Origin of the sequence: Actinoplanes sp. TFC3, assembly GCF_001553785.1 — a bacterium.
Classification (GTDB): Bacteria; Actinomycetota; Actinomycetes; order Mycobacteriales; family Micromonosporaceae; genus Actinoplanes.
The window spans coordinates 5,235,925-5,348,448 of sequence record NZ_LOJP01000001.1 but is presented as its reverse complement, the minus strand read 5'-3'; the positions used below and the strand labels follow the sequence as shown (position 1 = coordinate 5,348,448).

Annotated in this window: 107 protein-coding genes, 3 tRNA genes and 2 riboswitches (1 of these 112 only partly in view); of the genes, 56 read left to right on the top strand and 54 right to left on the bottom strand. The window is 69.0% G+C overall.

Annotated features, from left to right (window positions below; genetic code table 11):
• The 7 genes in view from TFC3_RS24040 to xerC are tightly spaced (at most 22 nt apart) and all read left to right on the top strand, a layout consistent with a single transcriptional unit that may run on beyond the window.
• A protein-coding gene (locus TFC3_RS24040) for a hypothetical protein (RefSeq protein WP_153040357.1) crosses the window boundary here: on the top strand, positions 1 to 124 show its 3' portion. The gene continues 59 nt to the left of window position 1, outside the view; the window shows 124 of its 183 coding nt (coding positions 60-183); its start codon lies beyond the left edge, outside the window; it ends in the stop codon at positions 122 to 124.
• Complete coding sequence (locus tag TFC3_RS24035; RefSeq protein ID WP_067504090.1) at positions 124 to 414, top strand: hypothetical protein; 291 nt, start codon at positions 124 to 126, stop codon at positions 412 to 414. The genes TFC3_RS24040 and TFC3_RS24035 overlap by 1 nt, the downstream gene beginning before the upstream one ends.
• Entirely contained in the window at positions 411 to 1,259 is an 849-nt protein-coding gene (locus tag TFC3_RS24030; RefSeq protein WP_067504088.1) for a DUF2637 domain-containing protein, read from the top strand. The genes TFC3_RS24035 and TFC3_RS24030 overlap by 4 nt, the downstream gene beginning before the upstream one ends.
• Positions 1,256 to 1,549, top strand: a complete 294-nt coding sequence (locus TFC3_RS24025) for a hypothetical protein (protein ID WP_067504085.1) — start codon at positions 1,256 to 1,258, stop codon at positions 1,547 to 1,549. Before TFC3_RS24030 ends, TFC3_RS24025 begins: the two co-directional genes overlap by 4 nt.
• A gap of 2 nt (positions 1,550 to 1,551) precedes the next feature.
• On the top strand, positions 1,552 to 3,384 hold the full coding sequence (locus tag TFC3_RS24020) for a replication initiator (protein WP_067504079.1): 1,833 nt from the start codon (positions 1,552 to 1,554) through the stop codon (positions 3,382 to 3,384).
• Positions 3,385 to 3,406: 22 nt separating this feature from the next.
• Entirely contained in the window at positions 3,407 to 3,613 is a 207-nt protein-coding gene (locus TFC3_RS24015; protein WP_067504077.1) for a helix-turn-helix domain-containing protein, read from the top strand.
• Positions 3,610 to 4,776, top strand: a complete 1,167-nt coding sequence (gene xerC / locus TFC3_RS24010; RefSeq protein WP_067504074.1) for a tyrosine recombinase XerC — start codon at positions 3,610 to 3,612, stop codon at positions 4,774 to 4,776. The genes TFC3_RS24015 and xerC overlap by 4 nt, the downstream gene beginning before the upstream one ends.
• Before the next feature lie 65 nt (positions 4,777 to 4,841).
• Here xerC and TFC3_RS24005 read toward each other — a convergent pair.
• From TFC3_RS24005 to TFC3_RS23995, 3 genes are all read right to left on the bottom strand, one after another.
• A tRNA-Val gene (locus TFC3_RS24005) sits at positions 4,842 to 4,916 on the bottom strand.
• Between the two features lie 14 nt (positions 4,917 to 4,930).
• Positions 4,931 to 5,001: transfer RNA gene (locus tag TFC3_RS24000), tRNA-Cys, on the bottom strand.
• Between the two features lie 39 nt (positions 5,002 to 5,040).
• Positions 5,041 to 5,113, bottom strand: a tRNA-Gly gene (locus tag TFC3_RS23995).
• Between the two features lie 159 nt (positions 5,114 to 5,272).
• Between TFC3_RS23995 and eis the strand changes: the two genes are divergently transcribed.
• The gene (eis, locus tag TFC3_RS23990; protein WP_067504072.1) at positions 5,273 to 6,460 is read left to right on the top strand and encodes an enhanced intracellular survival protein Eis; all 1,188 of its coding nucleotides are present in this window, start codon (positions 5,273 to 5,275) and stop codon (positions 6,458 to 6,460) included.
• Here eis and TFC3_RS23985 read toward each other — a convergent pair.
• Genes TFC3_RS23985 through TFC3_RS23975 form a run of 3 tightly spaced genes read right to left on the bottom strand, consistent with a single transcriptional unit; the run spans position 6,457 to position 9,301 of the window.
• Positions 6,457 to 7,206: an FAD:protein FMN transferase gene (locus tag TFC3_RS23985; protein ID WP_236718281.1), complete on the bottom strand. Its 750-nt coding sequence runs from the start codon at positions 7,204 to 7,206 to the stop codon at positions 6,457 to 6,459. The two genes, eis and TFC3_RS23985, sit on opposite strands and share 4 nt — an antisense overlap.
• A 10-nt stretch (positions 7,207 to 7,216) precedes the next feature.
• Positions 7,217 to 7,780 carry an FMN-binding protein gene (locus TFC3_RS23980; protein WP_067504069.1) on the bottom strand — a complete coding sequence of 188 codons (564 nt, stop codon included), beginning with the start codon at positions 7,778 to 7,780 and terminating at the stop codon, positions 7,217 to 7,219.
• 15 nt (positions 7,781 to 7,795) lie between these two features.
• Positions 7,796 to 9,301, bottom strand: a complete 1,506-nt coding sequence (locus TFC3_RS23975) for a ferric reductase-like transmembrane domain-containing protein (RefSeq protein WP_067504067.1) — start codon at positions 9,299 to 9,301, stop codon at positions 7,796 to 7,798.
• Between the two features lie 288 nt (positions 9,302 to 9,589).
• Between TFC3_RS23975 and TFC3_RS23970 the strand changes: the two genes are divergently transcribed.
• From TFC3_RS23970 to TFC3_RS23960, 3 genes are read left to right on the top strand one after another with little or no spacing between them, the layout of a single operon-like run.
• A complete protein-coding gene (locus TFC3_RS23970; protein ID WP_067507416.1) occupies positions 9,590 to 10,801 on the top strand; it encodes a bifunctional cobalt-precorrin-7 (C(5))-methyltransferase/cobalt-precorrin-6B (C(15))-methyltransferase in 1,212 nt (403 codons plus the stop codon).
• Positions 10,798 to 11,541 (top strand): precorrin-4 C(11)-methyltransferase, encoded by a 744-nt coding sequence (cobM, locus tag TFC3_RS23965; protein WP_067504065.1) that lies wholly within the window; start codon positions 10,798 to 10,800, stop codon positions 11,539 to 11,541. The genes TFC3_RS23970 and cobM overlap by 4 nt, the downstream gene beginning before the upstream one ends.
• A complete protein-coding gene (locus tag TFC3_RS23960; RefSeq protein ID WP_082772261.1) occupies positions 11,529 to 12,341 on the top strand; it encodes a cobalt-precorrin-6A reductase in 813 nt (270 codons plus the stop codon). Before cobM ends, TFC3_RS23960 begins: the two co-directional genes overlap by 13 nt.
• Here the strand turns inward: TFC3_RS23960 and TFC3_RS38820 are convergent.
• Entirely contained in the window at positions 12,273 to 12,974 is a 702-nt protein-coding gene (locus TFC3_RS38820; protein ID WP_067504055.1) for a DUF6114 domain-containing protein, read from the bottom strand. The genes TFC3_RS23960 and TFC3_RS38820 overlap by 69 nt on opposite strands.
• A 2-nt stretch (positions 12,975 to 12,976) precedes the next feature.
• Positions 12,977 to 13,627 carry a DUF6230 family protein gene (locus TFC3_RS23950; RefSeq protein WP_067504051.1) on the bottom strand — a complete coding sequence of 217 codons (651 nt, stop codon included), beginning with the start codon at positions 13,625 to 13,627 and terminating at the stop codon, positions 12,977 to 12,979.
• Between the two features lie 302 nt (positions 13,628 to 13,929).
• On the opposite strand from TFC3_RS23950, the gene TFC3_RS23945 reads away from it, so the two are divergent.
• Positions 13,930 to 14,616: a Tat pathway signal sequence domain protein gene (locus tag TFC3_RS23945; protein WP_067504048.1), complete on the top strand. Its 687-nt coding sequence runs from the start codon at positions 13,930 to 13,932 to the stop codon at positions 14,614 to 14,616.
• Positions 14,617 to 14,618: 2 nt separating this feature from the next.
• On the opposite strand, the gene TFC3_RS23940 is transcribed toward TFC3_RS23945, so the two are convergent.
• The 3 genes from TFC3_RS23940 to TFC3_RS23930 are packed head-to-tail and all read right to left on the bottom strand — an operon-like array spanning position 14,619 to position 18,023.
• Positions 14,619 to 16,130, bottom strand: a complete 1,512-nt coding sequence (locus TFC3_RS23940) for a precorrin-2 C(20)-methyltransferase (protein ID WP_067504045.1) — start codon at positions 16,128 to 16,130, stop codon at positions 14,619 to 14,621.
• 2 nt (positions 16,131 to 16,132) lie between these two features.
• A complete protein-coding gene (locus TFC3_RS23935; protein ID WP_067504042.1) occupies positions 16,133 to 16,750 on the bottom strand; it encodes a precorrin-8X methylmutase in 618 nt (205 codons plus the stop codon).
• Between the two features lies 1 nt (position 16,751).
• Complete coding sequence (locus TFC3_RS23930) at positions 16,752 to 18,023, bottom strand: nitrite/sulfite reductase (RefSeq protein ID WP_236718280.1); 1,272 nt, start codon at positions 18,021 to 18,023, stop codon at positions 16,752 to 16,754.
• Positions 18,024 to 18,151: 128 nt separating this feature from the next.
• Positions 18,152 to 18,234: riboswitch (cobalamin riboswitch) on the top strand.
• A gap of 51 nt (positions 18,235 to 18,285) precedes the next feature.
• Between TFC3_RS23930 and cobN the strand changes: the two genes are divergently transcribed.
• Positions 18,286 to 21,831, top strand: coding sequence for a cobaltochelatase subunit CobN (cobN, locus tag TFC3_RS23925; RefSeq protein WP_067504035.1), 3,546 nt, complete (start codon positions 18,286 to 18,288; stop codon positions 21,829 to 21,831).
• Here the strand turns inward: cobN and TFC3_RS23920 are convergent.
• Positions 21,792 to 22,763: an NAD(P)/FAD-dependent oxidoreductase gene (locus TFC3_RS23920; RefSeq protein WP_067504032.1), complete on the bottom strand. Its 972-nt coding sequence runs from the start codon at positions 22,761 to 22,763 to the stop codon at positions 21,792 to 21,794. The genes cobN and TFC3_RS23920 overlap by 40 nt on opposite strands.
• Positions 22,764 to 22,829: 66 nt before the next feature.
• Here TFC3_RS23920 and TFC3_RS23915 point away from each other — a divergent pair, with 66 nt between their 5' ends.
• Positions 22,830 to 23,417 (top strand): helix-turn-helix domain-containing protein, encoded by a 588-nt coding sequence (locus tag TFC3_RS23915; protein ID WP_067504029.1) that lies wholly within the window; start codon positions 22,830 to 22,832, stop codon positions 23,415 to 23,417.
• 345 nt (positions 23,418 to 23,762) lie between these two features.
• On the opposite strand, the gene TFC3_RS40530 is transcribed toward TFC3_RS23915, so the two are convergent.
• Genes TFC3_RS40530 through dinB form a run of 3 tightly spaced genes read right to left on the bottom strand, consistent with a single transcriptional unit; the run spans position 23,763 to position 25,992 of the window.
• On the bottom strand, positions 23,763 to 24,011 hold the full coding sequence (locus TFC3_RS40530; RefSeq protein ID WP_067504026.1) for a hypothetical protein: 249 nt from the start codon (positions 24,009 to 24,011) through the stop codon (positions 23,763 to 23,765).
• A gap of 9 nt (positions 24,012 to 24,020) precedes the next feature.
• The gene (cobF, locus tag TFC3_RS23905) at positions 24,021 to 24,773 is read right to left on the bottom strand and encodes a precorrin-6A synthase (deacetylating) (protein ID WP_067504022.1); all 753 of its coding nucleotides are present in this window, start codon (positions 24,771 to 24,773) and stop codon (positions 24,021 to 24,023) included.
• Positions 24,774 to 24,801: 28 nt separating this feature from the next.
• On the bottom strand, positions 24,802 to 25,992 hold the full coding sequence (gene dinB / locus TFC3_RS23900) for a DNA polymerase IV (RefSeq protein WP_067507410.1): 1,191 nt from the start codon (positions 25,990 to 25,992) through the stop codon (positions 24,802 to 24,804).
• A 159-nt stretch (positions 25,993 to 26,151) separates the two neighbouring features.
• On the opposite strand from dinB, the gene TFC3_RS23895 reads away from it, so the two are divergent.
• Positions 26,152 to 26,550 (top strand): Hsp20/alpha crystallin family protein, encoded by a 399-nt coding sequence (locus TFC3_RS23895; RefSeq protein WP_067504019.1) that lies wholly within the window; start codon positions 26,152 to 26,154, stop codon positions 26,548 to 26,550.
• 425 nt (positions 26,551 to 26,975) lie between these two features.
• Positions 26,976 to 28,166, top strand: a complete 1,191-nt coding sequence (locus TFC3_RS23890) for a beta-1,3-glucanase family protein (protein ID WP_067504016.1) — start codon at positions 26,976 to 26,978, stop codon at positions 28,164 to 28,166.
• A 53-nt stretch (positions 28,167 to 28,219) separates the two neighbouring features.
• Here TFC3_RS23890 and TFC3_RS23885 read toward each other — a convergent pair whose 3' ends face one another.
• Together TFC3_RS23885 and TFC3_RS23880 are read right to left on the bottom strand one after the other, a co-directional pair.
• Positions 28,220 to 29,122, bottom strand: a complete 903-nt coding sequence (locus TFC3_RS23885) for a TIGR03619 family F420-dependent LLM class oxidoreductase (protein WP_067504007.1) — start codon at positions 29,120 to 29,122, stop codon at positions 28,220 to 28,222.
• 10 nt (positions 29,123 to 29,132) lie between these two features.
• Positions 29,133 to 30,092: a GNAT family N-acetyltransferase gene (locus TFC3_RS23880; protein WP_067504004.1), complete on the bottom strand. Its 960-nt coding sequence runs from the start codon at positions 30,090 to 30,092 to the stop codon at positions 29,133 to 29,135.
• Positions 30,093 to 30,195: 103 nt separating this feature from the next.
• Between TFC3_RS23880 and TFC3_RS38205 the strand changes: the two genes are divergently transcribed.
• Positions 30,196 to 30,363 carry a hypothetical protein gene (locus TFC3_RS38205; protein ID WP_161952668.1) on the top strand — a complete coding sequence of 56 codons (168 nt, stop codon included), beginning with the start codon at positions 30,196 to 30,198 and terminating at the stop codon, positions 30,361 to 30,363.
• Here TFC3_RS38205 and TFC3_RS38585 read toward each other — a convergent pair.
• Positions 30,360 to 30,497, bottom strand: a complete 138-nt coding sequence (locus TFC3_RS38585; RefSeq protein WP_173745281.1) for a hypothetical protein — start codon at positions 30,495 to 30,497, stop codon at positions 30,360 to 30,362. The genes TFC3_RS38205 and TFC3_RS38585 overlap by 4 nt on opposite strands.
• Positions 30,498 to 30,537: 40 nt before the next feature.
• Here TFC3_RS38585 and TFC3_RS23875 point away from each other — a divergent pair, with 40 nt between their 5' ends.
• The 3 genes from TFC3_RS23875 (at position 30,538) to TFC3_RS23865 (ending at position 32,545) form a co-directional block, all read left to right on the top strand.
• Positions 30,538 to 31,263, top strand: coding sequence for a tetratricopeptide repeat protein (locus tag TFC3_RS23875; protein WP_067504002.1), 726 nt, complete (start codon positions 30,538 to 30,540; stop codon positions 31,261 to 31,263).
• Positions 31,260 to 31,697 (top strand): TIGR03618 family F420-dependent PPOX class oxidoreductase, encoded by a 438-nt coding sequence (locus TFC3_RS23870; RefSeq protein WP_067504000.1) that lies wholly within the window; start codon positions 31,260 to 31,262, stop codon positions 31,695 to 31,697. Before TFC3_RS23875 ends, TFC3_RS23870 begins: the two co-directional genes overlap by 4 nt.
• 104 nt (positions 31,698 to 31,801) lie before the next feature.
• Positions 31,802 to 32,545: an SDR family NAD(P)-dependent oxidoreductase gene (locus TFC3_RS23865; protein WP_067503998.1), complete on the top strand. Its 744-nt coding sequence runs from the start codon at positions 31,802 to 31,804 to the stop codon at positions 32,543 to 32,545.
• A gap of 10 nt (positions 32,546 to 32,555) precedes the next feature.
• Here the strand turns inward: TFC3_RS23865 and TFC3_RS23860 are convergent, their stop codons facing one another.
• The 8 genes from TFC3_RS23860 to TFC3_RS23825 all read right to left on the bottom strand — a co-directional run bounded on the left by TFC3_RS23860 (position 32,556) and on the right by TFC3_RS23825 (position 41,201).
• Entirely contained in the window at positions 32,556 to 33,833 is a 1,278-nt protein-coding gene (locus TFC3_RS23860) for an ABC transporter permease (RefSeq protein WP_067503996.1), read from the bottom strand.
• A complete protein-coding gene (locus TFC3_RS23855; RefSeq protein ID WP_082772260.1) occupies positions 33,830 to 34,519 on the bottom strand; it encodes an ABC transporter ATP-binding protein in 690 nt (229 codons plus the stop codon). The genes TFC3_RS23860 and TFC3_RS23855 overlap by 4 nt, the downstream gene beginning before the upstream one ends.
• Complete coding sequence (locus TFC3_RS23850) at positions 34,516 to 35,505, bottom strand: efflux RND transporter periplasmic adaptor subunit (RefSeq protein ID WP_236718279.1); 990 nt, start codon at positions 35,503 to 35,505, stop codon at positions 34,516 to 34,518. Before TFC3_RS23850 ends, TFC3_RS23855 begins: the two co-directional genes overlap by 4 nt.
• 115 nt (positions 35,506 to 35,620) lie before the next feature.
• Positions 35,621 to 36,265 (bottom strand): SDR family oxidoreductase, encoded by a 645-nt coding sequence (locus TFC3_RS23845; protein ID WP_067503993.1) that lies wholly within the window; start codon positions 36,263 to 36,265, stop codon positions 35,621 to 35,623.
• Between the two features lie 4 nt (positions 36,266 to 36,269).
• The gene (locus tag TFC3_RS23840; protein ID WP_067503990.1) at positions 36,270 to 36,965 is read right to left on the bottom strand and encodes a hypothetical protein; all 696 of its coding nucleotides are present in this window, start codon (positions 36,963 to 36,965) and stop codon (positions 36,270 to 36,272) included.
• Positions 36,962 to 38,008: a LacI family DNA-binding transcriptional regulator gene (locus TFC3_RS23835; protein WP_067503987.1), complete on the bottom strand. Its 1,047-nt coding sequence runs from the start codon at positions 38,006 to 38,008 to the stop codon at positions 36,962 to 36,964. The genes TFC3_RS23840 and TFC3_RS23835 overlap by 4 nt, the downstream gene beginning before the upstream one ends.
• Before the next feature lie 71 nt (positions 38,009 to 38,079).
• On the bottom strand, positions 38,080 to 39,339 hold the full coding sequence (locus tag TFC3_RS23830) for a DUF1996 domain-containing protein (RefSeq protein ID WP_082772259.1): 1,260 nt from the start codon (positions 39,337 to 39,339) through the stop codon (positions 38,080 to 38,082).
• A gap of 98 nt (positions 39,340 to 39,437) precedes the next feature.
• Entirely contained in the window at positions 39,438 to 41,201 is a 1,764-nt protein-coding gene (locus TFC3_RS23825) for a discoidin domain-containing protein (protein ID WP_236718278.1), read from the bottom strand.
• 400 nt (positions 41,202 to 41,601) lie between these two features.
• On the opposite strand from TFC3_RS23825, the gene TFC3_RS23820 reads away from it, so the two are divergent.
• The 4 genes from TFC3_RS23820 to TFC3_RS23805 are packed head-to-tail and all read left to right on the top strand — an operon-like array spanning position 41,602 to position 45,463.
• The gene (locus tag TFC3_RS23820) at positions 41,602 to 41,877 is read left to right on the top strand and encodes a SelT/SelW/SelH family protein (RefSeq protein ID WP_067503985.1); all 276 of its coding nucleotides are present in this window, start codon (positions 41,602 to 41,604) and stop codon (positions 41,875 to 41,877) included.
• 55 nt (positions 41,878 to 41,932) lie between these two features.
• Positions 41,933 to 44,074: an AAA family ATPase gene (locus tag TFC3_RS23815; RefSeq protein ID WP_067503982.1), complete on the top strand. Its 2,142-nt coding sequence runs from the start codon at positions 41,933 to 41,935 to the stop codon at positions 44,072 to 44,074.
• The gene (locus tag TFC3_RS23810) at positions 44,074 to 44,940 is read left to right on the top strand and encodes a hypothetical protein (RefSeq protein ID WP_067503979.1); all 867 of its coding nucleotides are present in this window, start codon (positions 44,074 to 44,076) and stop codon (positions 44,938 to 44,940) included. Before TFC3_RS23815 ends, TFC3_RS23810 begins: the two co-directional genes overlap by 1 nt.
• A 43-nt stretch (positions 44,941 to 44,983) precedes the next feature.
• Positions 44,984 to 45,463: a permease-like cell division protein FtsX gene (locus TFC3_RS23805; protein ID WP_067503976.1), complete on the top strand. Its 480-nt coding sequence runs from the start codon at positions 44,984 to 44,986 to the stop codon at positions 45,461 to 45,463.
• 13 nt (positions 45,464 to 45,476) lie between these two features.
• Here TFC3_RS23805 and TFC3_RS23800 read toward each other — a convergent pair whose 3' ends face one another.
• The 4 genes from TFC3_RS23800 to TFC3_RS23785 are packed head-to-tail and all read right to left on the bottom strand — an operon-like array spanning position 45,477 to position 50,944.
• Positions 45,477 to 45,677, bottom strand: coding sequence for a GtrA family protein (locus TFC3_RS23800; protein ID WP_067503974.1), 201 nt, complete (start codon positions 45,675 to 45,677; stop codon positions 45,477 to 45,479).
• Positions 45,658 to 46,917, bottom strand: coding sequence for a hypothetical protein (locus TFC3_RS23795; protein ID WP_067503969.1), 1,260 nt, complete (start codon positions 46,915 to 46,917; stop codon positions 45,658 to 45,660). The genes TFC3_RS23800 and TFC3_RS23795 overlap by 20 nt, the downstream gene beginning before the upstream one ends.
• Complete coding sequence (locus TFC3_RS23790) at positions 46,914 to 48,110, bottom strand: type III PLP-dependent enzyme (RefSeq protein ID WP_067503966.1); 1,197 nt, start codon at positions 48,108 to 48,110, stop codon at positions 46,914 to 46,916. The genes TFC3_RS23795 and TFC3_RS23790 overlap by 4 nt, the downstream gene beginning before the upstream one ends.
• On the bottom strand, positions 48,107 to 50,944 hold the full coding sequence (locus TFC3_RS23785) for a bifunctional diguanylate cyclase/phosphodiesterase (protein ID WP_082772257.1): 2,838 nt from the start codon (positions 50,942 to 50,944) through the stop codon (positions 48,107 to 48,109). Before TFC3_RS23785 ends, TFC3_RS23790 begins: the two co-directional genes overlap by 4 nt.
• A 131-nt stretch (positions 50,945 to 51,075) precedes the next feature.
• On the opposite strand from TFC3_RS23785, the gene TFC3_RS23780 reads away from it, so the two are divergent.
• Entirely contained in the window at positions 51,076 to 54,315 is a 3,240-nt protein-coding gene (locus TFC3_RS23780; RefSeq protein ID WP_067507388.1) for a GH92 family glycosyl hydrolase, read from the top strand.
• Positions 54,316 to 54,367: 52 nt separating this feature from the next.
• Here TFC3_RS23780 and TFC3_RS23775 read toward each other — a convergent pair whose 3' ends face one another.
• Positions 54,368 to 55,177 carry an isocitrate lyase/phosphoenolpyruvate mutase family protein gene (locus TFC3_RS23775; RefSeq protein WP_236718277.1) on the bottom strand — a complete coding sequence of 270 codons (810 nt, stop codon included), beginning with the start codon at positions 55,175 to 55,177 and terminating at the stop codon, positions 54,368 to 54,370.
• Positions 55,174 to 55,353 (bottom strand): hypothetical protein, encoded by a 180-nt coding sequence (locus tag TFC3_RS23770; RefSeq protein WP_067503963.1) that lies wholly within the window; start codon positions 55,351 to 55,353, stop codon positions 55,174 to 55,176. The genes TFC3_RS23775 and TFC3_RS23770 overlap by 4 nt, the downstream gene beginning before the upstream one ends.
• 212 nt (positions 55,354 to 55,565) lie before the next feature.
• Here TFC3_RS23770 and TFC3_RS23765 point away from each other — a divergent pair, with 212 nt between their 5' ends.
• The gene (locus tag TFC3_RS23765) at positions 55,566 to 55,940 is read left to right on the top strand and encodes a hypothetical protein (protein WP_067503961.1); all 375 of its coding nucleotides are present in this window, start codon (positions 55,566 to 55,568) and stop codon (positions 55,938 to 55,940) included.
• Between the two features lie 149 nt (positions 55,941 to 56,089).
• Here the strand turns inward: TFC3_RS23765 and TFC3_RS23760 are convergent, their stop codons facing one another.
• A complete protein-coding gene (locus tag TFC3_RS23760; RefSeq protein ID WP_067503958.1) occupies positions 56,090 to 56,671 on the bottom strand; it encodes a dihydrofolate reductase family protein in 582 nt (193 codons plus the stop codon).
• Positions 56,672 to 56,733: 62 nt separating this feature from the next.
• Positions 56,734 to 57,138, bottom strand: coding sequence for a helix-turn-helix domain-containing protein (locus TFC3_RS23755; RefSeq protein WP_067503955.1), 405 nt, complete (start codon positions 57,136 to 57,138; stop codon positions 56,734 to 56,736).
• 25 nt (positions 57,139 to 57,163) lie between these two features.
• Between TFC3_RS23755 and TFC3_RS23750 the strand changes: the two genes are divergently transcribed.
• A complete protein-coding gene (locus TFC3_RS23750) occupies positions 57,164 to 57,922 on the top strand; it encodes an alpha/beta fold hydrolase (protein WP_067503952.1) in 759 nt (252 codons plus the stop codon).
• Between the two features lie 21 nt (positions 57,923 to 57,943).
• Here the strand turns inward: TFC3_RS23750 and TFC3_RS23745 are convergent, their stop codons facing one another.
• The 4 genes from TFC3_RS23745 to TFC3_RS23730 all read right to left on the bottom strand — a co-directional run bounded on the left by TFC3_RS23745 (position 57,944) and on the right by TFC3_RS23730 (position 64,897).
• Positions 57,944 to 58,366, bottom strand: a complete 423-nt coding sequence (locus TFC3_RS23745; protein ID WP_067503949.1) for a PPOX class F420-dependent oxidoreductase — start codon at positions 58,364 to 58,366, stop codon at positions 57,944 to 57,946.
• Positions 58,367 to 58,429: 63 nt separating this feature from the next.
• The gene (locus TFC3_RS23740; protein ID WP_067503947.1) at positions 58,430 to 62,689 is read right to left on the bottom strand and encodes a GH92 family glycosyl hydrolase; all 4,260 of its coding nucleotides are present in this window, start codon (positions 62,687 to 62,689) and stop codon (positions 58,430 to 58,432) included.
• A gap of 139 nt (positions 62,690 to 62,828) precedes the next feature.
• On the bottom strand, positions 62,829 to 63,689 hold the full coding sequence (locus TFC3_RS23735) for an arginase family protein (RefSeq protein WP_067503944.1): 861 nt from the start codon (positions 63,687 to 63,689) through the stop codon (positions 62,829 to 62,831).
• Positions 63,690 to 63,706: 17 nt separating this feature from the next.
• Positions 63,707 to 64,897: a hypothetical protein gene (locus TFC3_RS23730; RefSeq protein WP_201787206.1), complete on the bottom strand. Its 1,191-nt coding sequence runs from the start codon at positions 64,895 to 64,897 to the stop codon at positions 63,707 to 63,709.
• A 324-nt stretch (positions 64,898 to 65,221) separates the two neighbouring features.
• On the opposite strand from TFC3_RS23730, the gene TFC3_RS23725 reads away from it, so the two are divergent.
• From TFC3_RS23725 to ligD, 3 genes are read left to right on the top strand one after another with little or no spacing between them, the layout of a single operon-like run.
• Complete coding sequence (locus TFC3_RS23725; protein ID WP_082772256.1) at positions 65,222 to 66,295, top strand: LacI family DNA-binding transcriptional regulator; 1,074 nt, start codon at positions 65,222 to 65,224, stop codon at positions 66,293 to 66,295.
• Between the two features lie 10 nt (positions 66,296 to 66,305).
• Entirely contained in the window at positions 66,306 to 66,647 is a 342-nt protein-coding gene (locus TFC3_RS23720) for a hypothetical protein (RefSeq protein WP_067503936.1), read from the top strand.
• Positions 66,644 to 67,594, top strand: a complete 951-nt coding sequence (gene ligD / locus TFC3_RS23715) for a non-homologous end-joining DNA ligase (RefSeq protein WP_173745344.1) — start codon at positions 66,644 to 66,646, stop codon at positions 67,592 to 67,594. Before TFC3_RS23720 ends, ligD begins: the two co-directional genes overlap by 4 nt.
• Here the strand turns inward: ligD and TFC3_RS23710 are convergent.
• The 3 genes from TFC3_RS23710 to TFC3_RS23700 are packed head-to-tail and all read right to left on the bottom strand — an operon-like array spanning position 67,545 to position 69,953.
• Positions 67,545 to 68,771 carry an MFS transporter gene (locus TFC3_RS23710; protein ID WP_082772255.1) on the bottom strand — a complete coding sequence of 409 codons (1,227 nt, stop codon included), beginning with the start codon at positions 68,769 to 68,771 and terminating at the stop codon, positions 67,545 to 67,547. The genes ligD and TFC3_RS23710 overlap by 50 nt on opposite strands.
• Before the next feature lie 32 nt (positions 68,772 to 68,803).
• Positions 68,804 to 69,340, bottom strand: a complete 537-nt coding sequence (locus TFC3_RS23705; RefSeq protein ID WP_067503929.1) for a helix-turn-helix domain-containing protein — start codon at positions 69,338 to 69,340, stop codon at positions 68,804 to 68,806.
• 43 nt (positions 69,341 to 69,383) lie between these two features.
• Complete coding sequence (locus tag TFC3_RS23700) at positions 69,384 to 69,953, bottom strand: exonuclease (protein WP_067503927.1); 570 nt, start codon at positions 69,951 to 69,953, stop codon at positions 69,384 to 69,386.
• 88 nt (positions 69,954 to 70,041) lie between these two features.
• Here TFC3_RS23700 and TFC3_RS23695 point away from each other — a divergent pair, with 88 nt between their 5' ends.
• Both TFC3_RS23695 and TFC3_RS23690 read left to right on the top strand, forming a co-directional pair.
• Positions 70,042 to 71,040, top strand: a complete 999-nt coding sequence (locus tag TFC3_RS23695) for an intradiol ring-cleavage dioxygenase (protein WP_067503923.1) — start codon at positions 70,042 to 70,044, stop codon at positions 71,038 to 71,040.
• A gap of 75 nt (positions 71,041 to 71,115) precedes the next feature.
• On the top strand, positions 71,116 to 71,760 hold the full coding sequence (locus tag TFC3_RS23690) for a hypothetical protein (RefSeq protein WP_067503921.1): 645 nt from the start codon (positions 71,116 to 71,118) through the stop codon (positions 71,758 to 71,760).
• Positions 71,761 to 71,833: 73 nt separating this feature from the next.
• On the opposite strand, the gene rnhA is transcribed toward TFC3_RS23690, so the two are convergent.
• Entirely contained in the window at positions 71,834 to 72,292 is a 459-nt protein-coding gene (gene rnhA, locus TFC3_RS23685; protein WP_067503918.1) for a ribonuclease HI, read from the bottom strand.
• A 290-nt stretch (positions 72,293 to 72,582) separates the two neighbouring features.
• Between rnhA and TFC3_RS23680 the strand changes: the two genes are divergently transcribed.
• The 18 genes from TFC3_RS23680 to TFC3_RS23600 all read left to right on the top strand — a co-directional run bounded on the left by TFC3_RS23680 (position 72,583) and on the right by TFC3_RS23600 (position 92,489).
• Positions 72,583 to 73,494 (top strand): ABC transporter ATP-binding protein, encoded by a 912-nt coding sequence (locus tag TFC3_RS23680; RefSeq protein ID WP_153040354.1) that lies wholly within the window; start codon positions 72,583 to 72,585, stop codon positions 73,492 to 73,494.
• Complete coding sequence (locus tag TFC3_RS23675) at positions 73,491 to 74,252, top strand: ABC transporter permease (RefSeq protein WP_067503911.1); 762 nt, start codon at positions 73,491 to 73,493, stop codon at positions 74,250 to 74,252. Before TFC3_RS23680 ends, TFC3_RS23675 begins: the two co-directional genes overlap by 4 nt.
• Before the next feature lie 84 nt (positions 74,253 to 74,336).
• Positions 74,337 to 75,164 (top strand): ABC transporter ATP-binding protein, encoded by an 828-nt coding sequence (locus tag TFC3_RS23670; protein ID WP_153040479.1) that lies wholly within the window; start codon positions 74,337 to 74,339, stop codon positions 75,162 to 75,164.
• Positions 75,161 to 75,958: an ABC transporter permease gene (locus TFC3_RS23665; protein WP_067503906.1), complete on the top strand. Its 798-nt coding sequence runs from the start codon at positions 75,161 to 75,163 to the stop codon at positions 75,956 to 75,958. Before TFC3_RS23670 ends, TFC3_RS23665 begins: the two co-directional genes overlap by 4 nt.
• Positions 75,958 to 77,061, top strand: coding sequence for a sensor histidine kinase (locus TFC3_RS23660; protein ID WP_067503904.1), 1,104 nt, complete (start codon positions 75,958 to 75,960; stop codon positions 77,059 to 77,061). The genes TFC3_RS23665 and TFC3_RS23660 overlap by 1 nt, the downstream gene beginning before the upstream one ends.
• A 393-nt stretch (positions 77,062 to 77,454) precedes the next feature.
• A complete protein-coding gene (locus TFC3_RS23655) occupies positions 77,455 to 78,072 on the top strand; it encodes a response regulator transcription factor (protein WP_067503901.1) in 618 nt (205 codons plus the stop codon).
• 132 nt (positions 78,073 to 78,204) lie between these two features.
• On the top strand, positions 78,205 to 78,525 hold the full coding sequence (locus TFC3_RS23650; protein ID WP_067503898.1) for a hypothetical protein: 321 nt from the start codon (positions 78,205 to 78,207) through the stop codon (positions 78,523 to 78,525).
• 1 nt (position 78,526) lies between these two features.
• Positions 78,527 to 79,435, top strand: a complete 909-nt coding sequence (locus tag TFC3_RS23645) for an FAD:protein FMN transferase (protein ID WP_067503896.1) — start codon at positions 78,527 to 78,529, stop codon at positions 79,433 to 79,435.
• A complete protein-coding gene (locus tag TFC3_RS23640) occupies positions 79,432 to 80,010 on the top strand; it encodes a ferric reductase-like transmembrane domain-containing protein (protein ID WP_067507374.1) in 579 nt (192 codons plus the stop codon). Before TFC3_RS23645 ends, TFC3_RS23640 begins: the two co-directional genes overlap by 4 nt.
• On the top strand, positions 80,007 to 81,299 hold the full coding sequence (locus tag TFC3_RS23635) for an NADH-ubiquinone oxidoreductase-F iron-sulfur binding region domain-containing protein (RefSeq protein WP_067503893.1): 1,293 nt from the start codon (positions 80,007 to 80,009) through the stop codon (positions 81,297 to 81,299). Before TFC3_RS23640 ends, TFC3_RS23635 begins: the two co-directional genes overlap by 4 nt.
• On the top strand, positions 81,296 to 81,523 hold the full coding sequence (locus TFC3_RS36170) for a ferredoxin (protein ID WP_082772253.1): 228 nt from the start codon (positions 81,296 to 81,298) through the stop codon (positions 81,521 to 81,523). The genes TFC3_RS23635 and TFC3_RS36170 overlap by 4 nt, the downstream gene beginning before the upstream one ends.
• A 790-nt stretch (positions 81,524 to 82,313) precedes the next feature.
• The gene (locus tag TFC3_RS23630; protein WP_236718276.1) at positions 82,314 to 84,596 is read left to right on the top strand and encodes a sugar transferase; all 2,283 of its coding nucleotides are present in this window, start codon (positions 82,314 to 82,316) and stop codon (positions 84,594 to 84,596) included.
• Between the two features lie 4 nt (positions 84,597 to 84,600).
• Positions 84,601 to 85,542 (top strand): glycosyltransferase, encoded by a 942-nt coding sequence (locus TFC3_RS23625; RefSeq protein WP_067503890.1) that lies wholly within the window; start codon positions 84,601 to 84,603, stop codon positions 85,540 to 85,542.
• A gap of 34 nt (positions 85,543 to 85,576) precedes the next feature.
• Positions 85,577 to 87,538 (top strand): delta-60 repeat domain-containing protein, encoded by a 1,962-nt coding sequence (locus TFC3_RS23620; protein WP_236718275.1) that lies wholly within the window; start codon positions 85,577 to 85,579, stop codon positions 87,536 to 87,538.
• Positions 87,539 to 87,603: 65 nt separating this feature from the next.
• The gene (locus TFC3_RS23615; RefSeq protein ID WP_067503888.1) at positions 87,604 to 89,271 is read left to right on the top strand and encodes a hypothetical protein; all 1,668 of its coding nucleotides are present in this window, start codon (positions 87,604 to 87,606) and stop codon (positions 89,269 to 89,271) included.
• Entirely contained in the window at positions 89,264 to 90,178 is a 915-nt protein-coding gene (locus TFC3_RS23610; RefSeq protein ID WP_067503885.1) for a glycosyltransferase family A protein, read from the top strand. Before TFC3_RS23615 ends, TFC3_RS23610 begins: the two co-directional genes overlap by 8 nt.
• Entirely contained in the window at positions 90,178 to 91,644 is a 1,467-nt protein-coding gene (locus TFC3_RS23605) for an MATE family efflux transporter (protein WP_067503882.1), read from the top strand. The genes TFC3_RS23610 and TFC3_RS23605 overlap by 1 nt, the downstream gene beginning before the upstream one ends.
• Positions 91,641 to 92,489 carry a sulfotransferase gene (locus tag TFC3_RS23600; RefSeq protein ID WP_067503881.1) on the top strand — a complete coding sequence of 283 codons (849 nt, stop codon included), beginning with the start codon at positions 91,641 to 91,643 and terminating at the stop codon, positions 92,487 to 92,489. The genes TFC3_RS23605 and TFC3_RS23600 overlap by 4 nt, the downstream gene beginning before the upstream one ends.
• Here the strand turns inward: TFC3_RS23600 and TFC3_RS23595 are convergent.
• The 4 genes from TFC3_RS23595 to TFC3_RS23580 form a co-directional block, all read right to left on the bottom strand.
• Positions 92,479 to 93,633, bottom strand: coding sequence for a hypothetical protein (locus TFC3_RS23595; RefSeq protein WP_067507365.1), 1,155 nt, complete (start codon positions 93,631 to 93,633; stop codon positions 92,479 to 92,481). The two genes, TFC3_RS23600 and TFC3_RS23595, sit on opposite strands and share 11 nt — an antisense overlap.
• Before the next feature lie 72 nt (positions 93,634 to 93,705).
• The gene (locus tag TFC3_RS23590; RefSeq protein WP_067503878.1) at positions 93,706 to 95,001 is read right to left on the bottom strand and encodes a family 16 glycosylhydrolase; all 1,296 of its coding nucleotides are present in this window, start codon (positions 94,999 to 95,001) and stop codon (positions 93,706 to 93,708) included.
• Positions 95,002 to 95,023: 22 nt separating this feature from the next.
• Complete coding sequence (gene phoA / locus TFC3_RS23585) at positions 95,024 to 96,385, bottom strand: alkaline phosphatase (RefSeq protein WP_067503875.1); 1,362 nt, start codon at positions 96,383 to 96,385, stop codon at positions 95,024 to 95,026.
• Positions 96,386 to 96,488: 103 nt separating this feature from the next.
• Positions 96,489 to 96,815, bottom strand: coding sequence for a TfoX/Sxy family protein (locus TFC3_RS23580; protein WP_067503871.1), 327 nt, complete (start codon positions 96,813 to 96,815; stop codon positions 96,489 to 96,491).
• Positions 96,816 to 96,858: 43 nt separating this feature from the next.
• Here TFC3_RS23580 and TFC3_RS23575 point away from each other — a divergent pair, with 43 nt between their 5' ends.
• Positions 96,859 to 98,031 (top strand): hypothetical protein, encoded by a 1,173-nt coding sequence (locus TFC3_RS23575; RefSeq protein ID WP_067503868.1) that lies wholly within the window; start codon positions 96,859 to 96,861, stop codon positions 98,029 to 98,031.
• 155 nt (positions 98,032 to 98,186) lie between these two features.
• Positions 98,187 to 98,266, top strand: a riboswitch (cyclic di-GMP riboswitch).
• A 14-nt stretch (positions 98,267 to 98,280) separates the two neighbouring features.
• Positions 98,281 to 101,193, top strand: coding sequence for a Calx-beta domain-containing protein (locus tag TFC3_RS23570; protein ID WP_067503865.1), 2,913 nt, complete (start codon positions 98,281 to 98,283; stop codon positions 101,191 to 101,193).
• A gap of 56 nt (positions 101,194 to 101,249) precedes the next feature.
• Here the strand turns inward: TFC3_RS23570 and TFC3_RS23565 are convergent, their stop codons facing one another.
• From TFC3_RS23565 to TFC3_RS23555, 3 genes are read right to left on the bottom strand one after another with little or no spacing between them, the layout of a single operon-like run.
• The gene (locus TFC3_RS23565) at positions 101,250 to 103,169 is read right to left on the bottom strand and encodes an ABC transporter ATP-binding protein (RefSeq protein ID WP_067503862.1); all 1,920 of its coding nucleotides are present in this window, start codon (positions 103,167 to 103,169) and stop codon (positions 101,250 to 101,252) included.
• 32 nt (positions 103,170 to 103,201) lie between these two features.
• Positions 103,202 to 104,938 carry an ABC transporter ATP-binding protein gene (locus TFC3_RS23560; protein ID WP_067503859.1) on the bottom strand — a complete coding sequence of 579 codons (1,737 nt, stop codon included), beginning with the start codon at positions 104,936 to 104,938 and terminating at the stop codon, positions 103,202 to 103,204.
• A 3-nt stretch (positions 104,939 to 104,941) separates the two neighbouring features.
• Positions 104,942 to 105,577, bottom strand: a complete 636-nt coding sequence (locus TFC3_RS23555) for a TetR/AcrR family transcriptional regulator (protein ID WP_236718274.1) — start codon at positions 105,575 to 105,577, stop codon at positions 104,942 to 104,944.
• A 278-nt stretch (positions 105,578 to 105,855) separates the two neighbouring features.
• On the opposite strand from TFC3_RS23555, the gene TFC3_RS23550 reads away from it, so the two are divergent.
• Positions 105,856 to 106,218 carry a hypothetical protein gene (locus TFC3_RS23550; protein WP_201787205.1) on the top strand — a complete coding sequence of 121 codons (363 nt, stop codon included), beginning with the start codon at positions 105,856 to 105,858 and terminating at the stop codon, positions 106,216 to 106,218.
• 23 nt (positions 106,219 to 106,241) lie between these two features.
• Here the strand turns inward: TFC3_RS23550 and TFC3_RS23545 are convergent, their stop codons facing one another.
• Complete coding sequence (locus tag TFC3_RS23545) at positions 106,242 to 106,730, bottom strand: hypothetical protein (protein ID WP_067503851.1); 489 nt, start codon at positions 106,728 to 106,730, stop codon at positions 106,242 to 106,244.
• Between the two features lie 144 nt (positions 106,731 to 106,874).
• Between TFC3_RS23545 and TFC3_RS23540 the strand changes: the two genes are divergently transcribed.
• Genes TFC3_RS23540 through TFC3_RS23530 form a run of 3 tightly spaced genes read left to right on the top strand, consistent with a single transcriptional unit; the run spans position 106,875 to position 110,298 of the window.
• Positions 106,875 to 107,399 (top strand): PadR family transcriptional regulator, encoded by a 525-nt coding sequence (locus TFC3_RS23540; protein ID WP_067507362.1) that lies wholly within the window; start codon positions 106,875 to 106,877, stop codon positions 107,397 to 107,399.
• Positions 107,396 to 108,082, top strand: a complete 687-nt coding sequence (locus TFC3_RS23535; protein ID WP_067503849.1) for an ABC transporter ATP-binding protein — start codon at positions 107,396 to 107,398, stop codon at positions 108,080 to 108,082. Before TFC3_RS23540 ends, TFC3_RS23535 begins: the two co-directional genes overlap by 4 nt.
• On the top strand, positions 108,079 to 110,298 hold the full coding sequence (locus tag TFC3_RS23530; RefSeq protein WP_067503846.1) for an FtsX-like permease family protein: 2,220 nt from the start codon (positions 108,079 to 108,081) through the stop codon (positions 110,296 to 110,298). Before TFC3_RS23535 ends, TFC3_RS23530 begins: the two co-directional genes overlap by 4 nt.
• On the opposite strand, the gene TFC3_RS23525 is transcribed toward TFC3_RS23530, so the two are convergent.
• From TFC3_RS23525 to TFC3_RS39575, 4 genes are all read right to left on the bottom strand, one after another.
• On the bottom strand, positions 110,295 to 111,119 hold the full coding sequence (locus TFC3_RS23525) for an SAM-dependent methyltransferase (RefSeq protein ID WP_067503843.1): 825 nt from the start codon (positions 111,117 to 111,119) through the stop codon (positions 110,295 to 110,297). The genes TFC3_RS23530 and TFC3_RS23525 overlap by 4 nt on opposite strands.
• A gap of 147 nt (positions 111,120 to 111,266) precedes the next feature.
• Entirely contained in the window at positions 111,267 to 111,542 is a 276-nt protein-coding gene (locus tag TFC3_RS23520) for a YggT family protein (RefSeq protein ID WP_067503840.1), read from the bottom strand.
• 32 nt (positions 111,543 to 111,574) lie between these two features.
• On the bottom strand, positions 111,575 to 112,180 hold the full coding sequence (locus TFC3_RS23515) for a DUF1684 domain-containing protein (protein WP_067503838.1): 606 nt from the start codon (positions 112,178 to 112,180) through the stop codon (positions 111,575 to 111,577).
• Between the two features lie 98 nt (positions 112,181 to 112,278).
• Positions 112,279 to 112,524, bottom strand: a 246-nt coding sequence (locus TFC3_RS39575) for a hypothetical protein (protein WP_236718273.1), incomplete at its 5' end; no start/stop codon positions are given.

The following is a 112,524-nucleotide window of genomic DNA, read 5'->3' as shown; positions in this document are numbered from 1 at the left end:
ACACAGCGCCGCTGACCTGGGCTACGGCTACACCCGCCCCGACGACGACACCCAGACCGTTCCGGTCCCCGACGGGGTCACCGTGCACCGCCTTACCGGCCGCACCCGTAAGGAGGCCATCTGATGAGTCTGCAAGACCTCGGCAACCATCTGAGCCAACACGACTGCCTCTACTGCATCAACGGCATGGCACCTGCCGGAATCCACCCCGACCTTGGCCCCGTCCTGCGGCTGTGCCCCACCCAGCACTGGTGCGACGACTGCGACGGCCTGTCGCTGTATCCCGCCGAATACGAAACCCTCGACGAACGCATCAACGACATGCTCGACGACGGCTACGTCGCCGTCTGGTGCGAACACTGCTGCGGCGTCACCGCCGTCATCCCCGTCACCAACGACGGAGGCATCCGATGAAACTCCGCCAACCACGTAGCGTCTCGGACCACACCGTTGCTGACGAGTCAGTCAAAACCTCAAACCTGACCGAGCAGTTCGCCACCGAATACGCCAAAAGCGCTGTGCCCAACATGCTCAAAGCCATTGAAGCGATCAAACGGTACAACCGTTTCGCCTTGCTCGGCGCACTGGCTACCAGCTACCTGCACCAAGCCCACTACCTGTGGCAGCAAGGCGCGGACTACTTCGCCTACATCGTCCCGCTCATCTTCGACGCCAACATGGTCTCGATGCTCATCGTCGTCCGCACAGCGGGCATCGCCAAGGACGCCAAACGCGGCGCCCTCATCGTCTTCGCCGGGACCGCGCTGCTGTCAGCCACCGTCAACTTCCTCGCCCCCGGCAGCCTCGGCCTGCGCGTCGTCTTCGCCCTGGTCGTGGTCCTGGTCATCGGCGTCGAACTCGTTGCCGGGCGCATCCGTCCGGACTTCGCCGCCATCGAGCAGCAAGCGGCCGAACTGCTCGCGGCTGCCAACACCATCACCAGCACCCCGGCGACCGGCATAGACCCGGTCACCACCACACCGACGGCACCCGTTGAACCCAACCCACCGGCAGCAGTCCTCAACCCGCCGGACACCGCGTCCGAGCCCCCGACGCCCGTGCCGGCGCACCTGCTGACCACCGCTCGGTTCTCTACCGTCCAGCACGAACAGACCACCGGACGACCCATCACCGTCGACGAACTGGCCACCCGCATGAGCGTGACCCCTGCCGTCGCCACCCAACTCCTCAACGCCATTCATCCGTCACCGGCCCGCATCAACGGGCACACCCCGGCCCTGACTGGAGGTGCCCGATGACCTTCATCCACGTCGACATCCACCAACACACCCACACCTGCCCGGCTGATCCGCAACCACACCCTTACGACACCCGCCAGACGATCATCACCGTCGTCCACGGCGGACCCTGCCGAGCACCCATCACCCTGCACTCCGGCGACACCAGCGTCACTGTTGACTGCCGTCGCCGCCTGCGTAACGAACTCCAGTGCCCGGCCTGCCGGACCACCGTCATCGAACACGCCATCACGCAGACCTACCACGGCCACATCGGCCCGCAGCTCCCCTGTACCTGGACAGCTGCCTAACCATGAGCGTTTCCACGCTGGACCTCGCATCCCGGGAGCACCCTGCCCGGGATGCGGGCTCGAACGCCGAAACGGCTCAGCTCCCTATCGCCCCCGGCCACCTCGTAGCCGGGCAAGCCCTCGCCCGCGCATCGCGTGGCAACTACTTCGACTGGCTGTCGCACGTACAGGCCGCCTCAGGCTGTACACGTCCGATCCGGCTTTCCGGAACCCTCGACAGCATCGAAGCGGCCACCGGGCGTCTGCTCGACTCCCGGCACACTGACCAGCTGCCTGACGCCGCCATCTACAAAGCTTGCGGCACCCGCCTCGCCTCGGTCTGCCCGTCCTGCGCTCGTACCTATCAACGCGACGCGTTCCAGATTCTGCGTAGCTTCCTCGTTGGTGGTAAAGGCATCCCGGCCACGGTCGCGAAACACCCGGCCGTGTTTCCCACTTTCACCGCTCCCAGCTTCGGTACCGTGCACACCCGCGTCGTTCGCAAACACACCTGCACGAACCGCAAACGTTGCACCTGCCAGGCCGAACCCTGCCACGCTCGCCGCGACACCCCTGCACCGTGCGAACACGGGCAACCGGTCGTCTGCTGGCGACGCCACACCGCCGACGACCCCACCCTCGGGCAACCGTTATGCCTCGACTGCTACGACTACGACCACCACGTCGTGTGGAACCTGTTCTCCACCGAACTGTGGCACCGCACCAAACAAGCCGCCGACCGCTACCTCGCCCACCTCTGCAAAGCCCGCGGCCTACCCCCGGTCGCCAAAACCACGCCGAGCGGCAAGGTGCGTATGGTGCCCCCGGCGCAGCTCACCCACGGCAAAGCCGCCGAGATGCAACGCCGCGCCGTCGTGCACTTCCATGCCCTGGTCCGCCTGGACGGCGTCCACCCCGACGACCCCGACGCCGTCCTCATCCCTCCGCCAGGCGTGGACGTCGACGACATCATTGCCGCCTTCCACAACGCGGTCGGGACCATCTCCTTCACCACCCCGGCACACCCGGACCGGTCGCAAGGCTGGGAAATCAGGTGGGGAGACCCAGATAAGGGCTTTGACATCCAAGCGCTGGCCCTTGCGGGGGACGGCTCCATCACCGACGACATGGTCAGTGAACAGGTCGCCTCGCAAAAAGCCGGCTACCTCGCCAAGTACACGACCAAGAGCACCGAAGCTACCGGGTTCTCCTCCACCCGCATCACCGACGACACCATCGGCCAATACGATCCCGACGGCGACCACATCGCCCGACTCGTCGCCGCCTGCTGGCGAATCGGACGTCCCATCTCTGATCTGTCTGCTCGTACCCGGCCTCCTGGCGGCCGGACCCGCCCTGCGACCGGCGGCCCGTTCGGCGAACCGTGGGACTGCCCGGACTGCGGCACCCACACCCGCTACCGGGCCTGCCCCGTCTGCGTCGCCGAACGTCAAGCCAACCTTGACACCAAACTCACCACCAGCGGCATGGCCACCAACCCGTATGCGCGGCTGCGTCGATGGGCACACCGGTTCGGCTTCGCCGGACACTTCCTCACTAAAACCCGCCGCCGCGTCGTGCGTTTCGCCACCCTCCGAGACACCCGCATCGTCTACCGACGCACCGAGGACCAGGCCGCCACTGACCCTGGCACCGTCCGCTCGGTCGACCACCTCGACGAGACGACGCTGATCGTCGGCACCCTGTCCTTTGCCGGAGTCGGCTGGCACAACAACGGCGACGCCCTCCTCGCCAACACCGCCGCCGCGATGGCCCGTGCCCGAAACGAAGCCGGACGCGAAGAACTCGCCCACGAGGCCGGTTCAACCGTCCTGGTCACTCTGCAAGCCGCCTGATCACACCACGAAGGGAACACCCTTGGACGAATACCAGCGGAAGGCTTTGTACCGCATCCCCGAAGCCATGCGGCTACTGAGCCTCAGCCGCTCCGTCATTTACGAACTCATCCGCTCCGGCCGACTGCGCACCGTCAAGGAAGGCCGCACCCGGCTCGTGCCCGAATCGGCCATCACCGAATACGTCTCCCTACTCGAACGGGAGAGCACGAAAGGAGTCGCCGCATGACCAAACGCCGAAGCCGAGGCGATGGCGGACTGCACTGGGACGAAGCGCGACAACGCTGGATTGCCTCAGTAACCGTCGGCTACACCCCGGCAGGCAAGCGCATCGTGCGCAAAGCAAGCGGCAAAACCAAAACAGAAGCCCATGCTGCTCTTCGCGTAAAGATCCGCGAGTACGAGGATGGGCTTTCCACAGCGCAGACGGGTTACACCGTCGCCCAGGCCGTCGAAGACTGGCTTACCTACGGACTGACCGGCCGTAGCGCCAACACCATCGACAAGAACCGCTACCTGTGCAAGCACATTACTGCGGGCCTGGGTGCTCGCAAATTGCGGGAACTCACTGCTACCGACGTCGACCGGTGGCTGCTCTACATCGCCAAGACCCTTAGCACAAGCACGGTGCAACGGGTGTACGAGTGCTTGAACCGCGTCATCAATCGGGCCATGGCTCGGGACAAGGTCAACCGTAACGTCGTTGCCCTTTGCGGGATCCCTGCTGGCAAGCCCGGCCGCCCCTCGAAATCGCTCACACTCGATGCCGCGAAGGCCCTTCTGAATGCGGCTGAAGACTCGCGCCTCTATGCCTACGTAGTGCTGTCGCTCCTTACGGGAGCGCGCACTGAAGAACTACGCGCTCTCACCTGGGCTCGCGTTGACCTCGACGGCCGACCCGGTGATGACAATCCGGTGCCACCTTCAATTCAGGTGTGGCATTCCGTGCGTGAAGGCGGGGACACCAAGACGCGTAAGTCTCGCCGAACCCTTGCGATACCCCTTAGAGGTGTAGTCGCTCTACGCACCCAGCTCGGCTTGCAAACTCAAGACCGCGAAAAGGCCGGCGTTTACTGGCGCGCGTTTGATCTGGTCTTTGCGTCCTCCATCGGCACCGCGCTCGACGCTGCTAACGTCCGTCGCGCCTTTCGCCGGATCACCAAGGCCGCTGGTCTGAACCCGGCCGACTGGACACCTCGGGAGCTACGCCACAGCTTTGTGTCGCTGCTGTCGGACGACGGCGTCTCTCTGAAAGACATCGCTGATCTCTGCGGACATTCCGGCACCTCGGTCACCGAGAAGGTGTACCGGCATCAACTACGGCCCGTCCTGCTCACTGGCGCAGCCGCCATGAACCGGATCTTCGCCAACGACGGCGAGTCCGAGGCTTAGTCACCCAGTTAGTCACCCGGAGACAGCAAGAGGCCCTGTCCGCCTATGGGACAGGGCCTCTGAGCTGGTGGGCGATACTGGGATCGAACCAGTGACCTCTTCCGTGTCAAGGAAGCGCGCTCCCGCTGCGCCAATCGCCCTCGTACTGTTGCCGAGGTGGAGACGGGATTTGAACCCGTGTACACGGCTTTGCAGGCCGTTGCCTCGCCTCTCGGCCACTCCACCGAGCTGGCCCCGCACATTTAACCTGTCGCGGCCTCTCCGAGCGGACGACGGGATTCGAACCCGCGACCCTCACCTTGGCAAGGTGATGCGCTACCAGCTGCGCTACGTCCGCTTGTCTTTCCGGGTTCCCCCGGCGACGGATGAAACATTAGCTGGTCTCCCCAGCCCTTGCCAAACCGGGGTACCCCGGCGAGTCGCCCAGGCTCACCGCAACCGCCCGCGAACAGCCCAAAGCGCGAGTTATCCCCGCCGTCCGGGGTTGGATGGGGACATGCAGATACGGCAGATCTCCGCCGATGAGCGGCTTGACGTGGTGTTTCCGCTGTCCTTCTACGCGTTCTCGCCGTCGCCGGGGACCGATGCCGACCGCGAGGCCTACGCCAGCCGGGCGCCCTACTACGGCACGGTGACCGCGCTGGTTGCCGAGGAGGAAGGCCGGCCGCTCGCCTCGGTCACCGCGATCCCCATGCGGCAGAACGTGCGCGGTGTGGTGCACGACATGGCGGGCATCGCGACGGTCGTCTCGCATCCGGAGGCGCGCCGCAAGGGGTATGTGCGCCAATTGCTCACTCAACTTCTCGAGCTGAGCCGGGAGCAGGACCGTCTGGTCAGCGCGCTCTACCCGTTCCGCCCCTCGTTCTACGCGCGCTTCGGCTATGTGGGGGTGCCCCGTGTTCGTACCGCCATATTCGCCCCTGAAGGCCTCGATCATTTGCAGCGCATCGAGCTGCCGGGGGAGGTGGTGCGGTTGACGCCGGCGGCGGCTTTCGCGGAGTTCTCCACCCTCATGCACCGGTTGCTGGGGGAGCGGCACGGCTTTGCGGTCTTCGACGAGGTCTTCAGCGGCTGGCTGCGCGACGACAAGACCCAGTGGGTTGCGCTCGCGCGGGTCGGCGGCGAGGTCGTGGGTGCGGTTCCCTACCGCGTCGAGCGGTACGGCGGGGACCTCGTGGCCGGTGACCTGCTCACGACCGGTCCGCTCGCCCGGACGCTGCTCCTGCAGTACCTGGCCCGCCATGTCGACCAGGTCGCGCGCGTTCAAGTCAAGATCAGCACGGACGAAGTGCCGGATCTTTGGGGTACGGACCTGGCTGTGCTGACCGAGGGGCGCACCGAATTTCCCCGTCAGGGCGCTCCCATGGTGCGCCTGCTCAGCATGCGGGCCCTCAACGGCCTGCACACCCCGGCGAGCCTCGACGTCACAGTTGAGGTCACCGGCGACTCTTTTCTGGCCGGCCGCTACCGCATCGCCGGCGACGCAGGCTCCCTGGCGGTCGAGGAGACCAAGGATGATCCACAGGCAACCCTGACCTGCGCGGGCATCTCTGCCCTCGCCTACGGGGTGCTGGACCCGCTGGAAGTGACGTTGCGTGGCTTCGGCCAGGTCGATACAGACGCCCTGGAGATGTTGGGAGCGCTGTTCCCCAAGAAGATGCCTTACCTGTTCGCCGACTTCTAGGTCAGCACCGGCAGCCCAGCGGACGTGAACGCGCGCCCGTCGTCGGTCACCACCGCGGATTCGTAGCCCTCGGGCACCAGCTTGGCCAGCCAGTTGATGCCGGACTGCCCCATGGCCAGGGCCGCCGTGGCGTACGCATCGGCCAGCGCCAGGTCCGGCCCCACCACGGTCACCGAGCGCAGGCCGCGAGCCGGGGCGCCCGTGCGGGGGTTGAACACGTGGTGGCCGCGTTCGTACGTGCCGGAGGTGGCCACCGCCCCGTCGGCCACGCCGAGGACCCAGCTCAGCTTGTCCGCCTCCCAGGGGTGGCGGATGCCGACCTTCCACGGCTCGCCCGCCGCGCTGCGACCCCGGGCGCGGATGTCCCCGCCTGCGCTGATGCAGTGGCGGACCGAGCCGCAGGCCGCCAGCCGAGCCGACGCGAGTTCGACCGACCAGCCCTTCACGTAGCCGGACGGGTCGAGGGGGCCGCCGGCGTATGCGTCGAAGAAGCCGTCGGTGAAGCGCCAGAGGTCCGCGCAGGCCTCCAGGACCGTGCGCATGTCCGGTGAGCAGTCGTCGAGCGGGATCTCCCGGCGGCGGAATCGGCTGACCTCGCTGTCCGGGCGGTACGTGCTGAAGCGCTCGTCCACCTCGTGCAACCAGCCGCAGACGTCCTCGATCATGGTGTGCACCTGTGGGTCGGGCAGCTCATCGGCCACGTCGATGCTGACGACCGTACCCATGACGTGCTCGGCATGCTGCATGCAGCCGAACCTACGCGCCGGCCTTGTCGATCGCGGCCTGAAGCGATTTCACGTAGGACTCGCTCGTGAAAGTCGCCCCCGAGACGGCGTTGACGTCCGCGCTCTGAGCCTTGAGCGTTTCCTGCTTGAGCGCGGCCACAGCCGGCGGGTTGATCGTGGCGCTGTCCGCGGTTGTCGGGTACGTCGCGTCCGCCGCGGTGATCTTGCCGCCGGAAATTTTGATGGAGACCTGCACGGTGCCGTACGGGTTCTTCACCGCGGTGCCCTTGAAGATCCCGTCGGTCAGCCCGCTGCCGCCCGCCGCACCGGAAGACTCGTCCTTGTTCCCGGCGTCCTGCTCGGCGCCATCTTCCTTCTGCTTGCCGTCGCCTTCCTTGGCATCGTCCTCCTTGCCGCCCGTCTTGCTCGGCGGTGAGGTCGGGTCGTTCGCGGCCGGGGCGTCCAGTCCTTCGCCGGCCAGGTCGACGGCGGGCGGCGCGGCCACGACGCCGGGGGCGGACACGCTCAAACGCACGCCGATGATCAGGGCGGCTCCGGTGAGCGTCCCTACGGCTGCTGCGGTGCTGCGTCGCATCACTAACTCCCAGACTCAGAATTCGAAGGGGTCGAGGTGCATCTGACTGTCGGGTACGTCGAGTTCCCGCAGCGTCTGCACGGCCGTGCCGACCAGGCCGGGCGGGCCGCACAGGTAAACGTCGCGGCGGTTGACGTCGGGGACCAGCCCGAGCAGGCCCTCCGAGGTGAACAGCCGCCGCGGGCCGGGGTCGGTGCGGGAGCCGACGATGTAGCGCACCCAGGCGTCGCGGCGCTCGGCCAGGTCCTCGAGTTCCTCGCGGAACACCAGCTCATCGGGCCGGCTGGCGCGGTAGATGACGATGGTGTCCGGCGGCATGTCCTCGAGCAGCGCGCGGATGGGGGCGATGCCACTGCCACCGGCGATGAGCAGTGCCCGGCGGCGGGTCCGGCGCTGGGCCGTGAACGTACCGAAAGGTCCTTCCGCCCAGATCTTGGTGCCTGGATGCATCTGACCCAGCAGGCTTGTGTGACCGCCGACCGCGGTGACCGTCAGGCGCAGCCATTGCGGGTTCGGCGCGGCGGACAGCGAGAAGGGGTGCGACTGCCACCAGCCGTTGCGGGTGAAGAACCGCCAGCGCATGAACTGCCCCGCCTGGGCGGGGAGCCGGTCGAGGTTGCGCCCGTCGATGTAGATCGAGAACGTGTTGGCGCCCTCGGCGACCACCTCGGCGACCTCGAAGCGGTGGCGCGTGTTCAGCCAGAGCGGCTCGACGATCCGGCCCCAGACCAGCGCGGCGATGACGAGGGCGCCCAGACCGGGCCAGAAGACGTCGGCGAACCGGCCGGACAGGTTGGCGCCCATCACGACCTGGTGGCCGTAGCCCAGCAGCAACACGAGGTAGCCGGTCAGGTGGATCAGGTGCCAGAGCTCGTAGTTCAGCTTGTTGCGCAGCGTCCGGATCGAGATCAGGCTGATGAACACCAGCAGACCGGTGGCGATCGTTGCCTTGATCATGTCCGGGAACGTGGTGATCATGGTCCAGCCCTGATCGACCACGCCGGTCCCGGCGGTGAGCGCGTAGCCGTACACGATGAACACGACGTGCGCGCCCACCAGCAGCACCAGGGACGTGCCCAGCCACCGGTGCCAGCGCAGCAGGTCGCGAGCGCCGACCCACTCCTCGAGGAACGAGACCCGGCTCATCATCAGTAGCTGGATGAACAGCACATACCCGCCGGCGAGCCCGGTGAGGCGCCCGACCGCCATCATCAGGGCCGGCGTGTCGCTGACCGCACCGGCCTCGGTCTCGAACAGCCAGAGCGCCAGGCTCGTGGCCAGGCCGGCGAAGAACAGCAGCACCGTGAACAGGCGGTTACCCGAGGTCGCCTCGGCGGGCGGCCGGTCATCGGTGGCGATCGCCGGACCGCTGCCCTGCCAGCCGGAAGGGTTGTCCGGTGACTCCACGACGATGTCGCCGCGGGGCACGTTGCGGTTGAGCTCCGGCTCGTCCCAGAAGCTCCCGCCGTCGCCCCAGGAGTCCCGGGCGGCTCGCTGATCCTCGAAGGTTTGGAAAACCATCCGCCACACCTGCTCGCCAGTTCGTCTGCGGCGTCGGCCACCCCCCAGCGGCCGGCGTGACGACCAGTCTCGGGTGGCCGTCGGGTGGTGATACGCGAGCCGCTGCGGGAAGGCTCAACGAAGCCGCGAAAAACTCGTTGCCGGAGATGATCTTTTCGATCAGCCCGCTGACCGGAAAGTCCAGATGATGGCGCCTGTCCCGGGCAGTCCGTGCTTCATGCAGCGAAAGCTATCGATCTCCGGGGTGCGGCGGGCGAACGCGAGCCGTCGGACAGCTAACGTCACGTGGTGACTGACAACCCCGCCCGGCTGACCGTGGTCGGCATCGGCGCCGACGGCTGGAGCGGACTTTCCGGTACGGCCCGGGCGGCCCTGTCCGCCGCGGACGTGATCTTCGGTAGCGAGCGTCAACTCGATCTCCTTCCCGCCGGCGAAGTGCCTGGCGACCGTGTCGCCTGGCCCTCCCCGATGCTTCCCGCGCTGCCCGGTCTGCTCGACGCTCACCGGGACCGTCGCGTGGCCGTGGTGGCCAGCGGTGACCCCATGTTCCACGGCGTCGGTGCCACCCTTCAGCGCTTCGTGAACGACGTGACGATCCTCCCGCATCCGTCATCGGTCTCGCTGGCGGCCGCCCGGCTCGGATGGCCGTTGGCGGACGTGGATTTACTCAGCGTAGTGACGGCGCCGGTAGCTGAGCTCCATCCGCTAATCCACCCAAATCGCCGCATCCTCGTGCTCGGCCGCGATGCGGGCACTCCCGCCCAGGTGGCAGCGCTTTTGCAGGCCAGAGGCTACGGAAGCGCCACGATGACCATTCTCGGACAGCTCGGTTCGGAAAATGAGACGCTCGTCACGGGGGCCGCCGACACGATCCAGGTCACCGGGTGTGGATCACTCAACGTGATCGGCATCCAGTGTGGACGAGGAGGCGCTGCCCGGCCCCGCGTGCCAGGGTTGCCGGATGACGCATTCGACACCGACGGCCAACTCACGAAGCGCGAAGTTCGAGCTGTCACCCTGGCGCTGCTCGGCCCCCAGCCCGGCGAGATTCTCTGGGACATCGGGGCGGGCTCGGGCAGCATCGCGATCGAGTGGATGCGCTCGCACTCCGCGTGCCGGGCGGTTGCCATCGAGTCCGATGCGACCCGGGCCGGGCGGATCGAGGGGAACGCGCGGGCTTTGGGCGTACCGGAGATCAAGGTTGTGCAAGGCCGTGCACCCGCCGCCCTTACCGGCTTGCCCACGCCCGACGTGGTCTTCATCGGCGGCGGAGTAACGCGCGAGGGCGTCCTCGAAGCGGCGTGGGACGCGTTGCCGGCAGGCGGACGGCTGGTCGCCAACGCGGTCACGCTTGAATCGGAAGCGGTGCTCGCGGCCTGGTATGCCAAGCTCGGTGGCGAGCTGACCCGCCTCGCGGTCAGTCGCGCGTCGCCGATCGGCGGATTCACGGGATGGCGAGCGATGATGCCAGTCACGATCTGGGCGGTGGTCAAGCCATGACGGTTCACTTCATCGGAGCAGGCCCCGGGGCTGCGGACCTCATCACGGTACGAGGCCAGCGTATCCTCGCCGCGGCACCCGTCTGCCTGTATGCGGGCAGCCTCGTGCCCCGCGAACTGCTGGAGGTGTGCCCACCGGACGCCCGGCTGGTGGATACCGCCGACCTCAACCTGGACCAGATCATCACCGAGCTGGTCAAGGCGACGGCAGCAGGTCAGGACGTGGCCCGCCTGCACTCCGGAGACCCCTCTGTGTTCAGCGCGGTGGCCGAGCAGATGCGCCGCTTGGACGAGGCCGGCGTGCCCTACGAGGTGGTCCCCGGCGTACCCGCATTCGCGGCAGCCGCGGCATCGCTCGCGCGCGAGTTCACAGTGCCCGAGGTCGCGCAGACGGTGATCCTGACCCGCACCGCTGAACGAGCCACCGCCATGCCACCCGGCGAAAACCTCGCCACCCTCGGCGCCAGCCGCGCCACCATGGTGCTGCACCTGGCCGTCCAGCGCATCGAGGCAGTCGTTGCCGAGCTGGTGCCCAACTACGGCGAAGCCTGCCCGGTGGCGGTGGTAGCCCGAGCCAGCCGCGAGGACGAGCAGATCGTACGCGGCACCCTGGCCGACATCGCCCCCAAGGTCCGGGAGGCAGGCATCAAACGCACGGCGGTCATCGTGGTCGGCGCCGCCCTGACGGCATCCCAGTTCCCCGACAGCCACCTGTACTCGGCCGACCGATGCCGCCCCTGAGGATCCTGCTCCTGGGCGGCACCACCGAAGCGCGGGCGCTCGCCGATCGGGTTGCGGGGGAGGGGCCGGCTGCTCGCGCGGGTCTCGCTCGTGAGGCCCTCGATGGTGGGGCTTTCGCCGATGGGGATTCAGGTCGCGGTGTGGAGGTGGTCAGCTCTCTTGCGGGACGGACTTCGGCGCCGCTGCTGCCTCGCGGCGAGGTTCGCATCGGCGGATTCGGCGGCGTGGACGGGCTGAAGCGCTACCTGCATGAGCAACGCATCGATGCCCTGGTGGACGCGACCCACCCCTTTGCCGCCACGATGACATCTCACGCCGTCGCGGCGGCCGAGGCGACCGGGCTGCCACTGCTGATCCTGCGGCGTCCAGGCTGGACCGCGCAGACCGGGGACGTGTGGCACCGGGTCGAGTCGGTTCCGGCGGCAGCGGCGCTGGTGCCCTCGATCGGGGAGCGCGTGTTCCTGACCACCGGCCGGCAGAGCATCGCGGCGTTCGCGGAGCTGGACACCTGCTGGTTCCTGTCCCGCTCGGTCGAAGCCCCGGCCCCACCCGTGCCGCCCCGGCTCGAGATCCTGCTCGACCGTGGCCCGTTCACCATCGACGGCGAACGCGACCTGCTCCGCCGCCACCGCGTCGACGTCCTGGTCACCAAGAACAGCGGAGGCGACACCGCAAAACTCGATGCCGCCCGCGCCGAAGCAGTACCGGTCATCCTGGTCGACCGCCCACCACTACCGAAGTCCGTGCCGACCGCCCCGACCGTCGAGGAGGCCATCATCTGGCTCAACAGCCTGACCTGACCGCGCCGTCCGCCCCGCAACCGGTTCCGCATCTGTCGCCGCCTCGGCCGCGGGCTCCGGGGCTTGATACACGCGCGCCTCTAGCTCGGAGGTGTCCGCTGCAGCCAGGTCGACGCGTGTGCCTGCCTCGGGGGCGTGCACCGCGGCCGAGTCCAGGCGTCCTTCCGCCTCAATCGGTTCCAGCGACCTACTCACCTCGCCAGCGTGTGCCGGCACGCGGCCGCCGCCCCCGGCCCGCGTGTGGCCGTCATCCTCGCGCCGCTTGCGGCCGCCGCCCCCGCGCACCTTCGACGGCGACCAGGCGAACGCCAGCGCGCTGCCCACCAACCCCAGCAGCAGCCCAACAAAGAAGCCGCCCAAGTTCGAAGTGATCCACGAGGCAAGGGTCAGCACGGTGGCCACGAGCGAGTAGAACAGCCGCTGCTCCGGGTTGATCAGCAGCAAGATCCCGCAGAGCAGCAGGAGCAGCGGCACCAGCATGCCCGCCAGCCCTTGCATGCCGACGTGCACGATCACCGGGAGGGGCGCCTTGACCGTGGCCAGGATTTCGGCGCCGGACAGGGTGATGAGCAGGGCGCCCCAGAACGGGCGGGCGTGCCGCCAGCGTGCGAAGGACCACGTCCGCCCGCTCATGGTCAGCAGCCGTCGTCGGTGAACGACATGCGCAGGTGTGGCAGCGTGAACTTGGCCGCGGTGGTGGCGTAGTTGTTCTGCCTCAGGTTGGCGATGTCCACGGTTTGCGCTTGCTGGCCGAAGACGCCTTCGCCGCCTTTGATCTTACCGCCGTTTCTGCGGTCGTTTACTTCGTCGAATGTGCTGGAGTCCTGGCCGATGTCGATGTTCTTGAAATCGGCGTCACCGGCAATCAGATCCGAGTCGACAACCAGGCTGTCGGCCTTGACCGGGGTGGCTCCGTCGCCGGCGGTGATGGTCAGGAATTTGCCGCCGAGCGACACGCTCTGGCACAGCTTGGTCAACTGGGCCTTGTCGATCGCCGACACAATGACCACGACCTGGCCGCCGGTGTCATTCTCGTTCGGACTGTTCTCGATCATGTGGTCCAGCGTGGCGAACTGCTCGAATCCGTCGCCGTGCAGCTGGGTCGCGGTGACCGTGAACGGCATGCCGGAGATGGAGAAGTTCGCTGCTAGGACGCCCTGGGCGGTGAGCGCGACCAAGCCCGCGGTCAGCGCCGTAGTCAGCGCCAGCATCCCGCCGAAACGCTTCCACCGGACTCCGCCGCGATCCAGCGGGGCCACCTCGGGTGGATCATTGGTTGTTGTCATCTGCCGCTCCTGGATTGACACGGTTGGCTTGCTGATCAATTGCCGTGCGTCAATGTCGGTCCGGCGAAGTTACCGCTCGGTAGCAGGTGGGTCAAGACCAAGGCGGGTTGGATTACCAGGGCTGCAATGTTAAGTATTTGCTACCTTGACGTTACGTCGGAATCGGGTCTATAAACCGACGAGCTGAGCGTCAATGTCGCCGAGCGCCCAGCACCCGGCTGCCCGCAACGCAGCCCGGTCGCGCTTTCCGCTTTCCACTCGCAGAAGAAGCCTCGCAAGCGAAAGCCTCGCAAGGAGAAGCCATGCGCGCGTACCGAAGCATGTTTGTGATCTCTGCCCTCACCGCCCTGTCCGTGGGCCTGATCGGAGCACCGGCCTCCGCGGACGACGACCCGCTGCCCGCCTCGAACGTCCTGACCGCCGGCTCTGCGGGTGGCACCGCAGTTGCCGTTGGCGATGTGCTGAACGCAGCGGTCGCCACCGGCACCACTGCCGACTTCGCCACCACCTCGGGCGGCACCACCGGGATCAAGTGCGCCCAGTCGGCGTTCACCGCCACGGTTGTCGACAACCCGGTCGCGCCGGGCGTGGCAACCGAGTCGGCGACGGCGCACACGTTCGCCTCGTGCACCGCCAACATTCTCGGCGTCACCCGCGTCAACAGCGTGACGGTGAACAACTTGCCGTTCACGACCACTGTGGAGAGCATCACGGGAACGGTCACGGTCTCTGGCACCGATGCGGCGCCGATCCAGACCACGCTGAACCTGGGTACGATCCTTGGCTCGGTGACCTGCGTCTACCGCGCCAACGGCAACGCCATCACCGGCGTCTCAGCCAACGACGACAACTCCATCGCGTTCGCCAACCAGGCGTTCGCCAAGTCCTCGGGTCCGGTGACCTGCCCGGCGAACGGGTACTTCACCGCCCGCTACGCCCCGGTCCTCGACACCACCGCCGAGGGCACCCCGGCGGTCTACACCAACTGACGTCAATCCGGCGCGGGGTAATACCGTGAGGTGAAAACCTGGACCGACCCGTCGCCGCGGGTCACCACCCGCGTCTGGGTCGAGCCGATGATCAGCAGGCACCGCATGTCGACGCTCGCCGGGTCCAGCTCGGCGAGCGTCGTCACCCGGATCGTCTCCTGCGGCCCGCCGACGTCGCGGCCCACGATCACCGGCGTCTGCGGGTCGCGGTGGTCGAGCAGGAGCTGCCGCGCTCGTACCAGCTGCTCCTTGCGACTCTGGGACGCCGGGTTGTAGATGGCGATCACGAGGTCCGCGCCCGCCGCTGCCACCAGGCGGGACTCGATCACCGGCCAGGGCTTGAGGCGGTCCGACAGCGACATGATGCAGAAGTCATGGCCCAGCGGCGCGCCCACCCGGCTCGCCACCGCCTGCGCCGCGGTCAGCCCCGGTACGACCCGCACCGGGACGTCCTTCCACTGCGGATCCCCGCTGACCTCCAGCACCGCCGCGGCCATCGCGAACACACCCGGGTCGCCGGAGGACACCACGGCCACGCGCCTGCCCTGTTTGGCCAGGTCAAGAGCGAACGCGGCCCGTTCCGCCTCGACCCGGTTGTCCGAGGAGTGCCGGCGCTGGCGGGGGTTGGCGGGAACCCGGTCCACGTACGGTCCATAGCCCACGAGGTCGTCCGCCTCGGCGAGCGCCGCCTGAGCCTCCGGGGTGAGCCAGTCGCGGGCACCCGGCCCCAGCCCGACAACCGTCACCGAGCCGGTGGCCTGCGAAAGGGTAGCCGGTTGCGGGGCGACAAAAGCGGTCACCGCCGGGCTCGGCAGCAGCGCCAAAGAGAAGTACGGCACGGTGTCCGGGTCGATGTCGGCGACCCGGCCGGAGCGCTGGCGGTCGGTGGTGGCGCGCTCGACATACCAGGCGTCGTCGAGGCGGCCGGCGCGGTCGAGGGCCTCGCGGACACCTTCGAACGTGCGGCCCAGCTTCATGATCGCGGCCGAGTCGGTGGTGGCCAGGCGGGCGGCCAGCTCGTCCGGCGGCAGGGTGCCGGGCAGCACCGTCAGGGTTTCGTCGCGTTCCATCAGCGGGCGGCCCAGCACGGCCGACGCGGCGCTGACCGAGGTCACGCCGGGGACGACGGTGGCTTCGTACCGGTCGGCTAGGCGTTTGTGCATGTGCATGTAGGAGCCGTAGAAGAACGGGTCACCTTCGGCGAGCACCACGACGTCGCGGCCGGCGTCGAGGTGGGCGGCCAGGCGTTCGGCGCTGGCGGTGTAGAACTCGTCGATCGCGCCCTGGTAGCCGCCCGGATGGTCGGTTGTCTCGGTGGTCACGGGGTAGATCAGCGGCTCCTCGATCTGCCCGTCGCGCAGGTAGGAGGCCGCGATCGCGCGCGCGTTGGAGCGTCCGTGCCGCGCGGCGTGGTAGGCGACCACGTCCGCCTGGGCGATCAGCCGCGCCGCCTTGACCGTGACGAGCTCGGGATCGCCGGGGCCCAGACCCACGCCGTACAGCCGACCCGCCACCGTCACTCCTCTTCCGAAGCGAGCGCGTTGACCGCGGCCGCCGTGATCGCACTGCCGCCGCGCCGCCCGCGCACGACTAGGTATTCCAAATCGGACTCAACGAGCGCGTCCTTGGATTCCGCGGCGCCGATGAAGCCAACCGGCATCCCCAGCACCGCCGCCGGTCGAGGCGCCCCGGCCGCCACCATCTCCAGCAACCGGAACAGCGCGGTCGGCGCGTTGCCGATGGCCACGACGGCGCCGTCCAACCGGTCGCCCCACAGGTCGAGCGCCGCGGCACTGCGGGTGTTACCGATTTCGGCGGCCAGCCCCGGAACGGCGGGATCACGCAGCGTGCAGATGACCTCGTTGCCGGCGGGCAGCCGTTTACGCGTCACCCCGGAAGCCACCATCTCGGCGTCGCACAGGATCGGAGCGCCGGACAGCAGGGCCTTGCGCGCAGCCGTCACCACGCCGGGACTCCACGCGATGTCCCCGGCGAGATCCACCATGCCGCACGCGTGAATCATGCGCACAGCGACCCGCGCCACATCGGCCGGCAGCCCGGACAAATCGGCCTCGGACCGGATGGTCGCGAACGACCGCCGATAGATCTCCGCCCCGTCACGCACGTAATCCATTTCAGCCTTCCCTCAACCCTGCCACCAGCGCGCCCACCTGCCCGACGCCGGCCGTTCCGCTTCCGTGCGGCGACCCGACCGCATATCCCGAACCCGTCGCCTCCACCCGTACATGTGGCCCCGCCGGGCTGCCGCATCCTCGCGCGCAACCGATCCAATGAACCGGCAACCCATCGCCGGCCGTCGTCGCCGCATCGGCATCGTGCCGGACGTCTGCCAGCGACTTCGCACACCCCGGCCGCCCCGCACAAGCAGTCACCCCGGCCCACCGCGACCCGGCCGCAACCTCCAGCCCGGCCGCCGTCAGCCGGTCCACCCACCCGTCGGCCTCGGCCGGCGACAAGTCCGGCACAACGACCCCGCGCCACGGCGTGACGACCAGATCAAAAGCGGACTCCAGGGCCTTCATCTGTACGTCCACAAGTCGCCCGAGCGGCACCAGCGCCCCCACGGCAACCCGCCCGTCACCCTGCGCGACCACACCGACAGGTTCCCGAACACCGGGCCGCACCAGCGTCGGATCCCCGCCTTCGCTGAGCGTCGTGCCGAGCGTGCCCGCGACGAGCCTCGCCGCCCGCAGCGGCCCATCGGTGATCTCCCGCAGCCGCCACGCACGCCGGCCGCTGGCCGCAGCCTCCTCACCGGCAAGGTTGAGGAACGCGTGAGCTGCGGCTATGAGCGCCGGAACGATGAGATCGGCCCCGGCTCGCAGCCCACTGTCGCGCCCCGCGAACAAGATCGCAGACAGCCCCGGATCGGACTTCGCGCCAGAGACCTCGCGCCTGGTGAGTGGCAACGCTGCGACATCAGCCGAGAAGGCGACATCGCCCGCGCCGGAGTCGATGGCGAACAGGAACCGCCCCGGCAATGCCGCCAGCACCGGATCCGCGCACAACGCCGCGTCCAGCTCAGCGACCACCCGGGGCTCGGGGAGCAGCGGTGACGCGGCGATGTTACGTACCAGCTCATGGGTTTCTGACGGCAGTAACCCGGCGGCCCCCAACCGGGCCGCAAGCTGCACTGCCGGGGCCCCGCGCAACGCTCGCAGCTGCAGGTTGGCGCGGCTGGTCAGCTCGATGTGCCCGTCGCCCCACTCCTCGGCCAGCTCGCGCAGCGCCCTGAGCTGCGCCCCCGTGATCCGGCCGCCCGGAATGCGCACCCTGGCCAGCGGCCCGTCGGCAGCCTCGTGCAGCTTCAGCGCCCCTGGGCACGCGTCAGCGCCGGCTCGGTTCGGGGAACCGGCCGGCAAGCGGACGAGGTCGGATGATGACACGGCCCGGATACTACGGACCGCCCCCGACACTTTCCGCCCGCCGGTCGCCATCGTCACACCCGGCGGCTCACGTTGACTTCGGAGGCGCCGGGTCGGCAGAGTGGGGGTCTGCGAGCGGCGACGCCGCGGAGGAAGCCGGTGCGAATCCGGCGCGGTCCCGCCACTGTGAACGGGCACGGCGAAAGCCACGCAGCCCGGCAGTCAGGAACTCCAAGTCGCCGTTGTTCCTTCGACCCGGGGCGCGGACCCCGAGGGGAGAGCCGTGTTTCTGCTGCTGTCGACGTCTGACACCGATCTGCTCAGCGCTCGTGCGAGCGGCCGCGAATGGCGGCTGGGCAATCCCGCCCGCGTTGGGCTCGACGATCTGCCCGCCCTGACCGACGGCGTCGACCTCATCGTCGTGCGCATCCTGGGCGGGCGCCGGGCCTGGGAGGAAGGGCTTGACGCGCTGCTGGCCGGGCCGGTCCCGGTGGTGGTGCTCGGCGGCGAGCAGATGCCCGACGCCGACCTGATGAAGCTGTCGACCGTGCCGGCCGGCGTGGCTGGTGAGGCGCACGCCTACCTCGCCTATGGCGGGGCGGAAAACCTGGGTGCGCTCTTCGACTTCCTGTCCGACACGATCCTGCTGACCGGCAACGGGTTCGCTGCGCCGACGCCCGCTCCCGAGTGGGGCGTGCTGGAGCGGGAAAGCGCCGCCACGACCGGACCGACCGTCGCGATCCTCTACTACCGCGCGCACCACATGGCGGGGAACACCCATTTCATCGAGGCGCTGTGCCTGGCGGTCGAGGCGGAAGGTGCGCGGGCGCTGCCGATTTACACCGCTTCCCTGCGTACGGCTTCGGCTGACCTTCTGGCCGAGTTGCGCAAGGCCGACGCCCTCGTCGTCACCGTCCTCGCGGCCGGCGGCACCAAGCCCGCCACGGTCAGTGCCGGCGGCGACGACGAAGCGTGGGATGTCGGGGTGCTCGCGGATCTCGACGTGCCGATCCTGCAGGGGTTGTGCCTGACCAGCAGCCGGGAGGCCTGGGAGGCCAGCGACGACGGGCTCTCCCCGCTGGACGCCGCCACCCAGGTCGCCATCCCCGAGTTCGACGGGCGCATCATCACCGTCCCGTTCTCCTTCAAGGAGATCGACCCCGATGGCCTTTCCGTGTACGTTCCCGACCTCGAACGCGCCGGCCGCGTCGCCGGCATCGCCGTCGCCCACGCGCGGCTGCGCCACATTCCGCCGGCCGAGCGCCGCGTGGTGGTCATGCTCTCGGCCTACCCGACGAAGCACTCGCGGATCGGCAACGCGGTTGGCCTGGACACCCCGGTCTCCACGGTCCGGCTGCTCGCAGCGATGAAGGAACGCGGCTACCGCATCGGCGAGTTCCCGGGCGTGGCCGAGCAGGACGGCGACGCGCTCATCCACGCGCTGATCGCCGCGGGCGGCCAGGACCCGGACTGGCTGACCGAGGAACAACTGGCCGGCAACCCGGTGCGCATCAACGGCGACAAGTACGCCGCCTGGTTCGCGACCCTGCCCGAGGATCTGCGCGACGGGGTCACCCGGCACTGGGGTCCGCCGCCGGGTGAGCTCTATGTCGACGGCACCGACATCGTGCTGGCCGCGCTGCGCGACGAGAACACCGTGGTCATGGTGCAGCCGCCGCGCGGGTTCGGGGCCAACCCGGTGGCCATCTACCACGACCCCGACCTGCCCCCGAGCCACCACTACCTGGCCGCCTACCGCTGGCTGGCCGATGACTTCGGCGCCCACGCCGTGGTGCACGTGGGCAAGCACGGCAACCTGGAATGGCTGCCCGGCAAGAACGTGGGCATGTCCGGCTCCGACGGCACCGACGCGGCGCTGGGCAACCTGCCGCTGATCTACCCGTTCCTGGTCAACGACCCGGGCGAGGGCACCCAGGCCAAGCGCCGCGCCCACGCCACGCTGGTCGACCACCTGATCCCGCCGATGGCTCGCGCCGAGTCATATGGCGACATCGCCCGCCTCGAGCAACTGCTCGACGAGCACGCGAACATCGCCGCGCTCGACCCGGCGAAGCTGCCCGCGATCCGCGCGCAGATCTGGACCCTCATCCAGGCCGCCAAGATGGACCACGACCTGGGGCTGGAGAGCCGGCCCGGCGACGAGGAGTTCGACGAGTTCATCCTGCACGTCGACGGCTGGCTGTGCGAGGTCAAGGACGTGCAGATCCGCGACGGGCTGCACGTGCTCGGCGCCGCCCCGACCGGTGAAGCACGGATCAACCTGGTCCTGGCAATGCTGCGGGCCCGCCAGATGTGGGCCGGTCAGGTGGCCGCGCTGCCGGGTCTGCGCGAGGCGCTGGGGCTGTCCGAGGATGCGTCCACCGCCGAAACCGACGCGGTCGAGGCGCAGGCCCGCGCGCTGGTCACCGCGATGGAGGAGGCGGGCTGGCCGGCCGAGGTGCCCGATATCACGGCCGACGAGCAGGTGAAGAAGATCCTGGCGTTCGCGGCGACCGAGGTCGTACCGAGGCTGGCGAAGACCACCGACGAGCTGACCAACGTCCTGCACGCCCTCGACGGCGGCTACGTGCCGGCCGGGCCGAGCGGTTCGCCGTTGCGCGGGCTGATCAACGTGCTGCCGACCGGTCGCAACTTCTACTCCGTCGACCCCAAGGCGATCCCGAGCACGCTGGCCTGGGAGACCGGTCAGGCCATGGCCGAGTCGCTGCTCAAGCGGTATCGCGAGGACTACGGCGACTGGCCGAAATCGGTCGGGCTGTCGGCGTGGGGCACCAGCGCGATGCGCACCGCTGGCGATGACATCGCGGAGATCCTGGCGCTGCTGGGCGTGCGCCCGATCTGGGACCCGGCCTCGCGGCGGGTCACCGGCATCGAGCCGATCACGCTGGACGAGCTGGGCCGCCCGCGCATCGACGTGACCGTGCGCATCTCCGGCTTCTTCCGCGACGCATTCCCGCACGTGGTTGCCCTGCTAGACGATGCCGTCGCGCTGGTTGCCGGGCTGCAGGAAACGCCGGAGCAGAACTTCGTGCGGGCCCACGCGAGCGCGGACGCCGGCTCGGGCAAGTCCTGGCGGCAGGCCACCACCCGGATCTTCGGGTCGCGCCCGGGTGCCTACGGTGCCGGCATCCTCCCGCTGATCGACAGCCGCAACTGGCGCGGCGATGCCGACCTGGCCGAGGTCTACGCGGTGTGGGGCGGCTTCGCGTACGGCCGGGGTCTGGACGGCGTCGAGGCGCGCGGCGACATGGAGACCGCGTACAAGCGCATCGAGGTCGCCGCGAAGAACATCGACACCCGCGAGCACGACATCGCCGACTCCGACGACTACTTCCAGTACCACGGCGGCATGATCGCCACCGTGCGAGCGCTGACCGGGCGCGCGCCGGCCGCGTACATCGGCGACTCCACCAACCCGGACGCGGCGCGGACCCGCAGCCTCACCGAGGAGACCGCCCGCATCTTCCGCGCCCGGGTCGTCAACCCCCGCTGGATCGCGGCCATGCAGCGCCACGGCTACAAGGGTGCCTTCGAGCTCGCCGCCACCGTCGATTACCTCTTCGGCTACGACGCCACCGCCGGCGTGGTCGCCGACTGGATGTACGAGCAGCTTGCGGCCAGCTACGTGCTGGACCCGGAGAACCAGAAGTTCATGACCCAGTCCAACCCGTGGGCGCTGCACGGCATCACCGAGCGCCTGCTCGAAGCGGCCGACCGCAAGCTGTGGGAAGCTCCCGACCCGGACACGCTGGCCGCGCTCCAGCAGATCTACCTGGAAACCGAAGGCGACTTGGAGGGCGACGAGTAACGGCGCACCGCAGCCGCGGTGTCCTCCTCAACCAGGTCGGCGTTGATCCGGGCACCCGCAAGCGCCCCCGCCGCGGCGGCCGACCCGACCTGAGCGGCCAGGTCGGTGGCGTTGCCGGCGATCCACACCCCGGCCACCTCGGTCAGCCCGGTCGGGTCGGCAGGAACGTAATCGCCCATGCCGGACGGGTGCTCGATGGGCTTGATCCCCAGCCCGGCGAGGAACCCGACGCGCGGAACCATCCGGGCCGCCACCGTGACAACGTCCCGGCTGACCAGGGTGCCGTCCTCCAGCCGCACCCCGGTCAGCCGGTCGGCTGCTTCGGTGACTATCTCCGCTACCTTGCCTGCGACGACCCTTATCCCCAGCGCGGCGAGCTTCTCATCCGCCACGAGCGCCGCGGTCTCCGCCGGCGTGCACGTGTGCGTAAACAATGTGATGTCGTCGCTGAGCTGGCGGAACAGCAGCGCCTGGTGCATCGACATCGGGCTGGTGGCCAGCACGCCGATCGCCTTGTCCCGGGCTTCCCAGCCGTGGCAGTACGGGCAGTGCAACACGTCCTTGCCCCAACGCTCGCGCAGGCCGGGTACGTCCGGCAGCTCATCCACCAGGCCGCTGGCCACCAGAATGCGCCGGGCTCGCAGCGAGGTTCCGTCACCGAGCGCCACCACAAACCCATCGCCGTCGCGCGTCACGTGATCCACGGTGCCGGGGCGAATGGTTCCGCCGTACATCTCGACTTCCGCTCTTCCCCGGGCCAGCAGCTCGGCCGGCGGCATGCCCTCGCGGCCCAGCAAACCGTGCACCCCAGCGGCCGGTGCGTTCCGCGGCTGGCCCGCGTCGATCACCACCACCGAGCGCCGGGATCGGGCCAGCATCAAGGCCCCGTTCAAGCCGGCGGCTCCACCGCCGATGATCACTACTTCTGTCATGCGTCAAACGATGCGCGCCCACTGCGCTCGCGGCAAGGAACCTTGCTGATATGGCAAAGTGAGAGCATGGATCTCGATCAAGCACTGGACGCAGTCGGTCCGCGGCTGCGCGCTTTACGGCACCGGCGCGACATCACGCTGGCCGACCTGTCCGCGCAGACCGGCATCTCGGTGAGCACGCTGTCCCGGCTCGAGTCGGGCAGCCGCAAACCGACCCTCGAGCTGATGCTGCCGCTGGCCCAGGCCTACGGCGTCACGCTCGACGAAATGGTCGGCGCCCCACCCACCGGCGACCCCCGCGTGCACCTGCGCCCGGCCAACCTGCACGGCATGACGGTCCTGCCGCTGACCCGGCGCCCCGGCGGCATCCAAGCCTTCAAGATGATCATTTCGCCCGGCCTCCGCGACGGCATCGACCCGCAGACCCACGAGGGCTACGACTGGATCTACATCCTCAACGGCCGCCTCCGCCTGATCCTGGGCGATCAGGATTTGACCCTCCACCCAGGGGAGGCTGCAGAATTCGATACCCGAACGCCCCACTGGTTCGGCTGCGCGGATGAGCAACCGGTCGAGGTCCTCAGCCTCTTCGGCCGGCAGGGGGAACGTGCGCATCTTCGGGTGCGGCCGAGCCAGTCCGAAGTGGACGCCTGAGGGGTCGAAGAGGAAGGGGGAGGACGAGCACCCGCCGCAGCCCGGACATTCCCCGCGAAACAAACCTGAGCCTGACGGGCCTGCTTGACCGTCCGGCGGGCGTCGCGCCGGGCCACCAGTGCAGTACGCAAACGCGGCGAAGCGACAGCCTCCCCGCGCCGGCGTGCCGCGAGCTGGTCGATCAGCCACGCCGGAGCGTGGACTTGCCGGATCGCCTGCGTCTTGGTGAGCAGCGTGCCGTGCGCCAGCGCGTGCCGTCCGCGAGCCATCGACGTCAGCCCCACCTCGGCAAGCTCGGGGTCGAGCCAGAACCCGGCCGCCGCGCCGCCCAGCCCCGATACTCGATCAGCTCGGCCCTGGCGGCCGCGCGGACGTCATCGTCGGTGACAGCAGGGAAGATCTCCAGGGGGTACGCCCAAAGCGTGGCGCTTGGATGCCGGCGCGCAGGTGCGCGCTGCTCGCAAACCCGTACCGCGCCAGTTCCGCCCGGTTGAGGCCGGAGAGGGCGCGTTGCACAAGCTGACCATGCGTCCAGGTCGGGTCGCTGAACCACCCCAGCCGCTTCAGCGCCACGGCGAAGCCATCGATGAGCATCGCACGATGCTAACGGCGGCGCAGCAGGTATGTGTCCATGATCCAGCCGTGGCGTTCGCGGGCTTCGGCTCGGACCCGGCGGATCTCGTCGGCCACTTCCTGCAACGGTCCCGAGATCAACAGCTCGTCCGGCGTGCCGATGTAGGCACCCCAGTAAATGTCCACGTTCCTGGCCTCGACCTCGCCGAAGGTCTGACCGGCGTCGAGCATCACGATCACGTCGTCGACCTTGTCCGGCCACTGTTCGGCCAGGCGGCGGCCGGTGGTCACCTGGAACGGCTGGCCGACCCGGTTGACGCCGATGCGGTGTTTGGCCGCCAACGCCGAGATGCTGCTGATCCCGGGCACGACCTCGTACTCGAACGCCGTGTCACCGCGGGTCAGGATCTCCTCGAGGATCGCCATCGTCGAGTCGTAGAGCGACGGGTCGCCCCACACCAGGAACGCACCGGTCTCGTCCTCCAGCAGGTGCTCGCGGATGAGCGCCTCGGTGACCTCGGAACGCCGGTGCCGCCAGTCGGCTATCGTGCCCTCGTAGTCCTTGGGCGTGCGGTCGCGGTCGGGATCGCGGCCCTCGGCTATCCGGCGGCTCGGCTTGCCATAGGCCTTGAGCACGCGCCGGCGCAGCTCGATCATGCTCTCCTTGACCTCGCCCTTGTCGAGCAGGAAGAACACGTCGGTGCGCCCGATCGCCTTCGCCGCCTGCAGGGTGAGGTGGTCCGGGTCGCCGGCCCCGATCCCGATGACATAGATCTTCCGCACGCCAGCAGTCTTTCAGGTGGCCCGCTGCTCAATCCGGCAGGAGGGGCACCGATGGACCCAGGTCACGTCCCAGCGTCGCCGCGCGGGTCACCGAAGCCGAACCGAATCGATCCCGTACGGCGTCAAGCGCGGTGTCGAGCCCATCGTCGTGCGGGTCCTGGAACGGCAGTTCGAGCTGGACACCTCCATCGCTGTCGAGGTTGCCCACCGCCACGCCGACCAGCGTTATCCCCCTTTCCTCGATCAGTGGCCGGGCCGTCCACAGCAGGGTGCGCGCGGTGTCCAGGATCGCCCGGGTCTGCATGGTCGCCTTGAGCAGGCTGCGGGAGCGGGTGGCCCGGGTGAAGTCGCCGAAGCGCAGCCGCAGCGTCACCGTGCGCCCGGCCCGCCCCGCCGAGCGCATGCGCCGGGTAACGCGGTCCACCAGGGCGGCCAGGGTTGCGTCGATCTCCTCGAAGGGCCGAGGTCGCCGGCCCAGCGCGCATTGCGAGCCGATCGAGCCGCGGCGGTGGCCGGCCTTCACGCGCCGGGAGTCGCGGTTGTGGGCCAGGGCGTGCAGATGCCGGCCGGCGTGGACGCCGAGCAGGGTGACCAGCGCCGCTTCGCCGAGGCGGGCCACGTGGCCGACTGTGTGGATCTGACGTTCGCGCAGCTTGCCCGCGGTTACCGGGCCGACGCCCCAGAGCCGCTCGATGGGCAGCGGGTGCAGAAAGGCCAGTTCCTCGCCGGGCGGCACGACGAGCAGCCCGTCCGGCTTGCCGACCGCGCTGGCTACCTTGGCGAGGAACTTGGTGCGCGCCACCCCGACGGTGATCGGCAGCCCGGCCCGGGTCCGCACCTCGGCGCGCAGCCGGGCGGCAATGCTCTCGGGGGTGCCGCTGATCCGAGCCAGCCCGCCGACCTCCAGGAACGCCTCGTCGATGGAGAGCGGCTCGACGATCGGCGTGGTGTCGCGGAACACCTCGAACACGGCCTTGCTGGCCGCCGAGTAGGCCTTCATGCGCGGGGGCACCAGGATTGCCGACGGACAGAGCGCCCGGGCCTGAGCGATGCCCATCGGTGTACGTACCCCTGAAGCCTTTGCCTCGTAGCTGGCCGCCAAGACGACCCCGCCGCCGACGAGAACCGGGCGCCCCCGCAGCCCGGGATCGTCACGCTGCTCGACCGACGCGTAGAACGAGTCCAGGTCGGCATGCAGGATCGTTGCCTGGTCAGCCACCGGCTCATCTTCGCACACATGTTCGAATTACGCTTCCTGTGATGGCGGCGACGATGGTGGTGGTGCAGCTCACGGTGATGATCGGATGCTGGCCGAGGCATCCTTGGTGATGAGACTTGAGCGCACAACGCTCAACCTCGGGAACCGGAGGAGATCCCCATGGTGCTGTGTAACGATGCCTTTCGCGAGTTCGACCGTTTGACCGCCCGCGTCTTCGACACCACGACCCGCAACTCGGGTGCGCGGCTTGACGCTTACCGCGAGGGCGACCAGTTCTTCATCGACATCGACCTGCCCGGCGTCAACCCGGCCGGCATCGACATCTCAGTTGACCGCAAGGTCCTGACCGTGCGTGCCGAGCGCAAGCGGGTCGAGCGCGAGGGCGTCACGTACATGGTGGCCGAGCGCCCGCAGGGTCCCGTTTCCCGGCAGGTCTTCCTGTCCGAGACGCTGGACACAGACCGGCTCGAGGCGCGCTACGACAACGGGGTGCTCACCCTCAGTATCCCGGTCACCGAGCAGGCCAAGCCGCGCAAGTTCGCGGTCGCGACAGCCTGACCACAGACGTGCCGGGCCGCCAAAAGACGGCCCGGGACCGCGCATGAAGACGGCCCGGGGCCGCAGAAGCTGGACCGCCAACGCAGCCGGTCCATGCCGTCACCTGAGGACGCCGGGGCCGCCGGAGAAAGTTCTCGAAATATCCCTGGAAGAGCGGCTGACCTGGGGTGATAGCCGCAGAATGGCACACCCTGGATGGTGTGCTACGAGTCCCGCTCATCGATTGACATCGGCGAGCGAGCGGACAACAGTGTGAGAGCGCTCTCTTCTAACGGAGCGTCACGGTCAGGGCGTATCCCCCTTCCCAGTCCGCCCCGAAGCGACCTGGCCGGTGCAGGATCCCTACCCGGCTGGGCCGGTCGGCAACGGCCGGCAGCTACGAACGCCGGGGCCTGCACGAATTGGGGCCGGACCCTGGAGTGCCTGTGCGACTCAACCGCAAATCCCTGCTCGGTCTCGCGGTAGCGGCCGTGGCAGTGCCCGCCGCCGTCGCGGTCATCCCCGACGCCTCGGCGGCAACCCTGCCCGACCTGCTTCCGCTGACCGTCACCAACAACTCCGGCCGCGGCGAAGCCGTGCACCTGTACGTGCTCGGTGAGACCAACGGCAAGCTGGGCTACGTCAACGAGGCCGGCGCGTTCACCGCCTGGTCCGGTGGCGCCAACCCGCCGGTGCCGGCGCCCGACGTGTCGATCGACGGGCCCGCGAACGGCGCCAGCAAGACCATCGAGGTGCCCAGGGGGCTGTCCGGGCGCATGTACATGGCGTTCGGCGACAAGCTCGACTTCAAGATTGCCGAAAACAACGGCCTGGTGCAGCCGGCGCCGTGGGCAGCCGGCGACGCCAACAGCAACATCCTGTTCGACTGGAGCGAGTTCACCTACAACGACTCGGGCGTGTTCCTCAACAGCTCGCAGGTCGACATGTTCGGTGTGCCGCACAAGGTGAGCACGACCGGTGGCGATGGGCAGACGCTGACCACCGGTGAACTCAAGCCAGGTGGCCGTGACGCGGTCATCGACGGGCTCAAGGGCGACGCCGACTTCGCCAAGCTGGTGCAGACCCGCGAGGACGGCACTGTGCTGCGGGTGCTCGCGCCCGGCAAGGGGGCCGACGCCGGTGGCTTCGACCCGAACTACCTGGCCGGCTACATCGACGAGGCGTGGGCCGCGTACGCCGACACCCCGCTGACCGTCAAGCCGTTCGCCGACCAGCCCGGCAAGGTGTTCTCCGGCCGTACCTCCGGAGCGGTGATGAACTTCACCGACAGCTCGGGCGCGCAGGTCGCGTCGATCACCAAGCCGACGACCTCGAACGTGTGGGGCTGTGACGGCAACCTGGCTGCCCCGAACGACCTGGTGGTCGGGCCGATCGCCCGCAGCCTGTGCGCGGCGCTGCAGCGCACCACGCTCGGCTCGCAGGCCGAGGAGCCCAGCACCGATGCGTCGACGTTCTACAAGCACGACCCGACGAACGAGTACGCGAAGCTGATCCACGAGAACATGGTGGACGGCAAGGCCTACGCGTTCGCCTTCGACGACGTGGCCAACCAGGAGTCGCTGGTGCACAGCGGTGACCCGACCTCGATCGGCATCACCCTCACACCGTTCCAGTAAGCAATACCTTTGAGGCGCGGGAGATCACTTGGTTTCCCGCGCCTTTTTGTTCGTCAGTTCGGGGCAAGCGCGGTCATGATCTGCTCGGCGCGTTCGCCGGCGGCGCGCGGGTCGGCCTGCGGGCTACCGATGGCCGGGTCCCAGTTGAGGTCGTAGAACAATTCGGTGACGCCAGCTTCGGCGTACCGTTGCGCTCCGGCCTTGATCTGCTCCCAGGTGCCGGACAAGGGAACGGTGTCGTCGCGCAGTCCGGCTTTGACCACGCCCCGCACGACGATGCGCACGGCGTCGGGATCGCGCCCGGCTTCCTCGGCGGCGCGGCGCACGATCTGGGTGCCGCGGTTGATGTCCTCAAGCGTGGCCCGGCTGCTGCTCACCCAGCCCGCGGCGAGGCGTCCGGCCCGGCGCAACGCGATATCGGCGGTGCCCCCGAGCAGAATCGGCGGGCCACCGGCTTGCACGGGTGCGGGGGCCATGGTGCTCGGTGGAACGGTGTAGAACTCCCCATCAAAAGCTGCCACGCGATCATTGAAAAGCGATGACAAAGCCGCAAGATATTCCTCGGTACGTCGACCGCGCGGCCGAGGATCGGAATTGGTCGCCGCGAACTCGACGTCGGACCAGCCGGTTCCCAGCCCCAAGTCGAAGCGCCCACCGGACAACACATCAAGCGTGCTCGCCTGCTTGGCCAGATAGGCCGGGGACAGGTACGGCAAATTGATCACCGCCACGCCCAGCCGGATCGACGTCGTGCGCGCAGCCGCGTAGGTCAGCGCCAGCAGCGGATCGAGCACGCTGCGGTATTCCGGCGTGAGGTTCTGCTCCACGCCGGCCAGAAGCCGCTGGAACGCCCACAACCCGTGATAGCCCAGCTCCTCGGCTCGCATCGCAAAACCGGTCACCGACATCGGGCTCGCCCACGCTCCGGACACCGGGCACGCACAGCTGATCAGCATGCCCCGCAACCTACTCCTGCAGCGCGGGCAGATCCTTGGCCATCTGCTGCGCGAGCAACTCGAAACCGAGCCGATCGTAGAGGGCCTGCGCGCGCACGTTGCAGCCGTGCACGTTGAGCCCCATGCTACGCAGCCCGCGGTGCTGGAATTCGCGCTGCATCGCGGCGATCACCAGGCTGCCGTAGCCCCGCGAGCGGTGCGGCTCGTCGATCTCGATGTTGTGCAGCCAGCCCATCCCGGGGCGCGGACGCGAGGGCAGACCGGCCCACACCCAGCCGACCTCGTTGCCGCCGGCCCATACCGTGCGCAGGATGGCACCCTCGGTCGCGGTGCCGTCGGGGAGCCATTCGCGGGCCTGGCGGTGGGCGGTGGACGTGGCTTCGTACCTGGATAGGCCTTGCTCTTCTTGCAAATCGCCGGCGTAGTCCTCGATCAAAGCGGTCATGCGCCGGTCGAAGTCGCGCATGGGCACCAGCTCGATGCCCGCGGCCGGCGGGATGCCGGTCAGCGCCCGCGCCCGCTGCTGGTTGATGATCCCGTAGCCCTGCCGGGCGTAAAGCTGCCGGGCCGGATCGTTGCCACCGAACACGTTCAGCCCCACGCGGGGCAGGCCTCGCTCGATGAGGTCGCGTTCCACCTCGGCGATGATGGCGGTGCCGTGCCCCTGGCGGCGATGCTCGGGATCCACCACCAGATCCGAGATCCACGCCATCGAGGGCATCATCGAGCCAGGCAGCGACACCCAGACCCAACCGACCTCGCGCCCATCGACCACAGCCCTGCGCAGCAACTGACCGGGCGTGCGGGGGCCCTGCGGCAACTGCCCGGCGACGCTGCGTTCGGCCTCCACTTCGGCTTCCTGCTGGTGGCGACCCTCGGCGCGAACCATCGCGGCGGCCGTATCGGCGATCAATCCGGGCCGGCGCCGGGCGAAGTTGGCATCGCTCATGTCCTCAAGCAGCAGAGCCATGCCAGAACCTTTTCAGAAGAAGGACATTTCCGGGTACGACACCAGCGCGCCGACCCCGCCGGGTGCAAGATCGTCGGACAACCGTGCGAACCCAGGGAGCATCATGACCGACGCGACCGCCCCCGACCCGGCCCCACCCGAACGCCAGATCCCGCTCAGCGACCAGGACCTGGCCGAGGGCGAGCAATATGCCACCGACCATGACCCCGGCCCGGCCGAGGACTACGCAGGCGACCCGGTGCCCGACCCCTGGGAGGAGGACACGCCCTAGCTTTCCTCGCCAGTGGTGGTGGTGTGGGCTGAGCCCACCGGCTTGGACTGCGAGGAACCGCGCTGCCGCAGGTAGATCCGCCGGCGCTGCGCGACGCACCGCAGCCCCGCAGCCGCCCGGGCGGGCCGAGCCATCGGGGCAGCTTCCGCCTGTTCCGCGCAGTAATCTCCCCCCATGGGGGAAACACTGACCAGCGGGAACGAAGCGCTGTACGAAGCCGCGTTCCGGACAGGCGACTACACCGAGGCCGAAACCACCTTCGCCGAGCTGCTCACCAGGGCTCGGGAGAGCGGTGACCGGGTGCTCGAAGCGGCAGCCCTGGACCGGCTGGGCATGCTCGCCCACTTCAAGGCCCTCGACGGCGACCTGGCCAAGGCGGACGCGGATGCCGAGCAACGCCTGTTCGAGCAGGCCCTGGAGATCCGCCGCGACCTGGGCGACCCGGCCGCGGTTGCCGAGTCGCTGTTCGGCCTGGGCCTGGTCCACCAGGTGCTGAGGGGTGACTGGGACGCCGCGATGCCGAACTACACCGAGGCCCTCCAACTGGCCGACAAGCACGGCGACCTGCTGCTGCGCTCCGAAGTCCACCGCCACGTCGGCTTCTACTACGCGCTGAGCGATCTGCAGTCCGACCGGGCCCTGCATCACCTGCGCATCTCCCACGACCTGCGCGAGGAGCTGGGGGACCAGCGCTGGATCCCCGGCGGCACCGTGGCCCTGGGGCTGGCCGAGATCACCGACGGCCTGCGCGACCAGGGCCTGGCCCACCTGCACGAGGCCCTCGACCAGGCCCGAGCCGCAGGCCTGAGCGCCGAGCGCATCGGCTGGATCGAACAGTTCCTGCACAACGCCGAGGAGGGCCTTCCCCCGGACGCGCCCCGGCCTCCGGCCGCCTCATGACAACCCTGCGGGAAACCTGGAACCTGGTCCGCGACGAAAGCGGCCTGGCCATCGTTTCCACCTTGCGAGCCGACCAGACCATCCAGTCAACCCTGGTCAACACCGGCGTCCTGTCCCACCCGGCAACCGGCGCAGAGGTTCTGGCCTTCGTCACGTACGGCAAGGTCAAACTCGCCAACCTGCGCGCCCGCCCCCACCTGACCACAACCCTGCGAACGGGCTGGCAATGGGCCACCATCGAAGGCCTCGCCGAACTGGCCGGCCCCGACGACCCCCAACCCTGGCTGACGGCGGACGTGCTGCCCCGGCTGCTGCGCGACATCTTCACGGCAGCCGGCGGCACCCACGACAACTGGGACGAGTACGACCGGACAATGGCTGAGCAGCGCCGGACGGCCGTGCTGATCACTCCTGGGCGGATTTACAGCAATTAGGGGTGGGGTCGGCCCTGCACAGTGGTGCAAGAGGGGTATTCCTCGGCGAACGCGTGGTCTGATTACCGCCAGACCAGCTCCTGCTGGTGGACCACAGTGGGGACATGACAACGGATCTTGACGGCAAAGTGGCACTGGTGATCGGCGGGAGCCGGGGTATTGGCGCGGGTGTTGCGGCGGGTCTGGCTGAGGTGGGCGCTGATGTGGTGCTGACGTACCAGCACCGCGACGATCAGGCCGCGGCCGTGGTGAAGCAGATCGAAAGCTTTGGACGCCGCGGTCTGGCGGTGCAGGTGGACAGCGCCGACCCGCAGGCGGTGACCGCCACGGTCGACCGGGCGGTCGCCGAGTGGGGGCGGATTGACGTTCTGGTCAACAACGCGGCGGTGTTCTTCGTCGCCCCTGTGGAACAGCTCGGGCAGCAGGAGTTCGACCACATGATCGCCGTCAACGTGCGGGCACCATTTCTGGCCTCAAAGGCTGCTGCACGGCACATGGGGGAGGGCGGACGAATCATCACCATCGGAAGCAACATGGTGGAACGTACGGTGTTCCCCGGCTTCTCGCTGTACTCGATGAGCAAGACCGCCCTGGTAGGACTGACGAAGGGGCTCAGCCGGGACCTCGGCCCCCGCGGCATCACCGTGAACCTGGTGAACCCCGGCCCGATCGACACCGACATGAACCCGGCCGGCGGCCCAGCGGCGGCGACGATCAGCGGCTTCACCGCGCTGGGCCGTTACGGGACGCCGGCCGAGATCGCGATGGCAGTCACCTATCTCGCCGGGGACGGCGCCCGGTACGTCACCGGAGCCGTCATCAACGTCGACGGCGGCTTCTCGGTCTGACGGAAACGGGTCAGGCACGCATCACCGTGGCGATGGGGATGCCGGCTGCGCGCAGGGCCGGGATGAAACCGCCCAGCACGCCGGCGGCCAGGCCCGCGATGATTCCGGCGACGCCCGCGTCCCACGGGAACTGCACGTTCTGCAGGAAGGGAGTCTGGCTGCCCAGCAGCATCGAGGCCGCTTTGAGCCCAAGCGCGCTCACACCGATCGCCGCGGCGGCGGTGAGCAGGCCGGTCAGCAGCGTTTCGGCCAGCACGATGCCGGCCAGCAGCGCCCGGGGTGTGCCGACCGCCCGTCGCAGGGCGAACTCCTCGACGCGTTCGCCGACCGTGGCCAGCCCGACGTTGAGGATGCCGGCCACGCCGATCAGCAGCACCAGGCCGGCCATCGCCAGGAAGATCAGCCTGAGCATCTTGAGCTGGCTCTCCTGGTCCTTCTTGCTGTTGATCGTGGTGATCATCGGGCTGGCGTTGATGGCCTGCAGCTTCGAGACAAGCACCTGCTGCACCGGGTCGTTCGCGGGCATCAGGATCTGCACGTAACCGCCGACGGCGGGGTCGGCGAGCCCGGCCGGCGGGAGCCAGGCGGCTAGCTCGTCCATGCGGACGTAGGCGTGCGGGGCCGAGTCGCCGTCGTCCACCACGCCGATGAGCTGCGGGGTCATGTTGGTGGTGGCGCCGCGCAGCCGCATCTCGGCCGGCACGCGGTGCTCGGTGAAGCCCTTTGCCGCCTCGCGGTTGAGGACCAGGCGCGGGGCCAGGGCCGGGACCGTGGAGAAGTCCAGCCAGTTGCCCGACTGGGGGCGGAACGGCCGGAATTGCCGTACGTCGCTGGTCAGCGCGGTCAGCTGCAGCTCGATGGCCTGCCCGGGTGGTTCGTTGCTGACCGTGCAGGTGCCGTCGGGGGTGCAGACCTGGGTGGGACCCCAGTTCTGGTCGAACGGCGAGCCGCCCGGGTTGATCGCCTGGACGCCGGGCTCGCCGATGATCGCCGACAGGGCGACGGTGCCGGTGGCCTGCGGACGCTTCTTGAGGGTGTCGAGCACGACGGCTGCCGACTCCGGTGTGGAGTTGAAGTCCAGCACCGCGGTGCCGTCGATGCCCGAGGTCAGCTCGATGTCCGACAGCAAGGCCCGCTGGGCGACGCTGGCGCCGGTCTGCACCACGACCACGGCCAGCACGCCCAGGAACAGGCTGACCATGGACAGCAGGGTGCGCAGCTTGCGAGCCCGGATGCCCTGCACACCGATGATCAGGGCCGAGCGGAACCGGCCGGAAAAGCGCCTCACGAGGGCACCCGCGCGGTCAGCACGCCGTCGACCAGGTCGAGGGTGCGGTCCATCCGGGCGGCGTGGTCGCGGTCGTGGGTGACCAGGACCAGCGCGCAGCCGCGGGTGGTCGCGCCGAGCAGTGCCTCGATCACCGCGGTGCCGGTCTCGGTGTCCAGCGCGCCGGTGGGTTCGTCGGCGAGCAGGATCCGCGGGTTGCGTACGAGCGCGCGGGCGATGGCCACCCGCTGCTGCTCGCCACCGGACATCCGGGCCGGGCGGTTCTTGGCCAGGTGCGCGATGCCGACCCGGTCGAGGGCCTCCAGCACCCGGGCGCGGCGGTCCCGGCGCGGCAGCCAGCCCTGCCCGTTCACCAGCGCCATCGACACGTTCTGGGCCGCCGTCAGATGCTTGAGCAGGAAGAAGCGTTGGAAGACGAACCCGAAGTGCGAGCTGCGCAGCTTGGCCGCCTTGCGCTCGGGCAGCCGGGTGATGTCCTGACCGGCCAGCAGGTAGCGGCCCTCGTCGGGGCGGTCGAACAGCCCGAGGATGCTCAGCAGCGTGCTCTTGCCGGAGCCGGAGCGCCCGACGATCGCCATGCTGTGCCCCTCGTGCACCTGCAGGTCGACGCCGGACAGGATGGTCCGCGGCTCCTGCTGACCCTTGAGGATCTTGGTGATGCCGTCGAGCTCGATCAGCGCGCTCATCCGGTGGCCTCGCCGGCACCCTCGGGGGCGGCGGGCAGGTCGGGGCCGGGTACGGCGATGTCCTCCGAGCCGGTCAGCCCCTTCTTGATCTCGATGACCTTGCCGTCGGTCAGGCCCAGCGTGACGTCGACGGTCTTGCGCTCACGATCCGCGCCGACCACGTCGACCTTGCCGTGGCTCTTGGTGCCGGCGACCGCCTCGACCGGCAGCACCAGCACCTTCGAGGCCTTGTCGGTGACCACGTCGAGGGTGACCGAGGCGCCGTTGATCAGCGGCACCTCGTCCGGGGCGATGCACACCATCCGGATGCCGGTGGCGTCCGAACCCCCGGCCGGGGTGGGTTCGTCGGCGGCGGGCGGTGCCGCCGGTGCCGCCGGTGCCCCCGAGGCGCCCGGGGCCGGGGTGGTCGGGGCGGTGGTCGGCGGCGCCGGGATCGTACCCTCGGGCAGCGCCGCGATCGTGCCCAGCGGCTTGCACTTGAACGGCCCGGGACCGTTCTGGATCTGCCCCTGCACCGACTCGGGGTCGCCGGAGATCCGGTACGCCAGGTCGCTGCTGATGTCCGCGACGATCCCGTAACCGGCGTGCTTCGCCGAGATCACCGGCATGCCCTTGGCGACCTTGGCGTGATCGTCGAGCAGCCGGCCGGCGAGCGTGGACCCCTTGGGGATCTGCACCCGGTGCGCCTGGTCGTGCTCCCACACGGTGGCCACCCAGGTCAGCCGCTTCACCGGGGTCTTGGTGGGCTGGCGTTCGAGGTAGCGCAGCTCACCGCCGGCCGGGGCGACGATGCCGAACACCGGGTCGATCGTCACCTTGCCGGTCAGCGAGATCCGGTTGGTCAGATCCTGCTTGACCGGCTTGACGGTGGTGAACACCGTGCCGCGCGGATCGAGACCGGGCGTCTCGGCCTGGCTGGCGGCCGACGTGCACCCGGCCAGCAGTGCCGCGGCCGCCACCACGGCACCCGCTCGGAACAGCAACACTCGGTCTCCTCCATGGAGAGCAGGACGAGGTCCTCCCTTGTGGAAACAGGTGGAGAGCGGGAGGTAAAACGTCCCTTGTGGAAAGCTTGGGGGAAGCAGGAGGAGAGTACCGTGATCAGGCAAGCCCGGTGAGGGCCTGCTCAACAGGGGTGTCCCCGGCGAAGACCTCGAAGGTTACGCCGATGGTTGCGGGCGTGGTCAGCGTGGCGGCCAGCACCGCGGCCACGTCGTCGCGCGGGATCGGGCCGCGGTTGCCCAGCCGCGTGCTGGCGATGACCAGGCCGGTGCCGGGATCATCGGTCAGCGAGCCGGGCCGCACGATCGTGTAGTCCAGCCCGGTGCCGCGGACATAGTCGTCCGCCTCGGCCTTGGCCTGCAGATAGGCGCGCATGGAGTCACCGGCCGAATCGGGGCGGTCGGCGCCGATCGAGGAGATGAGAACGTACCGTCGCGCCCCGGTCTTGATCGCCGCATCGGCCAGCTTGACGGCACCACCCAGATCGACCGTCCGCTTGCGTGCGTCGCCACTGCCCGGTCCGGCACCCGCCGCGAACACCACGGCATCGGCGCCCTGCACCGGGGCTTCGAGCGATTCGTCGTTCTCCAGATCGCCGAGCACCGGCACCGCGCCGACGGCCCTCAGCTCATCGGCCTGCTCGGGCTTGCGGATCAGCCCGCGCGCGGTGTGTCCCTGATCGGTCAGCAGCTTCAGCAGGCGCAGCGCGATCTTGCCGTGCCCGCCCGCAACAAGAATGTCCATGTCCTCATCCTTCTCCGCTTGGCGGCGCAAGGAACGCGACATCGCTCACGTCCGCGACCACTTCGGTGAAGTCGGTCCCGTAGGCCTCCGGCTCCCGAACGCGCAAGACCAGGCAGAAGGCGCTACTCATCCCGTACGTCCGAAGCAGCGCCGCATGCTCCTTCGCCAGATACCGGGCGGCAGCCAGGTTGCCCTCGGAACTCAGTCCGCCCAGGTAGAACACCGGCCGACCACCCACCGGCGCGAAGAACCGGGTGAGGATGGCATAGCGGTTCTCGGCGTCGTTGGCGTAGTCGACACCACCCACACTCAGATTGCGGCCCGCGTAGGTGACGCCGCGCAGCGCGGTGCGCAGATGCACCACCGCGCGCGGGTTGGTAGCCGGCCCACCCACGCAGAACTCGCTGACCCGGCCCAACTCCTCGCGCAGATCGGCGCCTCCGACGAGATCTGCCCGGCCGCCGCACTCGCGGACCACGGTGGCCAGCTCGACCAGCGCCGACACGTCACGCCGGTGCACGCTGTGCTCGCTCGGGGAGGAGAAATGCCGCCCGGTCACCAGCAGGCTCGACCCGTTGGCGGTCAGGCCGAAAAACCCCCGCTTCTGCTCCAGATGGCGCCGGCGCAGGCCGAACTGGGCGAGCCAGACCGCTGTTCCCGCGATGATGCTGGCCAGCAGGTTGATCAGCAGGTCGCTCACGCTGACTCTCGGACGACGAGGGTGGGCTGGAACGTCACCGAGCGCGGTAACCGCCCCGGCGAGTTGATCTGGGCGAGCAGCATCTCGGCCATCTCCGCGGCCATCTCCTCGACCGGCTGGCGGATCGTGGTCAGCAGCGGGCGGCACTCCAGGGCGGCGCCGCTGTCGTCGAAGCCCACCACCGCGAGATCCCCCGGCACCCGGCGACCGAGATCCTGCACCGCACCCAACGCCCCCTCGGCCATCAGGTCGTTACCCACGAACAGACCATCGAGATCCGGGTACGACCCCAGCAGCCGCCGCGCCCCTTCCTCCCCGCCGTGCCGGGTGAAGTCGCCCTCCACCATCGGCACCTCGGCGAACCCACGCTCGGCCAGGTACGACCGGAAGCCCTCGAGCCGGTCCTGCCCCGACGGAATGTCGAGCGGCCCGCTGATCGTGGCCAGCCGCTGGCAGCCCCGGGCCAGCAGGTGCTCGGCGGCGAGCCGGGCGCCGAGGCGCTGATCGACGTCGACGAAGCTGGTGGCCAGCGGCACCGCCGGGCGCGCCGACACCACCGCCGGGATGCCGAGGTCGTGCACCTGGCGGGGCAGCGGATCCTGCTCGTGGCTGCTGATCAGCAGCACCCCGTCGACGTGGCCCTGGCGCAGGTAGCGCAGCACGTGGTGATGGTCGGCCGAGTCGGTCGGGATGATCACCAGGTGGATGTCGTGCGGGCGCAGCGCCCCGGTGGCCCCGGCGGTGATCCGGCCGAAGTAGGGGTCGGTGAAGATCCGGTTGAGAAACGACGAGTCGTGCGGGCGGTCCGGCTCGGAGATCACCAGCGCCACCGAGTTCGACTTGCGGGTGACCAGCGAGCGGGCGGCGACATTGGGGACGTAACCGGTTGCGGCGATGGCCCGCTGGACCATCTCGCGGATCTTCGCGTCGACGGTGGGCGCGCCGTTTATCACCCGCGAGACCGTGGCCCGGGACACGCCGGCGGCCTCGGCGACCTGATCCATCGTCGGGTGCTGGCCCCCGCGGCCGCCGCGGCTGCTCATGGGAACTGTTATAGCAGCGTCACGGACTCCCCAGCCGCCGGAGCGGCCCGCCCCGGCGGCTGAGGAGGTCATTACGGACGGCCGTTCGTGCCGCACTTGACGATGACGCGGATGCAATCGGTGACCCGGCGGGCCATCTCATCGGCCGGCCACGCGTTGAAGAAGTCGCCGTGCATCGTGTACCCGGCGCCCGAGGCGAGCCGGAAGCCGGCCGGGTTGCCGTTGACCGGGTAACGCATGACCTGGCGCAGCTTCGGCACGACCACCGGGTGGCTGGCCGGGCACGCGTTGCCCACCGGGTACGCCATGTGGCTCTTGTGATCGGCAGAGTCCAGGTTCACCCCGTCCCAGCAGTGCGGGAAGTCGAGGTAGGACTCCAGCATCGACCCGGGCGGGCAGGTGACGAAGTCGTGCGACGGGTTGACCTCCCCGGCGCCCAGGCACGACCAGCGCGAGATCGTGTTGTCCTGCGGCCCGGTGGCCTTGGCGTTGCCGGCCACGATGCGCAGGCCCACCGGGAACGGCTGGGTCTGGGCGATCAGCTGGTCGCTCACGCCCTCGCCGAGGTAGTAGAACACCCCGGTGGTGGGTTCGACCGGCACATTGTTGTTGTAGAACGTCGGAATCCAGTACGCCGACTTGTCGATCGACGGGTTGCAGTTGCTGTTGGCGTTGATCAGGTCGGTGACCGTGGTGCTGGCCTTGGTTGTCTCGCTGCCGAAGAAGCTGTGCATGTGCGAGGCACCCGGCATGTTCGGGAAGATGATCGGGTCGTCGGGCAGCCGGTGACTTGCCGGGCAGTCGGCCAGGAATTCCGCCACGCGAACGGCTCCGGGCGGGATTGCGGGGGGAGTCGTGGGCGCGCCGCCTTGGCCGTACACCTCGAATTCAGCCAGCGAGACCCCCCACTGCGTGGCACGTGCCGTCGATTCCATCCGGACGTAGCGTCCGGACCCCGAGACCGCGACCGTCTGACGGCCGGTCGCGCCGGTGAGGTTGCTCCTGAGGGTGGTCCAGGAGGTGCCGTTCGAAGAGATCTTGATGCTGTACGTCCGCGAGTACGCGGTTTCCCAATCGAGTACGACCGACGAGACGGTGGCCGCGGCCCCGAGATCGATCTGCAGCCACTGCGGGTCGGCGAAGGCGCTGGACCAGCGGGTGCCGGCGTTGCCGTCGACGGCGTTGGCAGCCGGGAAAGCAGCCGATTCGGTGGACGACGCGGTGGCCGCCTTGCCGGTGGAGATGATGCCGTCGGCGGCGTTGGCGCTGGTCGGGGTCAAACCGAGGAAGATGATCAGGATGGCGGCGAGGGTGACGCTCTTTCTGCGCATCGGCTCTCCTAGGTTGGTGCGCCGGAGCAGGGATGGGGGCCCTGCTCCGGCGAGGTGGATGCGGTCGTCAGGTCAGCGGCAGGGGCCGGCGGGCCGGCTCACTGGTAGACGCGGACGTAGTCGACGAGCATCCGGGAGGGGAACGGGGTGGAAGCGTCGATCGGGCCGGGGAAGTCGCCGCCGACCGCGAGGTTGAGGATGATGTAGAACGGGTGGTCGAAGATCCACGGGCCGCGGGTCGCCTCGACAGTGGCCTTGCTGGCGTAGAAGACCTGCTGACCGTCGAGCAGGAACTTGATGCCCTTGCTGTCCCACTCGGCCGCCCAGACGTGGAAGTCCTGCGACAGGTCCACGGTGGCGTACTTCTGGCCGTACCCTCCGGCGCCGTTGTATTGCGGGGCGTGCAGCGTGGAGTAGGCCTCGCTGGTGTTGCGCCCCAGGACCTCCATGATGTCGACCTCGCCGTTGTACGGCCACGGGCGCCCCGCCAGGAAGTCCGAGCCCATCATCCAGAACGCCGGCCACAGCCCGTTGCCCTTGGGCACCTTGATGCGGGCCTCGACCCGGCCGTACTGGAAGCTGAACTTGTTGCTGGTGTTCATCCGCGCCGAGGTGTAGTCGCGCCCGTTCGAGGCTTCCTTGCGCGCCTCGATCACCAGCTGACCCTGCCCGTTCATCTGCGCGTTGTTGCTGTTCTCGGTGTAGTACTGCACCTCGCCGTTCTGCGGCACCCCCGGGTCGTACGTCCACTTCGCGGTGCTCGGCTTGGTGCCGGCCGGGTCGTTGAACTCGTCCTGGAAGACCAGCCGGGTGGCCGGGAACGTGGGATCGGCGGGCTTGGCGGGCGGGGTGTTCGGGGCGCCGCCGGTGCCGTAGACGTTGAAGTCGTACAGCGAGTAGCCGTACGGGCCGACGCGCGCGGTGCCGTACAGGCGCACGTAACGCCCGGTGCCGCTGACGTTCAGGACCTCCTTGAAGCCCCGCCCGGTCGTGGTCGAGTAGATATCGGTCCAGGTGGAGGCGTTCGGCGAAACCTGAATCTTGTACGCGGTCGCATACGCCGGGTCCCATTGCAGCTCGACGCGGCTGATCTGCGCGGTGGCCCCCAGGTCGACGTAGATCCAGCCCGGGTCGACCCAGCCGGTGGTCGAGCTGGTGGCCCAGCGCGTGGCCGGGTCGAGGTCAAACGCCTTGTTCGCCGTACACGGGTTGCAGTTGACGTCGTTCTGCTCACTCGAAGCGAACGCGGGCTTGTTGTAGGAGAGCAGCGTGGCACCACCGGCCGGGGGAGGCGTGGTGGGACCGCCGGCGCCGTCGGCGTACACCTGGAATTCCCACAGCGAGTAGCCATAGAGCGTGAGCGCGCGTTCGGTCAGATTGAGCCGCACGTAGCGCGCGTTGCCTGTGACCGTGATGTTCTGCGCGCCGGCGTTGCCCTTGAGCGTGCCGGTGGCGTTGGTGAACGTGCTGCCGTTCGTGGACAGCTGCACGGTGAAGGCGTTGGCGAACGCGTTCTCCCAGTTCAGGTTGACGCGGGTGATCGCCATGGTGGAGCCCAGGTCCACCTGCAGCCACTGCGGGGAGGCGGAGAACGCGCTCGACCAGCGGGTGCCGGCGTTGCCGTCGGTGGCGGCGGAGGCGGGGGTACCCTCCCATTCCGCCGACGAGGCAGTTGTCGGCTTGCCCTGCGACACGATGGTCTCGGCGGCCGAGGCGCTGCCCGTGGTGGCCACGAAGTACGCGCCGAGCAGGGCGATCAGGGCTGCGCCGAGGGTGGTGAGGCGGAGCTTTCTGCGCGCCGTTGGTCCTGTTCTCGAATGGATCTTGCTGCCGGTTGTGTCAGCTCTGGTGCGGATCCTCATGGGTCCTCCTTGCGGGGAATCAAGAAGTGGGGGATGTGACGTTGGTGTTACAGAGCGCTTACAAGAGGGGAGAAAGCGCTCTTTGGTACGCCACTGTGAACTCCCCGTTGCATGGGTGTCAATGCCTGGTCACAGGTCGGGAAGCGCTTTCTCAGCAATGTTCCCGCCAGGTTTCACCGGGACGTGATGAAAGACCCGCAGGTCGCGCTGCTGTCGATCGGAGCCCGCCGGGCCGGGCACGTCGCCGCAATGTGCGAAGTTCCGGAACCCGAAGCCGCCCGCCGGGACGGTTCATTGACCATCAGCGATGGGGTCCCAGGCTCGACGAGACGGGGTCGCCATGTCCTCACGCTGTTCCACCGGCCATCGACGGCTCGGGAGGTCCGGCATACTGGAGACCGTGCACCAACCCCGCCTGGAAATCGAGTACTGCACCCAATGCCGCTGGCTGCTGCGCGCCGGCTGGACCGCTCAGGAGCTGCTGACCACGTTCCAGAAAGAGTTGGGCGAGGTGGCCCTGATCCCGGGCACGGGCGGCGTGTTCGACATCCGCCTCGACGGGGAGACGATCTGGTCGCGCAAGGAAAGCGGGCATCCGGAACTGGCGGAGCTCAAGCGGTTGGTGCGGGACCGGATCGCCCCGGAGCGCGGCCTGGGCCACTCGGATAAGCGCTGATCGGCGGGAGGGGCGGTTAGACTTCCGCCAGTGCTGGACCAATTGTGGAGATCTGTTGACCGAGCCTGAGTCCTTCCTCCCGCGATTCGCCGAGCGGCTGCGGGACGGCCGGTGCGTGCTGGTCATCGGCGACGGCGTTGCCCAGGCGGTCGGAGCGCCAACGCTGCGGGATGTGCTCATTGAGCACGGGTCGGCCCTGTTGCCCGCCGATCTTCAGCTGCGGCCCGGAACTATCAGCGCCATGCGACTGGTCGATCTTGACGCGTTGGCCGCGCTCGCGGTCGCCGAGTCGGGCAACGACCGGGTTTCGCGCGCCATTTATCAGACTCTTCACCGGCGCCGTGCCGATTACGTATCGCAACGGCCGCAGTGGCTGACGGATCTGGTCCGGCTGCCATTTGCCGCCATCATCAGCTTCGCCTGGGATGACTCCATCGAGCGATTGGTGGAACGCCCGCCCTGGATCATGCTGCCGGGCAAACCGCTCCCGCATCGATCCGTGCTGAGCGGTGATTCGACGATCATCATGAAACCGCTGGGCGATTATCAAAGTCCTCGTTCGCTTATGCCGTCGCTTGCGGAGTATGAAGGCCGCTATGGTCGCGACTCCGAATTCGGACAATTCTTGAGTTCAGCTCTGGCGACGAACAGTGCCTTTATCGTGGGCGTCAACGCGGGGACAGTAGCGGATCTCTTCGGCGGGGCTGAGGTCTCTTATGCCGACCATGCCCATTACGCACTGCTCGAAGACAGTTCGCCGATCGACATACGGTTACTGCGATCCAGATACAACGTGCGCGAGCCTCTCGCCGAGGAGGGTGGTACTTGGCGGACACGTCTGGTGAGTCTCCTTCGTGAGCTGCCCAGGCTGCGCACCGCGCGATCGCCAGCGCGGTCCCATCGTCGGCTTCGCCATCTGGAACTGCACAACATCGGCCCCTTCACATCATTGAAAGTGCCGATCTCCGATGAGTGGACGGTGCTGCTTGGCGACAACGGGGCTGGTAAGTCGACGCTGCTGAGAGCCATGGCGTTGGTGCTGTGCGGGCAGAGCGTCACCCCCGAGGAAGCCAACGACTTGCTGAGCGTCGGTAGCTCGTCCGGCTTGATCGAGCTCGTCATCGGGGACACCACATATCGCACCGAACTGGTCCGGGAACGCACCAGAGTGCGCGTCAAGGCAGCAACGCCGACGCCGGTGGAGGTCGGCGAGCTACTAGCGCTTGGCTTCCCGGCGGTTCGCGGAATTTCCAAGAAGGCGCCTCGGGGGCCACGTGAGGAGCGGGTGCTCGGCATCGGTCATCCCTCGGACCTTGAGGCTTTGCGGCGCGGGGACACTGACACCCGCCTCGACGATCTGCAGCAATGGCTGGTCAACCTTGCTGTCGTTGCGCAAGGCATAAGTCTGGGCGACTCGGAGGCCGCTCGCCGCCGGTTGGAGTCCGTCTTCGAATTGTGGCGCTCGTTGACGCCGGGGATGCCGATCCACTACGCCGGGCTGGACAGCGATTCGTGGGACGTCCTGGTGCGGTTCGGCGACTCGACGGTGCCGCTGCGGACGCTGAGCCAAGGCACCCTCTCGACCGTTTCGTGGGTCGGCACGGTGCTGCGCCGGCTCATCGATCGCTTCGATGAACCCGTTGAGAGACTTACTCAGCGGCACGCCCTGGTGATTGTCGATGAGCTGGATGCGCACCTGCATCCCGAGTGGCAACGCCTCATCGTCCCCACCCTGCGCCGGTTGCTGCCCGAGGTGCAGGTGATCGCAACGACGCACTCGCCGCTTATCGTCGGCGCTTTGAACGTCGGCGAGGTGCTGACGATTCACCGTGACGAGGCGGGTATGGGAAGCGTGCAGCCTTCGCAGGAATTGCGGGGATGGCGCGCCGATCAGATTCTGACCAGTCCCGCATTCGGGTTGGGTACGAGCCGGGACACTCGGGTCGAGCAGAACTTGGAGGACTACGAGAAGGCTCTCGCCGATCCGGCGGCAAGCCCGAGCCGCGTCGCCGAACTAGCCGAACAGCTTTCTCGTGACATCCCCCGCCACGAGGAAACCGCTACCCAGCGCCGGGCCGCTGAGCTGGTCGACGCAACCCTGCTCGGAGCCTTGCGCGGGCTGCCCGAGGATGCCCGTACCAACCTCATGCAGCAGGCCGACGAATATCTGCGTGAAGTCAACGGGGACGAAGGCTGATGCGGCGCGTGCCGTTCGATCCGGCGGCGCTGGAACCCGACGAGAAGGCCTGGTTCGATGACTGGGTTCGCCGGGCGCACGCGGCGACCGCCCGGGTCTGTGCCGACGCCGACCAGGGCACTGAACTTCGCTTCCGTCAAACGCTGTGGTCAGAACTCAAGTCGTGGCTGCTGGACCACGTGTTCCACGGCAAGTGCGCCTACTGCGAGACCAAGATGAGCGCTCAATCGTGGGGCGCGGCCGAGCATTACCGTCCCAAGAGCCGCATCTCCGTGCGAGACCTTGCCACAAAGAAGCTTGTTGCGCAGCAGAATCCCGGCGGCAGCACTTCCGGCTACTACTGGCTGGCGCACGACTGGCGCAACATCGTGCCGGCGTGCGATCGGTGCAACAGCGGCGATGCCAAACAAGACCAGTTCCCGATCCAGGGGACGCGGGTCTGGTCGCCGGCGCAGCTCAATGACCCGGCCGATACGGCCGAGCTGAACGGCGTGGAACAGCCGCTGCTGCTGCATCCCTGCATCGACGAACCCGCTGACCATCTGAGGTTCGGTGTTGCCGGGGCGATTGCTCCCAAGAACGACAGCGACCGCGGGCGAGAGACCATCGAGATCTGTCGTCTCAGCCGCGGGGCTCTGGCGGAGGAACGTCAAGCCGTGCAGGAACAGGTCCGATCCGCCGTGATGATGGCGTTTGTCGAGGCCGACCTGAAGCGGGTGCCGCTCAAGCAATGCCTGCAAGCGGTCCATGACAAATACGCCGAGGAAAAAGCCGAGTACTCGGCGGCGGGGAGGCAGGCGGTTGACGACACCGTTGCCGCTCTGCGCCGGCAGCTCAGCGACTTCGCTCAAGGCGCCCCTGAATGAGCCGGGATCCCAGGCCAAGCGGATTGCTGCTAGCCTCCCGCCCGTGCGCCGACTGACACTTCTCCTCACCGTTCTCACCGTGGTTGCTCTCAGCGGCTGTGGCCTGCTCAAGAAGGACAACCCCGAGGATGAGCTCGGCTTCAAGCTTGATGACGTCGCCGAGTTTTCCGTCTTCCTGCGGGACGACGTGACCGACGCTCAGCGGACTCAACTGCAGACTTCGTTGCAGGCTTTGCCCGAGGTCAGCTCGGTTCGGTATGAGAGCAAGGACGAGGCGTACCGCAAGTTCAAGGATCTCTGGGCCGACGATCCGGACTTCATCAAGAGCGTCAGCCCTGACGCGCTGCCGGAGTCTTTCCGGATCAAGCTTGCGAGCATGGCGAGGCTTCGGGAATTCAAGGGCGGTCAGGTCGAGACCGATCTCAAGGCGATCCCCGGCGTGCAGGAGGTTGTGTTCCCGATTTGCACTACGGTCGATGAATGCAAGCAGCAGAAGGCGACGATGTCACCGGCGCCGAAGTAGCCGAGCAGATCGACTATTGCCGGCGGCGTCTACGGCGAGGAAAAACATGGCGGTCAGGTGCCCAGAATCGGTGGCGGAACGACCATTCCCGATTCAGCACGTACGACAAAATGGTGCTGACCACGGTGGCGAACACCAGCGCGGTGACCGGCTTCTCGTGCAGCGCGGTCAGCTTCAGCGCATAGTTGACCGCCTCATGGCGCCTGCGGAACATCCGCGTGGGCCACATTCGCGCGAAGGTAGTGGACCAGCGCAACCGGCCGGCGGGTCACCCACGGCATGCTGGTCAGCGCCCACAACACCAGCGCCGAGATTCCCAGCACCAGCGCCGCCGCGCTGACCGCCATGTCGAGGCCCTGCGCGGCCACCAGCAGCGGCAGCAGCTTGACCGCGATTGAGCTGCCCAGCGCCCGGATCGACGCGCTGTAGGCCAGAGCCGTCGTCACCCCGTCGGCCGGGGCCTTCTCGGCCACCACCGCGTCCATGTCGCCTTCGAACGCGGTCTGGCTCAGCCCGGCGAAGAATTGCGCGACTACCACACTGATCGCGTGGTAGGGCGCGGCGATCCAGCCCACCAGCATGCCCAGCCCCCAGAGCGACCAGCGCAGCGTGGCCGGCAACTGCATGCGCCGGATGGCCTCGACCGCGGCGGTGGCCAGCAGGCAGCCCACGCTGAACGCCACAGCGGCCCCGGCTACCCAGTGCCGCCCGTGCAGTTCGGTGGTCAGCGGGACGGCGAGCAGCGTCGGACCGGAGGCGAGCAGCATGATCCCGCCGCCCGCGATGAGAAAGTGCGGCGAGATGGCCAGGCGCCGGCGCTCTCGGACCACAACCCTCACCGGCGCCAAGCGGCGAGCCCGCCGGGCGCTGAGGAACGTCGGCACCAGCGAACCCGCATACAGCACGAAGATCGCCGTCAGGAAGAAGCCGGTGGGATAGCCGTCCGGACCGACCGGCAGCAGCGCGCCTACCCCCGTACCGGCAGCTTCGACCGCAGCAATCGCCAGCGCATAGCGCGTCATCGAACGGTGACCGGCATCGACGGCCGCGACCTCCGCGCGCATGGCCGCGAAACCCACCCAGGCCGCCACGTGCATGACCACAATCAGGATCGCGATGAGGTACGACGGCAGCCCGCCGATCAGCCCGGCCAGCGCCACCACCCGCAGCACCATCTCGGTCCCCGCCGCACCGCGCAACAAGCTGCGGCCCGGCAGACGCCGGGCCAGCCAGCCGGTAGCGGGGGCCGAGAGCACTACGCCCAGCAGCATCGCCGCGTTGTACAGCGCCGCCTCGGCCAGCCCACCGCGCGACACCGCGAGCAGCACCAGCACGGTCCAGCCGAGCGACATGCCGAACGAGTCGGCGACCCCGGCGGTGAGCAGTTCGCGCAGCCGGCCGGCCCGGCGCACGCCGATGGGACCGACGCGGCGGTGGGCGCCGCGGCGGGTCATAGCTGCCAGGGAGGGTTGCCTACGAACAGCGGGGTGGGCGGTGGGAACCCGTTGAACGCCGAAGCGTAGCTCAGCGTGTACGCCCCGGCCGACCCGATGTACAGGGTGTCGCCGACGTCGATGGTGGCCGGCAGCGACAGCCCGTAGAACATCGTGTCGGAGCTGTCGCAGCTGGGCCCGGTGACGGTGAACGGCAGCCGCGGCGCGTCGGCGGGCCCGTCGGCGGTGGAGCGGACCGGGAAGTCCCAGCCGGTCGGTAGCTGGATGGTCTCCATCATCCCGTGGTACGCGCTGACGTCGACGAACAGCCAGTTCTCCCCGCCGCGCACCTCGCGGCCGATGACCCCGGCGGCCATCACGGCGGGCTCGGCAACCAGGTGCCGGCCCGGCTCGGCGGCCAGCAGGCCCGGCCGGTACGGCAGCACGTCGTCAACCGCGGCGGTGACCACGGCGCCGATCTCCTCGATCGAGGGGACGCCGGTGGCGTAGCGGGCCGGGAAGCCGCCGCCGATGTCGAGCATCTCCAGCCGGATGCCCTCGTCGAGCAGGCTGGACATGATTTTGCCGGAGGCGTCGATGGCCTGGCGCCACGCGTCGGCGTTGGCGCACTGCGAACCGACGTGAAAGGTGATCCCGTACGGCCGCAGCCCCAACCGTCGCGCCAGCACCAGCAGATCGCGTCCCTCGTGCAGCTCCGCGCCGAACTTTCGCGACAACGGGAACGAGCTCTCGCTGTCGTCCACGTGCAGCCGCAGGTACACCGCGCTGCCCGGGGCGTGCTCGGCGAGCTTGCGCAACTCGTTGGGCGAGTCGAAGCTGAAGCGCCACAGTCCGGCGGCGTACGCGGCGGCGATGTGGGCCGGCGGCTTGACCGGGTTGCTGTACAGCACGTCCGCCGGGGTCACGCCGAGGCGTTCGAGCTGGTGCAACTCGCCGAGGGAAGCGACTTCGAAACTCGCGTTCTGGTCTCGTACCGTCATCAGGATTTCGGCACTGGGGTTGCATTTCATCGCGTAGAACGTCTGGAAACCCGGCAGGGCCCCGGTGAACGCGCTCAGCCGCCCGGCGACCGTGTCCAGATCGGTGACCAGGTACGGCGTCGGCAGGTCGATCACCTCGAGGCAGTCCGGCGCGAGGGCGGCGGGCCAGGACCCGGGCAGCTCGGCGCGCGTGCCGGTCAGGGCGGAGGTCATCGCTTCTCCAACATTTCGGGGGACGAGTCGAGCAGCAGCTGACCGGCCGTGGCGGCGGGCACCGGGCGGGAGAAGTAGAAGCCCTGGGCGAACGTGCATCCCATTGTCCGCAGCGCGGCGAGCTGGCCGTACTCCTCGATGCCTTCGGCCACGGTGGACATGCCGAGGCTCTGGCCCAGCTGCACGATGGTGCTGGCCAGCGCGGTGGCGTCGGTCTGCTCGCCGAGCCGCTCCACGAACGAGCGGTCGATCTTGAGCGTATCGACCGGGAACCGGCGCAGGTAGGCCAGTGACGAGTAACCGGTGCCGAAGTCGTCGATGGCAAGTGTGACCCCGAGCGCCTTGAGCTTGAGGAGCTGCGCGAGGTTCTCCTCGGTGTCGGTCATCAGCACGCTCTCGGTCATCTCCAGGCACAGCCGGTCGGCCGGCATCCCGGTGCGCTGCAGCACGTCGAGCACCTCGGCGGCCAGGTCGGTACGGTCGAACTGGCGCACCGACACGTTGACGGCCATCTTCACCGGCGGCTGACCGGTCTGCGCGGCCCAGTCCATGGCCTGCCGGCACGCCTCTTCGAGTACCCAGCGGCCCAGCGGCACGATCATGCCGGTCGCCTCGGCCAGCGGGATGAAGCTCATCGGCGAGATCAGGCCCCGGGTGAGGTGGCGCCAGCGGACCAGCGCCTCGAAGCCGATCACCCGGCTGTCGGTCATGTCGATGGTCGGCTGGTAGTGCAGTTCCAGCTCGCCGCGATCCAGGGCCAGCCGCAGGTCGGCCTCCAGCTCGAGCCGCTCGACCAGGCCGGAGAGCATCTGCGGGTCGTACGCCGCGTAGTCGCTGCCGCCGGTGGCCTTCGCCTTGTACATGGCCAGGTCGGCGTTGCGCATCAACTGCTCGGCATCGTCGCCGCGGGCCCCGGCGCCCTCGCCGAGCGAGCTGTGGGCCGCAAGTCCGACGCTTCCTCGTACGTGCAGATCCCGCTCTTCGATCCGGAACGGCTCATGCAGACCGTGCACGATCCGGCGCGCCACGTTCTCCGCGTCGTCGGTTTCCCGCGGCGAGCAGATCAGCACGGCAAATTCGTCACCGCCGAAGCGGGCCACCACATCACCGTCGCGCACCGACTGGGTCAGCCGGTCCGCGACCTGAACCAGCAGCATGTCGCCGGCCAGGTGCCCGAGGCTGTCGTTGACCTCCTTGAACCCGTCCAGGTCCAGGAACAGCACGGAGACCTCGTCGTCGCCGGTGCGCTGGGCCAGCGCCTCGGCAACCTTCTCGCGGAACAGCGCCCGGTTGGCCAGCTGGGTCAGCGCGTCGTGGTACGCCTCGTGGACCAGTTGTTCCTGCAGTTCCTTGCGCTCGCTGATGTCGCGGGTGTTGAGCACCAGGCCGCCCACGTTGGGGTCGGCCAGCAGGTTGGTGATGGTGATCTCGGCCTGACGCAGCCGGCGATCGCGGTGGCGCACGGTCACTTCCAGAACCGTTGTGGCATAGGGCCGTACGCTCACCGAGCGCAACGCGTCGGCCAGCCGCCCGGCCGCCTCGGCGGTGATGACGCTGGTCAGCCTGCGCCCGGTGAGCACCTGCGCCGGGTAGCCGAACACGCGCTGCACGGACTCGCTCTGGTACAGCACCTCGCTGTCGACCCCGACCACGGTGACCACATCGGAGCTGTGCTGCACCAGGGCGTGGAAGCGCTGCTCGCTGGCGAACAGCTCGGCGGTGCGGCTGGCCACGCGGGCCTCCAGGTCGCGGGTCAGCCCCCGGTTCTCCAGCAGGGTGAGCAGTTGCCGGCCCACGATGAGCAGGATCAGCGCCGAGCGCGAGTACGCCACGAACGCGCTGCTCTGGCCGGTCTGGGCGTACCAGACCACGCTGGTGGCCAGGGCGGCGAGCACTGCCACGTACGGCAGCAGCACCCCGATCGGCTGGCTGCCCGTCTCTTCCGCCTGGTCCTGCTCCGAGGCGTCCTGCACCGGGCGGGTCGCGGCGAGCAGGATGAGGCAGAAGCCCGCGAACCAGCCGATGTCGGTGACCCCGCCGGAGCGGTAGGCGCCGATCAGGTTGAGGTAGGCGTAGCAGATGTCGGAGACGGCGAACGCCACGATGCCCGCACCCACGAACGCGAGGTGGGCCAGCGACCGCCCGCGCCGGCGCTGCAACGCCAGCATGTAGATCACGATGGTAACGATGACGACGTCGCCCAGCGGGTAGGCCAGGCTGACGTAGAGCGCCAGCGCGCTGTCGCCGCCCGCCTCGATCAGCGGTTCGACGACGAAGATCCAGGCCATCAGCATCAGCGACGCGGCAACCATCAGCCCGTCCAGCACGCTGCGTGCCCGGTTGGCCAGGGTCTGCGCGGCCACCGGCAGCATCAGCAGCCCGGCCGGGGTCAGCAGCACCATGCCCAGGTAGCCGATGTCGGCCTGCGAGGGCAGCGGGATCGAGCCGGTGAAGGTTTCCAGCGCCACGCCGGTGACCTGCCCGAGACCCCAGGACAGCACGCCGAGACCGATGAGCCCCCAGGTGGCCCGCATCCGGCCGCGCAAGGTGGCCGCGCGCACCAGGCAGGCGATCGCCGCGGTGAGCGCGCCCGCGCACAGCCCGAGGTTGGAGATCGTCTTGGACACGTCGGGCCCGCCCAGGCCGAGGCTCAGCACCAGGCCGAAGCCGGCGACCAGCACGGCGACGACCAGGCCCAGGGTCGCCCAGCGGCGCAGACCGCGTGGCGTACGCCGGACGGCCGCGAGCGGCGGTCCGGGGTGGCTGCCATCGGCGCTCTTCTCAGGGCGGGGGCGGGGCTTGCAACCGCCGCAATCGGACCGGGGCCATCCCATCTGAGGGCTTCGGGCTGTGAGCCACTGCGAAGCCGGGTGCAAAGGGGGAGCAGCCGCTGTCATTGACATGCGTCACACGCCTGTGACAACGTTGTCACAGGACTGTGACGTCGTTCACCGGAGGTTTGTCCATGCTCCGTCGGTTATTGCTGGCCAGCGCCCTGGTGGTCACCGCCACCGCCGCGCAAGCCATCCCTGCGCAGGCCGCACCCGCGGACCCGGCGCCGGTCGACTTGGTGCACCCGTTCGTCGGGTCCCAGAATTTCGGCAACACCTTCCCTGGCGCCAGCGCGCCGTTCGGCATGGTCCAGGTCAGCCCGGACACCGGTGGCCAGGGTGGCTACGACTACCAGCAGAACAGCATCTACGGCTTCAGCCAGACCCACCTGTCCGGTGTGGGCTGCGGGGTTGCCGGTGAGTTGCCGATGCTGCCCACCACGGGCGCGGTGACCACCTCGGACCCCAACGCCTACCGCTCGGGCTTCTCGCACAGCGATGAGCAGGCCTCACCGGGCTACTACCGGGTCGGGCTGTCGAAATACAACACCCAGGCCGAGCTGACCGCGACCCCGCGCACCGGCTGGCAGCGCTACACCTTCCCGGCCACCGGCGACGCGAACGTCATGTTCAACACCGGCAAGGCCAACCAGTCGGTGTTCGACTCCGAGATCCACGTGGTCGGCGACCGTACCGTCGAGGGCCGGGTGCACGCCGGCAATTTCTGCGCCGGTAAGGACGACCACACGGTCTACTTCACCGCCAGCTTCGACCGGCCGTTCAAGGCCTCCGGCACCTGGCGCGGGGCCACGCTGACCCCCGGCGGCAAGGACGCATCCGGCACCGGCTCGAACGGCGCGTGGGTCACCTTCGACGCGAACACCGACCGCGATGTCGTGGTCAAGGTGGCGCTGTCGTACACCGGTCTGGACGGCGCCCGCAAGAACCTGCAGGCCGAGACCGCCGACTCGTACGACTTCGACGCCACCCGCGCCAAGCTGCGCAGCACCTGGGTCGACGAGCTGGACCGCATCCAGATCGGCGGCGGCTCGCAGGACCGGCGCAGCGTGTTCTACACCGCGCTCTACCACTCGCTGCTGCACCCGAACCTGGCCGGCGACGTCGACGGGCAGTACGTCGGCTTCGACCGCAAGGTGCACACTGCCAGCGGCTACACGCCGTACCAGAACTTCTCGCTGTGGGACACCTACCGCCCGCAGAACCAGCTGCTCGAGATGCTTGCGCCGGACGTGGCGCGCGATGTCGCGCTGTCGGTGGTGGGCATCGGGCGTGACGGCGGATGGCTGCCCCGCTGGGCGCTGGCCAACAGCGAAACCAACATCATGACCGGTGACCCGGTCACCCCGTTCCTGGTCGAAGCCTGGTCCAAGGGCCTGCTCAAGGGTCACGAGGAAGAGGCGTACGCGCTGCTCAAGGCCAACGCCACCAGCCAGCCCCCGGCCGGCTCGCCGTATAACGGGCGCACCGGGCAGGACTACTACGCCGAGCGCGGTTACATCCCGTCGGGCCTGGAGCTCGGCAAGGACTGCGTGAACAAGGGCGGTGACAACGACTGCAACCCCCCCGCCTCGGCCACGCTGGAATACTCCGCCGCCGACGCGTCGCTCGCGCTGATGGCCGAGGGCCTGGGCAAGACCGCGGACGCCAAGCTGTTCGCCGAGCGGGGTCAGTGGTACCGCAACCTGTGGGACACCTCGATCGACGGCTTCCGCCCGCGCACGGTGGATGGCACCTGGCTCACGCCGTACGACCCGATCGCCGCTGACGAGCAGTTCCACGAGGGCGGCTCGTACCAGTACCAGTGGCTCGTACCGCAGGACCCGGCCGGTCTCGTGCAGTTGCTGGGCGGGCGCCGCAAGACCGAGCGCCGCCTGGACGACTTCTTCGCCTACGACAAGCTGCTCACCGACCCGGCCGGCACCGCGCGGACCGAGTGGATCAACAGCCCGTACGACTACTACGCGAAGAGCACGTACAACCCGAACAACGAGCCCGACCTGCTCGCGCCGTACATGTACCACTGGGCCGGCGCCCCGGCGAAGACGGCCACCGTGGTTCGCGCCGCGATGACCCTGTTCACCACCGGCCCCGACGGCATGACCGGCAACGACGACCTCGGCACGATGAGCGCCTGGTACGTCTTCTCCTCGCTGGGCCTCTACCCGACGATGAGCGGCGCGAACTTCCTGGCCGTGTCGAGCCCGCAGTTCCCGTCGGCGAAGGTCAACGTCGGCGGCAAGACGCTGACGATCAACGCCCCCGGCGCCTCGGACACCAACCGCTACATCCAGAGCGTGTCGCTCAACGGCAAGCCGGTGACCGCCAACTGGGTCAACTGGTCGCAGATCGCCTCCGGTGGCACGCTGACCCACACGCTGGGCAGCCGGCCGTCGAAGTGGGGCACGGTGGAGACCGCCGAGCCGCCGTCGGTCAACCAGGCGTCGCCGGACAACCGCACCCACATCGACGCCTCGCTGCGTCCCGCGTCCGCAGCGATTCCCGCGTCGTCCACGGAGACGGAGAAGGCGACGTTCACCGTCGACCTGCTCGGTCAGGCTCCGACAACGATCACCCCCACGGTTACCGCTACGGTGCCGGCCGGGTGGAAGGTGTCGGCCGGGCCGGCGCAGCAGACGCTGACCAGCAACCACATGCCCAAGGCGGGCAAGGCGAAGGTGGTCGTGGTGGTGCCCAAGGGCACGCCCGAGGGTTCGTACCAGGTGACGGTCAAGGTCACCGCGCCGGGCGCCAACACGGTCACCAGGACCGCTACCGTCCAGGCCGTGAAGGCGACAAGCTGCGTCGACAGCGGCAGCGCCTGCCGGGTCGATCTGAGCGGGCAACGCAACCTTGACGGTACGGCCACAGTTACCGCGACCACCGAGGGCAACTTCGACGGTGGTGGCTGGAGCTACGACGCCGACCTGCTGCCCAAAGCCGGCCCGGTGACCTGGGACGGCGTGACCTACGAGGCGCCCGACCCGACCGGCACGAAGGCCAACTTCGTGCAGGCCAAGGGACAGTCGCTGCTGGTCCCCGCGGGCGATCACAGCACCCTCAACCTGGTCGCCACCACGCACAACGGCCCGGTGACCGTGCCGCTGACCATCGGCTACGCCGACGGCTCGTCGGAAACGGCAGCGGTCACGATCGCCGACTGGTGTGGCACGGCGGCCGCCGGCACCAAGCAGGCCCTGGCCATGCCGCACCGCATCAAGGCCGGTCAGGGCGTTGACGGCCCGGCGACCAGCCTGTTCAGCGCCGCGGTCCCGCTGACCGCCGGCGCGCAGATCCGCTCGGTCACGCTGCCGAACGACGGACGGGTCAGCTTGTACGCGCTCACGATTTCCTGAGCGCCCCTCGGACACGGGTCTCACCTTCCCAGGTGAGGCCCGTGTCGCCGTTCTACCGCCGGGTCAGCGCGTTCAGGTCGCCGTACGCCACACCCTCGGCGAACGACGAGTAGGTGCCGGCGCCGAGCACCTCGCGGGCCGCGCGTTCGGCCAGCCCGTACGCCGCCTGCGCGATCGCCGTACCCACGCTGACCCGCTTGACGCCCGCAGCGGCGAACTCGGCCACGCCCGGCCCGCCCGGCCCGGCCATCGCGTTCACCGGCAGCCCCACGGCCGCAGTCAACCGCCCCAGCACCGCAACGTCAACCAGCCCCGGTACGAACAACCCGTCCGCCCCGGCCTTGGCGTACAACTCCGCGCGTGCGGTCACCTCGTGCTCGTCGCCGGCTTGGCGCAGGAACACATCGGTGCGCGCGTTGAGGAAGAACTCGGGCAAGCCGGCCGCCGCGGCAGCCTCGCGTCCCGCCCGGATCCGATCAGCCTGGTCCGTGGGGGAGAACAGCCCCTCCGCGCCGCTGTCCTCGAGGTTCATGCCGACCGCGCCCGCTTCAATCGCCGCTTGCACGGTCGCCGCAACGTCCCCGGGTGCGGGTCCGTAGCCGCCTTCCAGATCAGCGGTCACCGGCACGTCAACGGCGGCGGCGATTCGCCGTACCGCGTCAGCCATCTCTTGTCTGGTGAGCCCTTGCCCATCTGGGCGTCCCAGCGACCAGGCCACCCCGCCGCTGGTCGTCGCGATGGCCGGGGCGCCCGCCCGCACGATCACCGCGGCGCTGGCGGCATCCCAGGCGTTCGGCAGCACCAAAACCGGGCCGTTGCTGAGGTTGCGGAAGGTACGGGCCTTCATCGTCAGTTCAGTCACCGGCCCAGCCTCCCCGCTCCCGGGGCTGACGGCTGGCGGAAATCGGACCTCATCATCGGGTCCGGTCCGGCGGTTCCGGTTGGTGCCGGCCAATGGTCGCCGTCCTTGACCGCGGTGTACGGGGTGCCGACGCCCGGCAGGAAACCGATCTCGTCGCGTTTGCCGAGGTCGGCCACGCATCAAGGCGATGCGCTGGCCGAGCAGGCTCTCGGGAAGACGATGTGCCGCGAGCCGTGCAGCGACCCGGTGTTGCCCGCGGCGGCGGAGGTGGTTGCCTGCGCGGTGCCGGACGCGGTGACCAGGGTCGCGGAGGCTGCGAGGGCTACGGCGGTTGGGCGTACGACCGCCCGCCAGGTGCCGGTTCGGGGCGGAGGTCTAACCTCTGCGCATGCAGAAGCTGGCCGCCGAGACCCTCACCGCGATCGGCCGGATGACGGTGGCCGCTACCGAGCTTGAGCACTTGCTGGCCTGGATCGGAGCCGACCGGGCCGGTGGGGACGCGGCGGCGGTGTTCGCGGTGCCCGGGGAGCCGTTGCGGGCAGCGCGGGGAGCGGTGGAGTTCGCGCCGCCGGGACCTCGGGACGAGCTGAGGAACGGCATCGAGGGCGCGGCCACCCAGTTGGCGGTCAGCCAGGCAGCCTTGCGGGCCTTGTGGAAAGAGGGAGCCCGCGCCGATGCCGCTCTCTTTGACGAGGTCGCCGGGCGATTGCTGCGCTGCACCGACCAGTTGCACGAGCTGCTGAGGTCCGCACTCAACAACTGAGACGCCCCGAAATGGGCGGTGCATTTGCGGCGCTGGCATCACCCGATGCGGCTGGTGGCCGCAAGAACAGGAGCGCCTGCCGGGACGCCTGACGAAAGTCAGAAGCCAGTAGTATGTGAGGTCGAAATTAACCCGGAATGCGTCACTCCCTAGACCTTGTGCAGGGTAGGCCGGTAGACGAGTTCCTGGGTGTGACCGTCCAGGGTCCGGGTCTCGAGCAGGTCGAGGTCGAAGTCGGCGGCTCCGGCGAAAATCGGGTCGGCACCGGTCCGGCCGGTGATCACCGGGAACAGCGTCACCTGGACCCGATCGACCAGGCCGGCGGCCATCAGGGCCCGGTTCATCGACAGGCTGCCGTGCGAGCGCAGCGGCACGTCCGACTCCTCCTTGAGCCGGGCGACGACCTCGACAGCGTCGCCCTTGACCACTGTTGCGTCCGCCCAGTCGAGCGGCTCCTGCAGCGAGTTCGACACGACGATGGCGGGCAGGGCTCGCATCCGGCTCACCCAGGCGTCGCGCACGGTCTCGTCGGTGCCGGCGGCCAGCATCTGCGCGAACGCCCGGTACGTGGTGGCCCCGAAAACCATGCGCTGCGGCGTCTCGTACGCGGCCAAGCGGTGGGCGAGCAGCTCGGGGCCCTGCTTGCCCCAGTAACCACCCCAGTCGCTGCCGGAGGCCGCGCCGAAGCCGTCGAGGCTGGTGAACACGTCGAAGGTGTAGGTGGCAGTCACGGTGCTCTCCTCAGGTCCGGTTCATCGGTTTCATCCGGTCAGACTCGCGCGGGGATCCGAACTCATCGGTGACGGCCGGCGCGGTTGTCGCGGATGGCGGGCATGTTGGCTTCGGCCCAGGCTCGTACGGCGGCCAGTGGAGCGTCCAGCGACAGGCCAAGCGGCGTCAAGGCGTAGTAGGTCCGTGGTGGCGTCGCCGGTTCGACGCGGCGGGTGAGCAGCCCGTCCTGGGCCAGGTTGCGCAGGGTCTGGGACAACATCTTGTGGGAGATGCCCGGCATGGCCCGGCGCAGGACGGCAAAACCCCGTTCCTGCGGGTGCGCTTCGGCGAGCACCTTGACCAGCATGGACGTCCATTTGTCGCCGATCCGGTCGAGGAGGTCGCGGGTCGGACAGGCCGGGTTGAAGACATCCCCGGTTACCGCGTGCTCACCACGTACCGGGAAAGTGCGTTCTTGATCCACCATCTTGTGCGCTCCAGGGTTGGGAAGCATGCGGATCGAAACTAACGGGACCGGGCTTGAGGTTGCGATCAGAGGACAGGGGCGGCCGCTCGTGTTGCTGCACGGGTGGCCGCACACGCACCGGGTGTGGGAGAAGGTGAGCCTTCCCGGACGGATGGTGATCGCGCCGGATCTTCGTGGGATCGGTGCGAGCGACGCCGTGGACGACGGATTCGATGCCGGCACCGGGGCCGAGGATGTCCGGGGGCTGCTGGATGCGCTGAAGCTGCCGGCGGCTGAGATCGCCGCGATCGATGCGGCGGTGCCGGCGGCGTTCCTGATGGCCGCCCGGCATCCCGAGCGGGTGACGCGGCTGGTGCTGATGGAGGCGACGCTGCCCGGGATGGCCGGTGGCTTCGAGACGCCGCCGTGGTGGTTCGGGTTCCATGCCGTCCCGGGGCTGGCCGAGAGCGTGCTTGACGGGCGTGAACCCGAGTATCTCGGATGGTTCCTGCGAACCATTACCGACGACGACGTGCGAGCCGCGTTCGTGAGCGCCTATACCGGCCGCGATCGGCTGCGGCGCGGCTTCGGGTTCTATCGCGCAATGGCCGCGAACGCCGGACTGATCCGCGCGGCCGGCCCGCTGCGGGTGCCCACGGTGGCCATCGGCGGCGATGTGGTGGGCGAGCGGCTGCACCGGCAGTTGCAGCCGCTTGCCGATGATCTGCAGGGCGTGCTGCTGGAGCGCTGCGGGCACATCGTCCCGCTGGACCGGCCGGACGCGCTGATCGAGCTGTTCCGCTGAGCACCCCAGCCGGATGCGACCTCAGACGAGCCAGCCGTAGAGCTTCTCCACCTGCAGCCGCAGCACGAGCCGGCCATCCGCCACCATCGCGCGCCGGTAGTCGGCCCAGTTGGGGTGTTCGCGCTTGCCGATCAGCCGGTACATCTCGATCAGTTCCTCGACCGTCTCGTCGTGCTCGTCGGCGGCCGGCTTGGACATGGTCGCGCTCACCTCGGCGGTCACGTACCCACCGTTCGGGGGGCCGACCCGGATCGTCGCGCGCGGGTCGCGGCGCAGATTCGCAACCTTTGCCAGCGACGACCGGGTCGATACACGCAGCATGCGCGGTGCAGCAGCGGCCGTGTAGTTCACGTCGGAGAGCTGGGGCCGGCCATCCTTCTTGATCGTCGCCAGCGTGCACAGGTCGGCGGCCTCGATCGCGTTCCACAGATCGTCGTCAGACATGGAGGAAACAGTAGGCCGCGGCCCCCGTTGCCAGGAACCGCGGCCTACTGCCTTACAACGTTGTTACAGCTCGGCGCACTGGCCGAGGCGAGGGCTGCTCGTCTCGTTCGCCAAGCCGTTGTTCACCGGCGCCGGCTCGTTGCCGGTGCAGGTCAGCGACGCGCCGAGGGTGTCGTCCGCGACGATCGTCGCGGTCGTGTTGCCGGTCAGGGTCACGTCGCCCAGCAGGAGCGAGTGCTCCAGCTGTACGGGACCAGATCCCGTCACCGACAGCGCCCCCTTCACCGTGGCACCCAGCAGGGCCACCGTGCCCGCCTCCCGGGCGGTCACCGACTTCTGCAGGGTCGAGCCGGAGACATACAGCGAGGCGCCCTTGCGCACGGTCACCTTGCCGGTCACCGTTGCGCCCGAGGTGATGCAGGTGACGCCCGAGGTGGCCGTGACCTCCCCGACGGTCTTGCCGGCGATCGTAGTGGTGCAGGCCGGGGCCGGCTTGCCGAGCAGTTCGACCTCGGCCAGCGTGGTGGTCGCCTCGCCGGTGTTCGCCGTGACGTCGAGCTTGTACTGCGCGTACCGGCCCGGCTTGGCGATCTTGAACGGCTTGGTCTGCAGCCGCCAGTCGAAACTCTGGTTGCTGCGCTCGTCGATGGTGGTCCAGGTGCTGCCGTCGTACGAGCCGGACAGCTTCCACGACTTCGGGTCACCGGCCACCGCACCCGAGGTGAGGGTGTAGTAGTCGGCCTGCTCCCCGCCGCTGGCGAACTGGTAGGTCCAGCTCGGGGTGGCGCTGTTGAACACCGTGCGGGTGTTCGAGGTGTCGTCGACCAGCGCCGGGTCCGAAGCCGTGCCCTTGCCCGGTGCCGCGAGGTCACGCAGCGGGTTCGGGATCTCGGTGCCGGTGGTGATCGACGGCGGGGCGGCGTCCTTGTTGGTGCCCCACGTGGAGGGCTTCGGGCCCATCACGAAGTCGAGCGTGGCGCCGTCGGCCAGCAGGTCGTGCGGCAGCGACGTCGACTTGTAGGACTCGCCGTTGACCCGCAACGACTGCACGTACACGTTCTTGGCGCTGTTCTTCGGCGCGTTGACCACGATCTTCTTGCCGCCGCCGAGGTTGACGGTGGCCTTCTTGAACAGCGGCGACCCGATCGCGTACTGCGGGCTGCCCATCTGCAGGGGGTAGAAGCCCAGCGCGCTGAACACGTACCAGGCGCTGGTTTCGCCGTTGTCCTCATCGCCCGGGTAGCCCTGGCCGATGTCGCTGCCCAGGTAGAGCCGGGACAGCGCCTCGCGGACGGTGGACTGCGCCTTGGCCGGCTGACCGGCGTAGTCATACATGTACGGGATGTGGTGCGAGGGCTGGTTGCTGAAGCCCCACTGACCCATCCGTACGTCGCGCGCCTCGATCATCTCGTGGATCGTGCCGCCGTACGAGCCCGGGAAACCGGCCGTCTCCGGGGTGGCGAAGAAGTCGTCAAGCTTCTTGGCCAGCTCGTCCTTGCCGCCGTACAGGTTGGCCAGGCCCTGACCGTCCTGCGGCACGTGGAACGCCATGTTCCAGCCGTTGGTCTCGGTGTAGTCGTAGCCCCAGACCCGCGGGTCGTACGACGACGGCGAGTTGCGCCAGTTGCCCGCCCGGTCCTTGCCCTGGAAGAAGTCCACCGAGGGGTCGAACATGTTGACGTAGTTCAGCGCGCGGTTGCGGAAGTACTCCGACTGTTCTTTGTACTCCGCCGCCTTCGGGCCGCCCTTCTTGGCCAGCTCCGCTGCCATGTTGGCGATGCCGAAGTCGTTGATGTAGCCGTCCATCGCCCACGACATGGCCTCACCGGTCGCGTCGCTGGGCGTGTAGCCCTTGAAGATGGACGTGTCGAGGGCCTTGCGGCCGACGTTCTGGTTCGGCGGGGTCACCGTCGCGTTCTTGATGGCCGCCTGGTACATGGCTTCAAGATCGATATCCGGTACGCCCTTGAGGTACGCGTCCGCGAAGGCGACATCCGAGCTGGTGCCGACCATCAGGTTCGCGTAGCCGGGGGAGGACCAGCGCGACACCCAGCCGCCGTCCTTGTACTGCTGCAGGAAGCCGTTGACCATCTCGCCGGCGTCCTTCGGGGTGAGCAGCGAGTACGCCGGCCACGTGGTGCGGTACGTGTCCCAGAAGCCGTTGTTGACGTACACCTTGCCGTCCTTGACCTGCGCGCCCGTCTGCGTGGGCGTGCTGGCCGGGGCGGTCACCGAGGACTGCACGGCGTGCTTGTACACCGGGGCCGCGGCGGTGCCGGTGTTCTCGAACGCCGAGTTCGGGTAGAGGAACAGCCGGTACAGGTTCGAGTACAGCGTGGTGAGCTGGTCCTCGGAGGCGCCCTCGACCTCGACGGTGTGCATCTTGGCGTCCCAGGCCTGCTGCGCCTGGTCGCGCACCGAGGCCAGCGTGCTGCCGGCGCCGAGTTCGAGTTCGAGGTTGCGCTTGGCCTGCTCGACGCTGAGCAGCGAGGTGGCGATGCGCATGCTGACGTTCTTGGCGCCGACCTTGACGTAGCCGGTGGACGGACGGTTGCCGGTGGCCAGCATGCCGCTCGCGGTGACCGGGGTGTCCAGGGTGGCGTACATGAACATGCGGGTGGCGCCGTTGGACAGGCCACTGGCGACATCGGACCAGCCGCTGACCGCGTTGTTCGCGGCGTCGATGGTCAGGCCCGCGTTGTTGTTCACGTTGTCGAAGATCAGGTTGCCGCCGTTGCCGGTGAAGGTGAACTGGAACAGCGCACCGTGATCGGTCGGCGCGAACTCGGTCTTGAGTCCGCTGTCGAAGGTCACCCCGTAGTAGTACGGCTTGGCGACCTCGTTCTCGTGGCCGTACGCGAGCTGGCGGTTGGCCCGGTTCGCATCCGGCGTGCCGGCCGCGTCCGAGGGCATGATCTGGAACGTCTGCCGGTCACCCATCCACGGGCTGGGCTCGTGGCTGGCGGCGAAGGCCTGCAGAGTCGGGCGGTTCGCGGCGTTGTTCTGGCGGTGGTACTCGTACAGCCAGGAGGTGGATCCGGCGTTGGTCACCGGGGTCCAGAAGTTGAAGCCGTGCGGCACCGCGGTGGCCGGGAAGTTGTTGCCCCGCGAGAAGTCGCCCGACGACTGGGTGCCGCGGCGCGTCTCGGCGTACTCCGAGAGGTGGCTCTTGGGCTTGGCCGGCGCGACCTGCTTGAGCGCGATGTCGTCGTACCAGATCTTGAAGTCGGTCGGACCGCTGGGCTTGTCGTAGCCGACCAGGATGCGGTCGATGGTCTTGCCCGCGGCCACCGAGCCGATGCGGCTGGTCCGCTTGTTCCACTGCTGGGTGTACAGCGTCTTGGAGGCACCCTGAGCGGTCGGGCTGACCTCGATGCCGTTCTGGTCCAGCGCGCCCAGCTGCGAGAGGTAGGTGCCGTCGGTGAAGGCGAGATCCACCGAGGTGTACGTCGCCGGGTTGCTCAGGTCCTTGCGGTTGAACTCGGGCAGCACCAGGTACGACAGCTCGGTGTCGTTGGTGACCGCAACCTCAACGTCGAAGACCTTGTTGTAGGAGTACCCGCGCCCCTCCGCCGTCTGGTGCCCGGCTAGCTGCAGCGCCTTGAGCCCGGTGTACCCGACGTTCGCCTTGGCGGTCGGGGAGCTGGCCGGGCCGTTGCCGATCCGGCTCTGCATCGGCCCGGTGGTCGGCGTGCTGGTGCTGGCGTCGGCCAGTTCCAGGTCGGCCAGCTGGGTCAGGTTGCCCGACGGGTGCCCGGTGATGCTCAGCCGGTAGTACGTGTAGTCACCCGGGTTGGCGACCGTGTAGGTCTTGGTCTGGAACCGCTCGGTGAAGCTCTGCCCGGTCTGGGTGTCGACAGTGGTCCACGTCGTACCGTCGGTCGAGCCTTCCAGCGTCCAGTCCCGCGGGTCCCGTTCGGGGGCGTCGTTGGCAGAGGTCAGCGCGTACTTGACCGCCTTGGCCGGGGCGTCCAGCGTGTACTGCGCCCAGCTGGCCGGGGTGTCCACGAGCCACTTGGTCTCGGGGTTGCCATCGTTGAGGTTGGTGACGCCCTCGTTGCTGTTGGGCTGGGCGTTTGCCGCGATGGCGGTGACGTGAGCGCGCAGGCTGCCCGGCATGCCGGCGTTGACGGTGCCGTCAACCCCGCTGCTGCGCTCGCCGTCGACGGTATCGGTCCAGGTCGGCTGGGGATCACCGGCCTCGAAGGAGGACGAGAACGAGGTGGCGGCGGCGGCCTGGGCCGCACCGCCGGGGGTGGCAGCCGCAGCGGCGGCCACCATACTTACGGATACAACAGCGACACTCCATCGAGGTCGATGCATGCCGTCTCCTTGTCGCGGGATGGGCGGGCCGGACGCCTCCGCTCACGCGGTAGCGAAGCGGAAACATCCGCGACACATCGTTATCTCTAGGTGCATCGATAAGCAAGACCTCTCTGACATCGATGTCAATTCGACCGGGTCAGCCGAGCCCGGCGGCCAGCGCGTCGATGAGCGGGCGCAGGCCGAGCTCCTCCGGTACGTGCGCGGGGTTGACCTCGGTGACGCTCAGCCCGGCGAACTGCGGGCTGGCCGTGAGCACCGCGAGCGTCCCGGTCACCTCGGCGAGGCTGAGCCCCTGCGGCTCGGGCACGTCGGCGAACGGTGCCTCGATGAAGCGCAGCACGTCCACGTCGAAGTGGACGACGAACTGCTCGGCGGCGTCCTCCGCGGCGAAGCGGGCACGGGCGGCGGCCTTCGCCGGTCCGGTGCTGATCTCCTCGGCCTGGATGTGGGTGAGACGCAGCCGGGTGGCGAGCCTGTGTTCGTGGTCCTCCGGCGGCAGGTCGTCGCCGTAGAGCACCACCTGCCGCGGGCTGAGCGAGGCGATGGAGGCGACCAGCGGATCGCAGCCCGGCAGCCCGAGCAGGTGGGACAGCCCCATGGCGTCGAGGTTGCCGTGCGGGCGGGTCTCCGGGGTGTACAGGTCGGGGCCGCCGTCGATGTAGACCAGAGCGGGCCGGCGCCCGGAACCGGCAACCAGGCCCAGCGTCACCGTGCAGTCGCCGCCCAGCACCAGCGGCGTGCCGGGTGCCGTGGCCACCGCCTTGGCGACTTCGAGGGCCACCCGGGCCACCGCGCCGGCGTTCTGGGCGGTCGGGCGGTGCGGGTCGGGCCGCCAGCGGAACCCGGAGACGTCACCGAGGTCCTGGGCCGAGATCCCGCGATCCTCGAACGCGGCGAACAGGCCCGCCGCCCGCAGGGCAGCCGGCGCCTGCTCCACGCCCGGCGTGTGAGCCCCCGCGCTGCTCGGTGCGCCGATCACACTCCATCGCAGAACCATGCCCCCACTCTGCCGGTTCAGGAGAACGACTTCCACCCGCCCGCTGGCTTCTGACCGACCGGCAGGGCGTGCAGCTTTCCGAGCACCTTGGGGTCCTGGGCTTCCAGCCAGGCGACCAACTGCTTGAAGGACACCAGCCGTACGTCGGAGTGCTGCGCCATCTCGCGGGCGGCCTCCTCGACGGCGTCCATGTAGATGCCGCGGTTCCAGTTCTCGAAGTGGTTGCCGATGATCAGGGGAGCGCGGTTGCCCTCGTACGCCCGGCGGAACCCGGCCAGGTAGGCCTCGCGGGCCTGGCGCTTCCAGGTCGGGTGCATCGACGGGTCGCCGCTGGGGGTGCCGGACTGGTTGAACATCATGTTGTAGTCCATCGAGATGACCTCGAAGCTGTGGCCGGGGAACGGGATGCCCTGCATCGGCAGGTTCCACAGCCCGCCCTTGGTCCGCGTGGGCCACACCTGGGTGCCGGTGCCCGAGCTGTCGTACTTCCACGTCTTCAGGTGCTCGGACTTGAGCAGGTTCTTGCGCCCCTGCAGGCATGGCGTGCGCCCGCCCACCAGCTCGCGCTTGTAGTCGAACGGCAACGTCGGCAGATCGTCGAACCCGGTGTTGGTACGCCACTTCGCCACGAACCCGAGGGCCTGGTCGATCTCGCTGTCCCAGTCTGCCGGGGACCAGTCCTGCACCCCGCCGGCGCCGCAGAAGTGGCCGTTGAAGTGCGTGCCGATCTCGTGGCCTTCGAGCCAGGCCGGCCCGAGCTGACCGATGCACCCGTGCACGGCCTTGTCCGACAGGTAACCGATCGCCGACGCGCCGACCGGGTGGCGCGGCGGGTGATAGAGCTTTCTTTTCGAGCGCGGCAGCGTGTAGATGCCGGTAAGGAAGAAAGTCATCGAACCATGCAGTTCCCCTGACAGTTTGCGGAACCGCTCGAACAATTTTGCGGTGCCCGCGCCGTCCCAGGAGAAAACCACGAATTGCGGCGGGGTTTCGCCCGGCTTGAGCCGCTCGGTGACAGGCTGATGCGGCTGCGGTCCGGTGTAGCTGGTGCTGCCGTTGCCGATCACTGTGGGTGAGCTGCTGCTCGCAGGCTTGACTGTCTTCGACGTAGCCGGTGGTGCCGACGGCGTGACAAAGGCCGGCTTGACTTCGGGATCGGACGAGCACCCGGCCAAGGTGCCGGCAACGGCGCTTGCTGCGGCCGTCAAAGCTGTTCTTCTGGTGACCATGTCGCAATTACCCGCATTTTCCGCTGTTCGGGGAACGGCCTACCGGCACGCAATAGCGCCGTCGATGCTAAGCAGGCCCGCGCCACCCTTTACTCCCCAATCCGTGCCACCTCGCAATGCGCTTTTGGTAAGGCCGCCGGACCGCAAGCAGCGCGGCTGGGCCGTGCGGCACCCGCAGCGGCGGTGGCCCGTGGCGGAAGATGCTGAATACGCCGATTGGAGGGATTCGGGCGCCGGTGGGTGAACGGTCGCAGACATCGATGTCATACTGCTGTACCGCATCGCCGCAGAATCCGGAGAAGCATGTCCGCATCCCGGCCCATGGAACGGCCCGCCGAGATCTTCGAGAGTGTCCTGGACACCTTCCACGACGACGCGGCCGGGCGCCGGCCCACCCTCACCCAGGTTGCCGCGCTCGCCGGGGTCAGCCTCAAAACCGCCTCCCGGGCGCTCAACGACGAGCCGAACGTCGCCGAGGCCACCGGCCGGCGGGTGCGCGAGGCCGCCGACAAGCTGGGCTACCGGATCAACGGCATCGCCCGGGAGCTGCGCCGCGGTGCCACCTCCGCGCTGGTCGGGTTGATCAGCGGGGACCTGACGAACCCGTTCTACTCTGCGGTGGCCAGCGGCATCGAGCGGGAGCTGCGCCAGCACGGCCTGCAACTCGTCACGGCCAACAACGACGAGGACGCCGAGCAGGAGCAGGCGCTGGTGGACGCGTTCCTGCAGCGGCGGGTACGCGCCCTGCTCATCGTGCCCAGCGGCGAGCACCACGACTACCTGGCGATCGAGGGCAACCGCGGGGTGCCGTTCGTGTTCCTGGACCGGCCGCCGGACGGGCTGGCCGCGGACGCGGTGCTGATAGACAACGCCGGGGGCGCCCGGGCGGCCGGCGAGCATCTGCTGTCCAAGGGCCACCGGCGCATCGCGTTGGTAGCCGACCTGGCCACCAAGGTTCCCCAGCGCGGACGCATCGAAGGGTTCGTGCACGCGATGGAGGCAGCCGGCAACGCGCAGTGGAAGCCTTACCTGCGCACCGATGTGCACGACGTGCACCGGGCCGAGGAGACCGTCCGCGAGCTGATGGCGCTGGAGCCGCGTCCGACGGCATTGTTCACCACCAACAACCGGCTCACCACGGGGGCACTGCGGGTGCTGCACGGTCAGCAGAACCCGCCCGCGCTCATCGGTTTCGACGACTTCGACCTGGCCGATGTCATCGGGACAACGGTGGTGGCGCATGACCCGGTGGCCATGGGCCGGGAGGCTGCGCGGCTGGCCCACGAGCGGATCAGCGGGTTCCGGGGCCCGGCTCGTACCGTAACGATTTCCACCACATTGATTGCCCGCGGCAGCGGAGAGCGCGCACCTGGGTAAGGATTCAGTCGTGACGCTGGAGATTGAGCAGCCGGTCCCGGCCGTGGTGCACCGCACGGCCGCCGAGGTCCGCGCCGACCGGATCGCCGCCGAGCGCCGGACCCAGGCCGCCCTGCACGTCGCGGTCGTCACCCTGGCCTGGCTGGTGTCGGTGCCGTTCCTGCTCGGCTGGGGCGTGCTCGGCGCCCAGCGCGAGGATGGCGTGATCATGCTGGCCGCGCTGCTCGCGGTCGTGCTGCCGTTCACCGCCGCGACCCTGGCCACCCGCAGCGGCCTCTACTTCACCGGCGGGTGTTACGTCGTGCTCACCCTGGCCATGCTGGTCGCCTCGGTGAGCGTGGTGCGCTCGTGAGCGAAGAACGCGACGGAGTGCCGCTCACCAACCTCGACCAGGAGCTGTTCCCGGACGCCGGGGTCACCAAGCGCGAGCTCATCGACTACCTCGACGCCGTACGCGATCGCATCATTCCGGTGTTGCGGGACCGGCCGCTTTCCGTGGTGCGGGTGCTGCGCGGCCAGGACCAATTCATGCAGAAAAACCTGCCGAAGTACACCCCGGAGTGGGTGCCGCGCACGAAGGTCTGGGCCGAGGCGTCGCACCGCGAAGTCCGCTACGCGCTGTGCAACGACCGGAAAACGTTGCTGTGGTTCGGTAACCAGCGCGCCATCGAATACCACCCGACGCTGATGACGGTTGCCGGCCGGGAACGCCCGACCCACCTGATCATGGACCTGGACCCGCCCGAGGGAGGCGACTTCACCCTGGTGGTCGCCGCGGCCAAGCTTGTCCGGCGGGCGCTGGCCGACGCGGGCCTGGCCGGTGCGGTGAAGACCAGTGGTTCCAAGGGCGTGCACATTTTCGTACCGCTGGACGGCACCGCCGAGACCGGGGATGTGGCAGCGGCGACGCGGGCGGTGGCGGCCCGGGCAGAGCAACTGGACCCGCAGCTCGCCACCACCGCGTTCATCCGCGAGGACCGGCACGGCAAGGTGTTCCTGGACGCCACCCGCTCCGGTGGCGCGAGCGTGGTGGCGGCCTACAGCCCGCGGGTGCGGCCGGGTCTGCCGGTGTCCTTCCCGGTGGGCTGGGACCGGCTGGACGACGTGGTTCCGGCCGATTTCACGGTACGTTCAGCGCTCGGCCTGCTCGGCGACGGTGACCCGTGGGCCGCGGCCATGCCGGCTCCTCAGCCGCTCGATGCCGGCCTGGTCGAGCAGGGCCACACCATCCCGGTGGCCCGGGTCGCGGCTATGCACGAGGGCAAACGGCGAGCTCGCGCGCGACGGGCGGCTGACTGAGCGGCGCCTCGGGGAGGTCACGCCGTCCCCGCAGCGGTCCGAGCAGCATGATCAGGCCGCTGAGGGCGTACCCGAGGGTCATGATGGTTGTTGCCGTTCTGACCCCGAACGCCGTCGCCGCCGCCCCGCCCAGCACCGCCCCCACCGGGATCGCGCCCAGGTTGACGAACTGCATGCCCGTCACGACCCGGCCCAGTAGCGCGGACGGGCAGTACGCCTGACGGAAGCTGCCCGCGAGCACGTTGCCCGCGACCACGCCGAACCCGACGCCGCCCAGCCCCAGCACGAACACGACCAGCCCGAACCCCGGCACGGTCAGCGGCACGAGCACCGACGCAACCCCGGCGAACACCTTGCACCCCACGATCGTGCGAGCTGCGCCGAACCGCCGGGCCAGCACCGGAGCGGCCGCCGCAGCCCCCACGCCACCAACCGCCGCGACAGCCAGTAGCACGCCCACAGCCGTGGTGCCGAGCTTGACCTCGCGCACCAAGAAGACCACGAGCAGCGCGTTCATACCGGTCAGCATCAAGTTGGCGGCGGCGCCATGGATGGTGAGGTTGCGCAGATAGCGGTCGCGCACCAGCCAGTGGATCCCAGTCGTGATGTCGCTGCGGATGCTCGGGCCGCGCACCACCTCGGGGCGGCGTTCGGGCCGGCGGATGCGCGACAGGAAAAACGCCGACACCAGGAAGCTGAACGCGTCCACCGCCAGCCCAGCCACCGCGCTGACCGCCGCGACCAGCACCCCGCCGAGCGCCGGCCCGGCCACCTGTGATGCCGACTCGGTGCCCTGCAACAGTGCATTCGCCGTGACCAGCCGATCCTTGTCGAACATGGCTGGCAGGTAGGCCGTCCACGCCACAGTGAAGAACACCGACGCCGCGCCGAGCAGCATCGCAACCACCAGCAGCTGACCGATGGTGAGCAGGCCCAGCCACGCCGCCACCGGCACGCTGATCACCACCGCGGCCGAGGCCAGGTCACTGATCAGCATCACCGGCTTGCGGGCAACCCGGTCGACCCAGGCCCCGGCAGGCAGCCCCACGATCAGCCACGGCAGCCACGCCGCAGCGGTGAGCAGGCTGACCATGAACGCGCTGGCGTCCAGGACCTGCACGGCGATCAGCGGGGTGGCAATGCCGGCCACGGAACTGCCGAGCTTGCTGACCGTCATCCCCGCCCAGAGCTGGCGCAGCGCACCGTCTCTCAGGGGCGAGCCGGGAAGCCGCGGCCGAGCACGAACACCGGCTCGCGGTCCTCGCTGTCCGGGCGGTTGGCGAAGCGGTCGATCACCTGCTGGATCTGATCGCCCAGCTCGGCCAGTTCGCCCGGGCTCAGGCGCAGGAAGCCATCGGTTGAGAATGCTGCGGATGCCCACGGTTCCTCCCTCGAGGCCGGGCTCCCGAGCCACGTCGAGGTCAGCTCGACCTGGCGTTGCAGGCCCAGCGACTCGGCGGCATCGGTCACGTCCGGGGTGAAGTCGGTCGAGCTCCAGCGGATCGCGCGGTCCGGCATCCGCCACCAGTGCTCCTTGCGGTTGCGGGCCAGCTCGGGGGCTTCCTCGATGAGGCCGGCCTCGGCGAGCACCCGCAGGTGGTGGCTGATGTTGGCGACGGCTTGCCCGGTGGTGCGGGCCAGCACGCTGGGCATGGACGGCCCGTCAACGCGCAACACGTCCAGCAACCGGCGCCGCAGGGGATGGGCCACGGCTTTGAGGACGGCGGCGTCTTTGATCTGAGCCATGCCCCCACCCTGCCATGGTTAGGAGATGTTGCGCAACATCTCTTTACCAAGCTTCGAAGATTTTGCAGAACATGTCGGCCTGCTCCAGCGCATCATCGAGGGCGTGATGCGTGTGCGCGCCGTCGCCGAGCAGGTGCTGCGGCATCGAACGCTTGCCCACGCTGCGAACGGGCTTGCGGGCCTTGATCGCGTACATCGTCTTGACGTCAAGATGCCCCGAATGCCCGAACGGCGAGCCCCCGGTGAAGCGAACCTGATACCAGTAGGTGAACATCCAGTCGAAGCCCAGCGGGTAGGCGACAAAAACCGGACGGGCCCGGTGCCGCTCGGCCATGTCGGCCAGCCACGCAACGTTTTCGGTCATGGCCAGGGCGGGAGGCGTCCCGGTACGAGCCAGAGCGGCCCGATCCAGTCCGCTGACCGCCAGCGCCTCGGGCACGAAGTCCGGCGAGATCGGCTGCAGCTCACGGTAGAAGGTGGCCGGTTCCAGGCGGGTGAACGTGGTCCCGTCGAACGTCGCCGCGGCCGCCATGCCGAAGGAGAGCATCGAGTAGGGGCCCGGGATCGGGCCGTCCGCCTCGATGTCGGTGGAGATGTAGAGATCGATCGGCACGCCGAGAGCCTAGATCTTCGGGTACGTCCACAAGAAACGCATTCACTCGTCACAGCGATTGGACAGGTGGAGTCGCTTTGCTTATCCCATGGCCACTTCTTCGTCTGCTTCGTCCCCATCTCCTGATGACAATGCTGCTTATGTGCGCCGGGTCCATGACAAGGGCCTGGCTTTCGACCTGAGGACCATGTCCCGGCGGCGGTTGCTGGCCGGGTTGGGCGGAATGGGGACGCTCGCCTTCGTCGCCGCTTGTGGCTCCTCTGATTCCTCTTCCCCCGCCGCCACCTCCTCCTCATCTTCGTCTTCGTCTTCGTTGACCGAGGTGGAGTCGGAAACTGCCGGCCCCTATCCGGCGGACGGGTCGAACGGTCCCGATGCGCGCACGCTGGACGGGATCGTGCGCAAGGACATCCGGTCGTCGTTCGGGGATGCGACGGGGACCGCTGCGGGCGTACCCCTCGAATTCGCCCTGGTCGTGAAGGATCTTGCCGGCGCGCCGGTGACGGGGGCAGCGGTTTACGCCTGGCACTGCGACCGCGATGGCAACTACTCGCTGTACTCCACAGGCATCACCGACCAGAACTACCTGCGCGGCATCCAAGAAACCGACGACACCGGCACGGTCACCTTCACCAGCATCTTCCCGGCCTGCTACTCCGGTCGCTGGCCGCACATCCACTTCGAGGTCTACCCCTCCCTGACCGAGGCGACCAGCGGCTCCGGCACGATCGTCAAGACCTCACAGATAGCGATCCCTGAGCAGGCCGCTGACGCTGTGTACGCAACGGACGGCTACACAAAGAGCGTCTCGAACCTGAGCCAGGTCAGTTTGGCCACAGACAATGTGTTCGGCGATGACTCTGCGGTGACCGAGCTGGCCACGATGAGCGGAAGTGTTTCTGCGGGGTACCGGGCCACGCTGACCATCGCAGTGGATCCGGCGGGCCAGGAGAGTGGTGGGGGTGCTCCCGGCGGCACGCCTCCTTCCGGTGCTCCGGGCGGGACTCCGCCGTCTGGTGCTCCGGGCGGGACTCCGCCGTCTGGTGCTCCGGGCGGGACTCCGCCGTCGGGCGCGCCGGCTCGCTGAGGGCGCTTGTCCATCGATCGGGGTACGTCGAACGGGCTATAGCTGCCAGTCAATACACTGGTCAGAATCGGTCGCATGACTGCGGCTCTGCTCATCGCCCTCTTGGCCGCCTTCACCGCATGCGCGGGATACGTGGCCGGCCGCCTGCACCAGTGGTACGTCGTCGGCGTCGACCGCGACGAGGCCTATCAGGACGGCTTCGACAAAGGCACCCGCAGCGTCTTCTCCACGGCGGCCCGGATGATCGCCCCTCGCCGCCCTGTTCGCGCCACCGCCAGGGTGGTCGCTGCTGCTGAGCCTGCGTCGGTCTCGTCGTCGTCGCCGTCGTCGCTGTCCGAGGTCGATTCCGCTGGCTCCGCGGATGCTGCGCTGCTGGGGGGCGCTGCGCTTCTTGCCGCCGCTGCGGCTGCGGTGAACCCGGCCGGTGGCGAACGGCCCGGCGACTCCGCGGCGTCTGCCTCCTCAGCGGAGCTCGCCGGGCCAGTTGATCATGCATCGCCCGCCGAGGTCGCAGACGTCCCCAGCGAATCGGCGCAAGCCGCAGCCCCTGCCAAGGGCGGCCGTCACCTGGTGCCGGACGAGCTGGTGCAAGCCGCCACCTACCGCCTCCCGCCGGACCGCGTAGCCCGCGCCAAGGTGCCCGGCACCGCCGCAGCCGACGCCGACGGCGAGACCACCACGCGCCTGGCCCCCACCATCCCGCGCCCTCGTGCCAGCTAGCTAGGTTCTGTTTCGCAGGGCTGGGCCCGCCGCAGCCCGGCCATCCCCTGCGAGACGGAACCCGGTCCGCTTCTCAGCCGCGCGCCGCAGCGAGAGCTTCCTGCAGGCCCCGGGCCGCCAGCCGATCAGCGCGCTCGTTCTCGGGGTGGCCGGCGTGGCCCTTGACCCAGTGCCATTGCACGTCGTGGCGGCGGACTGCCGTGTCGAGGCGTTGCCAGAGGTCGACGTTCTTCACCGGCTGCTTGGCCGAGGTCTGCCAGCCGTTGGCCTTCCAGCGTGGCATCCATTTTGTGATGCCGTCGCGCACGTAGATGCTGTCGGTGTACAGCAGCACCGGCAGCGGCGCGCGCGTCAGGCTTTCCAGGGCGCGGATCGGGGCCATCAGCTCCATGCGGTTGTTGGTGGTCGAACCGGCCTCGCCGCCGCACAGATCCTTCTCGGTCGTGCCCCAGCGCAGCACCGCGCCCCAGCCACCCGGTCCGGGGTTGGGTACGCAGGCGCCATCCGTATAAATCTCCACCGAGGCCGTCATGGGTCAGCACCTTACCGATCCACCCACCTGAGCTTGCGGCTCCGACCGTCGCGGGCCCGTGCGGCATTCGCCCAGAAGAGGTCACAGCCACAAGGTGCAGCCAGCCGCGAGTGTCAGGCCGCCGCCGTGGTGACCTGCGCCAGTGCAGGTCATCGGGGGGAAACCGGTCCGCGCCGGCGGCCTGCCCCCGCTTACCTTGGGAGCGCTCCCAAGCGGCCAGCATAGCGGCTGGATGCGGCGCGGACCACACCCGGGCGGATCTGGCGGGGGCGGTGAGTACAGTTTCGGGCATGCTGGAGGCCGTCGAAGTTCAGGATGTCGTCGTCAAGTACGGCGAGGTCACGGCCGTGAACGGCGTTTCGCTGAGCGTTCCGCGCGGCTCGATTCTGGCCCTGCTCGGCAACAACGGCGCGGGGAAGACCAGCTTGTTGCAGGTCTGCGAGGGTTTCCGCGGGCCGGACGCCGGCTCGGCCCGGGTGCTCGGGCTCGACCCGATCGCAGACCATGACAGCCTGATGCCGCGGTTGGGAATCATGCTGCAGTCCGGCGGGGTCTACCCCTGGGCCACGGCCGGCGAAATCCTGCGGCTCTTTGCTTCGTACTCTGCCAATCCGCTCGATGTGGACATGTTGCTCGACCGGCTGGGCCTGCGGAAGTTCGCCAAGACCCGGTTCCGGCGGCTGTCCGGCGGCGAGCAGCAGCGGCTCTCGCTCGCCGTGGCTCTGGTCGGTCGGCCCGAATTGGTCTTTCTCGACGAGCCGACGGCGGGCATGGACGTGGGCGCGCGTCAGACCACCTGGGAGCTGGTCGACAGTTTGCGCGCCGACGGCGTTTCGGTCCTGCTGACCACGCACCTGCTGGACGAGGCCGAAAGCCTTGCCGACCACGTCGTCATCATGGACAACGGGGTGGTCGCGGCGACCGGCACACCCGCGGAGCTCACGGCCGCTGCCGGGATAGACCTTCTACAGGTACGAGCAGAGCCCGGCCTTCCCGTCACCGACCTCGCCACGCGCCTCGACGTGCGGGTGGCCGAGGAGGGCCCTGGCGAATACGCGATCGCCGGTGCCCTCGACACCGAGTCGCTGGCCGAGGTGCTCGCCTGGTTCGCCCGCGCCGGGGCACAGGTCACCGCGGTGAACACGCGCCGGCGCACCTTGGAAGACGTCTACTTGGCCCTGACCGCGGGAGCGACCCGATGACCGCCGGCACCTTCACCCCCGCTCCGGGACGCGCCTCCATGCGCAGCATCCTCAAGAGCCAGGTACGCATGGAACTGGTGCTCACCGCCCGGCGCAGCGAGGCCGTCGTGCTCGCGATGGGAGTGCCGCTGCTGGTGCTGCTCGGCGCCGGGTTGACGCGAGCTACGAACGTACCGTCGGATGATCGTCTTGGTTATGTTGTTCCTGGTGTGCTGGCGCTGACCGTGATGTCGACGGCTTTTACCGGGCAGGCGATCACCACCGGATACGAGCGCAGTTACGGCGTGCTGAAAAGGCTCGGCGCTTCTCCGCTCACCCGCCCCGGCCTCATTTTTTCCAAGACCGCTGCCATTCTCTGCCTGGTGGCGTTGCAGATTCTGGTGCTTGCGCTGGTCGGGGTGGTGGTCGGCTGGCGGCCGGATCTCTCGCAGGTGGTCCCTGCAATTGGCGTCACTGTGCTGGCTACGGCGGCCTATTGCGGCTTCGCGCTGCTGCTCGCCAGCCTGCTGCGGCCGGAGACCGTGACCGGCGGAGCGACCTTGATCTACGTGTTGATGCTGGCGGCGGGGGGCATCATGTTCGCCGCGCCCGACCTCGGGACGGCCGGCTACTTCCTGCTCCCGCTGGCCGCGCACGCCGAAGCTCTGCGCGCCACGCTTACTCACGGCACCGCGGTGGCCGGCTCGATCTGGTTGAGCCTGACGCTGTGGGCGGCCGTGGGATTGACGCTCGCCGCCCGCAACTTCCGCTGGGAATGACGCCGCTGTCCACCGAACGGTGGACAGCGAATGACAGCCACTCGGTCGTCCCGCCCGGCCCGCGAACCGGGCAGGCTCTATGCCATGACCGCCATCCACGTCCGAGGCTTGCGCAAGACCTACGGAACCTTCTCCGCCGTTGACGGCCTGGATCTCACCGTCGAGACCGGCGAGATCTTCGCGCTGCTCGGGCCGAATGGCGCCGGCAAGACCACCACCGTCGAGATCCTCGAGGGCCATCGCCGCCGCACCGCGGGCGAGGTGTCAGTGCTCGGCACCGACCCCGGGCGCGCCGACCGGCACTGGCGGGCTCGGATCGGCATTGTGCTGCAGAGCACGTCCGACGCCGCCGACCTCACCGTGCACGAGACCGTGCGCCACCTCGCCGGCTTCTACCCCCGGCCCCGGCTACCCGCCGAGGTCATCGAGCTGGTCGGGCTCACCGACAAGGCCAAGGCCCGGGTGCGCACCCTCTCGGGCGGCCAGCGGCGCCGCCTCGACGTGGCCCTCGGCATTGTCGGGCGCCCCGACATCGTGTTCCTGGACGAGCCGACCACCGGCTTCGACCCGGAGGCGCGGCGGCAGTTCTGGGAGCTCATCCGCAAGCTGTCCGGCGAGGGCACCACCATCCTGCTGACCACGCACTACCTCGACGAGGCCGAGGCGCTGGCCGACCGGCTCGCCGTCATAGCGGCCGGCGCTATCGTCGCCGAGGGCACCCCCGCCACCCTCGGCGGCCGGGCCACCGCGCAGGCGCGGGTCACCTGGTCGGGCGGGCGCAGCGAGCACACCGCCGACCCGGCCGCGCTGATCGTGCGGCTGGCGTCCGAGGGCGCCGACCTCAGCGACCTGACCGTCACCCGCCCCACCCTCGAGGACACCTACCTCGCCCTGATCGGAGAACGCGGATGACCAGCACCCTCACCATCGGCCGGCGCCGCGGCGGCATCGAGATCCTGCAGTTCGTCAGGGACAAGACCTCGCTGATCTTCACCTTCTTCTTCCCGGCGCTCCTGCTGCTGCTGTTCGGCACGATCTTCTCCGACAGCTACGACCATCCCGGCCTCAGCGCGGCCCGCGTCTTCACCGCCAGCATGATCGCGTACGGGACCGTGACCACCGCGTTCATCACCATGGGCGTGGGCATTGCCACCGACCGCGAGGACGGCACGCTCAAACGGCTGCGCGGCACCCCTGCCACCGCCACCGCCTACTTCCTCGGCAAGCTCATCCTGGTCGCCGCCCTGACCGCGGCCGAGGTGGTGGTGCTGCTCGCGGTTGGCGTCCTGGTCTTCGACATGCCCCTGCCCAGCGATGCCGGACGATGGCTCACCTTCGCCTGGATCTTCCTGCTCAGCGTCACCGCGTGCAGCCTGCTGGGCATCGCCGCCAGTGCGCTGGTGCGCAACTCGCGTACGGCCGGCGCGGTGCTCAACGTTCCCGTCGTGGCATTGCAGTTCCTGTCCGGCGTCTTCATCCACCCGATCACTCAGCTCCCCGGCTGGATGATCACGCTGGCCTCGTTCTTCCCGGTCAAGTGGATGGCCCAGGGCTTCCGCTCGGTGTTCCTGCCCGACAGCGCCGTCTCGATGGAAGCCGCCGGCACCTGGGAGCACGGGCGCATCGCCCTCATCCTGGCCGTCTGGTGCGTGGCGGGGCTGGTGCTGTCGCTGGCCACCTTCCGCTGGACGAGCCGCCGCGACTGATGAAGGACCAGCGGTTCTGGGACGGGTACTTCGCGGTCGTCGCGGGCGCGGTGGCCACGGCGGTGCTGTTCGCCTGGCAACCCCGCGACACCCCCGTGGCCGAGGGCGTCATCGCCGTCATGGCCGGGCTCTACTGGTTTGCCGGCCGCAAGCTGGTGCGTGGCCGGCCCGGCGGCGATTGGTATGTCTACGCCACCCTGACGGCGTTCGCGGTCGGTACGTTCGCCCTGAGCACCGTCAGCTATCTGCTGTTCGCGCTCTGTCCGCTGCTGTTCATGATCCTCCCGGTGACCAGGGCAGTCGGCGCTGTCCTGGTAGCCAACACCGCCCCGATCTTCGCCGGCTTCCTGCGCGGCGGCGGCGACTGGACTTTCGTGGCGATGAACGGACCCATCTTCGCCATGACCGCCACGGTGGCCGTGGGCATGGGCCTGTTCATCACCCGCATCATCATCCAGAGCGAGGAACGCGCAGCCCTCATCGCCGAACTCGAAACCAGCCGGGCCGAGGTCAGCCGTCTCTCCCACGAAGCCGGTGCCGCCGCCGAACGAGCCCGCCTGGCCGGCGAGATCCACGACACCCTCGCCCAGGGCTTCACCAGCATCATCACCCTGCTCCAAGCCGCCGACCCCCACCTCACCGACGACCGCCTGCGCCTGGCCGTCGACACCGCCAAGGAAAACCTGGCCGAGTCGCGAACCCTGGTCGCCGCCCTCACCCCCTCCGCCCTGGGCACGGGATCCCTGCCCGAAGCCGTACGCCGCCAAGCCACCCGAACCCCGCAACCAGCCACGTTCCGCTGCACGGGAACCCACCGCGCCCTCCCCACAGCAGTAGAAGTTGTCCTCCTCCGAACAGCCCAGGAAGCGCTGACCAACGCCCGCCGCCACGCCGCGGCCGCCCAGGTCACCGTGGTGCTGGCGTACACAGAGGAGCAGGTCCGGCTGTCCGTGCAGGACGACGGCGCCGGCTTCGCGGCTGGTTCGTCGCGCGGGTTCGGGCTGACCGGCATGCAAGCGCGCGCCGATCAGGTGGGCGGGGAGTTGACGGTCCGGAGCGTGCCTGGCCGGGGTGTGACCGTTGAGCTGGAGATTCCCGGGTGACCGGGGGTAGCCGGGCCGGGGTTGTGAGGTGCGGATTCGGAGGAGGCGCGCAGGAGCCGGTGGGTGGTTCGTCGGGTGTGGGGCGTGTCCGGGGGGTGGGCTGGGCGTTGCTGTGGGTGGGCCTGGTGGCTTGCAGAGACGCGGGCGGTGCTGGGTTCGGAGCGCCACCGGGGGCGTTGCAGACCCCGCACCGCGCGCGGTGCGGGGCTGAGCGGCGATCTGAGGCGGGCCTCGCGCCACCCGGCTTGTTCCTGCGGTCGGCTCTTGAGATCTCGGCCGCTTTCCGCCGTACCCCGGAAGCTCGTGTTCTTCGAGGGAGTGCATCGGCCGGGGCGCGAGGGCAGGTGGAGGATGGCGGCGGTGTGTTGATGACCGGCTCTGGGGGGAGTGGGGATGATCCGGGTTCTGCTGGTGGATGACCATCCGGTGGTGCGGCATGGGCTGCGGGGGATGGTGGAGAGCGAGCCCGGTCTGGTCGTTGCCGGCGAGGCCTCGTCGGGGGATGAGGGGCTGGCCCGGGCTGTTGAGCTGAAGCCGGACATCGTGCTGATGGACCTGCGGATGCCGGGGATGGATGGCGTGGAGGCGACCGGGGCGATTGTGGCTCGGGTGCCGGGGGTCCGGGTGCTGGTGCTCACCACCTACGAGTCGGATCGCGACATCTTGCGGGCCATCGAGGCTGGGGCTGGGGGATACCTGCTCAAGGATGCGTCGGCGGCTGACCTGGCTGAGGCTGTGTGGGCGGCTGCGCGGGGGGAGACGGTGCTGGCTCCGAGTGTGGCGTCGACGCTGGTACGGCAGGCGCGTAGTCCGGCGCCGCCGAGTCTGTCCGCGCGCGAGGCCGAAGTGTTGCGGTTGGTGGCCCGCGGTCGGACGAACGGGGAGATCGGCAAGGAGCTGCACATCACCGAGGCGACCGTGAAGACGCACCTGCTGCGGGCCTTCTCCAAGTTGGGCGTCGCTGACCGTACGGCCGCAGTCACCAAGGCGATGGGGCTGGACATGCTCTGACCCCTGGTGGGGCGCGGCGCCGGGCATCCACAGGAACCGCTCAGGGCGACCACAGGGCGCAGAGAGGTTGAGCCCGCACATTGGTTGAGTCGTCAACAAAGACGCGCCCCAGCCTCAGGGAGACGATCACCGATGGACCGCGACAAGGCACTACGCCGAACCACGGCACTCACCGGCGCCCTCGTCGCCGCCGGACTCGCCGGCACGCTGGCCACCGGCCTCGCCGCCCACGCCGCCTCGACCGGCACCGCCACCGGCACCGGCACCGGTACCGGCTCGACTGGCGGTAGCGGCTCCGGTTCCGCCACCGGCTCGACTGGCAGCGGCGATGCGACGGTTGACAGCGGGTCGACCGGTGACAGCGACAGCGGTTCAGGTCAGGTCAGCAGCGGCACCCCGCAGCTCACCGATCGGGATGGCGACTCGGGGCAAGCCACGTCGGGAGGTTCCTGACATGCCGCTGATCGAGATGCTTCCCGTTGGTGCGGACACCGCTCAGTGGCCGGTCTGGGGTACTACCGCGCGCATCGTGGTCACCGACCCCGGCTCCCTCGACGCGGCAACGGCGCTCGTCAAGGCCGAGCTTGCCGCTGTTGACGCAGCGTGCAGCCGGTTCCGGCCGGACTCCGAGCTGCGGCGGGCCTGCCGGAACCGGGGGCTCCCCGTGACCGTCAGCCCGCTGCTGGCCGATCTCGTCGCGGCGGCGTTGGATGCTGCTGCGCGTACCGGCGGGGATGTTGATCCGACGGTGGGGGCGGCGTTGAGCGGGCTGGGCTACGACAGGGATTTCGCTGCCATCACCGGGCGGGAGGTTGCTCCGGCCGTACGCGTGTTTGCGGCTCCGGATTGGCGTGATGTCCGTCTTGCCGGGGAGCGGCTCACTGTGCCGGATGGGGTGCTTCTTGATCTGGGCGCTACCGCTAAGGCTGTGGCGGCTGATCGGGCGGCGCTGCGGGTGGCGCACCGGCTTGGTACCGGGGTGATGGTGGCGCTTGGTGGGGACATCGCTACGGCCGGGCCGGCGCCGGAGGGGGATTGGCGGGTACTCGTGCAGGATCGGCCTGGGGATCCCCGGTGTGTTGTGGGGCTTCCGGCCGGGGCGGCGCTCGCCTCTTCGAGCACGGTCAGCCGCACGTGGTCCCGGGCGGGGGAGTCGCTGCACCACATCCTGGACCCGCGGACGGGACGGCCGGTGCGAGCGGTGTGGCGAACGGTTTCGGTGGCTGCGTTCTCGTGTTTGCGGGCCAATACGCTCAGCACCGCTGCGATCGTACGGGGAAATGGGGATGTGCTCGAGGGTTGTCCCGCGCGGCTGGTAACTCCCGGTATGGAGGTTGTTCGGCTGGGTGGGTGGCCGGCATGACCGATGCGCTCTGGTATTTCGGGCGGGGAACGGGGCTTGTTTCGCTCGTCCTGCTGTCCATCGTGGTCGCCCTGGGAATCGGCGCGCGGTCGGGGCGGACGGCATTCGGGCTGCCGCGCTTCGCAGTCAGCCTGCTTCACCGCAATGCGGGGCTGCTGGCCGTCGTCTTCCTGCTCGGGCACGTGGTTGCGCTCTATTTTGATCCGTACGCCCAATTGCGCGCTTTCGACCTTGTGTTGCCGTTCTTCGCCGAATATCGACCGTTCTGGATCGGCTTGGGAACCGTCGGCTTCGACCTGGTTCTCGCGCTGATCCTTACCAGTCTGCTGCGCCACCGGCTCGGGGCGCGGGCGTGGCGGGCGGTGCACTGGCTGGCCTACCTGTGCTGGCCGGTTGCCGTGCTGCACGGCCTGCAAACCGGCACCGACGGCGGCTCCTGGTGGCTGCGTACGGTCACCGCCCTCTGCGCCGCCCTGGTCCTCGCCGCAGTGGTCTGGCGGTTCACCCCATCCTTCCCCCGCCACCCGGACCGCGTGCCACGCCGCCGTCCCCGCGCCCTGCAGGAGGTTCGATGACTACCGTGGACGCCCCGCCCGGCGCGGGCCGGCGCCTGCTCGCGGGCAGCACCGATGGACGCCTCGACCCCCACCTCGCCCGGTACGCCCGCGCGCCCCGGCTCACCGGAGCGCAACTGGTCGCCCTGCTGCGCGACGCCGGACTGACCGGGCGTGGTGGGGCCGGCTTCCCTGCGTGGCGCAAAGTTGACGCGGTTCTCGGAGCCAACGGCGTGCCCGTCGTAGTCGGCAACGGCTCCGAAGGCGAGCCGGCCAGCGGCAAGGATCGCGCGCTGCTGGCGTACCAACCGCACCTTGTTCTTGACGGTTTGCAGGTGGTCGCCCAGGCCCTGGGCGCGCGCCAGGCCCATCTTTACGTCTCCACCGCGGCGGCCGCCGATGTCCGCCGCGCGCTCGACGCCCGGCGCGATGCGGGACTGGACGCCGTGCCCGTGACGGTGACGATCGCGCCTGACCGGTTCGTCGCGGGGGAGGAATCCGCGCTGGTCAACGCGGTGTCCGGCAAGCCCGCCGTGCCGTCGGACAAGCGCCTTCGGGTCACCGAGGCCGGCGTGAATGGCTCCCCCACCCTGGTGCAGAACGTCGAAACGCTGGGCCACATCGCGCTGCTCGCCCGCTTCGGCCCCCAGTGGTTCCGCGAGGCGGGCACGTCCGACGAGCCGGGCACGTTCCTGGCCACGGTGAGCGGTGCGGTGCAGGCTCCGGGCGTGGTGGAAGCCGCTTATGGGGTACGCCTGAGCGACCTCGTCGACGCCGCCGGCGGCCCGGCCACCCGGTTGCAGGCGCTGCTGCTCGGCGGGTACCACGGTGGCTGGGTTCCGGCGCTGCCCGACCTGCCCTTCAGCCGGGCAGGCCTGGCGCCCTTCGGGGCAACGCCGGGCGCGGGGGTGGTGGTCGCGCTGGCCGCTGACGGGTGCGGGCTGATGGAGACGGCTCGGATCGCCGGGTACCTGGCCGGGGAAGTGGCGGGCCAATGCGGGCCGTGCATCAACGGCTTGCCGCGGTTGGCGGCGACGCTGGGTGACCTGGCCCGGCGGCGGGTGCGGCCGGGGCTGACCGCCGAGGTGGAGCGGCTGAGTGCGCTGGTCAGCGGGCGGGGAGCGTGCCGGCATCCGGATGGGACGGTTCGGATGGTTCGCAGCGCTATGCGGGTTTTCGAGGCGGATGTCGCAGCGCATCTGGCGGGGTGGTGCGTGGCCCCGTCTCTGTCCGAGCCGGCCTCGGCTCCGGCCTTGTCCTCGCCTGGGCCGGCCTCTTTTTGGCGTGGGCGCGGGGAGGGGGAGCGATGAGCGAAAACAGACTCCACATTGACTGGACAGCCTGTGATGGGCGTGGTCTCTGTGCCGAGCTGCTGCCCGAGATCCTGGTCGAGGACGACTGGGGATACCCGCTGGCCCGTAGCGGGGAGGTCCGGCCGGTGGTGCCGGCGGCGCTGCGGAAGAACGCCGAGCGGGCTGTTGATCAGTGTCCCGCGTTGGCGTTACGACTGGTCGGCGAAATTTTGAATCGATGAGCTTGCCGGGTCCGGGACGCTGCCGTCGGTTGGCACAGTCCGCATCGGGGGCTTCTTCTCGATCGCCAGGCTGCGGTCGTTGCGCGGTATGAGTGATCTGCGTCGGCGCGGATTGCTTCTCCTACCGCTCCGGTCTTTTTTCGCATGATCTTTTGCGGACGAGCGCGGTGCCGGGGCGTGGTCGGGCCGTCCTCGGTAGAGATCGGTTCCCCTTTATGTAGCGCTTTAGTGGGTACAAGAAATGGGAGCGCTTCCAGCAATGGGTGGGAACCGGTTGGGAGAAGTGGCACAGTTAACTGTCAAGTGCGCAGTGACGTTTGCCTCCCGCCGTTAACGACGGTCACATCGAGTTGCCGGGATCGCACCGGAAGCTATTCGGTATCGAAGATCACAAGTGCTCCCTCGCCGGAGTCGCAGCGGTACGGTGTGCTACCGTCCGGTGTCACTAACTCCCCGAGTCGGACAAATAGACCGGTCAAACCGGACTGAATGGACATAGACGGGAGACTTCCTTCACGCCTGCTTGGACTGCTATTTTGTCCGAAGTAGATCGGAGTTAACCTGCAATGCGCTCGGATGCCGCCCGCGCCGGCATCCGAACTTTTGCTGTGGAGCGCCGATAAAGATTTTGACACGCGGGTCGGTAAATACGTGATCTTCGTCTAGCGTTCACCGCCAGGGTTGTTCCTTGCGCTTGTTTTGCTGTGGGCCAAGGGGTGGGGTGCGTGACAAAGGTGGAGTGCCAGGAATTGCCAAGTGGGCGTGGGGTCTCACTGGAGGCAGAAGCTTCGTGACGACGACGAAGGCGGCGACCGGGGAGGTCGCCACGCAGGAGATACCGCGGCCAGCGCCCGAAGAGCCAGCCGCGCCGGCCGGGCTGCGCGCATCCCAGTTCGAGGACAAACCGGCCCGGCTGCTCGAGGACACCCAGGCAAGACTGCGCGTGCCCCAGGAGATGCAGTCCCGGCAACGCATGCCGCACCCCGAGGAGAGCCAGTCCCGGCTGCGGGTGCCCGGTGCGGAGGACAGTCAGTCCCGGCTGCGGGTGCCGAAGCTGGACGACACGCAATCGAGGCTTGCTGCGCGCTTTGAGGGATCGGGCGCGGCGGAGGGGGCCGCGGGGCTGCAGGCTGAAGGCTTGGGCCCGCGAGCGGGGGAGTCGGCAGCACGGTCTCCAGGCTTGCAAGCGGGCCCAGGGCAGGAGGCGGGCATGCAGACAGGGCTGGCCGCCTCATGGTTCGGGGACGCTGGGGCGAAAGCCGCAAGTCCGCAGGAGACGCGCGCGCCGCTGCCCGAAGGGGCGCACGGCATGCTGCAGGACTTCGGCCCCGAGGTGACGCAAGCGACGCTGCAAGCCCCGCACCCCGAAGCGACGCAGCACGACAGCGCCCACGCGGCCCAGCAGAGCGCAGCAAACGCAGCGTCCTGGGCCCAGGCAGGCGCAGCCCTGCGCGGCGACGCCGGAGCCACCCTGCGCGGCGACGCCGGAGCCACCCTCTCCGAGGCCGCCCAGGCCACCCTCAGGGGCGCGACCACCAGGTCCCGCCCGCAAGCCCACCCGCCCCTGCACGATGGGGCGCAAACCGAAGAAGTCGCCACCCAGGAAATCCCCCGGACCCCCCAGTACTCGGGCTTCACCGAGCGTGACCTCCCTGACTTCTGGGCCCGCGGGCATGCTGATCGCTGGGTGTGGGAAGCGCGGTACGTCAAGCTGCTGCTCGTTACCGACTTCGGGGCGACCGTCGCCGCCACGTTGGCCGCGTTCTTCTTGCGGTTCCGGGGGGCTGACTACGCCGACTGGTACCTGGTTCTGTCCGCTCTTATTCCGCCGTTGTGGGTGGGTCTGCTGGCGTTGAGCAAGGCGTACGAGCGGCGTGTCCTTTTTGTCGGCGGGGAGGAGTATCAGCGGGTTCTTCGGGCCGGGGTGCACCTGACGCTGGCGATCGTGCTGACTTCGTACGTGGTGCATGCTGATCTTGCTCGGGGGTATCTGCTCATAGCCCTGGTTCTGACGACCTTCTTCTCCCTGTCCGGCCGGTTTGTGCTGCGCAAGATCTTGCAGCGGGCTCGGCGGGGTGGGGCCTGCATGCACCGCGTCCTCGTGCTCGGCCATGCCGCCGCTGTTGCGCAGATGACTGGGCAGTTGCACCGCCGCTACTACCACGGGTTCCAGGTCATCGGGGCGTGCCTGCCGCTGGATCAGATCGCCACCGCGGGCCCGAGGCTCGACGTGCCCATCTTCGGTGGGCTCAATGCCGCCGCCAACTCCGCCGCGGCTACGGGGGCCGACACTGTCATGGTGCTGACCTGCCCCGAGCTGGACGGGGCGATGTTGCGGCGGCTGGCGTGGCAGTTGGAGCGCGACGACATCGACCTGATTGTTTCGTCCTCGCTGGTGGACACCGCTGGGGACCGGATCACGGTGCGACCGGTGGACGGGTTGCCGATGATGCACATCGAGCATGCCCGGCTCTCCGGCGGCCGGCGGTTCGTCAAGGGGCTGTTCGACCTGGTCGTGTCGGGCTTTCTTCTCCTGCTGCTCTCCCCGGTGTTCCTGGCCGTGGCGTTGAGCATCAAGCTCGACACCGGCGGCCCGATCTTCTTCCGGCAGGTGCGGGTCGCCCGTGGTGGCGAAACCTTCCGGATGTTCAAGTTCCGCACCATGCACGTCGACGCCGAGGCACGCCTGGCCGCCCTGTCGCAGGACGGTGACGGGGTCTTGTTCAAGATGAAGCAGGATCCCCGGGTCACCCGCTCCGGGCGGATCCTGCGCCGCTTCTCGCTCGACGAGTTGCCACAGCTCATCAACGTGCTGATGGGGCAGATGTCGCTGGTCGGGCCGCGGCCGCCGCTGCCGCGCGAGGTCGAGATGTATCCCGAGGACATGCGGCGCCGGCTCGTGGTCAAGCCTGGTATGACTGGTTTGTGGCAGGTCAGCGGGCGCTCCGACCTGTCCTGGGAGGAATCGGTCCGGCTGGACATCCAGTATGTGGAGAACTGGTCGCTGACCGTGGACCTGGTCATTCTGATGAGGACCGCCTTCGCCGTCGTCCGCGGATCCGGGGCGTACTGAGACCATGACGAGTCTGCTTGTCGCCTCCACCGGTGGCCACCTTGCCGAGCTGCACGATCTCGCGCCCAGGCTGGGCCTCGGCGCACGCCGGTGGGTCACCTTCGACAGCCCGCAGAGCCGGTCGCTGCTCGCCGGTGAGGACGTCGTCTTCGTGCCGCCGGCCACCAGTCGCGACGTGGCCGGGGTGCTGCGCGACCTGCGGGTGGCGCGGCGCATGCTCAAGGCGCAGCGGTACGACCACATCATCAGCACCGGCGCGAGCGTGGCGATGGCGTTCTTCCTGCCCGGGGTGGCAGCGGGCATCCCGTGCTCGTACATCGAGAGTGCGACCCGCACGCAGGGGCCCTCGCTTACCGGCCGCTTGGCTGCGCGCGTACCGGGAATCCGCCTTTTTACGCAGTATCCGTCGTGGGCCGATGGGCAGTGGCAGTTCGGCGGCTCCATTTTCGACGCGTTCGAGGCCGAGGCACTCACCGATTCACCCACGATCCGCAAGGTTGTCGTCACGCTCGGCACGCACGAGCGCTATACGTTCCCCCGCTTGCTCAACCGGCTCGTCGCGTTGTTGCCGGCCGAGTGGGACGTGCTGTGGCAGGTCGGCGCCACCGTGATAGACAAGATGCCGGCCGGAGCCCGTCGTCAGGTGCCGATCGACGAGCTGCGCACCCGGCTGGCCGACGCCGACGTGGTCATCTCGCATGCCGGTGTGGGATCGGCGCTGGCCGCCATGCAAGCCGGCAAGCGCGCCCTGTACGTTCCACGGCGCAAGGCCCACGGCGAGCACGTCGACGACCACCAGGTCGAGATGGCGCGCGAGCTGGAGAGCCGCAAGCTGGTCGTGGCCCGCGAAGCCGAAGACGTCACGCTCGCGGATCTGCACACCGCCGCCGGATGGTCGGTGCGAGCCACCCCCGGCGTCACCCCGTTCAAGCTGAACCGCCAGTGAAGTGAAGTGAAGTGACGTGACAGCAGGAGGACCCGTGTCCCTGAAGCGCCGACTCCGGCCACGGCCGTTCACCAGGGTTCTGGTGCCGGCCGCGGTGGTGAGTCTGACGGTCGCCGCGACCGCCATCCCGGCGAACGCCGTGTACGTTCCGCCGACCGCGGCGGCGACCCTCGTGACGGCGAACCCGGCGGACAACACGCCGCACGCCCAGAACGGCAGCATGCGGGCGTTCGCGCAGATCGGCGACATCGTGTACGCCGGCGGTTCGTTCACCGGCATCAAGGCCTCCGGCGCGACCAGTTGGACCGCCGCGAACAACCTGATCGCGTACAACGTCAATACCGGGGCGCTCCAGACCGGGTTCAAGCCGGTGCTCGACGGCGCGGTGCAGACCCTGGCGGTCAGCCCGGACAACAAGCTCATCGTCGGCGGCAGCTTCGGCACCGTGAACGGCGTCGCCCGCAAGAACCTCGTCGAGCTGGACCCGTCCTCGGGCGCCACGGTGACGAGCTGGGCCGGCCGCGGCGACGGTGGCACCGTGCGCCGCGCCATCGTGCGGGGCAACAACCTCTACATCGCCGGCGCCTTCCACTGGGTGAACGGCACCCAGCACTCGCTGCTGGCCCGCCTCAACGCGAGCACCGGGGCGATCGACGCGACGTTCCAGATCGACGCGAGCGGCGCCCGGCCATACCCGAACTCCACCGAGCTGGTGTGGGGTCTCGACGTGGCGCCCGACGGCAAGACGGTCGTGGCGGTCGGCAACTTCACCAAGGTCAACGCCGCGGCCCGCAACCAGGTGGTACTGATCGACACCACCGGCACCCCGGCCGTCGCCGACTGGAGCACCGACCGCTACGTGGCCGCGTGTGCCAGCGATGCGTTCCCGTTCTACGCCCGTGACGTGGACTTCGCCGACGACGGCAAGTCCTTCGCGATCGTGGCCGACGGTGGCGAGAGCGAGGGCCTGGCCTACTGCGACACCACCGCCCGCTGGGAAACCGCCGACCGGGGCACCAACGTCAAGGCCACCTGGGTCGCCGAGACCGGCCGGGACTCGGTCACCTCGCTGGAGTACGCCAACAACGTCGTGTACGTGGCCGGGCATTTCCGCTGGCAGAACAACAACAACGGCAACGACGCCAAGGGCGACGGCGGTGTCGACCGCTACGGTGTGGCCGCGCTCGACGCGCAGAACGGCCGCCCGCTGGCCTGGAACCCGGGCCGTTCGCCGGGTAGCGCGCTGCCCTCCGGCGGCACCGCATGGGGCGCGATCGTCTGGGAGCTGTGGAAGGGCCCGGCCGGGCTGTTCCTCGGCCAGGACTCCGACGGGCTCGGCAACGAGTACCACGGCCGGCTCGGCTACTTCCCGACCGCCGGTGGGCGCACGATCGCCGCGCAGGACGCGCCGACCGCCACCTCCGGTTACCTGTACCTGGGCAACGGCAACGGCTCGGTCAAGAAGTTGACGTTCAACGGTACGACCCTGGGCGCGGCCAGCACGGTCAGCCAGCCCAAGCTCACCTCGGCCAAGGCCGCGTTCGCGCTGTCCACCAAGGTGTACTGGGCCACCACCGGCAACGTGCTCAACGTGTCAACGCTCAGCGCCGGCACACTCAGCGTGCCATGGGTCGGCAGCGGCTACAACGCCTGGTACAAGGCCGGCGACATGACTGGCGCGTTCTACCTCAAGGGCCGGATGTACTACACGACGGCCACCGGCACCGCGCTGTACTACCGCTACCTGACGCCGGACGGCTCGATCGTCGGGGACACCGAGATGACGCTGCCCACCTCGGGCATCGACTGGCGTACCGTGCGCGGCATGACCTGGGTCAACAACAAGATCGTCTACGGCAGCGCGGACGGCTCGCTGCGCAGCGTGGCGTTCGACCCGGCCGCGGCCACCGCGGTGGCCGGCCCGGGCAGCGTGCTGGCCGCGAAGACCACGGCGCTGAACTGGAGCAACGCGACGCTGTTCTTCGCGACGAACTGAGGCAGGGCAAGCGGGGCCCGGCCACCGGCCGGGCCCCGACATCATGAAGGTCCGGGAGACGACTGATGGATGTGACTGATTCCGTGGCCGGTAGCCGGCAGCGGGTCGTCGGCTTTGCGGACGTCGTGCTGATTCCGCTGCGCCGGTGGCGGATCGTGGCGGCGACGGCGGGCATCCTGACGTTCGGCGTGCTCGCCTACCTGCTGCTGTTCCCGGCCACCTACACGGCCACCAGCGTCGTGGTGCTGCGCCCGGTGGTGACCGACCCGTTCACCACGCCGTCCAGCGGCGCCGACAAGGCCATCAACATGACCGCCGAGAACGGTATCGCGCTCGGCAACGACGTCATCGACTCCACCGCCAGGATCCTCAAACGCGACCCGGACGACGTGCGCGAGGCGCTGACCACCGAGGTGCCCACCGGCGGGCAGGTGCTGCGCTTCTCCTACGCCGACGACACCGAGGACAGCGCGATCACCGGCGCCAACACGGCCGCCGAGACCTACCTGAAGGTGCGCGAGGACATCTACAAGACGCAGCGGGCCGCGCTGATGCTGTCGTACGACGACACCATCAAGTCGGTGACCTCGCAGCGGCAGGCCGCGCAGAAGGGCCTGCCGTCCGGCGAGTCCAACGTGGAGAACATGTCGCCGCGCGCGCAGGCCATGCTCAACCAGGTGAGCGCGCTCAACGACCAGATCGCTCAGCTTGCGAACGCGCGCGCCAAGGTGGCCTCCGCGGACCTGAGCCCCGGATCGATCACCGCTGCCGCTCGCGCGCCGGTGCCGTCCAGCCACGACGCAGCGCCGCTGTTCGTGGCCGCCGCGCTGCTCGGCGGGCTGCTGCTGGGCATGGTCGCGGCGCACGGGCGCGAGGCGCTGGACCGCCGCATCCGTTCGGGGGAACAGGCCGCTGAGCTGATCGGCCTGCCCGCGATCGGCTCGGTGCGCGCCGGTGGCCGCACCTCCGACGAGGCGGCCGCGGCCGACGCCCGGTATGCCTCGCTGGCCCTGCTCAAGTGGATCGACGGGCACTCCGACCAGCACCTGGTGGTGCTGTCCAGCCGCAACGACGAGGGCCGTACGACGGTGACCGGCAACGTTGCGGTGGCGCTGGCCGAGGCGGGCCGCGACATCACGCTGGCCGCGCCCGTGGAGTCGCAGGAGGAGCTGAAGAGCATCCTGTTCGCGGCGCAGAAACGCACCCCGCCGCGCCCGCGGGTCGTCACCCCGTCGCCGAAACCGGGGATCAACGGGTCCTCGCGGGCCTCGGTGACACCGCCGACCCCGGCTGCGACCCGGGTTTACGGCGCGACCCCCAAGCCGCAGAACGGCGTCTACGGAGTTCCCGCGGCGCCGATGCAGGTGCAGACCCAGGATCCCGACGCCACGCTGATCATCGAGGCCAAGAAGCCGGCGCCGCCGGTCTCCCCGGCGCCGCTGTCGCCGGCGCCGGGCGCGGACAACCGCTCGCCGCTGGTCGTGCTCATCGGTGGCGGGGTGGTGCGGCTGTGCACGCTGGGCGAGGAGCCGAGCGCCGGGGTCATCGTGGTCGACGCCCCGCCCTCGGACACCGACGAGCGTGGGGTGCGCGCGGCCCAGTCCGGCGTGGCCGTGCTGGTGGTGGCGCAGGACCGGACGCGTACCAGTGATCTGACCCGGCTGGTGGATCGGCTGCGCTCGGCCGGCGCGCAGACCGCCGGTTTCGTCGTGACGGGAGGCAAGGGTGCGTAGTCAGGTCCCGGATGTCACGGTTGTCGTCGCCACCCGCGACCGGCCGGGCCTGCTGGAACGCGCTGTCGCGAGCATCCTGAACCAGGAGTACGAGGGCCGCGTGGAGTGCATCGTGGTGTTCGACCACGTGCCCGTGCGGGACCTGGTGGTGCCGGTTGGCCCCAACCGCGCGCTCAAGCTGATCTCCAACACCCACCGCCAGGGCCTGCCTGGCGGGCGCAACAGCGGGGTGGACGCGGCGACCGGGGAGCTGCTGGCGTTCTGCGACGACGATGACATCTGGCTGCCGAGCAAGCTGGCCCGCCAGACGGCTCTGCTCGTGCACCCGGAGATCGGGGCGGTCAGCTGCGGACTGCGGCTGCGCGGACCCGGCATCGACAAGGACCGGGTGCTCGACAGCGACTTCGTCTACCTCGACGACTTCCTGGCCGACCGGATCATGGAGGTGCACTCCAGCACGATGCTGGTGCGCCGCTCGGTGTGGGCGGCCGCGGGCCCGGTGGACGAGGACATCCCGGGCGGCTACAGCGAGGACTACGAGTGGCTGCTGCGGGTGGCCGCGCAGACGCCGATCGCCATCGTGCGGGAGGCGCTGGTCATCGTCGACTGGCACGGCGGCTCGTTCTACTTCGGCCGCTGGGCGATGATCGTCGAGGCGCAGCGCTATCTGATCGCCAAGCATCCCGAACTTGCGCAGAGCCGCGAGGGCATGGCTCGGCTGCGGGGGCAGATCGCGTTCGCGCTGGCCTCGGGTCACCGCCGGACCGAGGCGATCAAGGAGCTGGCCGCGGTGATCCGGCTCAACCCGTTGGAGAAACGGGTGCTGGCCACCGTACCCGTGATCATGGGGTTGATGACCGGCGAGCGGGCCCTGCGGATGGCCCAGAAACGCGGCAAAGGCATTTAGTGACAACCACGTCAGAGGTACGGCAAAGCACGCGTAACGGCGCCATCGGCCTGGTCGGCGCGGCGGTGAACGGGCTGTTCGGCTTCGTGCTCACCACCGTCATCGTGCGCACGTTCGGCGCCGACGGCTCCGGTGCCCTGTTCAGCGTCATCGGCCTGGTCACCATCGTCGGGGCGGTGTGCTGCCTGGGCGCCGACACCGCGCTGATGTGGTCGATCCCGCGCCGGACCAGCGGAGCCAGCGGCGACGCCGCCCGGCTGTTGAGCGTGGCGGTGCTGCCCACCGTCGGGTTGTCGCTGCTGGTGGCAGTGGCCGGTTGGACCTTCGCCGGTCCGCTGAGCCGGACCCTGCTCGACGAGCCGGACGGCACCGACCTGCTGCGCCTGGCGTTTGCCGGGGTGCCCCTGATCGTCGGGTCGACGGTGGTGCTGGCGGCGGTGCGGGCCACTCGCCCGGTGTCGGCGTACGTGGGCGTGCAGTTCCTGCTGGTCCCCGTTGCGCGCCCGGTGCTGATGATCGCCGCGGTGCTGGCCGGAGGCGGCGTGGTGCTCGGCTTCGCGGGCTGGCTGCTGCCGATCGTCGCCGCGCTGCTGATCGCGCTGGTGCTGGTGGCCAAGCCGCTGCCGCTGGGCCGCAAGCCGCAGAGCGAGGACTGGCACACGTTCTGGGGTTTCGCGTTGCCGCGGGCGGCGTCGGTGGCGATCGACGCGAGCAGCATGTGGGTGGGGGTCCTGCTCACCGGTGCGCTGGCCAGCCAACGCGAAGCCGGCGTTTTCGCCGCGGTGGGGCGGTACACGCTGGCCGGGTTGCTGATCATGCAGGGGCTGCGGGTGGCCATCGCGCCGCAGCTGTCCCGGCTGCTCGGCGCGGACCGGCGGCATGAGGCGGCGCAGGTCTACCGGCGTACGTCGTTGTGGATCGTGTTGCTGTCGTGGCCGGCGTACCTGCTGCTAGCCGTGTTCGCGCCGGCGTTCCTGCGGCTGTTCGGCTCGCAGTTCGAGTCCGGGGCCACTGCGATGGCCGTGCTGGCGGTCGCAATGCTGGTGAACGTCGGGGTCGGCTTGGTCCAGACGGTGTTGCTGATGAGCGGCAACAGCCGGAGCCACTTGCTGGCCACCGTGTCCGGGCTGGGGTGCAACGTGGCCGCGGCCTTCGTGCTCATTCCCGAGCATGGTGCGCTGGGTGCGGCTGTCGCTTGGTCGCTCGGCATTGTCGTGGAGAACGTTCTTGCCGCGGTGTTGGCTCGGCGGGCGCTGGGCGAGGCGCTTTTTGGTCGTACGGTGGCCATTGCTGCTTTCAGCGTGATGGGCGCGACGGGCCTGGCGGCATTGATCGGCACCTGGGCCGTGGGCCGGGGAATTGCGGGTTTGAGCCTTGCGCTCGCGCTGGTGGCCGCCGCAGGCCTGGCGTCACTGGGCGATTCCCGGGTGCGTGGCGCGGTGAAGAGCCTCAGGGAGAAGTCGTGAGGGACAGCATCAAGAATCTCGCTCCGACCGGGGCGAAGGAGCAGGTCCGCGAGTTGCTCGTGCGCTACGGCGAGCGGACCAGCGACCGGCGGCCGTTGCCGGACTTCCTGGTGATCGGCACGAAACGCGGTGGCACGACGTCGTTGTGGCGTTATCTCATCCAGCATCCGTTGGTGCCGCGGCTGTTTCCGGCGTGGAACACCAAGACGTCGCACTACTTCGAGGAGAACTACGAGCGCGGCGAGGCTTGGTATCGCTCGCATTTCCCGACCGAACGGCAGCGGGCCGCCCTGGAGCGCAAGCACGGCGGCCCGGTGAAAGCCGGCGAGGCGGCGCCCTTGTACATGTTCCATCCGCTGGCGGCGGGCCGGGTGGCCGAGCTGATGCCGCGGGCGAAAATGATTGTGCTGCTGCGCAATCCGGTGGAACGGGCATTCTCGCATTGGAAGGAACGCCGCGGTGAGGGCGTCGAGCCGCTCAGTTTCGCCGACGCGCTGGCCGCCGAGGGCGAACGCACGGCCGGCGAATTCTCCGAGGCCCACGACTGGTATTCCTACCGTGCGCGCGGACGCTATCTGGAGCATCTCGAACCGTGGCTGCAGCGGTTCGACAGCTCGCAATTGTTGTTCGTGGCGAGCGAGACATTTTATCGCGAGCCGGCTCAGACGTACGCGCAGATCCTTCATTTCATTGGTTTGCCGCCGCACGAACTGCCGTCCTATGACGTGTTCAACGACCGCCCGAGCAAGGGCATGGACGACGGTGTGCGCGCCGAGCTGACCGACTACTACAAGCCGTTCAACGCGGCGCTCGAGGACCGGCTCGGTATGCGGTTCACCTGGTAGCAAGCACCTCCAGCAACGCGGGGTGGAGCTTCGGGTTCCAGCCCGCGCCCCCGTGCGACAACTCAAAGGTGCGCAGCCACAGCTCGATCAGATAGGCGTCGGCAACGAATTTCTGCCGCTCGGCGTCCAGGCCCAGCGCCGGACCGTGTCGCATCAGTGTGGCGTCCACGGCAATCGCACAATCGAAGGCCGGGCGCCGATGCGTCGACAACGCGGTCTGAAAAGCCTGATGGGCCAGATCAAATCCCAGCGGTACGCCCGAAGCGCGGTTCTCCCAGTCCCACACCAGCAGATTGCCGCGCTGCCGGGCTATGTTCCACGGCACCCAGTCGCCGTGCCAGTCGCCGAATTCCAGCGTCAGATCCGTGGCCATCCGGTCGATGAAGCCGTGAATGCGCGGGTCGGCCCCGACGGCCCGCCGCCGCCAATGGGCCAGCAACCCGGTCACCGGCTGCGGGGGATTGGCCGGGCCGCCGCGCCGGGCGACGGCTCGCATCGCGTCCAGCCGCGGCTCGTCCGGCTTGCGGATGCGGCGCACGTCGCGGGGCATCGGCTCGATGATGGCGATCTCCCGGCCGTGCCACTGGGTGTGCAGCAGCAGCCGGGGCGCGGGCGGGAAGCCGCCGCCGGTGGGCAGGCCGGACAGCGTGGCCGCCTCGGAACGGACCATCGCGCGGGTGCCATCGTTCCAGCCGATCTTGGCGTAGCCGCGCGGCTGCCCGGCGTCGTCGAACAGCTGCATCGTGGGCTTGTGGTGCGGGTCCGGCGGACGGATGCCGATGGCCGCGTGCAGCCGGTCGAAGCCCAGCCGGGCGGCCAGGAAGTCGGACAGCAGCTCGTCGCCGTGCACCGACAGCACCGGCGCCTTGGTCAAGCCGAGCAGCCCGGCCCTGGCGAGCAGGCCGATCGCGGCTCGGCTGGCGCGGACCTTGGGAGGGCGCAGCGCGTTGTAGGCCAGTAGCGACGCGGCGGTGACCTTCTTGGACGCCAGCGGCAGCAGGAACTTGGCGTTCTCCACCGACGGGATCACCGCGTAGCGCAGCCGCGCGGCAGGATCGTTGCCGAGCGTGACGGAGACCCCCGGATCTGCGAACAAGGCCCGGGCCACCCAGCCCAGCCCGTCCTGGCGATCAAGCACCGTCATTTGCGTCGATTCGATGGCCACCGCTGGAGACTACTCGTGGTCCCTTCGAGCCTCCTCAAGGCCGCAGCCCCCTCAAGAAGGCTGTTGGTAGACCCGGACCCAGTCGACAAGGAAGTCCGCGGGGAAGACGGTGGCCGCGTCGGGGGTGCCGAGCCAGCCGCCGACCTGCATGTTGAGCCGCAAGTTGTACGGCTTGGTGAACGCCTTGTCGTACCAGGGGGTGGTGGTGCGATCCCGGGTCCACACGAGCTGGCCGTCGTAGTACCACTTCAGCGAGGTGGCCGACCACTCCGTGGCGTAGGTGTGGAAGCCGTCGGCCGGGGTGCCGCCGCCGGGCAGGGTAACCCGGAGGTCCTGCTTGACCGGGGTGTAGTCCCAGAAGATGGAGGCCGTGGCCTGGCTGTGCCACGCGGTGCCACCGGGCAGCTCGGTCACGTCGATCTCGCCGTTGCCCCCGTCGTCGGGGCGCAGCCAGAACGCCGGCCAGATCCCGGTGGACCCCGTGGGCGTGGTCGGCGACTTGGCGCGGATCTCGAACCGGCCGTACGTCCACGACGCCTTGCCCATGGTGTCGAGGTACGACTGGGTGAACTGGCGGGTCTGCGAGCCGCACGGCACCGGCTTGCGCAGGGCGCGCAGCGTCAGCAGGCCGCCGCTGACGAACGTGTTCTCCGGGCTGTCGACGTTGCAGCCGAGGTCGACGTCGCGGGCCTCGCCGTTGCGCAGGTTCCATTTGCCGGCATCCAGGGTGCTGCCGGTGAACTCGTCGGCCCAGGCGAGCTTCCAGGTGGCGTGGTAGGAGAGCATGAGCTGCGGTCGCAGTTCGGGTCTCGGATTCTCCAGGGAAGCCCAATAGACGCGGCTGTCGAAGTTCTTCTGGGAGAGCAGGACTGTGTAAGTACCGTTGCGATCGATCGAAACCGGAAGCTCGTTGAATCCTGCCTTGACCCCGTCGACGGCCTGAAAGCTGCCGCCGCCGGCAATCCGCGCGGCTTGCAGATCCCCGGGCACCGTGCGGGTCAGCATCCGGGCGCCGGCGTCGTGCCAGGCGTAGATGCGCAGCTTGGCCGTGACGCCGGTGGCATCCGGGGGAAGCTGGTCGACGCTGAACTGAAGGTGCGCGTCACGCTGGCCGGCCGGGTTGTTCTCGCACAGCACCGGGCAGGTCGCCAGCGTGGTCGCCGCGCTCAGCTCACCGTCCTGCGCCACCTGGCTGATCGTGGTGTCGGCGACGACCGGCACCGTCGCGTCCAGGACCACCGTCGAGGGGGAGCGATGCGGACGGCCGTCGTCATCCTGAGCACAGGCCGGCAGCAGGGCTGCGGCGGACAGGACGACGACGGCCGTCGCGGTGACGAGCTTGCGCATGGGGCCGCAAGCATATCGGCCCCTACTTGAGCCCGAGCGCCCGCTTCATCGTGAAGAACAGGTCGGTTTGGTTGGTCACGCCGAGCACGTTGGCCGCCTGCGGGCCACCTGCGGCGATGCGCACCTCGGTGCCGGTGTGCTGCTGCGAACCGGAGATCTCCGAGGTCGCGTAGCTGATCGTCATGTTGGCCTTGTCGTGCGTGATCAGCGTGGCGGTGTAGCCCATCGTGGCGGTCTCCACGATCTGGCTGGTGTGGCCGTGGTCGGCGGTGACGACGACCAGGGTGCCGGGGTTCTTCCTCTGGTAGTCCAGCGCCTTCTTGACCGCCGCGTCGAACGCCACGGTCTCGCCGATCTGCCCGCACGGGTTGGCCGAGTGGTCCTGCTTGTCGATCGAGGCGCCCTCGATCTGCAGGAAGAAGCCCTTACGGCTGTGCTTGGTCTGCTTGTCCAGCACGTCGAGCGCCTTGCTCGCCATGTCGACCAGGTGCGGCTGGGTGGCCGTACGAGCGGTGTTGGTGGCACAGGTCGCCGGCGCGGTCCCGGTGCGGGTCGGGGCCGGGCCCACCCACTCCAGGTCCATGTTGTTCTTGGCGAACGCGCCCAGGATCGGCTGGTTCCCCTTGGCCGCGGCCAGCCCGGCGGCGTCGGTGACGACCTGGTAGCCGTTGGCCTGCGCCTGCTGGGTCACCGTCTGGCCCTGGTACCTGCCGGCCTTGACGGTCTGGTCGAAGTACTGCTTGCCGCCGCCCAGCAGGACGTCAGGCTTGGTCTGCACGAGCTGTTCGGCGATCGAGCCGGCGCCGCCGTTGACCTTGTCGTTCACCGCGCACTTGGCCATCGCGTCCGGGCCCTTGCAGTCGCGGTTGATGACGTGCGAGCCCAGCACGGCCGGGGTGGCGTCCTGCAGCTCGGCGGTGGTGACGTCGCCGGTGCGGTAGCCGGCCGCCTGGGCCAGCTCCAGGATGGTCGCCTTGGGCTTCTCGTCGGCGGTGACCGAGATGGCGCCGTTGTAGGTCTTGTGCCCGGTCGCCCAGCCGGAGCCCGAGGCGGCCGAGTCGGTGACGTACTCGGGCAGGTCGGGGTTCTCCTTCTGCACGGCGTACGTGGTGTACGCGCCGGTCAGCGGGAGCGTGTCCATGGCGAGCCGGCCGTTCGCGCCGACCTGGTAGTTGCGTGCGATGGTGATCTCGCTGTCGCCCATGCCGTCGCCGATCAGCAGGATCACGTTGCGGGCCTTGCCGCCCTGGATCGCGTGCTTGGCGTTCTTGGTGTTGTCCTGGTGGGAGTCGCCCGCGAGCGCCACCGAGGGCACGGCTACCACTGCGGCCGCGGCAAGCACCACGGCGGCCCGGCGGCCGCGAAGCTGACGAAGTGCGTTCATGCGCAATACAGCATCATTCGCAAGCGTCGCGACGGTGGAGAACAAGCGAAGGGCGAGCAAACTCCGGCGGTCCTGGCCCTCGCAAGTGAACCAAAGGTGAACGTCACTTGGGTACAAGCGTGGCGACGAAGGCACCGGCTCGTTTCACCCACTGCTCCAGCGTCTCGTCGTCGAGCTGTTCGCCGTCGACCACCACCCAGCCGCGCATCGGGCGTCCGGTCACATCGCACGGCCGGGTGCCGGGGTGCCTGAGCGCTTCCTCGGTGGCCTCCCGTCCGACGCGGACCATCAGGTCGTCGCCCCAGATGCACACCAGCATGTTGCCGTCGCTGAGGAAGCACAGGCCGCCGAACATCGGCTTGGCGAGGATGCCCGGCCGCGGGGCCAGGAGATCTCGCAATCGCTCGGCCAACGCTGCGTCATAGGCCATGCTCCGACCGTACCGGTGGCAGCCGGATCTTAGGCTCGGCGACATGCTCCGAAGGGTCGCCGCGGTCGTGGTCACGCTCCTCGCCCTGCTGGCGGCCGTGCGGCTGGTTGCGCCTGCGGACGGCATCGCGGGGGTACGGCGGCAGCTCGCCTTCCTGCGTGACCGGCTGGACCACGGGGCAGCCGAGGACGCGCAAAAGCTCTATCCCGAAGGCTATTTCTTCCTTTACGCCCTGTACGGCCTCGCCCAGGTCGACCTTGGCAACGCTGACGAGGCGCGGTGGGCCCTGACGCGCCTGGAGGATCCGGCCGGCCGGGCGCCGTTCGATGCCGGGCTGATCCCCGCGTACGGCGTGTTCTATCAGGGCTGGACGAACTGGCTGCGCGGCGGCGTGCTGTCGCTGGGCGAGGATCCGGGGCTGCGAGCGCAGTTCGAGAGCTCGTCGGCCGCGCTGGCCGCCGCGTTCGATGCCGCGTCCACGCCCTACCTGCAGGCGTACCCGGGTCAGGCGTGGCCGGTGGACTCGACGGTGGCGATCGCGTCGCTGCGCCTGCACGACAAGCTGCTGACACCGCGCTTCGCCGCCACCGTCACCCGCTGGCTCGATGCGGTGCAGACCCGGCTGGACCCGGCGACCGGGTTGATGCCGCACCAGGTGGACGCGGCGACCGGCACGCCGCAGTCGGTGGCGCGGGGCTCCTCGCAGGCCATCATCGAGCGGTTCCTGGTGGACATCGACCCGGTGTTCGCGCGCTCGCAGTTCACGATCTTCCGGTCGCGGTTCGTGGTGCGCCCGCTGCGGCTCGGCCCCGGGGTGCGGGAGTATCCGTCCGGGGTGGCGGGGCGGGGTGACGTGGACTCGGGGCCCCTGGTGCTGGGGACCAGCCTGGCGGCCACGGTGGTCACGCTCGGGGCGGCCCGGGTGCAGGGTGATGCCCGGCTGGCCGGGGCGTTGGACAACTATGGGGAACTTGTGGGCGTACCGGTGTCGACGCCCGGGTCGAAACGCTATGCCGGCGGCCTCGCTCCGATCGGTGATGCCTTCCTGGCCTGGTCCAAGCTCGCGCGTCCGTGGGTGGTGGCGCAACCCGCTTTGACTCCGGCGCTGAGCTTTTGGTGGCGGGTGCCCTTGCTGGCCTTGTTCGCTTTGCTTGCCCTTCTCGGCTGGATTCCCGTGCTTCAAAAATCGGTCAATAATGGACAAACAGGACGCTAAATGACGCTTATTACGCATCAGTCCCGGTCATCTGGGCGAAAAACCCAAATCGCCCACAGAGCCGTAATTCCGTGGTTACAGTCACTTCGGCGCAGTTCCCAAGTGCGAGCTTTGTCCCCGCGCAACCGGCCCGCGCCCTAAGCCGTCGCATGCGGCTCAGAGAAAGGCAATCCCGTCGCAAGGCGGGGACGCAAAGCCAGGGGCCTCCCGAGTGGGAGGCGGCCCAGCCGCCGAAGGAGACAGAAACACATGCGCTATCAGCCAGCCCATGCAGTCAAGAGCGGCTCGGTACCGTTCATGCTGCGTGGCCCCAAGTCGGTCCGTACGGCACTGTCGGCCGCCGTCGCGGGTGCGATCGCCTTCGCCCCGGCCGTCCTTCTCACCTCGCCGGCGCAAGCCGTCGTCGCTGCCAACGACCTGACCGCTCCCCCCGCGTCCGCCGCCGAGGGCACCCCGGTCACCTTCAACATCACCAGCGCGTCCACGGGCGACGTCTGGGTGTCCACGGCCGACGACGCCACGGCTGCTGACGCCGCTCACAAGGCAACCGCGACCAACGGCGCCGATCAGGACTACACGCCGATCACCCGTCAGAAGGTCACCTTCGGCACCGGTGCCGCGGCGACGCAGGCGGTGCCGGTCACCACTACGGCGGACACGCTCTACGAGAACGACGAGTCGTTCGCGCTGCAGGTCTACGACGCTTCCAGCGGCGGCAACCTGCTGAAGACCTTCGTCGGCACCATCACCAACGACGACACCGCGCCGACGTTCAGCATGTCCGCCAACCCGAACCCGGCGAACGACGGCACGGACAACAAGACCACCATCACCGCGCAGCTCGACAAGGTGTCGGGGCTGGACTCGGTCGTCACCCTCAGCACCGCCGACGGCACCGCCAAGTCGCCGGCCGACTACCAGGCGCTGCCCAACAACACCACGGTCACCATCCCCGCCGGGCAGCGGACGATCACCAAGGACATCTCGATCGTCAAGGACGAGATCCAGGACTCGGCCAGCCCGGAGACCTTCACGGTCAACGGCACCGCCACCAACGTGGCGAACACCGCGCAGCAGCAGATCACGGTCAGCATCACCGACGGTGACACCGCGCCGGTCATCACGCTGACCGGTGGCGGCAGCGGCCCCGAGGGCTCGACGATCGACTTCATCGTCTCGCTCAACCACGGCTCCGAGAAGCCGGTCACCGTGGACTGGTCCGCGGCGGGCAAGGCGCCGAACGCGGCGACCCCGGGCACCGACTTCACCTACCCGACCTCGCGCACGGTCACCATCCCGGCGAACACGACGCAGGCGAAGATCTCCATCGCCACCCTCAAGGACAACCTGTCCGAGGGCGACGAGGACTTCACCGTCTCGTTGAGCAACGCGGGCAACGCCACGCTCGGCGCGACCACCTCGGGCACCGGGACGATCACCAACGGCAACGACGCCCCGACGGTGACCGTCGAGCCGACGACCGTGATCGAGGGCAACACGGGCCGCAAGGCTCAGACCTTCACCGCCAAGCTGAGCGCTGCCTCCAGCCAGACGGTCCGGGTCAACTGGAAGACCGCGCCGACCGACGTCGGCCTCGGCTACGCGGTGGCCGGCAAGGACTACGTCGACGCGAACGGCACGCTGACGTTTGCGCCGGGTGTGACCACGCAGACGTTCACTGTCGACATCATCGGCGACACGATCGACGAGGGCAGCGGCGCGACGCCGACCCCCACCGACGGTGAGAAGGTCGACCTGCTGCTGAGCGCGCTGCCCAACGACTCGACGATCGACCTCGGGGTCAACCCGAAGCGCACGGTCACGATCATCGACGACGACGCCACGCCGACCCTGGTGTTTGCGGACAGGTCGATGATGGAGGGCAACGACACCACGGCCGCCGTGCTGCCGGTGTCGCTGAGCAACGCCTCGGACCGCCCGCTGTCGTTCACGCTGACCGACACCACGTCGGCCAACAACGGTACGGCCGACGACGACGAGATCACGTTCAACGGCTTCACCATCCCTGGTGGCAACGACTACCAGCTGTTCAACACGGCGATCAGCATCCCCGCCGAGGCGACCAGCGGGTACGGCGTGCTGCTGATCAACGGCGACACGGTGTACGAGACCGACGAGACGGCATACTTCACCGCGACCGCCGACAACTCGAGCGTTCCGTACCTGGGTGCGCCGACCACCAAGACCGCGAAGCTGACGCTGCAGAACGACGACAAGGCGCCCGACTTCGAGATCAACAGCGCCACCGCCAACGAGGGTGACACCGTCACCGTCACCGGCACCTACACCGGTCAGTCGCAGATCCCGCCGTCGGTGGCCGTCTCGTTCGCCGGTGGTTCGTCCAACGGCAGCAAGGCCGCCAGCGCTGACGACTTCGTCAACCCGGGCGTCACCGCTACCAACATCCCGGCGTGGACGCTGAGCGGTTCGTCGGTCAAGGTCACCGACCTGAAGATCAACACGGACACCACGGCGGAGCCGGCCGAGACGATCATCGTCAAGGGCGTCGGGCTCAACAACAGCGCCACGGTGACCGAGGGCATCATCACCATCGCCGCCAACGGGGCCACCCAGCCCGAGCCCAGCGATGACACCATCACGCTGATGTCGGCGGCCAGCTTCCGCCTCGGTGCCGGCTCGCTGCGCCTGAGCGGCATGGCTCCCGCCTCGGCCAACCTGACCCTGTGGGGCAAGGCGATCGGCAGCGACGACGACGCCGCGTGGGAGAACCTGGGCACCACCACGGCGAACGCCACCGGTGCCTACTCCTTCTCGCCGGAGTTCACCACCACCGGCTGGTGGTTCAAGGTGTCCAACGGTGACATCGAGTCCGACACCATCAAGGTGAACTTGAAGGAAGACCCGGACTTCGCGGTCCGCTCCTCCAGCAAGGGCAAGGTCACGCTGTCGGTCATCGGCGACCCGAAGGTGCGCGGCTTGAGCGTGCGCGTGCTGCGGGCCAACACCGATGGCACCTGGACCACCGTCGGCACCGGCCTGCTGAACGCCAGCGGGGCCTACACGAAGACCATCAACGGTACTTCGGGTAAGTCCTACCTGTTCAAGGCGACGGTCTACGGTGACGGCGACGCCGGCCTGCTGACCAACACCTCGAAGAGCGCGCGCGTCACGGTGCGCTGACCCAACAGAGTTCCAAAGAGAAGGGCGGCCCGAACGGGCCGCCCTTCTCCGTTTCTCTACTCGACTTCCACAGCGGCCTGGGCGAACTGCGCGGAGTACAACCTGGCGTAGGCCCCGTCAACCGCGATCAGCTCGTCGTGCGTGCCCTGTTCGACGATCGCGCCACCGTCCATCACCAGGATCACGTCGGCGTCCCGGATGGTCGACAGCCGGTGCGCGATGACGAACGACGTACGACCCGAGCGCAGCGTGTTCATCGCCTTCTGGATCAGCACCTCGGTGCGCGTGTCCACCGAGCTGGTCGCCTCGTCCAGGATCAGGATGCTCGGCTCGGCCAGGAACGCCCGGGCGATCGTGATCAGCTGCTTCTCCCCGGCGGAGACGTTCGAACCCTCGTCGTCGATCATCGTCTCGATGCCGTCGGGCAGCGAGCGCACGAACCGGTCCACGTGCGCCGCCTGCGCCGCCTCGTCCACCTTGGCCGGCGAGGGGGAGTCGGCGCCGTACCCGATGTTCTCCGCGATCGTGCCCCCGAACAGCCAGGTGTCCTGCAGCACCATGCCCATGTGCTCGCGCAGTTCCGCGCGCGGCATGGTGGCGATGTCCAGCCCGTCCAGCGTGATCCGCCCCGAGCTCACCTCGTAGAAGCGCATCAGCAGGTTGACCAGCGTGGTTTTGCCCGCGCCGGTGGGGCCCACGATCGCCACGGTCTGCCCCGGTTCGACGGTGAACGACAGGTCCTCGATGAGCGGCTGATCCGGGACGTACCGGAACGACACATGCTCGAAGGCCACCCGGCCCTGGATCGGGCGAACCCCGTCCATCGCCGGGTCGGGGCTCTGCTCCGGCGCGTCCAGCAGCGCGAACACCCGCTCGGCCGAGGCCACCCCGGACTGCACCAGGTTGGCCATGCTCGCCACCTGGGTCAGCGGCTGGCTGAACTGGCGCGAGTACTGCACGAACGCCTGCACCTCACCCAGCGACAGCGAACCCGAGGCCACCCGCAGCCCGCCGACCACCGCCACCAGCACGTAGTTGACGTTGCTGAGGAACATCATGGCCGGCTGGATCAGGCCCGAGATGAACTGAGCGCGGAAGCTGGAGGCGTACAACTCGTCGTTGTGCTTCTCGAAGGTCTCCATCGCCTCGCGGTCGCGGCCGAAGACCCGGACCAGCGAATGCCCGGTGAACATCTCCTCGATGTGAGCGTTGAGCCGCCCGGTCGTCGCCCACTGCGCCACGAACTGCGGCTGCGAGCGCTTGCCGATGCGGGTGGTCACCCAGAACGACAGCGGCACGGTGATCAGGGCGATGAGCGCGAGCAGGGGCGAGATCCAGAACATCATCGCCAGTACGCCCACGATGGTCAGCAACGACGTCACGAGCTGGGCGATCGTCTGTTGCAGGGTCTGCGCGATGTTGTCGGTGTCGTTCGTCGCCCGGCTCAGCACCTCGCCGCGCGGCTGCTGATCGAAATACGACAGCGGCAACCGGCCCAGCTTCTCCTCGACCTGCTGGCGCAGCCGGAACACGGTGTTCTGCACGACCCGGGCGGTCAGCCTGCCCTGCAGTACCCCGAAGAGCCAGGCCGCCACGTAGAGCGCCAGCACCCACATGAGCACATGCGCGAGCGCGGTGAAGTCGATGCCCCGCCCCGGCAGGATGTTCATCGACTCGAGCATCTTGGCCTGGTTGGTCTCCCCCCGCGCCCGCAGCTGCTCGATCACCTGCTCCTTGGTGAGCCCGGCGGGCAGCTTCTTGCTCACCACCCCGTCGAAGATGATGTCGGTGGCGTGGCCCAGGATGCGCGGCCCGGTGACCGACAGCGCGACGCTAACGACGCCGAACAGCGCGATCAGGGCGACCAGGGCGCGGTCCGGGCGCAGCATGCCGAGCAGGCGCTTGGAGGAGCCCTTGAAATCCTGCAGCTTCTCGGCCGGCATGCCGCCGGCCATCATCCGTCCCGGCCCGCCCATCGGCGGACCTTGCGGCCTTCTTGCCGGCGCGGTCACGCGGCCGCCTCCTGTTCGGTCAGCTGGGACAGCACGATCTCGCGGTAGGTCTCGTTGGTGTCCATGAGCTCGTCGTGCGTGCCCGTGCCGACCACCTGGCCGTCGTCGAGCACCACGATGCGGTCGGCGTCGCGGATCGTGCTGACCCGCTGCGCCACGATCACCACGGTGGCCTCGGCCGTGCGCTCGGCCAGGGCCGCCCGCAACGCCGCGTCGGTGGCGTAGTCCAGCGCCGAGAACGAGTCGTCGAACAGGTAGATTTCCGGGTGGTGCACCAGCACCCGGGCGATCGCGAGCCGCTGGCGCTGCCCGCCCGAGACGTTGGTGCCGCCCTGGGCGATCGGTGCTTCGAGCCCGCCGTCCATGCGCTCGACGAAGTCGCGGGCCTGCGCCACCTCCAGCGCCGACCAGAGCTCCTCATCGGTGGCATCGGGGTTGCCGTAGCGCAAGTTCGAGGCCACCGTGCCGGTGAACAGGTAAGGCTTCTGCGGCACCAGCCCCACCACCCGCGACAACAGTTCGGAATCGAGGTCGCGCACGTTCACCCCGTCGACCAGCACCTCACCGCCGGTCGCGTCGAACAGCCGCGGCACCAGGTTGAGCAGCGTCGTCTTGCCGGCGCCGGTGCTGCCGATCACGGCCGTCACCTCGCCCGGGCGTGCGGTCAGAGCCACCTCGCGCAGCACCGGGGCAGCCGCGCCGGGGTAGTGGAAGTCCACCCCGCGCAACTGCAGGAAACCGTGCCGCTCCAGCTCCCGAACCGGCTCCGCCGCAGCATGTACGGACGAAGCGGTCCCCAGCACCTCCTCGATGCGCTCGGCACACACCTCGGCCCGGGGAATCATCACGAACATGAAGGTCGCCATCATGATCGCCATCAGAATCTGCATCAGATAGCTGAGGAACGCCGTCAGCGCGCCGACCTGCATGGACCCGGCGTCGATGCGGTGCCCGCCGAACCAGAGCACGGCGATGCTGGACAGGTTCACGATGAGCAGGACGGTGGGGAACATCGCCGCCATGACCCGGCCGACCCGCAGCGAGACGTCGGTCAGTTCGGCGTTGGCCCCGCCGTACCGGCTGCGCTCGTGCTCGTCGCGGACGAAGGCGCGGATCACCCGGATGCCGGTGATCTGCTCGCGCATGATCCGGTTGACCTTGTCGATGCGCACCTGCATGGACCGGAACAACGGCCGCATGATCGAGATGATCGTGCCCACCACCACGAGCAGCACCGGCACGATGACCAGCAGCAACCCGGACAGCGGCACATCCTGGTGCAGGGCGAGCAGCACGCCACCGGCACACATGATCGGCGCCGACACCATGAGCAGGAACGTCATCAGGACCAGCATCTGCACCTGCTGGACATCGTTTGTGGTGCGCGTGATCAGCGAGGGCGCGCCGAACTGCCCCACCTCACGGGTGGAAAAGGCCATGACCCGCGAGAAAATCGCCCCGCGAAGGTCGCGCCCCACGCCCATGGCGGTCTGCGCCCCGAAATACACGGCGGCCACCTGGGCGGTGATCTGCACCAGCGTGATGCCCAGCATTTCCAGGCCGACCCGCATGACATAACCGGTGTCGCCCGGAACCACGCCGTTGTCGATGATGTCGGCGTTCAACGTGGGCAGATAAAGCGTCGCCAGCGTGGCCACGAACTGAAACAAGACAACCAAAAAGATTGGTTTCCCGTACGGCCGCAGCCGTGCGCGCAAGAGCCGGAAAAGCACCTGTCAGACACCCCCGTGGTGGTTGCCGGTGGAAGAACGTTCGAGTAGCCCGTCGAGAAGCAGCGACACCAGCTCCTCGCCGTCAAAATTCTCGGGATCCCCGAAGGGCCCGTAAACATTGGCGCCGCAGAACAGCAGCAGCAACCCGGCCACCGCATCGGGCGGCCGGCGCAGCAGCGCGGCGTCGGATTGGAGAAGCTCGGTGAGGGCGGCCAGAAGCTTGCTGCGGGCCTCCATCATCTGAGCCGCCGCACTCGGATGGGCGCCGCCGATGATCAGCTTGCGGACGGCGTTCATGAGCTGCACGTTGGCCTGAAAGCGAGCGTTGACCAGCTCGGCCGCCACGGCCAGGCGTACCCGCAGCCCCTTGGCCGGGTCGATGCGGGCCAGCCCGTCGAGCGTCGGCTGCGGATCGGAGGCCTTGACCAGCGCGGCCACCAGCAGCGACGTCTTGTCGGGAAAGACCCCGAAGATCGTGCCCTCGGCCACCCCGGCGGCCTGGGCGATCTGCCGGGTGCTGACCTCCACCCCGAACTCGAGAATCAACGGGATGGTCGCCTCGATGAGGGCAGCCCGCCGATCCTCGGGGGCCATGGCAGGCACCCGCCGCCGCCGAACCTGCCCAGACGCCGAACTCACCCGGCAACCTTACTGAGCGAGCACTCACTCAGCCACTGACATTTGTCATGTCTTCGGTGGGTGGGGCGGCGGCGGGCGGCGGAAGGTGACGAGAATCCCCTGGGCGTTCAGGAGCGCGACGGCCGCGAGCCCTTGCCGAGAAGGATCTCGCGGGCGGTGTCCTGTGCGTGTGGCGAACCGCCACCGTAGGCCGCCACGTGATCCACCGCGAACTCGTTAATTCCGCGAAACACCCATAACAGACGTAAGGGGTTGTCGTAAAGAAGACTCTGTCTCTGGTGATCGCGGCCGGGGTGCTGCTGACCGGGGCTCCGGCGAACGCTGCTGCTTCCTGCACGCCGCAGGGTGTGTGCGGGAGCGGGTACAAGGTGCAGCGCTCGCACAAGCTGCCCGGCGCCACGTCGTACCAGCTCTACAACGGGTCGTCGACGTGCGTCGTGACGATCAAGACCAAGTCGCTGGGCAAGGCCACCAAGGTGACCGCCGGGCTGCAGGTCAAGGGCGGATCCTGGGCGTACGACACGGGCAACTACACCTACTATGCGGGTCCGGTGAAGCAGAAGAGCAAGGGTAAGTGTGTCCGCTTCTTCGGCTACTCGCAGAAGAAGAGCTACACCAGCGGCTGGGCCAACTGCGGCTGATCAGGTAGCGCTAGCGGTGGGGCTCAGTGCGAGAACCCTGGGCGATTGAGTCCCACCGTGTAGCCCCCGCTCCCGCTGATCGCGGTGACCAGCAGGCGGTACGTGCCGGCCAGGCCGGTGTACGAAAGGACTTTCCCGGCGCCCCCGGCCGGAGCGGTGGCGACGGTGACCCAGGCTCGGGCCGGGTCGCGGCGTTGCAGGACCAGATCGAAGTCGGCGGTACGGGGGCCGTCGAGGCACGCGTCGATGGTGCCCGGCTGCGACGTTCCGAAGTGGTCGGACGGCGCGGTCCTGGACTGGCCGGGGGCCAGGCCGGCAACGGTGGTGTTGAAGTAACCGGTGCAGGACAGGGCGACCGGGCGCGCCGGCGCGGCTGCCGGGGTGGGTGCGGTCGTCGCGAAGGCCGGGATGGTGGCGACGGCCAGGGCGGCGGCCGTGGCCGGGGTGATGATGGCGGCGGTGGGCCGGGTGTTCATGAGTACCCCGCTGAAGAAGCCGAAGAAGCTGGGCAAGCTGGAAGCCGAATGATCTTGAGGCGGTAATCAGAGCATCCCTGGGTTGCCGGGCCGGGCGCCGCACACGGGTTCTGCCCGAAATTCGGGTGGGCTCAGGATGGGTGTTCTCTGAACGTATACTCCGAGAGTATAGTGGTCGGCATGACGGTGCCTTTGACGCTGCTGGGGTTGCTTGAGCGCGAGCCCAGCCACGGTTACGACCTCAAGCGCGACTACGACGCATTCTTCGGGCGCGGTAAGCCGCTCTCCTTCGGCCAGGTCTACTCCACGCTGTCCCGGCTCACCCGCGACGGCAAGGTCGTCGTCAGCGAGGTCGGCCCGGGGGAGGGCCCGGACCGCAAGCGCTACGTCATCACCGACACCGGGGCGACCGAGGTCAGCACCTGGCTGACCCAGCCGGTCGAACCCGAGCCGCACCTGCAGACCACCCTGTTCGCCAAGGTGACGCTGTCGCTGATGCTCGGCCGGCCCGCCGAGGAATACCTGGACCGCCAGCGCACCGCCCACCTGCAGCGCATGCGCGAGCTGACCGAGCTCAAGCGCTCCGGCGAACTCGTCGACGCCCTGCTCGCCGATCACGGCCTCTTCCACCTCGAAGCCGACCTGCGCTGGATCGAGCTCACCGCCTCCCGGCTGGACGCGCTGGCCCGCGAGGTCACCAAATGAGCCTGCTCAGCGCCCGCGGCGTCACCCTGTCCTTCGGCACCACCCCGGCCCTGCGCGGGGCCGACCTCACCGTCGCAGCCGGCGAGATCCTGGCGATCATGGGGCCCAGCGGGTCCGGCAAGTCGACGTTGCTGCACTGCCTGGCCGGCATCCTCGTGCCCGACGAGGGCGAGATCCACTGCGACGGGCAGCGGATCGACACGCTGGGTGAGAACGGGCGCAGCGAGCTGCGGCGCGAGAAGTTCGGCTTCGTGTTCCAGTTCGGACAGTTGGTGCCCGAGCTGACCGCCGAGGAGAACGTCGCTCTTCCGCTGCTGCTCAACGGCGTCAAGCGAGCCGAAGCGGTACGCCAGGCCCGCGCCTGGTTCCCCCGGCTGGGCCTGGACGGGCTGGGCCACCGCCGCTCGGGGGAGTTGTCGGGTGGCCAGGCGCAGCGGGTGGCGCTCGCGCGCGGCATGGTCGCCCGGCCGCGGGTGCTGTTCGCCGACGAGCCGACCGGGTCGCTCGACTCACTGACCGGTGAGCAGGTCATGGGGCTGATGGTGGACACCGCCCGGGAGGAGGGAACCACCGTCGTGGTGGTCACCCACGAACCGCGCGTGGCGGCGTACGCCGATCGGGAAGTGACAGTTCGCGATGGCAAGGTCCACGGGGTCAGCATGGAAACGGTGGGTGCGTCGTGATCCGGCTCGGATTGCGGCTCGCCCTCGCGGGAGGCCGGGAAGCGGCGATCCGGCTCACGCTCATCGCGGCAGCCGTCGCCCTCGGTGTGGCCATGCTGCTCGCCGCGGTCGGGGGGATGTCCGGGGTGGTCAAGCAGAGCGACCGCTACGGCTGGGCGAACGCGGGCCTGCATCCCGCCCAGCCCGGCGACCGCGACCCGCTGTGGTGGCGGCTGCGCATCGACACGTACGCCGGCAGCTCGATCGGTCGCGTCGACGTGGCCGCCACCGGGTCGTCCGCCCTGCTCCCGCCCGGACTGACCCGGCTACCCGCACCGGGGGAGTACTTCGCCTCGCCGGCCCTGCAACGCCTGATTGCCACGCAGCCCGCCGACCAGCTCAAGAACCGGTTCCCCGGCGTGCTGGCCGGGACCGTGGGCCCAGCGGCGCTGCCCGCCCCGGATTCGCTGATCGCCGTTGTCGGATACCGGGCGGACGAGCTTTCCGGCCGTACCGGCGCAGTCCAGGTCTCGGCGATCCCAGACTCCGCGCCGGCGCACTGTCCCGGTGGTTGCTGGTCCGGGATCCCGGCCGGCGGCCTGCAGCTCATCCTGGCCGTGATCGCCGCCGCCCTGATCTTCCCGCTGCTCATCCTGATCGGCTCGGCCACCCGGCTGGCCGCCGCCCGGCGCGAGCAGCGGTTCGCGGCGATGCGGCTGGCCGGCGCCACCCCGCGGCAGGTGGCGATCATGTCGGCGGTGGAGAGCACGGTGTCCGCCGCGGTGGGCACAGTGGCCGGTGTCGCGTTGTTCTATGCCCTCCGCGACCGGCTGGCGGAGATACCGCTGACCGGTGCGCCGCTGTTTCCCGCCGACCTGTCCCCAGGGCTGTGGGGGCTGCTCGCGGTGATCGCCGGCGTACCGGTGGCTTCGGCGCTGGCGGCACGGTTCGCGCTGCGGCGGGTCCGGATCTCGCCGCTCGGGGTGAGCCGGCGGGCCACGCCGAAGCCGCCGCGGGCGTACCGGGTGATCCTGCTGGTCCTGGGGGTCGCCGAACTGGCCTTCTTCATCGGACGCCGGCCGGAGACGACGCAGGGCCAGGTGCTCGCCTTCCTGCCGGGCCTCCTGGTGGTCATGGCCGGGCTGGTCATCGCCGGTCCGTGGCTGACCATGGTGGCCTCGCGGGTGCTGGCCGGTAGGGCCCGGCGCCCGGCGGCCCTGATCGCGGCCCGGCGCCTGGCCGACAACCCGGCCACCGGCTTCCGTGCGGTGAGCGGGCTCGTACTGGCCCTGTTCGTCACCAGCGTCGCGGTCGGCGTGATGGGTACGATCGCCGCCGACCGGGGGCACTTCGACCCGGGCTCCAACGCGATGATGTTCCAGCTGTTCCGCGACGAGAAGAACGCCCCGACCGGAGCTGTCGCACCGGCGTCGCTGGCCTCCGTCCGGGGCGTCCGGGGCGTGGCGGTGGCCCGGGTGCCGGCGCCCGGCATCACGGTTCCGCAGACCGATGGGGTTTTCCCGTACGCCCTCGCCTCCTGCGCGGACATCGCCCGCCTCCCGGCGGCGACGCACTGCCTGCCCGGCGCCCGCACAGCCTGGGTGTTCCCGGACCTCACCGCATCCGCCGACAACGAATGGACCGCCCCGTACGCCGTCGGCTGGCCCGCCGCCGACGTCCCCGAGAGCCGGCTCGCCTCGATGCAAGCGATGTCGCTGGTGGTGGCCACCGACGGCTCGATCGGCGCTGTCGAACGGGCCCGCAGCGTGCTGAACGGGACGCACCCGATGCGCTTCGGGGCGATCACCGGCGTCGACTGGCAGGCGGATGGAGCCCGGGTGTTCGAGGGCTGGAAGCGCCTGGCCAACGTCGTGGTGCTGGCCTCGCTGATCCTGGCCGGCCTGAGCCTCGCAGTCAGCGTCGCGGGCGGGCTGACCGAGCGCCGCCGTCCGTTCAGCGTGCTCCGGCTGACCGGGGTCTCGCTCGGCACGCTGCGCCGGGTGGTGGCCCTGGAAAGCGTGACACCGCTGCTGACCGCGTCGCTGGTGGCCGTCGGGGCCGGGCTGGCCTGTGCGCATCTGTTCCTCAAGGCCCAGATGCACCTCACGCTGCACTCGCCCGGGGTGGCGTTCTACCTGGTGGTGGGGCTGGGGCTGCTGGGCTCGCTCGGGGTCATCGCCTCAACGCTGCCGCTGCTGCAACGCATCACCGGCCCGGAAGCCGCTCGCAACGACTAGGACACGCCCTTGCTGCGCAGGCGGGCCACCACGCCGTTGCAGGAGACCTCTTCCACGGCCGGGCGGGGCTGGGGCTCCTGGCCGGCTCGCCAGCGCGAAACCGAGACCAGGCCCGGGTCGATGAAGTCGAGGTCGTGCAGCAGCTCCGCGAGCTGCACGCCGGTGCGGGGGACGAAGCGGCCGTCCTTGTTGTTGGCGGTGAGCTCCGCGATCGCCTCCGGGGACTGGTATTCCCAGGTGGCGTGGGTGGCCACCACGTAGCTGCCCGGCGGCAGGGCGCCGACGAGCGTGTCGATGGTGGCCTGCGGGTTCTCGTCGTCGCGGATGAAGTGCAGGACGGCCACCAGCAGCAGGGCGATGGGCTCGTCGAAGTTGAGGGTGGCCGCCAGCTCCGGGTGGTCCAGGATCGCCTGGGGTTCGCGCAGGTCGGCGTCGATGTAGGAGATCGCGCCCTGCGGACCGGTGGTGATCAGGGCGCGGGCGTGGGTGAGCACGATCGGGTCGTTGTCCACGTACACGGTGTGGGTGGTCGGTTGGATGGTCTGGGCCACGTCGTGGGTGTTGCCCGGTGCCGGGATGCCGGTGCCGATGTCGAGGAACTGGCGGATGCCCTGCCCGGCCAGGTATTCCACGGCCCGGCCCAGGAACTTGCGGTTCTCGATCGCCATCAGGCGGATGCTCGGCATGGCGGCCTCGATGGCGTCGCCGGACGCCCGGTCGGCGGCGAAGTTGTCCTTGCCGCCCAGCCAGTAGTTGTAGCGCCGGGCCGGGTGCGCAACCGTCGTGTCGAACCGGTTCACGTCAGCAGTTCCGCTGCTCATCAAGCCTCCATCCCACGGGACAAAGTCCGTCCACGAGAGATCCTAGGGCAGACCGGCGACGTCTTTCTCCCACAGATTTGGCAGCCTGTCCTGCCCGTCCCACTGCCCATCCACCCAGCGAGAGGCAGAACGCAAGGCCAGAGCGCCTCAGATGAAGCTGCGGATCAGCACGATCGCGATGAAGACGACGATGAACGACAGGTCAATGCTGAGCCCGCCGGCCCGCAGCGGTGGAATCACGCGGCGAACCGGGGCGAGGATCGGTTCGGTGACCGACCACACACCGCGGGTCAGCCGGGACCGGAACGAACCGGGCATGCTCGGGCCGGCCAGCGCCACACTCCAGTCGAGGATGGCCCGCACGATCAGGAGCACCTGCACCAGCAGCAACACGAAGCTCACAAGAGCGAGCAGGGGACCCACGGTGACCTCCAGAGCCGATAACGGTCACCCCACTATGCGTCGCTTTGTTGTGAGTTCGCTGAGTGGTACTTGAGTTCTCCGGCCCTGATGGCCACCCGCAGCGTGTTCTCCGGCGGCGCGAGCGGGCACAGCCACGCCTCGTTGTAGGCGCAACTCGGGTTGTACAAGTAGTTGAAGTCGAGCCGGACCCGGTTGCCGCCGAGCAGTTCCAGGCCGCGCCCATGCGTCCCCTTGACCGTGTCGGTGAGATACCGCCCGCCGCCATAGCTCTCGGGACCACTGGTCAGATCACGAACGGGAAGAAACAGCCCGCCGCCGTACGCCCGAAGCCACCACAACGACAGCTCCCCCCACGGCGTCTGCAGAATTCCGGCCCGCGAGTAATGGCACACCCCATCCGGCCCGCCGGTGTCGATGTCGATCTCGCCCGGAGCCTCCCGCAGGTCGACCTCGGCGATGAACTCGTCGGTGGGCGCGAAGTACCGCAGCCCGTCGAAGGGCTCACCCCGCGCGATGGCGGACTGCGGGTGGGTGGCGAAGAGGTGGTCGCGTTGAGCCCGGAAGTCTTCGAGGCCGGCGGCGGAGAGGTAGAGGCGAGCTACTGCGGCGCGGTAGTCGGCGAGTTCGAGATCCTGCACGCCTCCCAACGTAGCTGGGAGCGGGGCGAGGTGCGGGCGGGGAATTGAAAAATGGTCACCGTTCGGCCTACGCTCAAGACGTCACTGTATTGAAACGTTTAAATGCGTGACTGGTCCCGTGCCTTCTCAACCACCGAGGAGATCCGCATGGCAAAAATCCGGATGCTCGCGGCCGCCACCCTGGCCGCGCTCATCACCCTTCCTCTCACCACATCCCCCGCTTCAGCCTCATCACCCCCGGCCGCCGCGCACTCCTTGAAGGCGCCGCGCTCCCTGCCCGCTGTCGCATCCGCCCGAAATGGCGGCCCCGCCCAGCAACCCGCGGCCAGGCCGGCACCCACCCC

Excerpts from the sequence above, each read along its gene's own strand:
- TFC3_RS24035 (WP_067504090.1), top strand. The coding sequence starts at position 124 with ATGAGTCTGCAAGACCTCGGCAACCATCTGAGCCAACACGACTGCCTC.
- TFC3_RS24030 (WP_067504088.1), top strand. The coding sequence starts at position 411 with ATGAAACTCCGCCAACCACGTAGCGTCTCGGACCACACCGTTGCTGAC.
- TFC3_RS24025 (WP_067504085.1), top strand. The coding sequence starts at position 1,256 with ATGACCTTCATCCACGTCGACATCCACCAACACACCCACACCTGCCCG.
- TFC3_RS24020 (WP_067504079.1), top strand. The coding sequence starts at position 1,552 with ATGAGCGTTTCCACGCTGGACCTCGCATCCCGGGAGCACCCTGCCCGG.
- xerC (WP_067504074.1), top strand. The coding sequence starts at position 3,610 with ATGACCAAACGCCGAAGCCGAGGCGATGGCGGACTGCACTGGGACGAA.
- eis (WP_067504072.1), top strand. The coding sequence starts at position 5,273 with ATGCAGATACGGCAGATCTCCGCCGATGAGCGGCTTGACGTGGTGTTT.
- TFC3_RS23985 (WP_236718281.1), bottom strand. The coding sequence starts at position 7,206 with ATGCAGCATGCCGAGCACGTCATGGGTACGGTCGTCAGCATCGACGTG.
- TFC3_RS23980 (WP_067504069.1), bottom strand. The coding sequence starts at position 7,780 with ATGCGACGCAGCACCGCAGCAGCCGTAGGGACGCTCACCGGAGCCGCC.
- TFC3_RS23975 (WP_067504067.1), bottom strand. The coding sequence starts at position 9,301 with ATGGTTTTCCAAACCTTCGAGGATCAGCGAGCCGCCCGGGACTCCTGG.
- cobM (WP_067504065.1), top strand. The coding sequence starts at position 10,798 with ATGACGGTTCACTTCATCGGAGCAGGCCCCGGGGCTGCGGACCTCATC.
- TFC3_RS23960 (WP_082772261.1), top strand. The coding sequence starts at position 11,529 with ATGCCGCCCCTGAGGATCCTGCTCCTGGGCGGCACCACCGAAGCGCGG.
- TFC3_RS38820 (WP_067504055.1), bottom strand. The coding sequence starts at position 12,974 with ATGAGCGGGCGGACGTGGTCCTTCGCACGCTGGCGGCACGCCCGCCCG.
- TFC3_RS23950 (WP_067504051.1), bottom strand. The coding sequence starts at position 13,627 with ATGACAACAACCAATGATCCACCCGAGGTGGCCCCGCTGGATCGCGGC.
- TFC3_RS23945 (WP_067504048.1), top strand. The coding sequence starts at position 13,930 with ATGCGCGCGTACCGAAGCATGTTTGTGATCTCTGCCCTCACCGCCCTG.
- TFC3_RS23935 (WP_067504042.1), bottom strand. The coding sequence starts at position 16,750 with ATGGATTACGTGCGTGACGGGGCGGAGATCTATCGGCGGTCGTTCGCG.
- TFC3_RS23920 (WP_067504032.1), bottom strand. The coding sequence starts at position 22,763 with ATGACAGAAGTAGTGATCATCGGCGGTGGAGCCGCCGGCTTGAACGGG.
- TFC3_RS23915 (WP_067504029.1), top strand. The coding sequence starts at position 22,830 with ATGGATCTCGATCAAGCACTGGACGCAGTCGGTCCGCGGCTGCGCGCT.
- TFC3_RS40530 (WP_067504026.1), bottom strand. The coding sequence starts at position 24,011 with ATGCTCATCGATGGCTTCGCCGTGGCGCTGAAGCGGCTGGGGTGGTTC.
- TFC3_RS23895 (WP_067504019.1), top strand. The coding sequence starts at position 26,152 with ATGGTGCTGTGTAACGATGCCTTTCGCGAGTTCGACCGTTTGACCGCC.
- TFC3_RS23885 (WP_067504007.1), bottom strand. The coding sequence starts at position 29,122 with ATGCTGATCAGCTGTGCGTGCCCGGTGTCCGGAGCGTGGGCGAGCCCG.
- TFC3_RS23880 (WP_067504004.1), bottom strand. The coding sequence starts at position 30,092 with ATGGCTCTGCTGCTTGAGGACATGAGCGATGCCAACTTCGCCCGGCGC.
- TFC3_RS38205 (WP_161952668.1), top strand. The coding sequence starts at position 30,196 with ATGACCGACGCGACCGCCCCCGACCCGGCCCCACCCGAACGCCAGATC.
- TFC3_RS38585 (WP_173745281.1), bottom strand. The coding sequence starts at position 30,497 with ATGGCTCGGCCCGCCCGGGCGGCTGCGGGGCTGCGGTGCGTCGCGCAG.
- TFC3_RS23875 (WP_067504002.1), top strand. The coding sequence starts at position 30,538 with ATGGGGGAAACACTGACCAGCGGGAACGAAGCGCTGTACGAAGCCGCG.
- TFC3_RS23870 (WP_067504000.1), top strand. The coding sequence starts at position 31,260 with ATGACAACCCTGCGGGAAACCTGGAACCTGGTCCGCGACGAAAGCGGC.
- TFC3_RS23865 (WP_067503998.1), top strand. The coding sequence starts at position 31,802 with ATGACAACGGATCTTGACGGCAAAGTGGCACTGGTGATCGGCGGGAGC.
- TFC3_RS23855 (WP_082772260.1), bottom strand. The coding sequence starts at position 34,519 with ATGAGCGCGCTGATCGAGCTCGACGGCATCACCAAGATCCTCAAGGGT.
- TFC3_RS23845 (WP_067503993.1), bottom strand. The coding sequence starts at position 36,265 with ATGGACATTCTTGTTGCGGGCGGGCACGGCAAGATCGCGCTGCGCCTG.
- TFC3_RS23835 (WP_067503987.1), bottom strand. The coding sequence starts at position 38,008 with ATGAGCAGCCGCGGCGGCCGCGGGGGCCAGCACCCGACGATGGATCAG.
- TFC3_RS23830 (WP_082772259.1), bottom strand. The coding sequence starts at position 39,339 with ATGCGCAGAAAGAGCGTCACCCTCGCCGCCATCCTGATCATCTTCCTC.
- TFC3_RS23825 (WP_236718278.1), bottom strand. The coding sequence starts at position 41,201 with ATGAGGATCCGCACCAGAGCTGACACAACCGGCAGCAAGATCCATTCG.
- TFC3_RS23810 (WP_067503979.1), top strand. The coding sequence starts at position 44,074 with ATGCGGCGCGTGCCGTTCGATCCGGCGGCGCTGGAACCCGACGAGAAG.
- TFC3_RS23800 (WP_067503974.1), bottom strand. The coding sequence starts at position 45,677 with ATGTTCCGCAGGCGCCATGAGGCGGTCAACTATGCGCTGAAGCTGACC.
- TFC3_RS23795 (WP_067503969.1), bottom strand. The coding sequence starts at position 46,917 with ATGACCCGCCGCGGCGCCCACCGCCGCGTCGGTCCCATCGGCGTGCGC.
- TFC3_RS23790 (WP_067503966.1), bottom strand. The coding sequence starts at position 48,110 with ATGACCTCCGCCCTGACCGGCACGCGCGCCGAGCTGCCCGGGTCCTGG.
- TFC3_RS23785 (WP_082772257.1), bottom strand. The coding sequence starts at position 50,944 with ATGGGATGGCCCCGGTCCGATTGCGGCGGTTGCAAGCCCCGCCCCCGC.
- TFC3_RS23780 (WP_067507388.1), top strand. The coding sequence starts at position 51,076 with ATGCTCCGTCGGTTATTGCTGGCCAGCGCCCTGGTGGTCACCGCCACC.
- TFC3_RS23765 (WP_067503961.1), top strand. The coding sequence starts at position 55,566 with ATGCAGAAGCTGGCCGCCGAGACCCTCACCGCGATCGGCCGGATGACG.
- TFC3_RS23755 (WP_067503955.1), bottom strand. The coding sequence starts at position 57,138 with ATGGTGGATCAAGAACGCACTTTCCCGGTACGTGGTGAGCACGCGGTA.
- TFC3_RS23750 (WP_067503952.1), top strand. The coding sequence starts at position 57,164 with ATGCGGATCGAAACTAACGGGACCGGGCTTGAGGTTGCGATCAGAGGA.
- TFC3_RS23745 (WP_067503949.1), bottom strand. The coding sequence starts at position 58,366 with ATGTCTGACGACGATCTGTGGAACGCGATCGAGGCCGCCGACCTGTGC.
- TFC3_RS23740 (WP_067503947.1), bottom strand. The coding sequence starts at position 62,689 with ATGCATCGACCTCGATGGAGTGTCGCTGTTGTATCCGTAAGTATGGTG.
- TFC3_RS23735 (WP_067503944.1), bottom strand. The coding sequence starts at position 63,689 with ATGGTTCTGCGATGGAGTGTGATCGGCGCACCGAGCAGCGCGGGGGCT.
- TFC3_RS23725 (WP_082772256.1), top strand. The coding sequence starts at position 65,222 with ATGTCCGCATCCCGGCCCATGGAACGGCCCGCCGAGATCTTCGAGAGT.
- TFC3_RS23710 (WP_082772255.1), bottom strand. The coding sequence starts at position 68,771 with ATGACGGTCAGCAAGCTCGGCAGTTCCGTGGCCGGCATTGCCACCCCG.
- TFC3_RS23705 (WP_067503929.1), bottom strand. The coding sequence starts at position 69,340 with ATGGCTCAGATCAAAGACGCCGCCGTCCTCAAAGCCGTGGCCCATCCC.
- TFC3_RS23695 (WP_067503923.1), top strand. The coding sequence starts at position 70,042 with ATGGCCACTTCTTCGTCTGCTTCGTCCCCATCTCCTGATGACAATGCT.
- TFC3_RS23690 (WP_067503921.1), top strand. The coding sequence starts at position 71,116 with ATGACTGCGGCTCTGCTCATCGCCCTCTTGGCCGCCTTCACCGCATGC.
- rnhA (WP_067503918.1), bottom strand. The coding sequence starts at position 72,292 with ATGACGGCCTCGGTGGAGATTTATACGGATGGCGCCTGCGTACCCAAC.
- TFC3_RS23680 (WP_153040354.1), top strand. The coding sequence starts at position 72,583 with ATGCTGGAGGCCGTCGAAGTTCAGGATGTCGTCGTCAAGTACGGCGAG.
- TFC3_RS23675 (WP_067503911.1), top strand. The coding sequence starts at position 73,491 with ATGACCGCCGGCACCTTCACCCCCGCTCCGGGACGCGCCTCCATGCGC.
- TFC3_RS23670 (WP_153040479.1), top strand. The coding sequence starts at position 74,337 with ATGACCGCCATCCACGTCCGAGGCTTGCGCAAGACCTACGGAACCTTC.
- TFC3_RS23665 (WP_067503906.1), top strand. The coding sequence starts at position 75,161 with ATGACCAGCACCCTCACCATCGGCCGGCGCCGCGGCGGCATCGAGATC.
- TFC3_RS23660 (WP_067503904.1), top strand. The coding sequence starts at position 75,958 with ATGAAGGACCAGCGGTTCTGGGACGGGTACTTCGCGGTCGTCGCGGGC.
- TFC3_RS23655 (WP_067503901.1), top strand. The coding sequence starts at position 77,455 with ATGATCCGGGTTCTGCTGGTGGATGACCATCCGGTGGTGCGGCATGGG.
- TFC3_RS23650 (WP_067503898.1), top strand. The coding sequence starts at position 78,205 with ATGGACCGCGACAAGGCACTACGCCGAACCACGGCACTCACCGGCGCC.
- TFC3_RS23645 (WP_067503896.1), top strand. The coding sequence starts at position 78,527 with ATGCCGCTGATCGAGATGCTTCCCGTTGGTGCGGACACCGCTCAGTGG.
- TFC3_RS23640 (WP_067507374.1), top strand. The coding sequence starts at position 79,432 with ATGACCGATGCGCTCTGGTATTTCGGGCGGGGAACGGGGCTTGTTTCG.
- TFC3_RS23635 (WP_067503893.1), top strand. The coding sequence starts at position 80,007 with ATGACTACCGTGGACGCCCCGCCCGGCGCGGGCCGGCGCCTGCTCGCG.
- TFC3_RS36170 (WP_082772253.1), top strand. The coding sequence starts at position 81,296 with ATGAGCGAAAACAGACTCCACATTGACTGGACAGCCTGTGATGGGCGT.
- TFC3_RS23625 (WP_067503890.1), top strand. The coding sequence starts at position 84,601 with ATGACGAGTCTGCTTGTCGCCTCCACCGGTGGCCACCTTGCCGAGCTG.
- TFC3_RS23615 (WP_067503888.1), top strand. The coding sequence starts at position 87,604 with ATGGATGTGACTGATTCCGTGGCCGGTAGCCGGCAGCGGGTCGTCGGC.
- TFC3_RS23595 (WP_067507365.1), bottom strand. The coding sequence starts at position 93,633 with ATGACGGTGCTTGATCGCCAGGACGGGCTGGGCTGGGTGGCCCGGGCC.
- TFC3_RS23590 (WP_067503878.1), bottom strand. The coding sequence starts at position 95,001 with ATGCGCAAGCTCGTCACCGCGACGGCCGTCGTCGTCCTGTCCGCCGCA.
- phoA (WP_067503875.1), bottom strand. The coding sequence starts at position 96,385 with ATGAACGCACTTCGTCAGCTTCGCGGCCGCCGGGCCGCCGTGGTGCTT.
- TFC3_RS23580 (WP_067503871.1), bottom strand. The coding sequence starts at position 96,815 with ATGGCCTATGACGCAGCGTTGGCCGAGCGATTGCGAGATCTCCTGGCC.
- TFC3_RS23575 (WP_067503868.1), top strand. The coding sequence starts at position 96,859 with ATGCTCCGAAGGGTCGCCGCGGTCGTGGTCACGCTCCTCGCCCTGCTG.
- TFC3_RS23570 (WP_067503865.1), top strand. The coding sequence starts at position 98,281 with ATGCGCTATCAGCCAGCCCATGCAGTCAAGAGCGGCTCGGTACCGTTC.
- TFC3_RS23565 (WP_067503862.1), bottom strand. The coding sequence starts at position 103,169 with ATGGGCGGGCCGGGACGGATGATGGCCGGCGGCATGCCGGCCGAGAAG.
- TFC3_RS23540 (WP_067507362.1), top strand. The coding sequence starts at position 106,875 with ATGACGGTGCCTTTGACGCTGCTGGGGTTGCTTGAGCGCGAGCCCAGC.
- TFC3_RS23535 (WP_067503849.1), top strand. The coding sequence starts at position 107,396 with ATGAGCCTGCTCAGCGCCCGCGGCGTCACCCTGTCCTTCGGCACCACC.
- TFC3_RS23525 (WP_067503843.1), bottom strand. The coding sequence starts at position 111,119 with ATGAGCAGCGGAACTGCTGACGTGAACCGGTTCGACACGACGGTTGCG.